The sequence below is a fragment of the Paenibacillus tengchongensis genome (assembly GCF_008973665.1).
GTDB classification, from domain to species: Bacteria; Bacillota; Bacilli; order Paenibacillales; family Paenibacillaceae; genus Paenibacillus_AQ; species Paenibacillus_AQ tengchongensis.
The window spans coordinates 186,603-301,945 of sequence record NZ_WACP01000008.1 but is presented as its reverse complement, the minus strand read 5'-3'; the positions used below and the strand labels follow the sequence as shown (position 1 = coordinate 301,945).

104 protein-coding genes, 1 tRNA gene, 1 pseudogene and 3 riboswitches (2 of these 109 cut by a window edge) are annotated in these 115,343 nt (G+C 56.1%); of the genes and pseudogenes, 32 read left to right on the top strand and 74 right to left on the bottom strand.

All coding sequences use genetic code 11. The features are described from left to right. Window positions 1-377, bottom strand: the 5' portion of a protein-coding gene (locus F1381_RS15590; protein WP_151735763.1) for a BTB/POZ domain-containing protein. 271 nt of this gene lie to the left of the window's left edge; the window shows 377 of its 648 coding nt (coding positions 1-377); it begins with the start codon at window positions 375-377; its stop codon lies beyond the left edge, outside the window. A gap of 27 nt (window positions 378-404) precedes the next feature. Beyond that, window positions 405-923, bottom strand: coding sequence for a DJ-1/PfpI family protein (locus tag F1381_RS15585; RefSeq protein ID WP_187355373.1), 519 nt, complete (start codon window positions 921-923; stop codon window positions 405-407). 279 nt (window positions 924-1,202) lie between these two features. Here F1381_RS15585 and F1381_RS15580 point away from each other — a divergent pair, with 279 nt between their 5' ends. Continuing rightward, window positions 1,203-1,541, top strand: a complete 339-nt coding sequence (locus F1381_RS15580) for an MGMT family protein (protein WP_151735761.1) — start codon at window positions 1,203-1,205, stop codon at window positions 1,539-1,541. Here F1381_RS15580 and F1381_RS15575 read toward each other — a convergent pair. The 7 genes from F1381_RS15575 to F1381_RS15545 all read right to left on the bottom strand — a co-directional run bounded on the left by F1381_RS15575 (window position 1,496) and on the right by F1381_RS15545 (window position 6,863). After that, a complete protein-coding gene (locus F1381_RS15575) occupies window positions 1,496-2,218 on the bottom strand; it encodes a DUF1361 domain-containing protein (protein ID WP_151735760.1) in 723 nt (240 codons plus the stop codon). The genes F1381_RS15580 and F1381_RS15575 overlap by 46 nt on opposite strands. Window positions 2,219-2,372: 154 nt before the next feature. Next, a complete protein-coding gene (locus F1381_RS15570) occupies window positions 2,373-4,148 on the bottom strand; it encodes a SulP family inorganic anion transporter (protein WP_151735759.1) in 1,776 nt (591 codons plus the stop codon). Window positions 4,149-4,351: 203 nt separating this feature from the next. Next, a complete protein-coding gene (locus F1381_RS15565) occupies window positions 4,352-4,678 on the bottom strand; it encodes an ArsR/SmtB family transcription factor (RefSeq protein ID WP_150272067.1) in 327 nt (108 codons plus the stop codon). 118 nt (window positions 4,679-4,796) lie between these two features. Further along, window positions 4,797-5,180 (bottom strand): hypothetical protein, encoded by a 384-nt coding sequence (locus F1381_RS15560; protein ID WP_151735758.1) that lies wholly within the window; start codon window positions 5,178-5,180, stop codon window positions 4,797-4,799. Between the two features lie 183 nt (window positions 5,181-5,363). Then, complete coding sequence (locus tag F1381_RS15555; RefSeq protein WP_151735757.1) at window positions 5,364-5,672, bottom strand: putative quinol monooxygenase; 309 nt, start codon at window positions 5,670-5,672, stop codon at window positions 5,364-5,366. Window positions 5,673-5,741: 69 nt separating this feature from the next. Next, window positions 5,742-6,377, bottom strand: coding sequence for a nitroreductase family protein (locus F1381_RS15550; protein WP_151735756.1), 636 nt, complete (start codon window positions 6,375-6,377; stop codon window positions 5,742-5,744). A 51-nt stretch (window positions 6,378-6,428) separates the two neighbouring features. Further along, window positions 6,429-6,863 (bottom strand): MarR family winged helix-turn-helix transcriptional regulator, encoded by a 435-nt coding sequence (locus tag F1381_RS15545; RefSeq protein WP_151735755.1) that lies wholly within the window; start codon window positions 6,861-6,863, stop codon window positions 6,429-6,431. 207 nt (window positions 6,864-7,070) lie between these two features. Between F1381_RS15545 and F1381_RS15540 the strand changes: the two genes are divergently transcribed. Next, window positions 7,071-7,850: a carbon-nitrogen family hydrolase gene (locus F1381_RS15540; protein WP_151735754.1), complete on the top strand. Its 780-nt coding sequence runs from the start codon at window positions 7,071-7,073 to the stop codon at window positions 7,848-7,850. Between the two features lie 557 nt (window positions 7,851-8,407). Here F1381_RS15540 and F1381_RS15535 read toward each other — a convergent pair. Next, window positions 8,408-9,586, bottom strand: a complete 1,179-nt coding sequence (locus F1381_RS15535; RefSeq protein ID WP_151735753.1) for a lipoate--protein ligase family protein — start codon at window positions 9,584-9,586, stop codon at window positions 8,408-8,410. 330 nt (window positions 9,587-9,916) lie between these two features. Here F1381_RS15535 and F1381_RS15530 point away from each other — a divergent pair, with 330 nt between their 5' ends. Next, window positions 9,917-10,828 carry a CHAD domain-containing protein gene (locus tag F1381_RS15530; RefSeq protein ID WP_151735752.1) on the top strand — a complete coding sequence of 304 codons (912 nt, stop codon included), beginning with the start codon at window positions 9,917-9,919 and terminating at the stop codon, window positions 10,826-10,828. A gap of 73 nt (window positions 10,829-10,901) precedes the next feature. Here F1381_RS15530 and trxA read toward each other — a convergent pair whose 3' ends face one another. The 6 genes from trxA to F1381_RS15500 all read right to left on the bottom strand — a co-directional run bounded on the left by trxA (window position 10,902) and on the right by F1381_RS15500 (window position 16,915). Beyond that, window positions 10,902-11,234, bottom strand: coding sequence for a thioredoxin (gene trxA, locus F1381_RS15525; RefSeq protein WP_151735751.1), 333 nt, complete (start codon window positions 11,232-11,234; stop codon window positions 10,902-10,904). A 173-nt stretch (window positions 11,235-11,407) separates the two neighbouring features. After that, the gene (locus tag F1381_RS15520) at window positions 11,408-11,800 is read right to left on the bottom strand and encodes a MerR family transcriptional regulator (RefSeq protein ID WP_151735750.1); all 393 of its coding nucleotides are present in this window, start codon (window positions 11,798-11,800) and stop codon (window positions 11,408-11,410) included. Between the two features lie 103 nt (window positions 11,801-11,903). Continuing rightward, window positions 11,904-13,103 (bottom strand): Ger(x)C family spore germination protein, encoded by a 1,200-nt coding sequence (locus F1381_RS15515; protein WP_151735749.1) that lies wholly within the window; start codon window positions 13,101-13,103, stop codon window positions 11,904-11,906. Further along, a complete protein-coding gene (locus F1381_RS15510) occupies window positions 13,100-14,188 on the bottom strand; it encodes a GerAB/ArcD/ProY family transporter (RefSeq protein ID WP_151735748.1) in 1,089 nt (362 codons plus the stop codon). The genes F1381_RS15515 and F1381_RS15510 overlap by 4 nt, the downstream gene beginning before the upstream one ends. A gap of 25 nt (window positions 14,189-14,213) precedes the next feature. Then, on the bottom strand, window positions 14,214-15,971 hold the full coding sequence (locus F1381_RS15505; protein ID WP_151735747.1) for a spore germination protein: 1,758 nt from the start codon (window positions 15,969-15,971) through the stop codon (window positions 14,214-14,216). Window positions 15,972-16,144: 173 nt separating this feature from the next. Beyond that, window positions 16,145-16,915 carry an SDR family NAD(P)-dependent oxidoreductase gene (locus F1381_RS15500; protein ID WP_246188048.1) on the bottom strand — a complete coding sequence of 257 codons (771 nt, stop codon included), beginning with the start codon at window positions 16,913-16,915 and terminating at the stop codon, window positions 16,145-16,147. A gap of 172 nt (window positions 16,916-17,087) precedes the next feature. On the opposite strand from F1381_RS15500, the gene ytxJ reads away from it, so the two are divergent. Together ytxJ and F1381_RS15490 are read left to right on the top strand one after the other, a co-directional pair. After that, complete coding sequence (gene ytxJ / locus F1381_RS15495) at window positions 17,088-17,414, top strand: bacillithiol system redox-active protein YtxJ (protein ID WP_151735746.1); 327 nt, start codon at window positions 17,088-17,090, stop codon at window positions 17,412-17,414. Continuing rightward, complete coding sequence (locus tag F1381_RS15490) at window positions 17,411-17,650, top strand: glutaredoxin family protein (RefSeq protein ID WP_151735745.1); 240 nt, start codon at window positions 17,411-17,413, stop codon at window positions 17,648-17,650. Before ytxJ ends, F1381_RS15490 begins: the two co-directional genes overlap by 4 nt. Before the next feature lie 166 nt (window positions 17,651-17,816). Here F1381_RS15490 and F1381_RS15485 read toward each other — a convergent pair whose 3' ends face one another. From F1381_RS15485 to F1381_RS15430, 12 genes are all read right to left on the bottom strand, one after another. Next, a complete protein-coding gene (locus tag F1381_RS15485; protein ID WP_151735744.1) occupies window positions 17,817-18,233 on the bottom strand; it encodes a response regulator in 417 nt (138 codons plus the stop codon). A 110-nt stretch (window positions 18,234-18,343) separates the two neighbouring features. Beyond that, window positions 18,344-18,534: riboswitch (cyclic di-AMP (ydaO/yuaA leader) on the bottom strand. 519 nt (window positions 18,535-19,053) lie between these two features. Further along, the gene (locus tag F1381_RS15480) at window positions 19,054-19,272 is read right to left on the bottom strand and encodes a hypothetical protein (protein ID WP_151735743.1); all 219 of its coding nucleotides are present in this window, start codon (window positions 19,270-19,272) and stop codon (window positions 19,054-19,056) included. A gap of 112 nt (window positions 19,273-19,384) precedes the next feature. Further along, window positions 19,385-21,145: a glycoside hydrolase family 2 protein gene (locus F1381_RS15475; protein ID WP_151735742.1), complete on the bottom strand. Its 1,761-nt coding sequence runs from the start codon at window positions 21,143-21,145 to the stop codon at window positions 19,385-19,387. Between the two features lie 180 nt (window positions 21,146-21,325). After that, window positions 21,326-22,258, bottom strand: a complete 933-nt coding sequence (locus F1381_RS15470) for an ArsR/SmtB family transcription factor (RefSeq protein WP_151735741.1) — start codon at window positions 22,256-22,258, stop codon at window positions 21,326-21,328. A gap of 172 nt (window positions 22,259-22,430) precedes the next feature. After that, window positions 22,431-22,622, bottom strand: coding sequence for a hypothetical protein (locus F1381_RS15465; protein WP_151735740.1), 192 nt, complete (start codon window positions 22,620-22,622; stop codon window positions 22,431-22,433). A 14-nt stretch (window positions 22,623-22,636) separates the two neighbouring features. Next, complete coding sequence (locus F1381_RS15460; protein WP_151735739.1) at window positions 22,637-23,929, bottom strand: ABC transporter permease; 1,293 nt, start codon at window positions 23,927-23,929, stop codon at window positions 22,637-22,639. Continuing rightward, window positions 23,922-24,824 (bottom strand): ABC transporter ATP-binding protein, encoded by a 903-nt coding sequence (locus F1381_RS15455; RefSeq protein ID WP_151735788.1) that lies wholly within the window; start codon window positions 24,822-24,824, stop codon window positions 23,922-23,924. The genes F1381_RS15460 and F1381_RS15455 overlap by 8 nt, the downstream gene beginning before the upstream one ends. 20 nt (window positions 24,825-24,844) lie before the next feature. After that, window positions 24,845-25,756, bottom strand: a complete 912-nt coding sequence (locus F1381_RS15450; protein WP_151735738.1) for an ABC transporter ATP-binding protein — start codon at window positions 25,754-25,756, stop codon at window positions 24,845-24,847. 13 nt (window positions 25,757-25,769) lie between these two features. Further along, window positions 25,770-26,165, bottom strand: a complete 396-nt coding sequence (locus F1381_RS15445) for a GntR family transcriptional regulator (RefSeq protein WP_151735737.1) — start codon at window positions 26,163-26,165, stop codon at window positions 25,770-25,772. Between the two features lie 18 nt (window positions 26,166-26,183). After that, on the bottom strand, window positions 26,184-26,912 hold the full coding sequence (locus tag F1381_RS15440; RefSeq protein ID WP_151735736.1) for a hypothetical protein: 729 nt from the start codon (window positions 26,910-26,912) through the stop codon (window positions 26,184-26,186). A gap of 257 nt (window positions 26,913-27,169) precedes the next feature. Continuing rightward, window positions 27,170-27,634, bottom strand: coding sequence for a DUF420 domain-containing protein (locus F1381_RS15435; RefSeq protein WP_151735735.1), 465 nt, complete (start codon window positions 27,632-27,634; stop codon window positions 27,170-27,172). A 426-nt stretch (window positions 27,635-28,060) separates the two neighbouring features. After that, window positions 28,061-28,249 (bottom strand): hypothetical protein, encoded by a 189-nt coding sequence (locus tag F1381_RS15430; protein WP_038585388.1) that lies wholly within the window; start codon window positions 28,247-28,249, stop codon window positions 28,061-28,063. A gap of 437 nt (window positions 28,250-28,686) precedes the next feature. Here F1381_RS15430 and F1381_RS15425 point away from each other — a divergent pair, with 437 nt between their 5' ends. The 3 genes from F1381_RS15425 to F1381_RS15415 all read left to right on the top strand — a co-directional run bounded on the left by F1381_RS15425 (window position 28,687) and on the right by F1381_RS15415 (window position 31,198). Then, window positions 28,687-29,706, top strand: coding sequence for a serine hydrolase domain-containing protein (locus F1381_RS15425; RefSeq protein ID WP_151735734.1), 1,020 nt, complete (start codon window positions 28,687-28,689; stop codon window positions 29,704-29,706). Between the two features lie 94 nt (window positions 29,707-29,800). Beyond that, window positions 29,801-30,139, top strand: coding sequence for a DUF4870 domain-containing protein (locus F1381_RS15420; protein ID WP_151735733.1), 339 nt, complete (start codon window positions 29,801-29,803; stop codon window positions 30,137-30,139). 111 nt (window positions 30,140-30,250) lie between these two features. Further along, window positions 30,251-31,198: a diacylglycerol/lipid kinase family protein gene (locus tag F1381_RS15415; protein WP_151735732.1), complete on the top strand. Its 948-nt coding sequence runs from the start codon at window positions 30,251-30,253 to the stop codon at window positions 31,196-31,198. Window positions 31,199-31,691: 493 nt separating this feature from the next. Here F1381_RS15415 and F1381_RS15410 read toward each other — a convergent pair whose 3' ends face one another. The 4 genes from F1381_RS15410 to F1381_RS15395 are packed head-to-tail and all read right to left on the bottom strand — an operon-like array spanning window position 31,692 to window position 34,346. After that, window positions 31,692-32,270 (bottom strand): xanthine phosphoribosyltransferase, encoded by a 579-nt coding sequence (locus tag F1381_RS15410; protein ID WP_151735731.1) that lies wholly within the window; start codon window positions 32,268-32,270, stop codon window positions 31,692-31,694. Window positions 32,271-32,307: 37 nt separating this feature from the next. Further along, a complete protein-coding gene (locus tag F1381_RS15405) occupies window positions 32,308-32,610 on the bottom strand; it encodes a hypothetical protein (RefSeq protein ID WP_151735730.1) in 303 nt (100 codons plus the stop codon). Window positions 32,611-32,649: 39 nt separating this feature from the next. Beyond that, window positions 32,650-33,531, bottom strand: coding sequence for a TrmB family transcriptional regulator (locus F1381_RS15400; protein WP_151735729.1), 882 nt, complete (start codon window positions 33,529-33,531; stop codon window positions 32,650-32,652). A gap of 35 nt (window positions 33,532-33,566) precedes the next feature. Next, a complete protein-coding gene (locus tag F1381_RS15395) occupies window positions 33,567-34,346 on the bottom strand; it encodes a zinc ribbon domain-containing protein (protein WP_151735728.1) in 780 nt (259 codons plus the stop codon). A gap of 275 nt (window positions 34,347-34,621) precedes the next feature. Between F1381_RS15395 and F1381_RS15390 the strand changes: the two genes are divergently transcribed. Next, window positions 34,622-35,476, top strand: coding sequence for a GTP pyrophosphokinase (locus F1381_RS15390; RefSeq protein ID WP_425495279.1), 855 nt, complete (start codon window positions 34,622-34,624; stop codon window positions 35,474-35,476). A 381-nt stretch (window positions 35,477-35,857) separates the two neighbouring features. Here the strand turns inward: F1381_RS15390 and F1381_RS15385 are convergent, their stop codons facing one another. The 3 genes from F1381_RS15385 to F1381_RS15375 all read right to left on the bottom strand — a co-directional run bounded on the left by F1381_RS15385 (window position 35,858) and on the right by F1381_RS15375 (window position 42,348). Then, entirely contained in the window at window positions 35,858-36,610 is a 753-nt protein-coding gene (locus F1381_RS15385) for a hypothetical protein (protein ID WP_151735726.1), read from the bottom strand. Window positions 36,611-36,643: 33 nt separating this feature from the next. After that, a complete protein-coding gene (locus F1381_RS15380; protein WP_151735725.1) occupies window positions 36,644-39,733 on the bottom strand; it encodes a DEAD/DEAH box helicase in 3,090 nt (1,029 codons plus the stop codon). A gap of 149 nt (window positions 39,734-39,882) precedes the next feature. Beyond that, window positions 39,883-42,348 carry a glycoside hydrolase family 31 protein gene (locus tag F1381_RS15375; protein ID WP_151735724.1) on the bottom strand — a complete coding sequence of 822 codons (2,466 nt, stop codon included), beginning with the start codon at window positions 42,346-42,348 and terminating at the stop codon, window positions 39,883-39,885. Between the two features lie 210 nt (window positions 42,349-42,558). Between F1381_RS15375 and F1381_RS15370 the strand changes: the two genes are divergently transcribed. Further along, entirely contained in the window at window positions 42,559-43,314 is a 756-nt protein-coding gene (locus F1381_RS15370; RefSeq protein WP_151735723.1) for a tryptophan-rich sensory protein, read from the top strand. A gap of 76 nt (window positions 43,315-43,390) precedes the next feature. Here the strand turns inward: F1381_RS15370 and F1381_RS15365 are convergent, their stop codons facing one another. The 6 genes from F1381_RS15365 to F1381_RS15340 form a co-directional block, all read right to left on the bottom strand. Next, entirely contained in the window at window positions 43,391-43,771 is a 381-nt protein-coding gene (locus F1381_RS15365; protein WP_151735722.1) for a RidA family protein, read from the bottom strand. Between the two features lie 115 nt (window positions 43,772-43,886). After that, window positions 43,887-44,549 carry an oxidoreductase gene (locus tag F1381_RS15360; RefSeq protein ID WP_151735721.1) on the bottom strand — a complete coding sequence of 221 codons (663 nt, stop codon included), beginning with the start codon at window positions 44,547-44,549 and terminating at the stop codon, window positions 43,887-43,889. A 42-nt stretch (window positions 44,550-44,591) separates the two neighbouring features. After that, window positions 44,592-45,863, bottom strand: a complete 1,272-nt coding sequence (locus F1381_RS15355) for an MFS transporter (protein WP_151735720.1) — start codon at window positions 45,861-45,863, stop codon at window positions 44,592-44,594. A 114-nt stretch (window positions 45,864-45,977) separates the two neighbouring features. Continuing rightward, on the bottom strand, window positions 45,978-47,375 hold the full coding sequence (locus tag F1381_RS15350) for a sensor histidine kinase (RefSeq protein WP_151735719.1): 1,398 nt from the start codon (window positions 47,373-47,375) through the stop codon (window positions 45,978-45,980). A gap of 157 nt (window positions 47,376-47,532) precedes the next feature. Further along, window positions 47,533-47,781 carry a hypothetical protein gene (locus F1381_RS15345; protein WP_151735718.1) on the bottom strand — a complete coding sequence of 83 codons (249 nt, stop codon included), beginning with the start codon at window positions 47,779-47,781 and terminating at the stop codon, window positions 47,533-47,535. 76 nt (window positions 47,782-47,857) lie between these two features. Beyond that, the gene (locus tag F1381_RS15340; protein WP_151735717.1) at window positions 47,858-48,061 is read right to left on the bottom strand and encodes a CsbD family protein; all 204 of its coding nucleotides are present in this window, start codon (window positions 48,059-48,061) and stop codon (window positions 47,858-47,860) included. A 449-nt stretch (window positions 48,062-48,510) separates the two neighbouring features. On the opposite strand from F1381_RS15340, the gene F1381_RS15335 reads away from it, so the two are divergent. The 4 genes from F1381_RS15335 to F1381_RS15320 all read left to right on the top strand — a co-directional run bounded on the left by F1381_RS15335 (window position 48,511) and on the right by F1381_RS15320 (window position 52,988). After that, window positions 48,511-49,419 carry an FMN-binding protein gene (locus tag F1381_RS15335; RefSeq protein WP_151735716.1) on the top strand — a complete coding sequence of 303 codons (909 nt, stop codon included), beginning with the start codon at window positions 48,511-48,513 and terminating at the stop codon, window positions 49,417-49,419. Between the two features lie 49 nt (window positions 49,420-49,468). Beyond that, window positions 49,469-51,346, top strand: a complete 1,878-nt coding sequence (locus F1381_RS15330; RefSeq protein ID WP_151735715.1) for an FAD-dependent oxidoreductase — start codon at window positions 49,469-49,471, stop codon at window positions 51,344-51,346. A gap of 196 nt (window positions 51,347-51,542) precedes the next feature. Next, on the top strand, window positions 51,543-51,992 hold the full coding sequence (locus F1381_RS15325; protein WP_151735714.1) for a hypothetical protein: 450 nt from the start codon (window positions 51,543-51,545) through the stop codon (window positions 51,990-51,992). 15 nt (window positions 51,993-52,007) lie between these two features. Then, on the top strand, window positions 52,008-52,988 hold the full coding sequence (locus F1381_RS15320) for a polyprenyl synthetase family protein (protein ID WP_151735713.1): 981 nt from the start codon (window positions 52,008-52,010) through the stop codon (window positions 52,986-52,988). A gap of 153 nt (window positions 52,989-53,141) precedes the next feature. On the opposite strand, the gene F1381_RS15315 is transcribed toward F1381_RS15320, so the two are convergent. The 12 genes from F1381_RS15315 to F1381_RS28890 form a co-directional block, all read right to left on the bottom strand. Further along, the gene (locus tag F1381_RS15315) at window positions 53,142-55,007 is read right to left on the bottom strand and encodes a rhamnogalacturonan lyase (protein WP_246188047.1); all 1,866 of its coding nucleotides are present in this window, start codon (window positions 55,005-55,007) and stop codon (window positions 53,142-53,144) included. A 277-nt stretch (window positions 55,008-55,284) separates the two neighbouring features. Continuing rightward, entirely contained in the window at window positions 55,285-56,169 is an 885-nt protein-coding gene (locus F1381_RS15310) for a UbiA-like polyprenyltransferase (RefSeq protein WP_151735712.1), read from the bottom strand. A gap of 51 nt (window positions 56,170-56,220) precedes the next feature. Further along, window positions 56,221-57,528, bottom strand: coding sequence for an aspartate aminotransferase family protein (locus tag F1381_RS15305; RefSeq protein WP_151735711.1), 1,308 nt, complete (start codon window positions 57,526-57,528; stop codon window positions 56,221-56,223). Window positions 57,529-57,621: 93 nt separating this feature from the next. After that, window positions 57,622-59,553, bottom strand: a complete 1,932-nt coding sequence (locus F1381_RS15300; RefSeq protein ID WP_151735710.1) for a peptidase U32 family protein — start codon at window positions 59,551-59,553, stop codon at window positions 57,622-57,624. Between the two features lie 20 nt (window positions 59,554-59,573). Then, the gene (locus F1381_RS15295) at window positions 59,574-60,365 is read right to left on the bottom strand and encodes an energy-coupling factor transporter transmembrane component T family protein (RefSeq protein WP_151735709.1); all 792 of its coding nucleotides are present in this window, start codon (window positions 60,363-60,365) and stop codon (window positions 59,574-59,576) included. After that, window positions 60,358-61,251, bottom strand: a complete 894-nt coding sequence (locus F1381_RS15290) for an energy-coupling factor transporter ATPase (protein WP_151735708.1) — start codon at window positions 61,249-61,251, stop codon at window positions 60,358-60,360. Before F1381_RS15290 ends, F1381_RS15295 begins: the two co-directional genes overlap by 8 nt. Continuing rightward, window positions 61,227-62,093, bottom strand: a complete 867-nt coding sequence (locus F1381_RS15285; RefSeq protein ID WP_151735707.1) for an ATP-binding cassette domain-containing protein — start codon at window positions 62,091-62,093, stop codon at window positions 61,227-61,229. The genes F1381_RS15290 and F1381_RS15285 overlap by 25 nt, the downstream gene beginning before the upstream one ends. 4 nt (window positions 62,094-62,097) lie before the next feature. Continuing rightward, entirely contained in the window at window positions 62,098-62,673 is a 576-nt protein-coding gene (locus F1381_RS15280; protein WP_187355372.1) for a Gx transporter family protein, read from the bottom strand. Continuing rightward, window positions 62,657-63,040, bottom strand: a complete 384-nt coding sequence (locus F1381_RS15275) for a NusG domain II-containing protein (RefSeq protein ID WP_150272181.1) — start codon at window positions 63,038-63,040, stop codon at window positions 62,657-62,659. The genes F1381_RS15280 and F1381_RS15275 overlap by 17 nt, the downstream gene beginning before the upstream one ends. Before the next feature lie 209 nt (window positions 63,041-63,249). Continuing rightward, window positions 63,250-64,782 carry an HD-GYP domain-containing protein gene (locus tag F1381_RS15270; protein WP_151735706.1) on the bottom strand — a complete coding sequence of 511 codons (1,533 nt, stop codon included), beginning with the start codon at window positions 64,780-64,782 and terminating at the stop codon, window positions 63,250-63,252. A gap of 510 nt (window positions 64,783-65,292) precedes the next feature. Then, entirely contained in the window at window positions 65,293-66,222 is a 930-nt protein-coding gene (locus F1381_RS15265) for an alpha/beta hydrolase (RefSeq protein ID WP_246188046.1), read from the bottom strand. Window positions 66,223-66,442: 220 nt separating this feature from the next. After that, the gene (locus tag F1381_RS28890; RefSeq protein WP_246188058.1) at window positions 66,443-66,784 is read right to left on the bottom strand and encodes an LPXTG cell wall anchor domain-containing protein; all 342 of its coding nucleotides are present in this window, start codon (window positions 66,782-66,784) and stop codon (window positions 66,443-66,445) included. Here F1381_RS28890 and F1381_RS29090 point away from each other — a divergent pair. Beyond that, window positions 66,774-69,293 (top strand): beta strand repeat-containing protein, encoded by a 2,520-nt coding sequence (locus F1381_RS29090; RefSeq protein WP_281349921.1) that lies wholly within the window; start codon window positions 66,774-66,776, stop codon window positions 69,291-69,293. The two genes, F1381_RS28890 and F1381_RS29090, sit on opposite strands and share 11 nt — an antisense overlap. Here the strand turns inward: F1381_RS29090 and F1381_RS29285 are convergent. Then, window positions 69,269-70,012, bottom strand: a pseudogene (locus F1381_RS29285) (choice-of-anchor A family protein); the annotation flags it as partial. The gene F1381_RS29090 and the pseudogene F1381_RS29285 sit on opposite strands and share 25 nt — an antisense overlap. A gap of 115 nt (window positions 70,013-70,127) precedes the next feature. Further along, a riboswitch (cyclic di-GMP riboswitch) is annotated at window positions 70,128-70,220 on the bottom strand. 696 nt (window positions 70,221-70,916) lie between these two features. Between F1381_RS29285 and F1381_RS15255 the strand changes: the two are divergent. Further along, on the top strand, window positions 70,917-71,285 hold the full coding sequence (locus F1381_RS15255; protein ID WP_151735703.1) for a YhjD family protein: 369 nt from the start codon (window positions 70,917-70,919) through the stop codon (window positions 71,283-71,285). A gap of 257 nt (window positions 71,286-71,542) precedes the next feature. On the opposite strand, the gene F1381_RS15250 is transcribed toward F1381_RS15255, so the two are convergent. After that, a complete protein-coding gene (locus F1381_RS15250; protein ID WP_151735702.1) occupies window positions 71,543-71,896 on the bottom strand; it encodes a YunG family protein in 354 nt (117 codons plus the stop codon). Between the two features lie 260 nt (window positions 71,897-72,156). On the opposite strand from F1381_RS15250, the gene F1381_RS15245 reads away from it, so the two are divergent. Together F1381_RS15245 and F1381_RS15240 are read left to right on the top strand one after the other, a co-directional pair. Continuing rightward, window positions 72,157-72,360, top strand: coding sequence for a DUF6199 family natural product biosynthesis protein (locus F1381_RS15245; RefSeq protein WP_151735701.1), 204 nt, complete (start codon window positions 72,157-72,159; stop codon window positions 72,358-72,360). Between the two features lie 15 nt (window positions 72,361-72,375). After that, the gene (locus tag F1381_RS15240) at window positions 72,376-72,651 is read left to right on the top strand and encodes a hypothetical protein (protein WP_151735700.1); all 276 of its coding nucleotides are present in this window, start codon (window positions 72,376-72,378) and stop codon (window positions 72,649-72,651) included. Between the two features lie 70 nt (window positions 72,652-72,721). Here F1381_RS15240 and F1381_RS15235 read toward each other — a convergent pair whose 3' ends face one another. After that, window positions 72,722-73,267 (bottom strand): hypothetical protein, encoded by a 546-nt coding sequence (locus tag F1381_RS15235; RefSeq protein WP_151735699.1) that lies wholly within the window; start codon window positions 73,265-73,267, stop codon window positions 72,722-72,724. Between the two features lie 507 nt (window positions 73,268-73,774). Here F1381_RS15235 and F1381_RS15230 point away from each other — a divergent pair. Beyond that, window positions 73,775-74,137 carry a type II toxin-antitoxin system HicB family antitoxin gene (locus F1381_RS15230; protein WP_222850447.1) on the top strand — a complete coding sequence of 121 codons (363 nt, stop codon included), beginning with the start codon at window positions 73,775-73,777 and terminating at the stop codon, window positions 74,135-74,137. 32 nt (window positions 74,138-74,169) lie between these two features. On the opposite strand, the gene F1381_RS29360 is transcribed toward F1381_RS15230, so the two are convergent. The 3 genes from F1381_RS29360 to F1381_RS15220 all read right to left on the bottom strand — a co-directional run bounded on the left by F1381_RS29360 (window position 74,170) and on the right by F1381_RS15220 (window position 74,945). Beyond that, window positions 74,170-74,394, bottom strand: coding sequence for a YhjD family protein (locus tag F1381_RS29360; RefSeq protein WP_484549336.1), 225 nt, complete (start codon window positions 74,392-74,394; stop codon window positions 74,170-74,172). Window positions 74,395-74,473: 79 nt separating this feature from the next. After that, window positions 74,474-74,545: transfer RNA gene (locus tag F1381_RS15225), tRNA-Thr, on the bottom strand. An 88-nt stretch (window positions 74,546-74,633) separates the two neighbouring features. Next, on the bottom strand, window positions 74,634-74,945 hold the full coding sequence (locus tag F1381_RS15220) for an MTH1187 family thiamine-binding protein (RefSeq protein WP_151735697.1): 312 nt from the start codon (window positions 74,943-74,945) through the stop codon (window positions 74,634-74,636). 309 nt (window positions 74,946-75,254) lie between these two features. Beyond that, a riboswitch (cobalamin riboswitch) is annotated at window positions 75,255-75,489 on the top strand. Window positions 75,490-75,816: 327 nt separating this feature from the next. Between F1381_RS15220 and F1381_RS15215 the strand changes: the two genes are divergently transcribed. From F1381_RS15215 to F1381_RS15200, 4 genes are all read left to right on the top strand, one after another. After that, window positions 75,817-77,802 (top strand): anaerobic ribonucleoside triphosphate reductase, encoded by a 1,986-nt coding sequence (locus F1381_RS15215; protein WP_151735696.1) that lies wholly within the window; start codon window positions 75,817-75,819, stop codon window positions 77,800-77,802. After that, entirely contained in the window at window positions 77,799-78,314 is a 516-nt protein-coding gene (nrdG, locus tag F1381_RS15210; protein WP_151735695.1) for an anaerobic ribonucleoside-triphosphate reductase activating protein, read from the top strand. The genes F1381_RS15215 and nrdG overlap by 4 nt, the downstream gene beginning before the upstream one ends. Before the next feature lie 343 nt (window positions 78,315-78,657). Next, complete coding sequence (locus tag F1381_RS15205; RefSeq protein ID WP_151735694.1) at window positions 78,658-80,991, top strand: ribonucleoside-diphosphate reductase subunit alpha; 2,334 nt, start codon at window positions 78,658-78,660, stop codon at window positions 80,989-80,991. A 132-nt stretch (window positions 80,992-81,123) separates the two neighbouring features. Continuing rightward, window positions 81,124-82,155 carry a ribonucleotide-diphosphate reductase subunit beta gene (locus tag F1381_RS15200; protein WP_151735693.1) on the top strand — a complete coding sequence of 344 codons (1,032 nt, stop codon included), beginning with the start codon at window positions 81,124-81,126 and terminating at the stop codon, window positions 82,153-82,155. Window positions 82,156-82,340: 185 nt separating this feature from the next. On the opposite strand, the gene ssuE is transcribed toward F1381_RS15200, so the two are convergent. Beyond that, entirely contained in the window at window positions 82,341-82,895 is a 555-nt protein-coding gene (gene ssuE, locus F1381_RS15195) for an NADPH-dependent FMN reductase (RefSeq protein WP_151735692.1), read from the bottom strand. Window positions 82,896-83,316: 421 nt separating this feature from the next. On the opposite strand from ssuE, the gene serS reads away from it, so the two are divergent. From serS to F1381_RS15175, 4 genes are all read left to right on the top strand, one after another. Further along, the gene (gene serS / locus F1381_RS15190; RefSeq protein WP_151735691.1) at window positions 83,317-84,594 is read left to right on the top strand and encodes a serine--tRNA ligase; all 1,278 of its coding nucleotides are present in this window, start codon (window positions 83,317-83,319) and stop codon (window positions 84,592-84,594) included. A gap of 411 nt (window positions 84,595-85,005) precedes the next feature. Further along, window positions 85,006-92,097, top strand: coding sequence for a 5'-nucleotidase C-terminal domain-containing protein (locus F1381_RS15185; RefSeq protein ID WP_151735690.1), 7,092 nt, complete (start codon window positions 85,006-85,008; stop codon window positions 92,095-92,097). 223 nt (window positions 92,098-92,320) lie between these two features. Beyond that, entirely contained in the window at window positions 92,321-93,226 is a 906-nt protein-coding gene (locus F1381_RS15180) for an ArsR/SmtB family transcription factor (protein WP_151735689.1), read from the top strand. Between the two features lie 50 nt (window positions 93,227-93,276). Continuing rightward, the gene (locus F1381_RS15175; RefSeq protein WP_151735688.1) at window positions 93,277-94,563 is read left to right on the top strand and encodes an MFS transporter; all 1,287 of its coding nucleotides are present in this window, start codon (window positions 93,277-93,279) and stop codon (window positions 94,561-94,563) included. A 128-nt stretch (window positions 94,564-94,691) separates the two neighbouring features. Here F1381_RS15175 and F1381_RS15170 read toward each other — a convergent pair whose 3' ends face one another. The 7 genes from F1381_RS15170 to F1381_RS15140 form a co-directional block, all read right to left on the bottom strand. Continuing rightward, window positions 94,692-95,330: a histidine phosphatase family protein gene (locus F1381_RS15170; RefSeq protein WP_151735687.1), complete on the bottom strand. Its 639-nt coding sequence runs from the start codon at window positions 95,328-95,330 to the stop codon at window positions 94,692-94,694. A 598-nt stretch (window positions 95,331-95,928) separates the two neighbouring features. Beyond that, window positions 95,929-96,729: an AAC(3) family N-acetyltransferase gene (locus tag F1381_RS15165; protein WP_151735785.1), complete on the bottom strand. Its 801-nt coding sequence runs from the start codon at window positions 96,727-96,729 to the stop codon at window positions 95,929-95,931. A gap of 201 nt (window positions 96,730-96,930) precedes the next feature. Continuing rightward, window positions 96,931-98,517, bottom strand: a complete 1,587-nt coding sequence (locus tag F1381_RS15160; protein ID WP_151735686.1) for a response regulator — start codon at window positions 98,515-98,517, stop codon at window positions 96,931-96,933. Next, entirely contained in the window at window positions 98,514-100,415 is a 1,902-nt protein-coding gene (locus F1381_RS15155; RefSeq protein ID WP_151735685.1) for a cache domain-containing sensor histidine kinase, read from the bottom strand. Before F1381_RS15155 ends, F1381_RS15160 begins: the two co-directional genes overlap by 4 nt. A gap of 91 nt (window positions 100,416-100,506) precedes the next feature. Continuing rightward, window positions 100,507-102,207, bottom strand: a complete 1,701-nt coding sequence (locus F1381_RS15150) for a type 2 periplasmic-binding domain-containing protein (RefSeq protein WP_151735684.1) — start codon at window positions 102,205-102,207, stop codon at window positions 100,507-100,509. A gap of 127 nt (window positions 102,208-102,334) precedes the next feature. After that, the gene (locus F1381_RS15145) at window positions 102,335-103,225 is read right to left on the bottom strand and encodes a carbohydrate ABC transporter permease (protein WP_151735683.1); all 891 of its coding nucleotides are present in this window, start codon (window positions 103,223-103,225) and stop codon (window positions 102,335-102,337) included. 17 nt (window positions 103,226-103,242) lie between these two features. Beyond that, window positions 103,243-104,196, bottom strand: a complete 954-nt coding sequence (locus F1381_RS15140; protein WP_246188054.1) for an ABC transporter permease — start codon at window positions 104,194-104,196, stop codon at window positions 103,243-103,245. Window positions 104,197-104,562: 366 nt separating this feature from the next. Here F1381_RS15140 and F1381_RS15135 point away from each other — a divergent pair, with 366 nt between their 5' ends. After that, window positions 104,563-105,069: a hypothetical protein gene (locus F1381_RS15135; RefSeq protein ID WP_151735682.1), complete on the top strand. Its 507-nt coding sequence runs from the start codon at window positions 104,563-104,565 to the stop codon at window positions 105,067-105,069. 29 nt (window positions 105,070-105,098) lie between these two features. Beyond that, window positions 105,099-105,320 (top strand): hypothetical protein, encoded by a 222-nt coding sequence (locus F1381_RS28330; RefSeq protein WP_187355370.1) that lies wholly within the window; start codon window positions 105,099-105,101, stop codon window positions 105,318-105,320. Window positions 105,321-105,423: 103 nt separating this feature from the next. On the opposite strand, the gene F1381_RS15130 is transcribed toward F1381_RS28330, so the two are convergent. The 4 genes from F1381_RS15130 to F1381_RS15115 form a co-directional block, all read right to left on the bottom strand. Next, window positions 105,424-108,654, bottom strand: coding sequence for a cellobiose phosphorylase (locus tag F1381_RS15130; RefSeq protein WP_151735681.1), 3,231 nt, complete (start codon window positions 108,652-108,654; stop codon window positions 105,424-105,426). A gap of 32 nt (window positions 108,655-108,686) precedes the next feature. Beyond that, window positions 108,687-110,027: a glycoside hydrolase family 30 protein gene (locus F1381_RS15125; RefSeq protein WP_151735680.1), complete on the bottom strand. Its 1,341-nt coding sequence runs from the start codon at window positions 110,025-110,027 to the stop codon at window positions 108,687-108,689. Window positions 110,028-110,156: 129 nt separating this feature from the next. Beyond that, window positions 110,157-111,173, bottom strand: a complete 1,017-nt coding sequence (locus F1381_RS15120) for a LacI family DNA-binding transcriptional regulator (protein ID WP_151735679.1) — start codon at window positions 111,171-111,173, stop codon at window positions 110,157-110,159. Window positions 111,174-111,224: 51 nt separating this feature from the next. Beyond that, window positions 111,225-111,734, bottom strand: coding sequence for a hypothetical protein (locus tag F1381_RS15115; RefSeq protein ID WP_246188045.1), 510 nt, complete (start codon window positions 111,732-111,734; stop codon window positions 111,225-111,227). Between the two features lie 179 nt (window positions 111,735-111,913). Here F1381_RS15115 and F1381_RS15110 point away from each other — a divergent pair, with 179 nt between their 5' ends. Next, window positions 111,914-112,678: an HNH endonuclease gene (locus F1381_RS15110; protein WP_187355369.1), complete on the top strand. Its 765-nt coding sequence runs from the start codon at window positions 111,914-111,916 to the stop codon at window positions 112,676-112,678. Then, window positions 112,627-112,929: a hypothetical protein gene (locus tag F1381_RS28325; protein ID WP_187355368.1), complete on the top strand. Its 303-nt coding sequence runs from the start codon at window positions 112,627-112,629 to the stop codon at window positions 112,927-112,929. The genes F1381_RS15110 and F1381_RS28325 overlap by 52 nt, the downstream gene beginning before the upstream one ends. A gap of 325 nt (window positions 112,930-113,254) precedes the next feature. Here the strand turns inward: F1381_RS28325 and F1381_RS15100 are convergent, their stop codons facing one another. Then, window positions 113,255-113,455 (bottom strand): YwbE family protein, encoded by a 201-nt coding sequence (locus tag F1381_RS15100; protein ID WP_151735677.1) that lies wholly within the window; start codon window positions 113,453-113,455, stop codon window positions 113,255-113,257. Window positions 113,456-113,531: 76 nt separating this feature from the next. Between F1381_RS15100 and F1381_RS15095 the strand changes: the two genes are divergently transcribed. Next, a complete protein-coding gene (locus tag F1381_RS15095; protein WP_151735676.1) occupies window positions 113,532-113,834 on the top strand; it encodes a hypothetical protein in 303 nt (100 codons plus the stop codon). 7 nt (window positions 113,835-113,841) lie between these two features. On the opposite strand, the gene sdaAA is transcribed toward F1381_RS15095, so the two are convergent. Together sdaAA and sdaAB are read right to left on the bottom strand one after the other, a co-directional pair. Beyond that, window positions 113,842-114,750 carry an L-serine ammonia-lyase, iron-sulfur-dependent, subunit alpha gene (gene sdaAA / locus F1381_RS15090; RefSeq protein WP_151735675.1) on the bottom strand — a complete coding sequence of 303 codons (909 nt, stop codon included), beginning with the start codon at window positions 114,748-114,750 and terminating at the stop codon, window positions 113,842-113,844. Beyond that, on the bottom strand, window positions 114,747-115,343 hold the 3' portion of the coding sequence (gene sdaAB, locus F1381_RS15085) for an L-serine ammonia-lyase, iron-sulfur-dependent subunit beta (RefSeq protein ID WP_151735674.1). Its footprint extends 114 nt past the window's final position; only the last 597 of its 711 coding nucleotides appear in the window; the start codon falls outside the window, past its right edge; it ends in the stop codon at window positions 114,747-114,749. Before sdaAB ends, sdaAA begins: the two co-directional genes overlap by 4 nt.

The following is a 115,343-nucleotide window of genomic DNA, read 5'->3' as shown; positions in this document are numbered from 1 at the left end:
AACAGCTGGGATAGGTCTCCCTTCACGTCCGGATCGTCCGCCAGCCTTCCGGCCAGCACTGTGCCCAGGCTCTTGCCGATGAACAGCAAATGCTCATAGTCGGGCACAGCGGCTAGCGCAGCCTTGCATTCCTCGGCAAGGATATCCAGCTCTTCCCGCTTGAAGGCCGTCCGGGCGCTCTGATACCCGTATTCGAGCACCAGCAGGTCGCAGCCGTATTCCGCGGCCACCTTGGCCGCATAATACAGCAGGGGCCGGTCAGCCGGGTAATTCTGTCCCGGGAATACTACGGCCAGTGTTTTACCGCCCTGCGCATTGTATTTATGTCTTACTTCTCTGCCCCAGTACGAGGGCATTACAATATTGGATACGGCCATTCCGGGCTTCCTCCCTTATCAGCCTGGTTATACCGGCTTGAAATGCTTAAAGAAATCAATGGTCTCCTGCAGATCGGCTTCATCCTTGTAAATATTCAGCAGCCTGCCCAGCTCCAGCGCGAAGTCGACATAGCCGTTCGGGCGGGCGGTCAGAATATGCCCGCTGAGGACGACGCTGTCCGCTGTGCTTCCGTCATCGACATGTGCTCTGCCTTCCAGAACACCGGCTGCCTGGAGCACCGACACTCCGCCGCATATTGCAGCAACCGGCTTCCCCTGATCGCTCAGAGTGCGGATCAGCTCCAGCAGGCCCGCATGCGACTTCAATTCCTCCGTGTCGCCGCCGGGAATGACCAGCACGTCTATAGAACCGACATCGGCCGACAGCAGATCCACCGACGGGTTAACCGAGAAGTCCTCGGCGGAAACCACAGCTTCGCGGCTGAGGCCCAGCGTGTGGACCGGTCCGGCTGTTTTCAGGAAATAAGCGGCAAGCATCACTTCAAACTGCACAAAACTGTCATAAACCAGCACATATGTATTCAAGCATATCACCTTCATGATCTGATTCGGGTCTGCGATCTTCCGTTGCTATTATTATAGTCATCCCGGAGCACAGATGGAAATGTGAAAATCCTGCTGCTATGATGTTTGCAATGATTCCTGCAGATATAAGGCGCTGTCCCCTCAGGATATCCCCGGCCTTCCGCATTCACAGCGCTCACCCCCGTCAGCTTGATATTATACAGACAAGCCGGCCTGAACGGCCGGCTTGTCCTATTTCTGATATAATGCAGCTATTCCTCAAATATAAAGGAGTTCCCCATGACACCATTCACAGCAAGGGTTATCACCGTCATCCGCTCCATTCCCGAAGGCAAGGTGATGACTTACGGCGGCATCGCCCGCGCTGCCGGCAGCCCACGGGCAGCCCGTCAGGTGGTGCGCATCCTGCATTCCATGAGCCGCAAGCATAAGCTGCCCTGGCACCGGGTCGTTAACGCCCAGGGGCGGATTGCCCTTGCGGAGGACGAGGCGGCTTCCCTGCAGCGGCTGTATCTTCAGAGCGAGGGCATCGTGTTTGACAGTGAAGGGGCTATCGATCTGCGCAGCTATCTCTATCTTCCCGAGCGGCCGGAGGATTTCCTGCCGCCGCCGGAATAAGCGCGTGCACCTCCGCCCGAGGCACCGTTCATCAGAAAATACAGCGTGGCATAGATAACCAGCAGCACGAGGGCGATGAACAGGCTGAAGTACAGGGACTGGCGGTTCAGGCTCTCCCCGACAAGCTTAATGAGCTGATGCCGGTCCGTCAGCACATCCCAGCTGTTCAGCCGGTAGACCCGGCCCAGCAGAACCCCGTATCCGCCGAGCGCACAGGCGGCCAGCACGAAGATCCAGGAGAACAGCTGGCCCCGCTTCCGGCAGATGACGTTCTGGAACTGGTAAAGGGAGAAGAAGCCGGTCAGCCAGCCGCTCCACGTGAAGAGCAGCAGCACCATAAGATCGTACCAGAAGCGGCTCTGCACTTCACCGTTTACGATATAGACACTCTTGCGGATAGTCAGATGCAACAGATCGGTCATCAGATAGGGAGCATTCGGAAAAAACAACAGCCAGGCGATCCCCAGCGGCAGCGCCAGAAGCCCCAGCGACCTGCGCTTGTCCAGCTCGTGGGCAGCCATGGAGAACAGAAACGGCACCCAGGCCAGAAAAAGATTCCAGAGCAGAAAATCATAATAATTATCGGTTCTTGCCGCCACTATCCGGTATACCGCAATGGTTGCGGCGGACAGGCCGGCCAGCAGCACAAATACCCTGCCGTAATTCAATTCCTTCATCGGCGAAAGTCTCTCCTCTTCTCAAGCAGCTTGGCCGTTCCCGTCAATATCTGGATTTCGGCCCACTATAACTATAACAGCCCGGGCTGCTGGATGCACCCGGGCTTTTGTTATGCGGGAATATGAACAAGATCGAGATATGCTTATCCGGGGCTTAAGCTTCCCCGCCCAGCTTCCGCGCTGCTGCGGGCGCCCGGCCTGCCAGCGCAGACCGGCCGGAAGGCTCGGGCTTCGCGGCGAAGGCGGCGCACTCCCGGAATGCCGCATGCCGGCAGCCCTGGCAGCGGCCGGTGTCCACGCACCGCAGCGCAGCCTGTATCGCTTCGCCCGTGCGGTCATAGAACTGCCCCGCCCCGATTCTCTCATACAGCCCGGTGCGTTTCAGCAGCTCCAGCGGCTGCGGCTGGAGGCCCGAAATAAACAGCCGGCCGCCGTTCTCCTGCAGTCCTTTGACCAGCGCAGCCAGGTTGGCTTCCCCTGTCGTATCTATGAACGGAACCTTCCCCATCCGGAGCAGGACGGTCTGTGCCTGATCCGGCCCGGAGGAGGGCATCGTATCCGCAAAGCGGTAGGCTGCGCCGAAGAACAGCGGGCCTTCCATATCATAGATGGCAAACTGCGGGCAATCATGGTTCTCCGTAACCATCTGCGGCAGCACCTTCACGGAGGCGGAGTCCGGCAGCACCTTGGATACGAAATGGCTTTGCCCCATCCGCTTGATGAACAGCACGACGGCCAGGATCAGGCCGGCCTCCACCGCCACGGTCAAATCGGCAAATACCGTCAGTACAAAGGTGATGAACAGCACCAGCGAATCGCCGGTCTTCAGCTTGAGCAGATGCATAAATTCCTTGCGTTCGCTCATATTCCAGGCCACCACCATCAGAATCGGCGCCATCGCAGCGAGCGGAATGCTGGAAGCATAGGGGGCGAACAGCAGCAAAATGAGGAGTACCACAACGCCGTGGATAACACCAGACAGTGGGGAGGCTGCACCGCTGCGGATATTGGTGGCGGTGCGGGCAATGGCGCCGGTCGCCGGAATGCCGCCGAAGAGCGGCGCGGCAATATTGGCTATTCCCTGGCCGATCAGCTCGCGGTTGCTGTTATGGCGGGTGCCCGACATGCCGTCGGCCACCACCGCAGACAGCAGTGATTCGATCGCCCCCAGCATGGCGATGACAAAAGCCGGCCGCAGCAAAGATCCGAGCTTATCCCAGGTGATTCCGGGAATGCGGAAGCTCGGCAGCGTGCTGGGAATATCACCGTATGCGGAGCCGATGGTCGTCACCCCGCCCTTGAAGAGCAGCGCGGCCGCGATACTTGCCAGCACCAGTCCGACCAGCGAGCCCGGCACCTGCGGGGCATACCGCTTGCCCAGCAGAATCACCGCCAGGCAGATTCCGGCCGTGATAATTGCGTAAAGATTGACGGTAGAAAAATGCAGCCCGATCTCTTTCATATTGTCCACAAAGCGCTCGTGCCGCTGCATACCCGACAGGCCCAGGAAATTACCGATCTGTCCGGTAAAAATAATGACGGCGATCCCTGAAGTAAACCCGACCGTGACCGGCTTCGGGATGAACTGGATCAGCACGCCCAGGCGCAGCAGTCCCATAAGGACGAGCATCACCCCGGCCATCATTCCGGCAATGAGCAGATTCTCCAGGCCATACTGCATGCCGATGGCAAACAGGATCGGGATAAAAGCTCCGGTAGGCCCCCCGATCTGAAACTTCGACCCGCCGAACAGTGAAATCAAAATGCCCGCCACAATGGTCGTATAAATACCGTATTCCGGCTTTACCCCTGAAGCAATGGCAAAAGCCATTCCCAGCGGAATGGCGACTACACCGACGATTGTCCCGGAAAGCAAATCCTTACGCAGAGAAGCAACATTGTAACCTGCAAAACGGCCCTGCCCGCTCATCCATCAAACCTTCTTTTCTTTAAATATCTGATTATTTGAATATATCAGCAATATTAGGGCACTGCGCCGCAGATGTCAACGCTAAACCGCTTTTTCTTGCCGCAAACTGCCCGCAAAGTGCAGCTGTGTTTCCGTGCAGATTCAGAAGCTTTGCCGGTACCCACCGCCCGTAAAAAAAAGAGTCCCGGGCGGATGCCCGGGCTCTATTCACTGCGGATGCCTTCCAGCAGCGAAATGGCATTGACGAGGTGGTTGTCAAAGATTTGCTTGGCCACCGCCAGCAGGTCCTTAATCAGCGGGTCCCGCAGCGAATAAATGACCGTGGTTCCTTCCTTGACACTGGCGACCACATTTTTGGCCCGGAGTACAGCCAGCTGCTGGGATACCGCCGAGCCTTCGGAGCCGAGGATGGCCTGCAGCTCGTTTACATTCTTCTCGCCTTCGCTCAGCAGCTCCAGGATGCGGATGCGCATCGGGTGAGCCAGCGCTTTGAAGAACTCCGATTTGAATTGCTGAATATCGCTGTTCATTCTGATTCCTGCTCCTTACCGCTGTACTTCAACCTGTTGTTTTATCTTAGCTTATTTTGCCGCAGGTTGCCATGCCCGCAAGAAACAGCACCGGGCGGAGCCGGCCGCAGGCGGGATTCTACAGATAAACCGGGTATAACATGAGCGCGTCCGTCCGCAGCTCCACATACCCGCCAAGCGCCATCGGCTCGCCCAGACACTCGAACATCACCAGAGTATCCCCCAGCCGCAGATACCCGGCTCCATCCTCCTCGATGCTCTCCAGCACCCCGGTCAACACCACACTCCCGCCGTCGAGAGCAATGGCGGCGGCCGAGCGTTCCGCCGCAGGCACAATATCGATCCAGCGCATCAGCAGCCCCGGCACCTCGAATTCAGCTTCCAGCACCGAGCCGGGGCTGCAGGCCTCAGGGCCGTGCCAGATTCCTCTTCCTTCGCCGAAGGCCGAAAGAAAGTAAATTTCATTGTGCCGCAGGCCGCGTTTGAGCACTTGAATGTTCAAGCGTAATCGCCTTCTTCCGTTTATGTTGTTTTATTATCATATTTTTCGGGCGTTTCGGCAACAGAAGGCAGAGCTAGGCCTAAGCGAATCTATTCCCGCCAAACCGAAAAAGGACAAGCCGGCCGCAAAAGTTTGGGCCGGCTTGTCCGGAGCATTATTTTATAGCGTTAACCAGTAGATACCTTAACCTTGCAGCTGCACAGGCTCACCGCTGAATACCTTAACATCAAGCGGCGCGGTCAGGAACTCGGCAGCCTTGCCGGCAAAGCCGGTAAAATGCGGACTGGCGTTATGGGCGGCCATAGCTTCGGCATCGCGCCAGGTTTCGATCATAATATATACGGTTCCGGCATCACCGGAAGCTTGCTTGTACAGCTCATAGGAGAGGTTGCCCTCTTCCTGGTGGGTGGCAGCGACCAGCGACTTGGCTTCGGCCAGGAACTGCTCCTCACGTTCTGGATTGACGTGCATAACGGCATGAATAATAAACATCTGAAATTCCTCCTCTAAATAGTTGGCTTGGCTTATGGTTTATCCGCACTTAAATGTTTACCGAATTAATTATTTCCACTCGGCGATGGTTTCAATCGGCAGACGGACGGAGGAATAGCCCTCTTCCGCCGCTTTGCCGATGGAGACCAGCATTACCGGCAAGTAACGGTCCTTATCCATCCCGAAGGCCTCGGCGATGCGGTCCTTCTCGTAACCGCCGATCGGATTGGTGTCATAGCCATGGGCGCGGGCCACCAGCATCAGCTGCATGGACACCAGGCCGGCGTCGATCAGCACAGTATCCTTATTCACCTCGGCAGGCAGGTTCGCATAGTAGCCGGCGAGTCGGCCAAGCTGTGCTTCCTTGACTTCCTGCGGCATTTTGCCGACTTCTACGGCCATGCCGTAGATGGTCTCAGCATAAGCAAAGCTGTCCAGATCGCCGAATACGGCGATGACCGCCGCAGAGGTCTCCACCTGCGACTGATTGAACTTGGCAAGCGGCGCCAGCTTGGCCTTGGCTTCCGGGCTTTCAATCACCAGAAACCGCCAAGGCTGCATGTTAACTGAAGACGGCGCTAATGTCGCTTCCTCAAGAATCTGCGTCATTTCTTCTTTGCTGATTTTGACGGACGGATCGTATTTCCGGATCGAGCGGCGGCTGGTGATTACAGCCTTGAAATCAGGATTGGAGATTTCGGACATGATTCATAAGCTCCTTTATATTGGTTTAAATTCTGGCTTTAGTCTGACAGGCTACAACACATTCATATTATCATGAAGCCGGAGAAGCATACCTTTGAGCGCTGCACGCTCTTCTGCGGCGAACCCGGCCAGAAGGCCTGAAATGAAGCGGCTCTTCTCTTCCTTGTAGCAGTGAACATGTTTCCTGCCCTCATCGGTCAGGGAGACGAGCGTCACCCGGTTGTCGGCAGGATTGCTGCGGCGGGCCACCATGCCCTGCTCCTCCAGCGCCTTCAGATGGCGGGTAATGGCCGCTCCGTCGATTTCCAGCGTCTTTTGCAGCGCGGTCTGACTGATCTCCTCGGCACTGAACAGCCCGTGAAGAAGCCGGACCCGGGTGGGACTGGTACCCGCACAGCGGGCGAACGCCGGAGTAACTCCCTTATTCAGCAGCTGCAGCAGATCAAAGATACCTTCCTCTTCGTGCTGAATATTGCTCAGGTCCATACCCCCTAGCCCTGTTGCGGATAGCGGCCGATTGCCTGCTGAATAAATCTTATAAGAAATTAACCCCGCAGTTAAACCTGTTACCGCAAATTAAATTGTGTAAAATGTTTTTGACAAAACCCACTTTACACCGATATACTTGACCCGTCAACAATTATTTTCCGGTAGGGTGGAAGTTCTGCATTAGAAACCAAGGGAGGCCCTTTTATGAAAATAACGCTGCTTCAGCTTGATATAACCTTCGGCAATCCGCTGGCCAATTATGCTGCGGCGGAACGGGCTATCCGCAAGGCGGCGGAAGGACAGCCGGACTGCATCCTGCTGCCCGAGCTGTGGACGACGGGATACGACTTATCACGCCTGGAGGAAATTGCCGACCCGGACGGCCGAAGCGTCAAAGCCCTCGTCTCCGCGCTTGCCCGGGAATACGGCATCCATATCGTCGCCGGGTCGGTCGCCAGTAAAGGCCTCAGCGGCATCACCAACACGATGTATGTATTTAACCGCCAGGGCCTGCCGGCCGGTGAATACAGCAAGCTCCATCTGTTCCGCCTGATGAATGAGCATCTGTATCTGCAGCCCGGAGAAGCCAAGGGACTCTTCACCTTGGACCAGATTTCTTGTGCAGGCCTGATCTGCTATGACATCCGCTTCCCGGAGTGGGTACGCGCGCATACCGTCCAGGGCGCGGAGGTGCTCTTCGTCAGCGCTCAGTGGCCGCTGCCGCGCTTGTCCCACTGGCGCGCGCTGCTGATCAGCCGGGCGATTGAGAACCAATGCTATGTAGTAGCCTGCAACCGTTCGGGTGCCGACCCGGCCAACCGCTTCGCCGGGCATTCGCTGATTGTCGATCCTTGGGGCGAAATCATCTGTGAGGCGGGCGAGGGGGAGGAAATGCTCAGCGGCGTCATCGATATACAGCTGGTGCGCAACGTACGCGCCCAAATCCCGGTCTTTGCCGACCGGCGCCCGGAGCTCTATTTATAGGGTCCCTGCCGGGTCCATCATTAAGGACAGTCCGAACGGTGTATCATTAGGGCAACCCTTCTGGTGCATCGTCATAGGTTCCACCGGGGCCATCATTATGACAGACGGTTTTTTGCAGCTTCGAAGGAGATGGCAGCACTGGGGTTTGGAGTTTGGTCTGCCAAAATTTTTGGGCTGCTGGACTTTCAGACTTGTGCTCCCGCCGCATACGGACTCAGATGCTCTTATTTCACCTTTATGATGCGTAATGAGCAGCGTATCGGACACCAGAGACCTCATTCCAAAATGATATCGCATACATTACTTCGTATAGCATAAATAACGTCATCTGTGTCCGTTCCAACCAGAGAAACAGACTTTGCCGACGAAATAGCGCCTCTACAGTCCGTTTAGCAAACTTCGGCGGGGCGGTGTGTAAGATAGCCGCGGCCGAGCCAAGCCGCCACGGCGCGCGGGCAGCAGTTCGACGCAGACAGCGGATCGCCCGCTGCGGATCGATCCACGCGCCGCAGCACACGCGGGCAGCGGCTCGGCGCGCACTGCGGGCCGCCGCGCCGTTAACGGGCGTAGCGCTCGCGCAGCAGCCGCGCCGCCTCAAGCACGCGCGCGTCGCTGTACCGCAGCGCGTAGCCCGTCTCCCGCCGCAGCTCCGCGGCGGGGACCAGCCGGACGCCGCGGTGCGCGGCGGCCTGGCGGATGCCCTCGGCGAAGACCTCCGCCGAGTCCGGACCGCCGAGCTCGCCCAGCGCGGCGATCGTGTCCGGGCGGACGCGCGGGTAGTCCAGCGCGTCATCGCCTCCGGCGGCGGCCTCGTAGAACGCGCGGATGATCTCGCCGCGTTCCCGGCCGGAGCCGGAGACCACTACGAACGCGTGTACGAAGTACGCGTTCTGCTGCCGCCGCTGGGCAATGCCGCAGAACTTGCGGCCGCCCACGGCGAGGTCGAAGTCGCCGGGACAGTAGGACCCGGCGATCTCTCCCGCACGGATGAGCGCAGCCGCCTGCGGGTGGCTTACGGCGACGGCGTCGCGGATCAGCGACGCCAGCAGCCGGAAATCGTCATGGAAGTCGAGCTTGCCCGCAGGCTTGGGCAGAACCAGGGACACATTGACGATTCCCGCATCAAGCGGCACCGCTGCGCCGCCGGAGTGGCGGACCGCCGTGCGGAGGCCCCGGCGCTCCAGGTCCGCCATCGCAGCGGCTGCGCCCGGCAGCTTGCTGTCCCGCAGGCCCAGCGCCACGCCGCCGGGATGGCTCCACACATGCAGCCCCGCCGGGATCAGGCCGGCGCCCACATCGCGGCATAATGTCTCTTCGTAAGCGAAGGGGATGAGCATATCGCCCGCCGCAGGCCCGCCGTGTACCCCAGTCTGCATTTTCCCGTCTGTCACGCCGTTCTTTTGCTCAGCTACACTCAGCATGTTCCCATCTGTCACGCCGTTCTTTTCCTCAGCTACACTCAGCACTCCCTCATCTGCCTCGCCTTTATTCTCCTCTGCTGCCCCATCCCGGATTCCCGCAACTGCTCTGCCCTCAGTAACCTCATCCTTCTTGTCCCCAGCCGCCTTACCCTGAGTCTTCGCAACCGTCTGCCCCTTCCTGCCCTCAGCCGCTGTATCGCCCTCAGCCTCACCGTTCGCCGCACCGGCATGGACGAGATGCTCGAACAGCCCCATCACCGGAGGCAGCGTGCCTTGCACTTCCTGCTCCCCGCCGTCAAAAAGTCTATCTTTCATACCCGACCACCTGCCGGTCCATCCGGGACCGCCCTCTCTGTCATCAATAATATACTAATCTCTTACCGTAGCTTAAGCAGCGTTCCTGCCCAGCCCGTGAAATGTTACTCGTTTTCGGACACAATCATTTCCCAGCCTGTGTTCACCGCCGCCTTTAATGCAGACCTATTGTAACCTATCCCGGCCGTCAGCGAAACCTTGGCGCGGATGGGGCATTTGAATTACCGGCAGGATACCTTTATCCTAATATCAAGAAGTTTAATAGCAGCTGTTTAACACCCGCTCAAAAAGGTTCATGCTTTACACAAGCCTTGTGAGGAGTGATGACGCATGACAATCCAAGTACCGGCCCGCGAACGGCCGCCGGGAAAGCACAGCAGGCAATGGGAAGACGCACTGAGCAAGCATTACGATGATTTCATCAGCTACAGCCAGGAAGCGCTGCAGAGCTTCGACGACGAAGCCGTCCACCAGGCCAGAGTCAACAGCCGCAAGCTGCTGACGCTGCTGTCCATTCTTGACCCCGGGCATACCGCCGCAGGAGAATTGTACGCCATCTTCAAGACAGCCCAGAAGCGGCTCGGCAAAGTCCGGGACGCCGATGTCCTCATCCATTCATTCAACAAAAGACGCAAAAAGGCCAAGGCAGAAGGCGCCGGCAAGACCGTGCGGCTGCTGAAAGCCGTAATCAAGTTTCAAAAAGCGAAGCGGAAGAAATTCCGCCGCAAACTGGCCGCCGAGCTTCCGGAGCTTGCCGGGGAACGCCTGGAGCAGCATTGGCAGCGCTTCATCTCGAAGCAACTGGAGAGCCTCGTCGCCAAGCGGGACCCCAATGTGATCATGCGCGAGCTGGAGGTGGCCTTCGAGCAGCAAAAGAAGCACTGTAAAACGCTGTTTAAGAATCCGCAAACGCCGCCAAAAGAAGCCTTTGAGGCACTCCACGAGCTGCGCATCGCTGCCAAGGAACTACGCTATACCGCCGGTGCGGCCGAATTTGCGCTTGACCAGAAATTCCATGCCCATGAGAGCATCTACAAAGAAATTCAGGAACAACTCGGGGAAATCAACGACAAGCGGGTCTGGCTGGAAACCTTGCAGGCCATCGGCCGTGAAGAGCTCGACGTCGGTAAAAAAACATGGAATGCTTTTACGGAGAGCCTGCGCCAGGAGGTCCAGGAGGCATTGCAGAACAACGAGGTTATTCCGGTCGCGGACAGCGCTCAAGTGATGGCCCGCTCCTGAGCCTCCGGCTCAGCTTTAACCACAAGAAGCAGGCAGGGAATGCATGATCCATGCAGCCCTGCCTGTTGTTAATTTATAATGCTACAGCGGCATATTTGTTCAAAACACCTTGATAGGCCGACTTTGGACGCAAGCCGACCAGCTTCTCCACCGGCTGCCCTCCGCTGTAGACCATCACCGTCGGCATACTCATAACGCCGGCCTCTGCGGCCAGCTCCGGCAGCTCGTCACAGTTCACTTTGACAATGGTCACACGGTCCCCGTACTCTTCATTTAATTCCTCCAGCACCGGCAGCAGCGTCCGGCAGGGTGGGCACCACGGGGCACCGTAGTCCACCAATACCGTTCCGCTCCTCTGCAGCAGTGTCCGCAGCATAGTCGCTTGTTCCGCATTTACTATCGCCATGATTCTCTCCTCCCTGTAATAAACCGGCCATGGGCCATACCTTTTGTACCAAGGCGGCCTGCCGGACTAAATCCTGTACACGTATGCGTCCCTCTTCGGGCCTTTATGACCCGGTTGCCGTTCCCGGCAGAAACCCGCTCCCTAGACTTGCTCTTAACCCTGTCCTACTCTTACTACTGTCCTTGGAACATTCCCTGCTCCTGTCCCTCCACTTGCCCCTGCTCCTGGCGGATGGCCTCCATCCGTTGCCGGAGATTTTCCTTAAGCTGGTTCAGCTCCTGAATCTGCCGCTCAATATGCGCCAGCTTGCTTTCATACAGCGGCATCACCTCTGCGCAGAATGCCTCTTTGTTCTTCAGCACGCAGTGCAGGAACCCGGCAATCTCTTCCGTGGTCAGGCCCAGGTTCAAATACAGCTTGATCGACTCCACCGTTTCCACGGCCAGCGGCGAATATTCACGGTAGCCGTTGGCGCGGCGTAGCGGCATAATAAGCCCTTGACGTTCATAATAGCGCAGGGACCGGACACTGACGCCGGTCACCGCTGCAAGTTCACCTATTGTCATGGCAATCTCCCCGGGGTTCATGAGAATTGGTCTGAACCCAGTATAAACCCTGACACCAGTGTCAGGGTCAAGACTTTTTGCATGGCTCCCTCAGGGGCTGCTGTTACTCGCTGCTTGTGCCGGAAGCGCCGAAATCCTCAAGCGTCAGCTTGGCCTCCACGGTAACCGGTACCGTACTGAAGACCTCGTCCCAGTGGTCCTTTACCTTTCGCCAGACCTGCGGATGCTGAATCTGCAAAGCTTTGCCGAAGCCCGCAGCATCCGCTTGCAGCCTGTCCTGCATCGCCGCCAGCGCTTTCTTCGCATTCGCCTGCACCTGCTTCTCCAAGAGCTGTTCATCCCGCTTTATGAAGTCGCTTTTCAGCGCCGAGCCGTTGGTATTAAAGGTCTCCGCATATCTTCCTGTAGATTCGATCTGGACATGAAAGGAAATTTCCCCGCCCTGGACTTGGGCTTCGATGGTGCTGTCCATGGATTTAACTTCATAGGTAATCAGCCGGCCCCCCTCTTCCTGCGCATAGGTTTTGAGCACGCCGCCCCTGCCCTTGCCGGTCAGCCAGACTACACCCCCCAATTCCATTTCATTCAGAAATCCGGTAAGTGTGCCGGTCTCCCCCTTGATCAGACCGGCACCGGCGAATTTCACCTCATTCTCTGCAGCAATCACATTCTGCACCAGGAAGCTTGTTCTTCCGTGCAGGGGGCCTACGGCTTTGGCAATGGAGAGCGGCTCCCATATCCGCAAATTGCGGTCACGGTTGGCGAACAGCCCTTCCATTACAAAGGCGGGCGTCTGTCCGGGCAGCGCATTGTTCAGCACATCCCTGGCTTCTCCCTTACTGACCAGGATCAGCACACTGGGGCGGATATCGTTGTCCCGGCTGAAGAAATCGATCAGCTCGGACATCTGCACATTGCGCGCCAGCTTCTCCCCGATAATAATCACCTTTAAATGATGTCCGATCGGCGGGCGGTTCGTGCGCAGAGCCAGCTCCCGCACCGATTCAAAGACCGAATCCCCGGATTCGGTCATGTTATAGTAACTGCGCGATGAAGCCCCTTCCTTCTTCGAGCCGACCGAGCCCTGAGGCACGATAAACTGGTAGGTGCAGGAGAGCTTGTTGCGCTTGGGATATACACCTCCGGCCCCGGCAAAGCTCTCCTCGATCTTCGTTTCCTCCGCCGCATCGAGCGCGACCGCCACCTCCATATTGACATCCTCAATCGGGGCACTGCTCCAGCACCCGGTAAGCAGCAGCGCCTGCAGCGCGGCAATGGCAGCCAGCAGAAGACACCGTCTCATGTCTTCTTCCTCCTGAAGGCGGACAGAAGCAGCAGCGGCAGCGATAAGCCTCCGAACATCAGCACCGCCCAGTCCCCGATGAAATGCCCGAAAGCAAATACTGAATTGATGCCGGGAGGACATTCCGTAAGGAGATACACCAGCGGCAGGACGGCAAACAAGCAATGATTCAGCTTCAGGTTAGACATCTGGGAGATGCCCAGAGCTGCACCGTACAGCGCGATGCAGAAGGTGGAGAAGATTTGCATCGTCCAAATAGCCAGAAGCAGCGATTCAAACCGTTCGAACAGAAGAGCAACCTCAAAGCTGCGGATCAGATCAATAAAGGGCCACGTGCGGGTTACGGTCCCCTCTACGGAGAACGCCCCGATGGTCAGTACCGCAGAAGTCACATAAAAGGGAATGGTAATGAGTGTTCCCAGCACCGCGACCCGGCCGGCCTGCTTCGGTTTATCCATAAAAGCGACCAGAAACAGCAGGGCTTCCCCCGCTGTATAACTGAGCGGCAAGACGCTCATCCCCCTGAACACCGGCGCCAGACCCTCTCCCAGCACCGGACGCAGATTGCTGATGTCGAAGATTTTCAGGCTTAACAGGCACACCCCGAAGAATATCGTCCAGGCGAGCGGCGTAATCAGCCGGCACATCCGTGACAGGGCGTTGATGCCGCCTCTGCACAAGTACAGCGCCACCCATATGAACAGTGCTGCGACAGCCCAGTTTGGAGTTCCCTCCAGCAGAAAAAACACTGTAATCTCCTGTACGGAACGCAGCTCAAAGGCTGCATAACAGAGAAAGTACAGGCAGAACAGCGTACCTGTGGCCAGGGCAAGCGGTTTGCCGATCATTTTGGGCGCAAATTGAAAAAAGGTCTCTCCGGGAAATTTCCGGCACATGCAGGCAATCAGAAATGCCGGCAGCACGGAGAGCACTCCGCCGCAGATGACGGAAATCCAGATATCGGGTGTGCCCGCCTTTTCGGCGGCCGTCCGCGGAAGCGTGAACACGCTGGCGACCAGAATATAATTGACCAGAATAAATACCGCCTGGCTTGTCGTAATCCGGTCCGGGATTTTACCGGCCATGTGTCTGCCTCCTCCTTTTGTAAAGTTACCGTTTACGGATCTTGTCCTCAGGCTGCAGCATCGTCGGCCGCCGCTTCATGAGCTGCAGCGGAATGCGGATGATAAAATCACGCAGGTCGCTCATCCGGTAGGGTGTAATCATGCTTAAATAAGGAACGCCGAAGCTCTTCAGATTAATCAGATGGCTGCTGAGCAGCAGGAAGAACAGCACAATGCCGTAGAGGCCGAACATGGCAGCAAAAAACATGGCCGCGAACCGCAACAGCCGCAGCGTAATCCCCGCACTGTACATCGGCACGGAGAAGGAAGAGATCGCCGTCAGGGCTACTACGATAACCAGAATCGGACTGACAATCCCCGCTTCCACCGCAGCCTGGCCGATAATCAGACCGCCGACGATGCCCATCGCCGGCCCGATCGGCTTGGGTAGCCGCAATCCCGCCTCACGCAGAATTTCGATCGCCACCTCCATGATGAGCGCTTCGACCAGGGTCGGAAAGGGGACGCCCTGACGGGAGCTGATGATCGAAATTGCCAGTTTGGTCGGTATAAGCCCGGGATGGAAGGAAAGAAAGGATATGTACAGTGCAGGTGCAAACAAGGATATGGTCGCGGCCACGAACCGGAGAATCCGCAGCAGCGAACCCGAGAACCAGCGGTCGTAATAATCCTCCGGCGACTGCAGCAGCATGCCGAATGTTACCGGCATGATCAGCGCAAAGGGCGTTCCATCCAGCAGGATGGCCGCTCTGCCCTCCAGCAGCGCCGCCATAACCCGGTCCGGGCGCTCCGTACTTTGAATCTGCTGAAAAGGGCTTAAATAGTTGTCCTCCAGCAGCTGTTCTATGAAGCCGGATTCCTGCACATCGTCGATATTGATCGTGCGGATTCTGCGGATGATCTCCTCGATCAATTCTTCGTTGGCAATGCCTTTGATATAAGCCAGCATCATTTCCTTCTCAATGCGGTTGCCCACGGTGTAAGAATGCATTACCATTCCCGTATGCTGGCCGTGCCGGCGGAGCAGTGCCGTATTGTCGCTCAGCGTTTCGTTGAACCCGACGCGCGGTCCGCGCAGCAGCGCCTCGGAGATCGGCTCCTCCACCGATCTGGTGTTTCCTTTGGAGGTTCCCAGAACAATCACCTCAGGCATCCCCTCGACCAGCAGCACCGCCGAGCCGAACAGCACCTTTTTCAGTGAAGCCATGATCTCATCGGTGTACTCGATTTCGGATACCTGCAGTATTCGCTGGGTGATAATCATCTTCAGTTCTTCCGGCGGCGGAACCGCAGCCTCGCCATCAAAGGCCAGCACGGCATTCATCAGGGGTTTCAAAATATTGATGTCCATCCCCTCTTTATCCGTCAGCCCGTCCACGAAAAACAAGACCGCCGGAATGCGCGGCTTGCCGATCTGCAGATACCGCACATTGACGTCGGACATATCGGAGCTGACCGCTCTGAACGAGGCGACGTCCTCCTGCAGCCGGCCGCAATAGCGCAGCGGCGGTTCCGCATCCCGTCCCCCGCCTCGTGCCCCGTTTACGCTGGGATTCTTGTTCGACGCCGCGATGCTGCTTTGAACGGCTTCTCCCGTATCCTCCGAGCTGGGCACGCCCCCGCCCTTCTGTCCTTCCCCCCGCTGGCCTCTCGTGCTGGCCTTCCCCTCCTCCGCTCTGAACCAGAGCATCATCCGCGTTAGGCCCAGCGGTACGGCGAGGATCAGCAGACTTTGCGCCAGCCTCTCCCATCCGGGCAGCCAGCCTATAATCCCGTGCCACATATGATCCGCCCCTTTCCAGTCCCGTGCCCTTAGTTTGACCGAGGCTGGGTAATTCATGCATTTCAGCCATGCCGGGCATAAAACAACCTGAAATATCCGTTCTTGTCCATCAAAAAAATCCGGCTGCAGCCTAAGCCGCAGCCGGATCTATTATTTACAATAAGGAACGCTGGTTACCAGGGCCAGATCTGACCCTCAATATCAAGAAATGCAGGTTCATCGCCGGCATATTTCTTATGCTCCTGAACGATCGACATGATCTTGTGCGCTGATACCTCCGGTGGAATCGTCGCCGCCAGGTTCTTTTCTCCGTGCATATAGGACTGCAGCCACCCTGGATGAAAGACCATGACCTGCCCGCCCATTTTCTTCAAATGGTTATGCAGCAGCGAGGATTGCATATTGAGCGCCGCCTTGGACATGCAGTAGCCGTACATATTGATCCGTTTGTTTCGCGCAATGCTGCCGGCTTCCGATGAAATGTTGACGATCAGCTTGGACTTGCCCTGAAGCAGCAGCCCAAGCAGCGCATTGCTGACCCGCAGTGCGCCGAGAGCGTTGATATTATATAGCTGCAGCATCGCCGCATCGTCCATATCTACCAGAATGGTGGCATCATCGGCATTGTGAATAATACCGGCGTTGTTGACGATGAGATCCAGGTGTCCGGTATGGCCGGCGATACTGCGGGCAGCCTCCTTGACGCTGCTGGCGTTCCCGATATCCAGCGGAATCAGGTGCAGGCGGTCCGGATACTGCTGCAGCAGCAGGCTTAATGAGTCTTCTTCCTTCATGTACTGTCCGGCAAATACCGTATACCTGTTCTCAAGAAGCCATCCGGTCAAGCTTAATCCGAGCCCCCGGTCCGCGCCGGTCACACAGGCCACTCTTATCACGGCTCTCCACATCCCCTCGGCCATATTCAGACACAGAAATCGCTGCATCCCCCTCACATTAGCATGGTCAACCTCTGAACACAATGTCCCTTGCAGGACTGTATTCACCGCGGAATTCTGCCTGAGCAGCCGGCTTTTGTTTTAATTTTGAATTATGTTACAATCAGATTTGCAAAGCATTGAACGAAGCCATCCTGATTTTAGAAAGGGGAATTCTACTATGTCCATTAAACAAATCCACAGCCTCGACGAACTTCAGCAATATGTCCAGGGTCCCGGCAAAAAGCTGCTGTTCAAGCACAGCACCACCTGCCCGATCAGCGCCAAAGCCCATGAAGAGTTCCAGGCGTATGCCCAAGGCTCCGACACGCCGGCAGCGATCGTACATGTGATCGAGGACCGGCCGGTTTCCAACCGCATTGCCGAAGACTTCGGCATCAAGCATGAATCCCCGCAAATTTTCCTGCTGGAAGACGGCGAAGTCCGCTGGAATACCTCCCACTGGAAAATCACCAGAGATGCCATCAAGGATGCGGTAAACCAATGAGCCAGGCTATCGTCTACTCCACGGCCGGCTGCGCCGACTGCAATCAGGTGAAGCAGTGGCTGTCCGGGCAGGGCATTGCTTATGAAGTCCGGGATATCATGTCGAGCGCCGTTTATCAGGAGGAAGTGGAGAAGCTCGGCTTCATGGGCATTCCCGTTACTGTCTTCGGCGGCCAGGCCGTAAAGGGCTTCGATCTGCCCCGGCTTCAGGCATTGTTTGCTTCAGTTGTTAAATAGGCCATCCTGTTAATTATTTATGCTGCATCATGCACAAAGGGCTGCCGGTTCACATTCCGGCAGCCCTTTGTGCAGCACGGAAGCCCGGGGCTGGCTGCAGATTAAATAGGTGCCGCCAAATTCCCGCATCACGCCACGGCAGATGCTATTTGCCTCCCCGCTCCCCTCAGCCCTGCATGGCCGTCCGGTCGGCAAGAAAAGATACATTGCCGCTGTAGGAGTAGATCACATGGTCCGCTCCCAGCCCTTTATAAACATGGCGCGGATTCGGCGATGTCGTAATTACGATAATCGGCCGGTCCGTCCAGGAGCGGCACATCCGCACATAGCGGCTGCATAATGCCACACTGTTCTCAAAGAGATAGACCCGGCCGATAGCGAAGTCCGGCCTGCACCAGGTATTCTCATGATGTGTATCAATCAGCAGACTTGCTTCCACGCCCAGCTCCTCAAGGCGCGCCTGCTGTGTCCGGCAGTTGGCTAACCCGGCCACCCTATAACCCCTGCATTTCAATATTCTGATGAATTGCTCCCCTGCTTTGGTCGGAGCACATACCAGTACGTATTCCTTCAGATCCGACATTGCCGCTTCTCCCCTCCGCTTCCTGCCATACTTCCTTTCTGTCCGAAAAAGCACAGCAAAAAACCACAAAGGATTCCCTCTGTGGCTCGAAATACGCGGTCACATTGCGCTCATCCTCTCTACATACGCTTACGAGGTTAGCTGCCGGATTCGGGCGGTGAGAGTCGCCCTACCCGCTTCCGGTGCAAGGATTCTCACACCGGAAGCAGGATTCACCCCATAACCGGCAGCCGCATCAAAGCCACGCCGCCGGTCGTTGGTTCCCCCGCTTTCCATTACGGAAATTAAGCGGATATCTATTCGGTTTCAGTTATAAACAGATGTATCATACTCTCGGCGGCCGAACTTGTAAACCGCCAATCTGCCTCGATAACGGGCAAAGTCCGGTAAATCGGCACCGGTTAGCGCTTACTTGCATCCCGCTCACTCATTTACGCGGCTTTTCTCGTTGTTTGGAACCAATGCACCGCGGGAGATGCCGAAGCAGATTCGCTGCGCCGTCCCGTCCGGAGGCTTCCGGGAAGCCGCTGCAAAGAATCTGTTTTCAGGCGGTGAATACTGCTATAATTTAGCTATAAATGGATGGAAGAAGGGAAGGATTTCATGAATGGTATTCAACCTATCATTGAACATCATGAAGTAGGATACTCCTTCACCATGCTTATCACCTGGACCGCACTATCTTATATAACATTTGGCAGATCCTCTTTTATTAAAAAAAAGGTTGCCTATTACAAAACGCTGAATCGGCAGACACCAATTTGATTCATCCGGTCGATACGATGCTGACTCTAGACCCGCCGGTCCAGTACCCGCCGCTTTATCGGTCGCGTGTGCGTTTCCCGCCGCTGCCTTTGGCGAAGCGCCAGGCGGCGGTACAGCAGCCCAATATGCCCAGGCCAAGAATTACCGTCTGCAGCGCGCCCAGCAGGGCAGAGCCGCCGGTCTGGATCAGGCTGCTGAGAATAATGAGCAGTATGGAGCCCAGGACCAGCCAGGGTGTTTTCGTCCATACAGGGGTTTGTTTATTGTCCTTCAATTTCACCACTCCTTAGTTCCTCTAAGGTACACTATTCCCGGCATATTCGCCAACCAGCGCACATTCAGACCAAAAAAGGCTTATCCTCACGGGACAAGCCTTCCTCAGCGAATTATGCCAGGTTTATCTCTCTGATCCGCTCCGGCGGCAGTTTCGGCTTCCGGTCCTCCGTCAGCAGCCCGTTCACCTCTTGCTGCACATCGCTGACCTGTGTGTAACAATAACCGCAGATATAAGGCGTAGCCTTGATGGCTTCCGTGATGCTCCGGAAGCGTTCAAGGAACGCTTCCTCCGATCCTACCTGCTCGCCGTAGCCCCAGCCTTCCTCCGACTTGAAGGCGATGCCGCCGAACTCGCTGATGATCATCGGCTGCCCCCGGTAGGCATAGCCCTGTGCCATGGCGTATTTCCAGTTCATATGGGAAATCTCGTTGCCGGTAATGGCATCCTTGTCGGCATACCGCTTCAGAAATGCTGAACCGTGCTGCTCATAATCATGTAAGGTAATGATATCCGATACCGTATGCTCCCAGCCGTCGTTCACGATAACCGGCCGGTACGGATCGATTGCTTTGGTCAAATGATAGATGGCTTCGGTAAACTGCTGCTGCCTGCGGTCGATGAACACACCCGGAATCCCCCAGGATTCATTGAAAGGCACCCACGTAATGATGCATGGATGATTATATTGCTGCCGCACGATGTCCAGCCACTCCCGGGTGAACCGGTCCACGGCCAGGTCATTATATTCATAGGTGGCCGCCATTTCCGACCAGACCAGCACGCCTTTGACATCACACCAGTACAGGAAGCGCGGGTCCTCGATCTTCTGATGCTTGCGCACTCCGTTATAACCCATCGCCAGGATATGATCAATGTCGGCGATAATCGCCTCCTCGGACGGCGGAGTCAGATGGCTCTCCGGCCAATAGCCCTGATCAAGAATCAGGCGCTGATAGATTGGCGTATTGTTCAGCAGCACCTTGCCCTTCTGGATGGACACCTTGCGCAGGCCGAAATAAGACTGCACCTCATCCAGAACCGTTTCCCCGTCACTGAGCGTAAATACCACCTCATAAAGCTTCGGATGCTCCGGACTCCAGGATGCCACCTTCCACTCCTGCGTATCGCTCAGCAGATCTACAGTGGCCGACAGGCTGGACCGGTCCACCAGAATTCCGGTTTCTTTAATGAAGACCCCATCCAGAGTGATTCTGGCCGTGAGGCGCAGATTTAGCCTGGATAAGTCTCCGTTCACGCAATAATCGAACCGTACGGAATGAGCGTCGAGATCAGGCGTAATTTTGACCGACTCTACATGCTGCGGATGTACAAACTCCAGCCACACACTCTGCCAGATTCCTGTGTTCTGTACATACCAGCACCCGAAGCTTTCGGCTTTCCAGCGCTGCTTGCCCCTTGGCTGGGTAGAATCGAAGCTGTCCTCCACCTTAACGACGATGCGGTTCTCTGTACCGGGCTGGTGGAGATACCGGGTAATATCCAATGAAAAGGAAGTGTAGCCTCCCTCGTGCCGTCCGGCAAATTGGCCGTTGATCCACACCTTGGCGATATAATCGACAGCCTGAAAATGCAGCAGTATCCGTTTGCCCACCTGCTCCTCCGGAACCGTGAACATCCGCTGATACCAGATATTCGGATGAAATTCCGGCTCACCGATCCCGCTCGCTGCGCATTCGTACACAAAGGGAACAATGATCTTCCGGTCCCCTTCCAGGTGGCCGTACCACTGCTCCTGTTCACCTGCATTCCTGTCATCAAAGCGGAAATCCCATTCGCCGTTTAAATTGTGCCAAGCCTCGCGGACAAACTGCGGTCTTGGATAGTCCTTCCGGTAACTTGTCAGACTCACGGGTCTCACCCAGCCTTTTCATCTTTATTTTTTTTAATTTATTACAATATTATTGAATATAACACCATAATAATAGGTCTTTACGTGCAGGCTGTCAACGGTTTCTAGCGAAAACTGATGTAATTTCATAAAAAAAGATCTTTAATTACAATAAAATTGTAATTAAAGATCTCCATTTGACTATTCCGTTACCGAATAGCAGATCTTGGCCTTGATATCCTGTCCGTGGTCTCCGAATTGCCTGCCGAACAGGTTGAGGCCGCCCTGATGCACCGCATCCGGCTTCACGCCGATCCGCACCCGGATGCTCGGGCGCAGCGCCAGCTGCAGGTCAGAGACGTTCACTTCCGAGACCGGCTCCAGATCCAGCGCCGTTCCTTGCCCGTCAATCCGCCAGGTGACAAGCTGACCGTATTGCGTTAACCCGTCCGGCCACCAGGGCGGGTTCAGCCGGCCGCGCCGGTCGCCGAAATCTCCGGGACAGGTCCAGGTCCCGGCCTCCACGCCGTTCACCCACAGCGTAATGTCCGAAGGCCAGCTGTTATTGTAGCCCGGCGCCTCGGCGCACAGCTCCATCGACAGCTCCAGCGCAGCAATATCTGCTCCAGCAGGTACCTCCAGCGGCAACAGATACTCGAGGTATCCTTCACGCAGCCAAATGATCTGCGCCCCGATATGCTTCGGATGATAGAAGCTCGCCGGTTCATCCTCCCGGATGATCATGCCGCTCTCGCTGGCGATACCGCAGGTGGGATGCACCTCGCAATCGCTGTAATGGCCGATGGGCATATCGATCTCATACAGATTCAGCCCCTGGGCCGGACTGCTGCCCGTCATATCTAAAGCAATATGGAGATCAGCCACCTTGCGGCTGCACACCTTCATCGCCCCGCGCGTAGCCGGAACCAGCTCTGTGTCAATGAGCCCCGCCGCTTCCAGCACCTTGACGTTGTTCGCCACGGTCGAGACCGGAAGCTGCAGCGCTTCGGCCATCTCCACCACATTCATCGGCTTCCCGCCGAGCAGGCGGAGCATATCCACCCGGGCACGGGTGGATAGGGCATGCGCCACTGTCACCAGCCTGTCTGCATCATGTAGTCCTAACTCCAGCATAACGCTCATTTCCTCCCGGCAACCTTGTTTAAGTACCCTCATCTTACCTGAGAAGGAGCATTTATATCAAGATTATTGGAATGAAGCCTGTTCCGCCCATTCAGCCCATGACAACAATAAACCGGCAAGCCGATGGCTCGGCTTGCCGGTCCTGACTTGCACATGATACACCTTACGTGCGATGCTTACGGGTTTTAGCAAAGAGAAAGATAGTCAGCAGGGAGCTCGCGGCTCCCATTCCGGTCAGAAAACCCTGAAAGAAATCCCTCACCCCGGAGCCGCCGTCCGGCATGCTTAAGCCTGCAACCAGCGCCAGCAGTGAACTTGCAGCGAGCATCGCCAGCGATTGTTTGCTCTTATCCATAAGAAGGCCTCCAATTAAAATTTATAGGCTTTCATGGCCTTGCGGATTTCCTTGATGCTAGGACGCTTGCCGTACATCAGGACGCCGGTGCGGTAGATTTTGGCCGCAAGCCAGGCGAAGAAGAGAATGGTAACTACCAGGATAACCAGCGACAAGGCAATCTCCCACACCTCAACCTCGCCGATGCCGATGCGCAGCAGCATGCTGAGCGGCGAAGTAAACGGAACAAAGCTGGCGATCTTAACGAGCAGCGTATCAGGTGCTGCTACGCTGAAGGTTGGAATATAATAATTCACAAAGCCGATCATCATTACAGGCATGGTCGCCTGGCCGAGTTCCTCGGTACGGCTGACAATAGAGCCGACGGCGGCATACATCAGCGCATAGAGGAAGAAGCCAAGAATGTAAAGAATGAGGCCATACACGAGAATCCCGTAGTTCATCTGGCTCAAATCAAGATCAAAGTCAGCCAGCACGCCGGCATTATGCGGCAGCAGCAGATTGGCGGCGATCGTGGCAACCAGGATACCGATCTGCATCAGCCCCACCAGGAAGACCCCGATGACTTTACCGAACATTTGCGTCAGCGGCGAAGCGCTGGTGATGAGAATCTCCATAATACGCGAGCTTTTCTCCGCTGTTACTTCAGCCGCAATCATATTGCCGGTAAGCATAATCGACAGGAAGAAGAGCATCAGCAGAACATACACAATGACGAAGTTAATCGGTGAGTCTTCTTCCTCCTGTGCGGCTGTATCTGCACCTGTGGCACTGCCGCTAAGCTGCCGGGTCTCAATGGACACTGGAGCAAACATGGCGGTTACTTCTTCCGGCGTCAGCTTGCCTTCGGCAATCAGTTGGGTGTTCACCTGCTGTAAGGCCGTCTGAAGATACATTTGTACATCTTGATCCAGTTCGCCGTCCTTGCTGTGGTAGGTCACCGGAGGGACGCCTTCGCCGCCCGCAGTGCCGAAGGTAAGGTATCCTTCGATGTCACCTTCATCCAGCCCCTTAACCAGCGCTGCATCCTCCGCGGAAGGGAATGACTCCAAAGTCACCTTGTTATCCGAACCCTCGGGTGCAGTGTAGGCCGTCAACAGCTCCGCCGCCGGGATTCCGGAATCGGCGACTACCCCGATGCGCGCAGCTTCCGCCGCTTTATCCTCGCCATTGAATTTATCGATAAAGTAAGGAATGTTCATCCCGATCGTAATCAGCAGCACGATAATGAGTGTAGTAACGGTAAAAGATTTCGTTCTGGCTTTGTTCTTAAATGTAAATCCGATAATGGTTCCCAGCTTATTCATTGGATTCACCCACCGCTCTGATAAAGATTTGGTTTAGCGTCGGTTCTTTAATCTCGAAATGCTCCACTTCGCTCTGCCCCAGGGCATGCTGCAAAATCCGCTGTGCGGCGGCAAGCTCACCGATGGACAGCACATATCCCCGTTCCGTCCGCTGTACGCTGCGTACGCCCGGAATCTGCCCGAGGCCGGACACATCGCCGGCGGTGCGCAGCAGCACCTCTTCGCGCGGGTAGCCCTTCTTGATCTCGCGCAAATCCCCTTGAACTACAGTATTTGAACGGTGCAGGATCGTAATATTGCGGCATAATTCCTCAACATGCTCCATCCGGTGGGTAGAGAACAGAATGCTGGTACCCTGATCGCGCAGCTCTTTGACTGTATCCTTCAGTAGTTCCACATTGACCGGGTCGAGTCCGCTGAACGCTTCATCCAGAATTAGGAATTTCGGTTTATGGATAACGGCGGCAACAAAGCCCATCTTCTGCTGATTCCCTTTGGACAGTTCTTCGATCCGCTTGTTGTAGTATTCCGGCACCTCGAAGCGGTCCAGCCAGTAGCGCAGGCTCTTGTCCGCATCGGCGGAGGACATCCCGCGGAGCTTCCCTAAATAGATAATCTGCTCGCTGACCTTCACTTTCGGATACAGCCCGCGTTCTTCCGGGAGATAACCCATCAGATGCTGAAGCTCGTTGCTGTAAGGCTTGCCGTTATAGAGGATTTTGCCCCCGTCCGGATAAATCAGGCCCAGCACCATGCGCATCGTCGTCGTCTTGCCGGCGCCGTTCGCGCCCAGAAGCCCGTAAATCTCGCCCGGCTCCACCTTCAGGTTGATTCCGTTTACCGCCGTCTTGTCCCCGTACTGCTTCACTACCTTTTCCAGCTTCAAAGCTTCCATCACAATTCCCCTCTCCCAAGTCAATCCTTATCCGGATGGTACCCTTCCATCCACAAGCTTAAGATTTCCTCCAGCTCCAGGCTGCGGCTCTTGATTACCTTTACGCCCATATCCTGGAGGCGTTTCTCATTGCGGTGAAAATGCCGGGCAAGGAAGCTGCCCACTCCCGGAGCCTCAAGCTTGGCCTGGAGTGTTCCCGGCAGTTCGGCCGTTAGCTCCAGCAGCTCCTCCTCACTCCCTGCATTCACCCATACCTCATTCCAGGCTCCGAACAGACTGTCCTTCTCGGTCATTCCCAGCAGCCGTCCCCGGTGCATCAGCACGATGTAATCGGCGAGGCGCCGGACCTCCTCGACGATATGCGTAGAGATCAGCACCGTTGCGCCGGTATCGTCCATGTACTGCCGCAGCGTATCGAGCATTGTTCTCCAGGCAAACGGATCAAGCCCGGATGACGGCTCATCAAGAAGCAGCAGCTGCGGACGGGCCGCCAGCGCGGAGGCAATCTCGAATTTCCGCCGTTCGCCCTTGGACATCTTGCTTAGCCGCGCCTTCCGCGGGATTTCAAACCGGTTCATCAGCTCCTCGAAGAACGGCTGATCCCAGCCCGGATACCAGTGCCGGCGGAAAGCGGCCGCTTCCGGCGGTGTCCAGAAATTCTCTTCCGCCATGGAGGTCTCCGGTACATAAGCGATATTCTGCCGGAGCGTAAGCGGCAGACCGTCCGGATGTGCCTCTTCAAACCAGCGGATCTCCCCCTCCTCCGGATAAGTCAGCTGTATCAGCATGTTCATCAGCGTGCTTTTGCCTGACCCGTTCTGGCCAACCAATGCGGTGACATAGCCTTGCGGGATCTGTAAATTCAGCGGACCGATCACCTTATTCGGCCGTTTCTTGCTTACATTCCGCAGCTCGATTGCCTGCTGTGCCATCGGTTCTCCCTCCTCACTTTGCTTCGCCGTACTTGTCCTTCACGATCTTTCGGAATATTTCGTTAAGCTCCTCTTCACCGCACTGGACCGACAAGGCGGTATCTACGGCATTCTCTAGAGCCTTCTCTACCGCAACCCGCTTATATTCCTCCATGGCACCCTCGCCCACATGGGAGACAAAGGTGCCGGTGCCCTGCTTCGTCCGCAGCAGCCCCTGTACCTCCAAATCCTGATAAACCCGCCGCACCGTAATTACGCTGCATTTCAGGTCCCCGGCAAATTCCCGGATGGAGGGCAGCAGCGTCCCTTCGGCGATAGTCCCGCTTATAATCAGCGACTTCAGCTGGGTCTCGATTTGGTGATACAGCGGTTCTGCGCTATTCTCATTAATCTGTATGGGTATCCACATACGATGCACCCCGCCCTCTCATACGAGATCGCGGCTCTTCAGCCGGTGAATCGTCCATTTGGAGAATAGCTGTACCGATACCGTGCCAGCCAGAAGCGTCCCCCACATCAGCGGAGAGGCAAGCCCCCAGTTCTGCGAGCATTCCACTGTAAAATTCATTACATTGCCGCCGGCCAGCCAGATCAGCGCCGCAACACCGCTGGAAGCGATCATCAGCACCAGAGTAATAATGAAGTACATTTTGCCGCTGACCGAAAATTCGACCAGGATGTAGATTCCCGCCATTACCAGCCCATAACCGACCCAGGTGAGGGCAAAGGCTGCGAACGCCGCCAGCTTCAGTTCACCCCGCAGGTGCGGGCCAAGCGCATACATGAAGCCGAAGAACAGCGTGCCGTTCAGAACGAAAGCAAAAATGGCATCGATCTTCCGCTTGCACAGCAGAACTGCAGCCGGGATCGGCAGCCCCCGCATATAGGCGAGCGTCCGTGTATAGGTATCATCGCTTAAATACTTCACTCTCCGTTTGGAAAAGGTAAAGCCCAGCAACGGGACCATAACCAGCAGCATAAAATCGCCCATCACCTTCCCGCTGCCGTCGGCGATGACATCGTCAATAATCATACTGGATAAGGCGCCGATATAGAGCATAAACAATGTCGTGAAGACCAGCATAAAAAGCACATTCCATTTGCCTACCCTTTGGTCTCCGCGGAACAGGAACCAGGCATGTTTTAACGTCGTCACGTTCATAACCTCACTTTATTTCAATCATGAGCAGTAAGCCGCAGCATATGAAACTATGAGGTGTTTATATCTCTGTGCTTACTGTGTATATCTTTATACACAGTATATGACCTGATATTTCCAATGTCAATATCTTCTTCAGAAATAAATGTAAATACACAGAATCAGCCGCATAGAAAAAGCCTGTGTTCAACCCTTTGAAGGTCATTGAACACAGGCTTGTGGTACAAAATTATACGAAGAAAGCTTCCCTGCTGTTAGCCGCCCAGAATGACTTGCCAGACCGGCTTGGTATGTCCGCCCGGATAGAAGAGATACAGCAGCACATAAACTGCTACCCCGGTAATTGCAGTAACGAACCAGATCATGGCGGTCACCCGCCCCCATTTCCGGTGCTTAGCATACTTCTCCTTAAAGCCCAGCACCAGCGTGGTGATGCCGAATACAGCGGCCACAGTGGCGAGTACGATATGAAAAATCAGAAAGACGTGATACAGCGCCGACAGATGCTCCGGGCCCCCCCAGGAGGTATTGCCCACAAATACGGTCCGGGACATATACACAATAAAAAACAAAATGGCAGCCACTGCAGCAGCGATCATTGTCTTCTTGTGCGCCTCGCGCTTGCCCTTAATAATCTGCCTCCAGCCAATCGCCACCAGCACGGCACTGATGACGATGAACGATGTGCTGATGGTCGGAAATATTGTAAAGATATCCATGCTTCTCCCCCTCGGCGCTCGCCAGTCCTATGCAGACATTGCGCGGCGGCAAATCGATCGCTTGCCAGTTCGAACACAGCCTCACCCGGAGGGTTCTGCTGTCCGCACGTTTTGTCTGTGCTTTATTTCACATCAATAATACCACAAAGAACGGTAAAAAGGCGAAGATTGCTTAGCGTCCTTAATTCATACGTTAAACATATGAACAATCAATTAGTTCGATTATCGCCAACGGTTCCTTAGAACTTCGTAAATGAAGCAACACCTGATGCAGTTATTCGGCCAAGAGCGATTCTGGAAACTTAACGACAAAAAAACCGTTACCCATATGACGGCGGACCCGTCAGGCACGGTTTATGAGAATCCTCATGGATAATATCTTATTCAAGTTTCAGAGTCTGATACAGCGGCGCTGTTCTCTGTCCTTCAGGAGACGGAAGAGTTGATTCTTCCCAGCTCATGCTCCACGACCATGGTCAGCTCTTCTTCATAGCCTCCCGTGATCCGATACTTCCGGACGTACTCCTTTACAAATTTCTTGGGATCTTTGGGCCGGAAAATACGTGTCATTTCCCGTAGACTTTCCTTGACTTCGTTGTGACCTTTACTTGCCATGATCAGTTCCCTCCCAAAACATTGGTAATGAATGCTCCGTTGTAGAGAATGCATGATGAAAAGTCCGCCGTACCTCGAAATGCAAGTAAGACCGTTTCACAACCTTGGCTTGCATTATCCGCAGAATGAAATCTTCCTGACGGTGAAGCAGGTTCGTCGTGATTTGGGCTGAGAGTAAGACACCCTGGAATTCAAACGGCATCTTGACACTGTACTTACCCGAAGAGCCGCTGGCTGAATCACCCCTTTCGGGCCTTATCGTTATATTGTATCATATTCGGCACCAACTTCCACCTTTCCATGTAAATTCTGTTGGCAATTTTTTTTAAAATTATTCTTTGCCGCCGCGGGAAAAATCCCTGTCTCTGGTTAAAATACCAGTATCGCCGCACAAGCTGCCACAGGTGTGCGCAGACTGCAAACGGAAGGGGATTACCATGAGCCAACAGCTCTCATTACTTCATTCTCCCCGTCAAAAGGTGCCTTACCTCGCCACCGCACTCCCCGGGGATACCGGTACCTGCGGACAAAGTCTGGAGGAAGCCCACCGGGCTGTCCTCAAATCTTATCCCAAGATGCATAGTATGCTTGTTGTCCGCCACGGGAAACTGATATATGAACGCTATTACGGCGGATTCCAGGCCGGGATGCTCAATGATCTGCGTTCTGCAACCAAGAGCTTCACCGCTCTGCTTGCGGGCATCGCCATGGAACGCGGGGATATGCCGGGAGTGGAGACGCCGCTTACCGAGGCGTTTGCCGGGGAGCTGCCGCGCTCCGCCTCGCCGCTGCTCGGCAGACTTACGCTGCACCACCTGCTGAGCATGACCTCGGGCTTCCGCTGGATTACCGGCAAGCGGCTCGGCGAGCCGCTGGTCCGCAATCTGCAGCGAAGCCGCCGCTTCACCGCCTATATTCTTAACCTGCCTATCGATGAGCCCCGGATCGGCGAGTTCCAGTACTGCAGCTGCGATTCCCATCTGCTGTCGGCCATCCTGAGCCGTTATACCGGCATGGATGCTTTCAGTTACGCCAAAGAGCATTTATTCGGCCCGCTGGACATCGGCCACGCTGCCTGGGTTCCCAGCCCCGAAGGCCACAGCATGGGCCATATCGGATTGTATTTAACCTCGCGGGACCTGGCCAAGGTCGGCCTGTGCCTGCTGGGCGGTGGTGTATACGGGGATCGGAGGGTAATCTGCCCGGAGTGGCTGGAAGAGATGTTCACGGCCCATACCGGCGGTTACCCGGCATACGGACATTATGGTTATCAGTGCTGGAACGGCGTCATATCGGGCCAGCCCTACCGTCTGGCCCACGGCCATGGCGGCCAGCAGCTGTGGCTCCTGCCGGGCCTTGAGGCGGCTGTGATTGTCACTGCCGAGAGCGCCGTGAGCCGCTATAAGAACCCGCGCGGGCTGCTGGAGCAGCACATTATCCCCGCTATGACCCCTTAACGGACCAGGCCGTTATTTGGCCAAGAACGCCGGGCCGTCCCCCACATACTTCAGGCGGACAAATCATAGGCTCATACAAAGGAGTGTGAGCCTATTGTCCCCTTTCAGATCATCCACCGGATTGCCGGATCATATTGCCGCAGGCCTCTGCTATTTCTTCCCGTTTCTCGGAGGCATCATCTTCCTGGCGCTGGAAAAACGCAGCCGCTTCGTGCTGTTCCACGCGCTGCAGTCGCTGATTGCCTTCGGTACGCTGATGGCCGCGCATATGCTGAGCGGCTTCATCCCGCTGATCGGCCCTCTGGTCGCCGTTCTTCTGTCGCTGTGTACACTGGCCGTCTGGCTGCTTATGCTCTACCATGCCCTGGGCGGAAAATGGTATAAGCTTCCGTGGGCCGGTGAGCTGGCGGAAAGACAGCTGCGGCAGCTGTAAAGCTGGGTCTTTCGCTGCAAACCATCTTTAATTTTACGATTCCCTTTTGCCTGTCCGCTCCGTACAATGGGAACTAAGACTTACAGGAATCTGCAGGCTGGAGGAACATTCATGTACTTGTTGATTATAAATCCCCGCGCCGGCGGCGGAGCCGGCGAGCGGACCCGGCAGGCCGTGGAGGCAACGCTCCGCGCGCGCAGTATCGACTACGAGACGCTGTTCACACACAGTGCGGACAGTGCGGAAGGCCAGGTGCTGCTGGCGCTGGCGCGCCGCGACGACTGGCAGGCCGCCCTCGTCATCGGCGGCGACGGCACGCTCCACAGCGTGCTGGGCGCGCTGCGCAAGCGGAGCGTACCGCTCGGCGTGATCCCTGCCGGCTCCGGCAACGACACCGCGCGCGGCTTCGGCATTCCGCTGGACACCGCAGCCGCACTGGAGGCCGCGCTGCAGGACCGCTGCCTTGAAGCGGACCTGCTGTCAGGCCCGGGCGGGCTGACGCTCACTGCGGTCGCCAGCGGCTTCGACGCCCAGGTCGCCGTCAACGTCAACAACGGAGCCTACAAGCGGCTCTGCAACGCCATCGGCGCCGGACGGCTGGCGTACATCATCGGCATCCTGCATACGCTGCTGACCTTTAAGCCCTGCCGCGTCTTAGTGACCTGCGACGGCAAGGAGCACGTCTTCGACCAGGCCTGGCTGGTCTCGGTCTGCAACCTGCCCAGCTACGGCGGCGGGCTCCTGATCTGCCCGCAGGCGGAGGCCGGCGACGGCCGGCTCGACGTCTGCGTCGTGCACGGGTGCAGCCGCATGCAAGTGCTGCGGCTGTTCCCGACGCTGCTGAAGGGCAGCCACGTGAAGCTGCCCTTCGTGACCATGCTGCGCGGACACAGCGCAGCGGTCCGCTTCAGCGAGCCGCGCCATGCCATCGGCGACGGCGAGGCCCTTGGCACCGCAGCCTTTGCGGTGCGGTGCGAGCCTGGCGCGCTGCGCGTGCGCTCGCCGCGGGCCGCGGAGCGGCCTCTGGGCGCGGCAGGCACCTGCAGCGCCAGCGGGTAGCGGCGGGGCGCAGCCGCCGCACGGCCGGAGCGGGCGGCACAGGAGGCCGCCCGGCGGATTGCCCAGCGCGCGCCGCAAGCCGCTGTGGCGGTCCGTTTGCGCTCGCCTCTGCTGCACCGCTGCCGGTTGGCGCACGCTGCACAGCCCTGGCGTTCCGCCTGTGCACGTCACACAAGGCAACGATCTCCGCGCCAGCAAAGAATAAAGAGCAGGCCCCCACTGAAGCGGGAGCCTGCTCTTTATGTATGCACCGGCTGTTGTTTCTGCAGGCGAACAGCATCGCCGTTCGCCCCACACCCGGCTTTTAGCGCAGGCATCTGCCTCTAAACGGACTCAGGGGCCGTTATTATGCATTGCCAGGCTACTTAAGCTGCGTTAACGGACACAGCGCACTTATTCGGCCGTGTTAGCGCCAAGATGTTGCCCTATAGCCCGGCGAAATGTGCCCCATACTCTCTGCTTCCGCCGCGCGTCCAGCCTTCACCCCTGTGCGCTAGCTCTCCTCCACAAACGAGACCGTCCCGTTCTCCAGCGCCGCGATGCGCACCAGCGATTCTACGCGGTAACCGGCTTCCTTCAGCCGGGATGCGCCGGGCTGAAAAGATTTTTCAATGACAATGCCGATCCCCGCCACGCTTGCGCCTGCCTGCTCCACAATGCGGGCCAGGCCGAAGGCCGCCTCGCCGTTTGCGAGGAAGTCGTCGACGATCAGCACCCGTTCGCCGGGAGCGATGAATTTCTTGGAGACGGTGATATCGCTGCTGACCTGCTTGGTGAACGAGTACACCTTCTCCACGTAAATATCCTCCGTCAGGGTGAGCGATTTCTGCTTGCGGGCAAAAATCAACGGGATCTCAAGCTCCAGCGCCGTCATGATGCCGGGGGCGATGCCCGAGGATTCAATGGTCAGCACCTTGGTGACCGGCTCGCCGGCGAAGCGGCGGGTAAATTCCCGGCCGACCTCACGCATCAGAAACGGGTCCATCTGGTGGTTCAGAAATGAATCGACCTTGAGCACGCCTTGACCGAGGACGATTCCCTCGCGCAATACCTTCTGTTTCAGCAGTTCCATCCCGTGCTCCCCCTCCACTTACGAATAACTCTCCGCTTTACAAGCCGCTTGGTTTCTGCGGCAGCAGATTGGCGACGATCGACTTCAGCTCCTGTTCCTCTTTGCTGCCGGCATTCCCGCTGTTAAAGCCGGTAATGCGGATTTCCGTGAACTTGTCCGGCTTTACCGGCTTGAAGATCAGCTTCTCCCGGTCCTCTAACCGGACCTCGAAATTCATATCCTTGAACATGCCGACGAGCTCCTGCTCCCCCGGAACCTCTCCCTTATCCAAAAACAGCAGACCCCGCAGCGACTTGGTCCCTTCCTGATGCACTACATCAAAATGAACGATACACTCCACGCTTGTCACCTCCCCAGCTTAATCTACTCCCGGCAGTAACTAGATCCCGGGCTGTTCCTCCACGGCCTCCATTGCGCCGTCTGCTTCCGGTTCCTCTTCGTCCGTCTGTCTGCCCCTGCGATTCTCTGCAACCTTGTCCTGCATCACATATTTGCCCAGAATCCGGCCGTAGCGTTCCCCGTACCGCTGTTTCAGCTCTGTTCCCATATCTTCCTCCAGCTCGAAAAGCACCATCTCTTGGCTAAAATGGTTGAGCAGCAGCTCCACCAGCACCTCATGCTCTGTGACCACCGCCTGCGCCGAGCCGTCATCGCTGCGCATGCCGAGCATGCACCAGCTGCGGTCGATGACGAAGGAGAATTTGCGCCCGCCGCCGGGACGGGTTCTGCCGCCGAGCGGCGGCCAGGCCGGATACGGGGCCGGGGCGGCGTTGTCACCGCTGAAAGCCCACAGGAGTCTTACGCCCCGCAGCTCAGCCTGCTCCAGCTCGCTGCGCAGCAGCGAGGCTTCCTCGCGCCAGACATCGACGACAATCTCCTCTTTGGCAAGGTTAAGCTGGCGGACCAGCTCCCCCAGTATATTGCGCTCGCCCTCCAGATTGTAAAAGGAAGGGCTAAGCGGACCGCCGCGCGGCATCTCGCTCTCCACAAACTCAAGCGAGGCCTGAACCCGGCCGGAGATCATCGTGGCCAGCTCCTCGGGAGCCAGTGCACTGTAGCGCGCCGGCTCTCCCTCGCTGCATCTTACATATCCCTGCTGGGTAAGCCGCTGAAGCGCGGCATACACATTGGATCTGGAGATGCCGAGCTGCTTCGCCACTTCATAGCCCGAGGACTGTCCTTTGGCGGCCAGCTCGACCATGATCTTTGCTTCCAGCTCCGTAAACCCCAAATTGCGCATATGCTGCAGCAGTTGTTCCATCTATGTTGTCCTCCCGGTCTGTCTGTACAATGCCGCTATATCTGTTCGGAACCGCAGCGCGGGCACCACATGGAGCCCTTCGGCAGATCATTGCGGCAAATTTGGCACTTCACGGTATCCCGCAAGCTTTCTCCCTGAATAGCCGGCGCCTCCTCTTCAGGCTCCCCGGCTCTCCAGTCGCGGATGCGCCGGTCCAGCTCCAGCTGTCTTTCCCGCTCGCGCTCCAGCTCATCGGCTTCACGGCGGCTTCGCGGCGGCTCCTGTGAATCCTCACGGTAAGATTCGGGCGGCAGCTCCTTCTCGGCAGGCTGAACTTCCGTATATACGGCCGCGCGCGGATCCATCCGCAGAGCCAGCTCTCTTTCCTCCTCCGTCAGCTCCTCGGCCCCATAGAACTCGTCTTCCTCCTCGGGCTCAAATACAGGCTGGGCTGAATAGGCTGCCGCCTCTTTCTTGGGTGCTGCCTCTTCCAGCTTCCGTCCGCACTTCGGACAGAAATTGGCGTCCAGGGAGGCGACATGGCCGCATTTGCAGAGCCGCTCATTTTTCAGCTCGGCAATCTTGAAGCGCAGTTCGTCAATTTCCTCCTGCAGCTTCAGACAGCTGCGCGACAGCTCCACCATCTGGCCTTCGGCTAAGGTCAGGTCCCGGGAGCGGTAGCCTTCATAGAACAGCTTGCCCATTTTCAGAAAGTGCATATCCATCTCATGTTCAATGTCGGAAATCTGGCTGCTGAGCTTGCCGACCTCCACCGAGCTTTGCGCTTTTTCACTCACCCGGCTGGCACCGTCTTTAATGCGTTGCAAAAAATTCATCGTAGTAGTTCCTCCTTCTCCAGAGTGAGAACGGCTTCACGCCGAATATTCGTCAAGTTATTCTTACCTCTACATGAATACTGCGAAAACGTGCTTCTATCATACCAAATGTCTCGGGCAGAATCATTATCTGCGGACAGAAACGGCAAAAAGGAGCCTCCACACCGTTCACACCGCCGGCAGGGGCCTGATTTTGCGTCCATACCGGAACATAAGTTAAAATAACTATACATGGAAGTTCAATGAGTCACAAATACGATAGCGGGAGAGTCTCAGTGGAAGAATATGATAGTACGCAAGCTGCGCTGAACCAGCTGCAGGTCCACGTCAAGGATTTGCAAAAGTGGCAAGTGGATGAGGGTTTCGCCAGACAGATGGAGAATTTCAAAGCGTTGCCGGCGCTTTACCGCCACGCGCTGAATGAGCTTGAGAATAAAATTGACGTCATTAAGACGCAGTGGCAAATACGCGACGGGTTCAGCCCGATTGAGCATGTGAAGACACGGATCAAAGAGCCCAAGAGCATTCTGCAGAAGCTGGAGCGCAAGGGACATGAGCTTACCCTGGACAATATGGAGCAGCACATCCACGATATCGCCGGCATGCGGATTGTCTGCGCGTTCGTCAAAGATATTTACCGCCTTGTCGACCATCTCTGCGGACGCGAGGATCTGCGTGTACTGGAGATCAAGGATTACATCACCAATCCGAAGCCGAACGGCTACCAGAGCCTGCACATCATTGCGGCCATTCCGCTGGTGCTGTTGGAGGGAACGCGCTGGGTGAAGGTGGAGATTCAGCTGCGGACGCTCGCCATGGATTTCTGGGCCAGCATGGAGCATATCCTCTATTATAAATTCGACAAACGGCTGCCCCCGCATGTAGCGGAGGAGCTGAAGGAGGCGGCACGGGCCGCCGACGAGCTGGATCAGCGGATGCTCCGCCTGCGCCGCGAAATCCTTGAGCTGACGGAGCGCGGGGAGTACGCGGAGCCGCAGCGCGCGGAGTACGCGGAGCCGCAGCGTGGGGAGTACGCGGAGCCGCAGCGCGCGGAGTACGCGGAGCCGCAGCGCGCGGAGTACGCGGAGCCGCAGCGCGGAGAGTACCCGGAGCCGCAGCGCGGAGAGTAAAGTTGATGCTTGGCCAGCCTTTCGCGCGTTAGTTCGATTTCCGCCATCTAATTCTGCGTTTTCAGGCGATTTCAGAGAATTAGTTCGATATTCGCCATCTAATACGGATGAATCCTTGCCGCCGTCTGTAAACATGCTGAATTAGTATGCAATTTTCCAACTAACCTTATTTTCCGGCAGCATGAGCAGAAATTAAGCGGCGGAAATCCAACTAACCGGTTATCAGCAACGGGCCACTGTTTATCAAGAAAGGCGGTGCGGGACAGCAGAAACTGTCCCGCACCGCGTTTCTTGATTGGCTGCACTTTCTCGTGCAGCCCCGATCTTGCCGGGCGCCAGACGCCTGGCGCAGCCGCAGCAGACGAGCCCCGCCGCCCTGGGCTAGCCCCGGCTGCCCGGCCGCTCCGCCGGCTGCGCGCCGGGGGCGGCTTCCGCTGCCCGCCGCTGCGCGGCCTCGGCGGTGCGGCGCATAATCAGCGCCAGCCCCTCGCCGGACCGGGGCGTGCGCGGCAGCAGCGCGCCCCAATCCTCCGCCGGCACCGCCACCTCCGGTGACGCCGGGAACGGCCGCGCGGCCAGCGCATGGAACTGCGCACCCGGCTGATGCAGCGAGCCCTCCGCCGCCGCTTCCGCCAGCCACTCGCCGGTGGGCACGGCGGAGCCTTTGCGCTCCAGGCGCAGCAGCTCCTGGGCCAGGGCGCCTCCCGGAGCCGCCCTGTCTGCCCCGGCGGCCTCATCCTGCGCCTCCTCCGCCCACAGCGCAAAGACCCCGTTCTGCAGCTCTTCCTTATCCATGCCGCGCAGCCCGAACAGACGCAGCGGCTCTTCCTCCAAGGCTTCGCTGAGCAGCGTAAGCGGCTGCTGCAGCTCAGCCTCTGCACTCTGCGGATTATGTGCCTGCAGCTCTTCGGCAGTCGGCAGGAGCGGCACCCCGTCCAGCTCCGCGCCCGGTCCGCCGTTCAGCAGGACATACAGCTGCCAAGGATGGTCCGCAAGCCGCCGGAGCACACTCTCCCGCTGTCCGGCGTTCCAGCGCGGAACCTGCAGGGTCAGTGCAGCCTCTCCGGAAGCTCCCCCGGTGATCCGCAGCTCACCCGGCAGAAGCTGGGGCTGCTGCTTCGACGTTTGGTTCATCGTGTCCATTCCTCCCTGTCTATCCTCCGCCGCTTACATCCAATCCTGGCCCTGGAGGGTGATCAGCTCCTCCAGCTCCTGGTTGGACATTTCGGTCAGCCAATTCTCGCCGGAGCCGACCACCTGCTCCGACAGGTTCTTTTTACGCTCGATCAGCTCGTCGATCCGCTCCTCCAGCGTCCCCTGGCAGATCAGCTTGTGGACCTGCACATTCTTATGCTGGCCGATGCGGAAGGCCCGGTCTGTCGCCTGGTTCTCCACCGCCGGATTCCACCAGCGGTCATAATGAATGACATGATTGGCCCGTGTCAGGTTGAGGCCGACGCCCCCGGCTTTCAGCGAGAGGACGAAGAAGGCCGGACCCTCCCCTTCCTGGAAGACGCGCACCATTTCATCGCGCTCGCGCTTGGCCACGCCTCCGTGCAGGAACAGCGGCGCCGTTCCGTAACGCTTGGCCAGCCGGGAGACCAGCAGCTCGCCCATCGCCACATATTGGGTAAAGATCAGCGCAGCCTCCCCCGACTCTGCGATGCTGTCCAGCACCTCAAACAGCATATCGAGCTTGCCGGACTGCTCGGCACGTCCGCCTTTCCCCTCGTCTCTGCGCAGCAGCTGCGGATGGTCGCAGATTTGCTTAAGCTGGGTCAGGGACGCCAGCACCAGTCCGCGCCGGGCAAAGCCCGAGCGCTCACCGATCACTCCGAGCATTTCATTGACTACACCCTGATACAGGGCAGCCTGTGTCTCCGTAAGCGCACAATAGGCTTTCAGCTCCAGCTTCTCCGGCAAGTCCTTGGAGATGTCCGGATCGCTCTTCAGCCGCCGCAGCAGAAACGGCGATACCAGCCGGTGCAGCTCCCGCAGCCGCTCTCCGCCTTCGCCGTTTGTGTAACGCTGCCGGAATGAGTGGTAGCTGCCCAAATAACCGGGATTGAGAAAATGAAAGATCGACCACAGCTCGCCGAGCCGGTTCTCCACCGGTGTACCGGTCATGGCGATACGGTGCGGCGCCGAAAGCTTCATCACGCTCTGCGCCTGCTTGGTGCGGTGATTCTTGATATACTGCGCTTCATCCAGCACCACGGTAGACCAGCGGACTCCGGCCAGATCCTCGCTGTCTCTGCCGGCCAGATGGTACGTGGTCAGCACGATTTCATGGCCCGCCGCCAGCATTTTGAAGTCTTCGCCGCGAGCCCGCCTGCCTCCGTGGTGAATATGCACGCTGAGCGAAGGCGCGAACCGCTGCAGCTCCCGCTGCCAGTTGCCAAGCAGCGAGGTCGGGCAGAGGATCAGCACCGGGTCCCGCCTTTCGGCAGCCGGGGCGGTCAAGGCGCGGTCGAGCAGGCAGGCAATCACCTGCACCGTCTTGCCAAGGCCCATATCATCGGCCAGGCACACGCCGAAGCCAAGCCCGCTGAGCGCGGCCAGCCACTGGAAGCCCCGCTCCTGATAGGGCCTGAGCGTCCCCTGCAGCCGGTCCGGCACCGGCCGAAGCGGCAGGCTGCGCAGCACATCGCCGCGCATCAGCGACGAGAGCAGCCCGGCCGTCTCCATTCCCGTCACGGACAACCCCTTGAAGAGCCTCTCTTCCTCATCCTCGGCGGCCAGGCGCAGCCAGTCGGCTGCCGCCATCTCCCCGCTCTCATTCCGCTTCATATACCGTAGCACCTGGCGGAGCTCCTTCGGGTCCACCTCGATCCACTCGCCGCGGAAGCGGACGTACGGCACACCTGCTTCCACCAGCGCCTGCAGCTCCGCTTCGCTGACGGAGGTATCGCCAAGCGAGGCCTCGATGCGGAAGGAGACCAGCATCTCCAGGCCCAGTGCCGCTTCCTCGCGGCTCTCCTGACCGCCGGCGGGAAGCTGCATCTTCAGCTTCATCCCCGCCCGGCGGCGTCCTTCCCGGCTCCAGCGCGACGGCATCTGCACCGTGATGCCCCGTTCACGCAGCGGCTGCACGCTCTCCTTCAGGAACGCGTAAAGCTGCTCCTGCGTAAGCTCCGCTCCCGTCGGTGCGGGAACGCACAAGGCCTCGCGGATCTCCGGGGAGACGGCTGCAGCCTGCCCCAGCCAGTCTAGCAGCTGGCGCTGAATATGGCGGTACCGCTTGCCCCACAGTGTAAATTCCCGTTCCGGACTGCTCCAGACCGCCGCAGCCGGCAGCCAGAATTCACCTTCCTCGCGGTTCTCCGCCCAGAAGGTAATCCGCCACGCCGCATGGGCTCCCTCCGGCGGCTCCAGCCGCAGCCCGAGGCCCAGCCGGCCGCCGGCCTCTTCCTGCCCTTCGGCATAAGGCACCTCATGCCCTGCCGTAAGCTGCACGGCTTCCAGCAGCTCTGCGGCTTCGGCCGGGGTACCCTGGACCGGGACATCGCGGCTGCCGGTCAGCAGGCTGTTCCACCACAGCTCGCCGAGAGGCGACGAACCCCGGCGGTAGTTCGCTTTGTAAGGCTCCAGTTCCCGTTCTATACCCGCAATGACCCGTTTGATCTCCACACTCATGACCGCCTGCAAGAAGGAATGCAACACATACGCCCCCGCATTCGTACGGCTGGACATTTCGCCTTCCTCGGCAATATGCGCACCCAGTGCGATTACCGGCATAGCGGAGGCCAGCCCCAGGAAATGTTCCCGGGTGGCCTCCGTGCGGAAAGCCGGCCGCCACACTGCGGCTGCGGCCTGCTCGCCGCCGCGCCGGCGCGGGCTTCCGGTGCGCATCGGCTGCGCACCCGGCACCATGCCGCCGGTTGCGAGCAGCTCCAGGGCGAACCGGGCTGCGGCCGCCCAATAGCGCAGTTCGCCCCCGGGCTCAAGGCCTTTGACGCGGCAAACCTGCTCCTCCCAGGCCAGCAGCAGCTCAAAGGCCTCCCTCGGTCCGAGCGCCAGGCCCTCCAGCGTGCGGCCGGGCAGGCCGCGCCGCCCCGTTCTCCCTTCCGCCGGGACGGAAATTGGATATTTCACTTCCGCCAGCCGCAGTGCGGCGCCAGCAAACGGGCGCAGCCCCCCGCGGAACTCCAGCCGTTTAACCACGCGCGTCCACGCGTCGACCTTCGGCTCCGAAGTTTCTCCGGAAAAGCAAAATAAAACGTCCCCAAGCCAAATGGCATACAGATGCATAATCATCGGTGATCTCCTAAAGCGGATATTTTAGTTCATCCCTTCATCTTATACGAAAAAGCCTCAATTTAAAAACATTTCACATAATTTTTCTACCGGTACATACAAAAAGAGTGTTCCAGGGCTCCGGCCCTGAAACACTCTCTCCTTGGTTTCTATTCATCCGCTGCCGCATCGCGGGCCGCCCGGATCAGCAGCTCCCCGCCGGCCGGGTCGTCAGCGGCCTGTACAATAATCGCACCATTCTTACCGTTTCGCGCCCAGCCTGTGCGTCCTTCGTCAAGCTGCTCCAGCGTAAGCTCGGACAGGCCGTCAACCGCCGCTGCGGCAAAGAACGGATAGCAAAGCGCAAAGCGCAGCAGCTCTCTGCGCGGAGCGTACTCACGCACCTGGTAGGACCAGTTGATCCGTAAAGCCCGTTCTTCTCCGGCGGCGGTTACCGCAAGCTGCGAATACTGCCCGCCCCTGTAAGCGAAGCTGTGTCCGTCATCTTCATATAATGTATAAGCAGCAGTAAAGCCTTCTTCCGCCTCGGCGCCGTACAAATGAAAGGTTACCGCCTCTTCCTGTTCTTCCAGCGCATACTGTTTCAGCGGACCTTCGGCCACCATGCTGCCTGCCTTCACATACATCGGCATAATATGCAGCGGAGCAGCGGCAAGAATGTGCTGTCCACCCGCATGAACTTCACCGTCCCAATAATCCAGCCAGCGCCCAGCGGGGAGGTAGACCGAGCGGTGTTCCGTGTCCGGACGGTAGACCGGTGCGATCAGCACACCCTCGCCCAGCAGGAACTGGTCACACAGATTATACAGATACGGATCACGCGGATATTCCAGAATCAGCGGCCGCATGACCGGCAGTCCGGTCATCTCCGCTTCATGGAACAGATTGTACAGGTGCGGCAGCCAGCGGTAGCGCAGGCTGATGTAATCCCGCAGAATCGTCTCTACTTCTTCTCCGAACGACCAGGGCTCCTGACGGAGCGTGCCGATGGAGGAATGATTGCGGCAGTACGGGAAGAATACGCCCATCTGCGTCCAGCGCACCAGCAGCTGCGCGGAGGTATGGTGGGCGAATCCGCCAATATCAGGGCCTGAGAAGGCAAGACCGGAGAGGCCCATATTGAGCACCATCGGCATCGCCATCGCCATATGCTCCCAGAAGCTGCGGTTGTCGCCGGTCCAGACGGCGGCATAACGCTGGATGCCCGCATAGCCCGCCCTCGTCAGCACAAAGGGCCGTTCGCCCTGCATATGCTCGGTCAAGCCTTCATACGTCGCCTTTGACATCATCATTCCGTACAGGTTGTGGTATTCCTCATGGGTTACCGGACGCCCGTTGTTGAAATGCATGACATCAAGATCCATCGTCTTGCTCTCATTGAATACCGCCGGCTCGTTCATATCGTTCCAGATGCCCTGGATGCCGAGATCGGTGTAGAACTTGTGCAGATCACCCCACCATTCGGCCGCCCGGCTGTCGCTGAAGTCCGGAAATGCACTGATGCCCGGCCAGACTTCCCCGAAGAAAATATCCCCTTCCAGCCGCCGGCAGAAATGCTTGTTCAGTACCCCTTCCTTGTACACCTCGTAGTTGGGGTCCTTTTTGACGCCCGGATCGACGATCGGCACAATGCGTATCCCCAGTTCACCCAGCTCTGCAATCATTTTCTCCGGCTCGGCGAAATTGATGGGATCAAAGGTGAAGACCCGGTATTCGTCCATGTAATGGATATCGAGATAGATGACATCGCATGGAATCTGCTTCTCGCGGAAGGTGCGGGCCAGCTGCAGAACCTCCTGCTGGTTCATGTAGCTGTAACGTGACTGGTGGTAGCCGAGCGCCCATTTCGGCGGCAGCGGAATGCGGCCGGTCAGAGACGTATATCTTTTGACTACATCCTTCATTTCCGGCCCGTTAATAAAATACATGTCGTAGGCCCCGGTGGAGCAGCCGATCGAGAACGCCACCCCATGGGAACGCATATCGAAGTCGCTGCGGCCTGTGTTGTCCAGGAACAGCCCGTAGGAAAGGTCATCGTGCATATGAATCAGCAGCGGAATAGACTCATAGAGCGCTTCGATTTCCGGCAGGTGCGGGGCGAACACATCCGTATTCCAGTTCGTATATTTCTCGCCGCGCTTGTCCAGAAAGCTGGATTTCTCACCTAGACCGTAGAAATGGGAGTCCGGCTGCATATCATATTCCGCATGGCTGGCGCCGCGCGGATTCCAGCTGACCGCATTTTGCTCCATAATCACCTTGCCCTCACGGTTCTCCACGCGGATCTCAAAGTTCGACTTAACAATGGTTAACCGGATCGCGCCGGTAGTGAAGATCAGCTCATTCTCCGTTTCCTCCGCCGGGAACCGATGAGGAATGCAGCATTCCGGCAGCACTGCCGGGCTCGTCGTTAAATCAGGAGCCCGCCCCCGGAATACCTTCATCCGGAACATATCGTCCCCCAGGAATATAAAGACGATCCCGCCGCGCTCCCCATGGCAAATGTAGATATTCTCCGCCCGCTCCCACGACACCATGCTGCCCGGAGTGGTCCAGGTCTCCTTCATGATCAGTGGTCCGACTTTCTCGGGGCGTATCGCTTCACTGCTCTCCATTACTGTTCGTCCCCCTTCCGGCTGCCGCCGAATTTGTGAAAATACACATCATACATATTTACCCCGACTTTCCGGGCTGCTATCCTTCAATCTCCGTTGACCTGCCGGTCATTTTTTTTGGGGAATTAGTCTGAACCGCAAACAATGCGGGTATATTCTAGATAGACCCGGGACCCGTCTTACCAATTCATAGGATAGGAAGTGACCGACTTGAACCGCACTAACCCTTATAAATGGTGGAACCTGTTGTTCTATCTTGGCGTCATTGCCGTCAATGTGCTTTCGGTAGCACTGCCGCTTGGCGGAAGAACCACCGGCGAAATCTCCGACCGTTACCACACTTATTTCACGCCGGCCGGCTATGCCTTCAGCATCTGGTCGCTGATCTATGTGCTTTTGGCCGGATTTGTGATCTACCAGTTCCGCGGGGCAACCGGTTCACGCGATTCGGTACGCTCCATCGGCATCTGGTTTATGCTTAGCTGTATCTTTAATATGGGCTGGCTGATTCTCTGGCATTATCTTTATATCGAGCTGTCCCTTGCGGTTATGGTTCTGCTGCTGGTATCGCTGATCGTCATCTACCGGAAGACGCGGGCAATTACCGCTCCGTCCACCGGCGAGAACTGGCTGCTACGGCTACCCTTCAGCATCTACCTCGGATGGATCTCCGTCGCTACCATTGTCAATGTCAGTATTGTGCTGGTAAAGAATGACTGGGGCGGCTTTGGTCTCAGCGGGATCACTTGGGCAGTAATCATGCTGATCGTGGGCACGCTGCTGGCGGTTCTCGTCAGCTTCCCTCACCGGGACAGCATTTACCCCCTGATCTTCGTCTGGGCCTTTATTGCCATTGCTGTTGAACAGCGGGAGACAGGCAGCGTCTTTATCACTGCGCTGGTTGCCGCCGGACTGCTGCTGCTATACAGTCTGTGGCTGCTGTTGACACCGCGCCGCCGGCGTTAATCCGGCTCTTAGCGCACAGCAAACAGGCTGCCCGCCATTTCAATGGCGGAGCAGCCTGTCTGTTATTGCAGAAACATTATTTCTTGCGGGCTACCACTTCGATTTCCACCAGGCCGTCCTTCGGCAGACGAGCCACTTCTACGGCGCTGCGCGCCGGATACGGCTCCGAGAAGAACGTGCTGTACACTTCGTTCACAGCTGCGAAATCATTCATATCCTTCAGGAATACTGTCGTCTTTACCACTTGCTCCAGAGTTGCCCCCGCTTCCTCAAGAATGGCCTTCACATTGCTGAGCGATTGACGCGCCTGTTCCTGGACGCCTTCGGCCAATTCTCCCGTTTCCGGATTCAGCCCGAGCTGGCCGGAGGTATAAACCCAGCTTCCTGTAACAATTGCCTGGCTGTACGGGCCGATCGCTCCCGGCGCCTTCGTTGTAGCCACCTGTTTCTTACTCACGATACGCTCCTCCTGTCGGTACACGGCGGTTGCCCTATGTACGCATGTATTATGTCCCATTGTACGCCGCCTTGGCTGCATCATGCAAATCAATCAGCCCGGGCTGTTCCGGTTATCAGCGCCCGCCGACCACGTGAATCACATCATTCGTATAGATGTGTACTCCTCCCGTATTGGCCGAAGCGATATTGACCATGGCCCGGGCGACTTTAGCGCCGGGAATCGCCCGGTACTTGGCCGCCTGGCCGACCATGGCGAAATCGAGCGCCTTCATAAGCACGGCCGCCGCACGTTCCCCCAGCCGGAATTCCTCGCGGTCCCCGAGCAGCAGCGACGGGCGGAAAAGATGCAGACCGTGGAACTGGGCCGCAATCAGCCCATCTTCGGCTTTGCCTTTGGTGCGGCTGTAGAAGTTACGCGATTTGGCGTTCGCTCCCATCGAGGATACAGCCAGAAACTGCTTCACGCCGCACTCCTTGGCCAGCCTGGCGGCGGCCAGCGGATACTCCAGATCGACACGTTCAAAAACAGCCTGCGAGCCAGCTTTCTTGATCGTCGTCCCCAGACAGCAGAACACGGCTGCAGCTCCCGTAAATTCTTCCTTATATTGCCCGATCCGTTCCCAATCCACGATGACCTGCTTCAGTTTCGGATGCTCAAAGGGCAGCGGACGGCGGACCAGCACACGGACCTCCGTCCAATCACCCGCCAGCAGGTCTTTGGTCACTGCCTTGCCGACAAGGCCTGTGGCCCCCAGCACTACCGCTATCTTCACCATAACGCGCCTCCTTTTACCGGCCATAAAGAGCCGCTTCGATAACTAATCCTTAAGAACCCGGCGTCCCAGAAACAGAGCAAGGACAAGCATCAGCACACCCACCAGCAGCTGCATACCGTATACCTGCGTCCAGTGCGGCCAGTCTGTAATCCATTCATATATTTGTCCCCCGAGTACCGGACCGAAGAATGCTGCCAGCCCTGTAAGCGCCGCATACATCGCCATATACATCGGACGTTCCCGTTTCGGGGTGTCTCCGATAATGAAGTTGAAAGCCAGCTGGTTGAAACCGCCTACACCAATCCCGAACAGCATGTGGGCGGCGAACAGCACCGGCAGCAACGGCAGCACGGACAGCAGGCCCCACAGCAGCGAAGAGACTGCAATGATCGGCAATGTAAACAGCAGCAACCTTTTGTTGCTGTACCGGGCGTTCAGATTGCCCCACACATAGAAGCTGGCCATCATCAGGACCGTCTGCGACACATTAAGCAGCGACAAGGTTTCATACCCCAGATGCAGCAGCTCCAGCATAACGTACGAATACAGCGGAACCGTAATGTTCTGCAGCAGCAGCCATGCGGAGAGAAACAGCGTCGATTTCATAAACAGCCGGTCGTGAAGCGGTTTCTTAACCATCGGCAGGAAGCTCGTCTCCTCCGATTTCTCGAACGGGACATCCGGGTAGAAGAAAAATACCACGATATTCAGGAAAGAAAAAATCCAGACCACAATATAGAGAATCAGAAATCCCTGTCCGCCGGGATAACGGTCCAGCACAACGCCCCCGCCATACATGACGAGACTCCCCAGCGCATTCAGCAGCGTATTCCGGATTCCGAAGTAGCGCCCGCGCACGCGGGCCGGCACAAGATCGCTGATTACGGAGTTCCACAGCATGCCGCCTGCCGTGTTAGCGATAAATGCACTGGTATACAGGATGATAAAAGCCATAACCCAGTATTCACGCGGAAAAAGAAACGGAACTAATCCCGTAGAGACCCACAGCAGCCGCTGCAGGCCGATAAAGGTCACCAGCGCCCATTTACGGCTGGGCAGCCGCTGGATCAAATATGCTACACCGATCTGTGCTACATTGACCAGCGTGGTCAGCGCCAGCACAAAGCCGATTTGTCCGGAGCTTGCGCCCAAATAGAGCAGATAGCCGGTCAGGAACTGCCCCTGCAGCAGCACCTGAAAGATTGTGGAAGGAATCCCCTCAATGGTGGCAATCTGCAGATTTCTGCGGTGTAACGAGGGCTTGCGGCTGCGCTTGCTGCGTCTGCCGGGCTGCCCGCTAAGCATGATGTTCATGGGGTCATGACACTCCTTCTTGCAGCTTTGGCTTCATTCTACTCAGTGGCAATCCACTGTCAATAAGACAAAGCTACAATTCGGATTGGAGCTTCTGGCAAAGGAGCGGATGCTTCAATAAGGCAGGTAGAGCGAGAACCGGCTGCCGGTCCCTTCCTCGCTCTGCAGCGTGATGAATCCTCCTAGCAGCCGGGCCAGGTCGCTGCTTATGGACAGGCCAAGACCCGTCCCGCCGTAGCGGCGGCTAATGGCGGGGTCTGCCTGCTGGAACATTTCGAAGATCAGACTGTGCTTCTCGGGGGCAATGCCGATCCCCGTGTCCGATACATCAAATACAAGCCAGCGTGTATGTCCATCCTCTGCAGTATGCTCCTCCGTCCGGACCTTGAGCTCAACGGAACCGGTCTCCGTAAACTTAAAGCTGTTGGCCAGCAGATTGCGGAGAATTTGCTGCACCCGTTTAGGGTCCGTGGTAATCGTTGCCGGGAGGTCATTATCCAGGGCTATAATGAAATCCAGCTTTTTTTGCTTCGCAACAATATCGAACTGCAGCGCCAGCAGCTCAGGAATTTCGCTGACATTCAATTCCTCCAGCATAATGTCCAGCTTGCCGGCTTCCACTTTGGATAAATCGAGAATATCATTGATCAGCGCAAGCAAATCTTCTCCCGAATGCTGAATCACTCCGGCGAATTCGCTGATTTCCCTGCGGCTGAGCGACTCCTCATTCTCCTTAATCAATTGGGACAGGTTGATAATGCTGTTCAGCGGGGTACGCAGCTCATGCGACATGTTGGCCAGAAACTGCGACTTGTACTGGGAAGCCAGCATCAGCTGCTGCGCCCGCTCCTCCAGTGCCAGCTTATTCTTATGCAGCTCCTCCGTCTGCGCCGACAGCATGCGGTTGGCTCTGATAATCTGGCCCCGCTGCATGTGCTCCAGATGAAAGTCGCGGATGATCATGGCAAATAAAAGGCTGAGCACAAAGCCCGCCGGCAGGGTAATAGGCATAATCTTTGTAATATACTCGTGAGCGGGAATAACCCCAAAAGCCGCAATGTTAACCACATTGATTACGTTCACCAGCACAATGGTTACAAAGCCTTTCCAGCTCATCGAGGCCTGCGAGCGGCGGATCCACAAGCTTAAGGCGGCACATACGAAGCCGAGCAGCGACAAATTAAGCACCCCGACCCAAGCGGCCTCAGTAAAACCGAAGGTCAGACGCATCAATCCGATGCCTATGCCGATCAGAATAAGCGTAAAAGGATGCGGGTAAGCCAGCGTAGAGATCATCAGAGGCACAACCCGCAGATCGAAAATGACATGGTCGTCAAGCCTGTAGCCGAACAAAGAGCTGATCCATCCGGCAAAAATTGCCAGGACAACCCAGCTCGTCTGCTGAATCCGCTGCGATGCATGCGAGAGTGTATGCTTGTATATCAGGTTCGCCAAATAAGCGAGAGTTATCAGGATGGCGGTATTCACAAAGAATATTTTGAGATATTCCATAGCTTCACTCCTGCTGCATGTGAAAAGGCAGTTATTTTACTCTCCATACTAGCATATATAAGAAGTTGAATATACAAAATCGTTCTTTCATAGAATAGATATGTACTGGAAAAAAGACTCCTCTTGCAAACAGTTGTTCACAGAAGAAGAGCGCAAATCAGATGCGATTCGCGCTCTTCTTGTGAAGAGGAAACCAGGGCCAGGCCAGATTTCTCCGCCTTGGCGATTGCTCCTCCCGTTGCCCGTTATGGAGCTCCGGCTTCATAGCTTCCTCTGCCTGGTCATATTCAGCCGGCACAGTATAGTACCGGGGGTGGTATGTGCAGATCATATCTCCTTCGAGCGTAATCACCCGATCATTATGGATTTCTATGATCCGTCCGGCCGCAACATGGAATTTGTCCATAAGACACCGCCTCTTCTGGCATGTATGACCGTAATGTTACTGAGGCTTGATTGTATCCAGTCAACCGTGCGGCCGATCAGCTGCGGAGCGACTGTTCCCAGCTGCGGTATTCCGCCTCGGCATCGTCCTTAGAGTGTCCGTAGCGTTCCTGCAATTTGCCGATCAATTTATCTTTTTCACCGTCAATAACATTGAGGTCGTCATCTGTGAGCTGGCCCCATTGCTTCTTGGCTTCGCCTTTAAACTGCAGCCATTTCCCCTTGATTACGTTGCTGTCCATTATCTGCTCATCTCCTTAAGTAATTAAGTATGGTCAGAGGCTCGTGTCCTGAAATATAATTACCCTTGGCTCCAAGGGCTGAATCGAATCTGAGGCGCGTGCCGGGGAAGTCGTTTTTTGTCACATAATATACTTTTTCAGCGGGTAGTCTATTTTTTTAAAATTTGATATAATTCATTTGCAAGTTAAAACTTAGATTTTTAAGTGATTATTTTCACATGACATATCAGCAGAGATGTGCTAGAATGCCATCGGAGTCGAAACGAAATGATTAAATTTTTTCATAACGTTTACCGATATATGTAGGGGGATTGCTACAATTGCCCGTCAAACCCTCTGCTTATAGTGACATTTATCATTTATAAAGTGATTTTTATCACTTCCAGAGCTATTAAAATGTTTTACATTTTAATATATATATTTTAAACTATTTTTGGAGGTCATTTCAAATGAAGAAAGCTTCTGTTATCTTGTCGAGCGCCCTCGTACTGGGCACACTGCTCGCAGGCTGCGGCGACAACAACAACGCTGCAAACAATGCAGCAGGCAACACTGCTACCAATGCCCCAGCTGCCAGCGAGGCACCGGCAACCAACTCCGGCAACACCGCCGAAACCGGTCAATATCAGGATGGCACTTACTTCGCCACTGTTCCTGTTGATGCTGAAACCGGCTGGCAGACTTTTGCACTCCTTACTGTTGAAGGCGGCAAAATCACTGCGGCTGACTGGAACGCATTCAACGTGAACAACGCAGGCGACCTGAAGAAGAAGGTATCCGAAGACGGCAAATACGGTCTGGTAGAAAAGGGCGGCGCTCAGGCAGAATGGCATGAACAAGCAGCCAAAGCAGAAGCATTCCTGATTGAAAAACAAGACCCTGCAGCTATCGCATTCGACGGCGAAGGACATACCGATGCCGTATCCGGCGTATCCGTACACGTTAACGACTTCGTAGAAGCAGCTACAGCAGCACTTGCAGCCGGCCCGGTTGAAGTTGGTCCTTACAAAGACGGCGGATACCATGCAGAAGGCGAAATGGACGCAGACTCCGGCTGGAAGTCGACGGTTGACGTAACTGTTGCCGGCGGCAACGTAGTAGCCGTTAAATTCAGCGGCCTGAACGCTAACAACGAAGACAAGAAGCAATACTCCATCGACGGCAAGTACGGCATGAAAGCCGGCGGCGCTTCCGCTGAATGGCATGAAGAAATCGAGAAGGCTGAAGATTACTACCTGCAGAACGGTGCTGCCCCTACTCTGGATGCTGAAGGCAAGACTGACGCGATTTCCGGCGTATCCATCCATGTAGGCGAGTACTTCACACTGGTAGAAAAAGCACTCGAAGGCGCGAAATAATTATTCGCAACCCTCTTGCAGTTAATCAGACAAACGAGGTGAGTTTCTCTTGAAAAGAATAGTCATTTTGGGCGGCGGCTACGGCGGCGTACTCACGGCTAAGAAACTAGCAAAGAAATTTAAAAACGACAACAATGTAGAAATTAAGCTGATCGACCGGAATCCCTATCACACTCTGCTGACTGAGCTGCATGAGGTTTCTGCGAACCGCGCACCGGAAGATTCGATCAAGATTGACCTGAAGAAGATTTTTGCAGGTCTCAAAGTGGATGTAGTGCTTGACGAGATCAGCAATATCGATTTCAAGAACAAGAAGCTGCAATCCGAAAAAGCATCCTATGCCTATGACTACCTGGTTATCGGCACAGGCAGCAAGCCGACATTCTTCGGCATTCCCGGAGCGGAAGAGAACACCTTCTCCTTCTGGTCTTACGACGATGCCGTTACGCTGAAGCGCCAAATCCGCGATATGTACACCCTCGCGGCCAAAGAGAAGAATCCTGCGGTTCGCCGCTCCATGCTGACCTTCGTCATCATCGGCGCCGGCTTCACCGGCATCGAGCTGGTCGGCGAAATGGCCGAGCAACGCGATGAGCTGTGCAGAGAGTTCTATATTGATCCGTCCGAAGTGCGGCTGATCGTAGCCGATATGGCTCCGAAGATTCTGCCGATCCTGCCGGATAAGCTGATCCAGAAGGCCGAAGCCCGTCTGCGTAAGCTGAACGTGGAAATCGTGACCGGCGCCAAGATCACCGAAGTGGGCAAAGGCAGTGTAGCCCTTGGTGCGAAGAACGTCGTCGATGCACAGACAATCGTCTGGACTGCCGGTGTTGAAGGCTCCGAAATTGTCGGCAGCCTGGATGTACAGCAGCAGGGACGTAAACGTATCGTTACCAATTCGCATCTGGAAAGCGTGGACCATAAGAATGTTTATGTCGTAGGGGACAACATTTTCTACATCCCTGAAGGCGAAGAACGTCCGGTCCCGCAGATGGTTGAGAATGCCGAGCAGGCTGCTCCGCTCATCGCCAAGAATATCGAAGCCGATATTAAAGGCACTGAGAAGAAGGCGTATAAGCCGGCTTTCCACGGAACGATGGTTTCCATCGGCAGCCGTTACGGCGTAGCCAACGTCGGGCTTCCAGGCAAGCTGTTCATGCTTACCGGATTCCTGGCGATGCTCTCCAAGCATGCGATTAATATGCTATACCTGTCCCAAGTGGCAGGCTTCAATAAAGTATGGACTTATTTGATGCATGAAATCTTCCATGTCGAGAACCGCAAGAGCTTCGTCGGCGGATATTTCTCCAAGCGGTCGCCGAACTTCTGGCTCGTTCCGCTGCGTATGCTGCTCGGCGGCATGTGGCTCTATGAAGGTATCGACAAGCTGAAGAAGATATGGGAAGACCCCGATAAGATCTTCCTGATCCCGGCAGCTCCGTTCGCTGACGCTACTTCCGCAGCCAGCCAGGCCGTGGATGCCGTTAAGACAACGGTTGACGCACAATCGGCTGCTTCCGCAGTTACTACTGCAAAGGAAGCCGTTGAAGCCCTTCCGGTTCCAGGCTTCGTCTATGACATTACGAACTGGTTCATGGATCTGATGTTCTACAACAATGACGGAACTTATACCTTCCTGGCGAAGTGGTTCCAAATCGGCATGGTTTGCGCCGAAATCGTCTTCGGCATTATGCTGATCGTCGGTCTCTTTACAGCGATTGCTTCCATTGCAACGATAGCGATGGCCGTCATGATCTGGTCTACGAAGATGGCCTCGACCGAGATGCTCTGGTATGTAGGCGCAGCTATTGCCTGCATCGGCGGATCGGGCAGCACCTTCGGTCTCGACTATTATGTTCTTCCTTGGCTCAAGAAGCAATGGAAGAAGATTCCGCTCGTAAGGCGCTGGTACCTGTTTACGGACTGACGCTCAGCCTAGGCTGCATGATAGCCAAAGATAAAAGCATGAAAGCTTACCTTAGCTGAATATGTTATTCTTAAGAGTAATGTGTCCTTGTGACACATTACTCTCCTTGTTTAACAAGGTGAAAGTGCAACGGGTTTTGTGGGATCATCAGGGACATGGTTGCTTCCGGCAAACCCGACAAGAAGGAGAGGATCTTGTGAACAATCAACTTATTACAGATACTTTCCGGCTGCTGGAGGCTGAAATGTCGCCCATTGCCGGAATTCAGCTGCATCTCTCTCCGGCGGAATGCGAGCCACTGCTCCCGGCACTGGACGGCAATGATCTGCAATATGAACGCAAAGTTCATCTGCTCGGTCTATATATCATTCTTACTTTAGCCGCCAGGCGCCATCAGGAATGCATCCCGCATCATCCCGATCTGACCCGCAATATTTTGGATGGCGATTATCTGTACAGCTTGTATCTGCAGTTTGCCATTAAATACCGTGAACTCGATCTCGTCGCCTATCTGGCGCCTTCCATCAAGAAGCTGCAAATCAGACGTTCAAATGGAGACTTTGCGGAGCATAATCCGGCGGCTGAAATGTCAGAGTACCTCCTCCAGGAGCGCCGGCAGCGGGGCCGTGCAAGCAAAGCCATTTGACAGGTGGGACAACCAATGAAGCTGCATGAAGCACTACACATAGATCTGAACGAAATCAACCGCGAGATTGAAAATCTCGTGACCCGCGATAAAGATGTTCCCAAGCATTCGCAGCTGGCGCAAAGCATTCTGGAGCTCGTCCGCTCCGGCGGCAAACGTCTCCGTCCGCTTCTGCTCATCGTTGGCAGCCGTTTCGGCCCCTCGGCTCCGGGGCGGAGGGTGCTTCAACTGGCCGCCGCCGCCGAATTCATTCATGCGGCTTCTTTGATTCATGATGATATTATCGACGGGGCCGAGCTGCGGCGCGGCGAAGCTGCGCTGCATATGAAGACCGGCGTGCTCTCCGCCGTCCACATCGGCAACTATATGTCATCCAGAGTCATCGAGCTGCTCAGCAAATATACCGGGGACAAGAACCGGTATGTGCACGATCTGTCCGCAGTGGCGACCGCACAGCTCTGCCTGGGAGAGTACCAGCAGCTGGCGCATGCCTACGATTACAGCCTGACCATTGAGGACTATCTGGAGAAGTCGCGCAATAAGACTGCCCTGCTCATGGCTACCTGCCTGCGGGTCGGCGCTCTGGCCGCTGAAAGCTCCGAAGAAGTGGCCGGGATTCTGTACCGCTTCGGTGAAGCGCTGGGTATGTCCTTTCAAATTCAGGACGATCTGCTGGACTTCACCCAGTCGGCTGATGTGCTCGGCAAGCCGGCCGGCAGTGACCTGCAGCACGGGCAAGTCACGCTGCCGGTGCTGTTCGCCCTGGAAGACGAGTCTATTGCACCGGCTATCCGCGCTATCGGCCCTTCCTCATCGCCGGAGGAGATCACCCATGTGCTGGAGCTGATCAGCGGCAGCGGCGCGCTGGCCCGCACCGAGCAGTTCAGCCGGGAGATTCTGTTCGAAGCCGAGAGGCTGGCTAAGCAGTTGTCCGGCTACCCGGCTTACAGCGATCTGCTGACGCTGCTGGAGTATTTCTCGGGCCGCGACCGCTAAAAAGTGCAGCAATGGCACTGAGCCCCGGACACTCCACTGTGAACGGCAGCTCACCAGCACCATGGCAGGGCATCCCAAAAGCCCTGTCATCTAAAAAGCATTCGCCCTTCCACGGAGGAGGGGCAAATGCTTTTTTTAATACATTGATATCACTTAAGGCACCACGTATATATTGGGCTTGACGACAGCGCCCATGCCGTTGCCGAGAAAGAAGCCCGTATGCGGCGGCTGGTTGTAAGCTGTGTTCTGCCAGGCGATGCTCAGCCGGTAAACTGGATCATGCATCAGGGTATAGATTTTGTTCGCTGTGACGGCAGTAGTCGTATAGATGCGCAGGGCGGTGTTATCGGATTTGCGCCAGATGACCTCCTCCCGCCAATCGCCGAGCAGATCGGCCTGCAGGCTTGGCGTCGCCTTGGTGCCGTTGTTGGAAGCTACACTGGCACCGGTCAGCAGGTTAGACACGGAACTGCTGGACGGGTTCCACTTGTCAATTTTGACACCGTCCAGCAGTTCCCGCGACAAATCACCGTCCCACCAGATCCCGAAGTTGATCGAAGGCGTCGAGCTGCTGATCTTGGTTCCGGTAATCGAGTACAGCCCTACTCCATTGCTGGCCCATACCTCTTCTCCGGGATAGTTAGGATCAATGTCAGCCGCCATGCCGCGTCCGGTATCCGCCCCAGTATTTACGCCCCACAGGACCGTACCGTTCGCAGCATCCCATACGGCTGCGCCATAGGCAGCGCTTGTGTTCTCCATCACCTTGAAGACTTCCAGGCCGGCGCGGTTCGGATTAAGATCGCCGACATGCAGGGCATCCCCGTGTCCAAGTCCGGTATTATACAACTTCGCCCCGTTATCATCGATGGTCAATGCGCCATAAATGATTTCGTCCTTGCCGTCATTATCCACATCGGCTACGCTCAGGCTGTGGTTGCCCTGGCCCGCTGTTCCGGAATTAGTGGAGCTGTTGCTGTCGAAGGTCCACTTGCGCGTCAACGAGCTGCCGTCCCAGTTAAAAGCCACCACCACCGAACGGGTATAATAGCCGCGAGCCATAATGATGCTTGGATGGACACCGTCCAGATAAGCGACTCCAGCCAGGAAACGGTCTACGCGGTTGCCGTAGCTGTCGCCCCAACTGGATACCGTTCCGCGTGCCGGCACGTAATCAATGGTCTTGAGCACTTTGCCGTTCTGGCCGTTGAATACCGTCAGGTACTCTGGACCTGTAAGAATATAACCGCTGGAGTTCCGGTAGTCGGCGCTGGCGCTGCCAATTACTGTCCCGCCGCCATCCACGGTGCCGTCTGCGGTTTTGCAGACCACCTCGGCTTTGCCGTCTCCGTTGAAATCATATACAAGAAATTGCGTGTAATGCGCGCCGGCCCGGATATTCTTTCCGAGATCAATCCGCCAGAGCCGCGTACCGTTCAGCTCATAGGCATCAAGATACACATTGCCTGTGTACCCGCTCTGCGAGTTATCCTTGGAATTGGATGGGTCCCATTTCAACACAATTTCATAATCTCCGTCCCCGTCCAGATCACCGACACTGGCATCATTGGCACTATAGGTGTAGCTGACGCCGTCGGGCGTAGTGCCGCCTGCCGGAATCTGAATCGGCACGTCAAGATAATTGTTGCTCCATACACTGGCTGCCGGTGAAGCCGCCTGTTCCGTCCCGTTGACGATTGCCCGTACGGTGTAGGTTGAAGACGTAGTGCCTGCACTGTCCTGATAATTGGTACTGCCGATAATCGGGCTGGAATTAACCTTGGTCCCGCTGCGGTACAGATTAAAGCTTACCGACAAATCCTCTGTGCCGAGCAGCCGCCAGCTGACGAAGACGCCCCCTGACACTTTCACCGCCACCACTCCGCGGTTCAGCTTCTCCGCTTGCCTGGCTGCGGCGGCCGATGCAGACGGGACCTGTACCAGGCCCTGAAGGATCAGTGCAAACAACACAAACACAATGACAGACCTGAAACCCAACATGTGTAACCGCTTACTCATTTGTAAAGCCTCCTTCTCATAATTTAGTAAACTTGTAATATTACAATAGAATCCACCAGCGATTATTACATATAATTACATATTTTCATATCATGAATTTTGATTTTATACAGTAATTTTTGATTATCTTTGAGGTTAGTCCTGCAAAATTACCTGTAAAGCAAGCTTTCGACAGCGATAAGGTACGAAACCATTAAGACTATAGATATGTCCTGTCCAAATCAATCAAAAAAGGCGGCAGTTCCCGGTCATCATGCTCGGGAATTGCCGCCTTAACTTATCTTACCAGGAAATAATCGATCAACGTGCAAAACAAAATGACCATGCTGATAACCTGATTCAGGTTATACGAAGCCACCTTCATCAGCTTGCGGTTCGTCGGCTTGATTATCCGGTGCTCGGTCATCAGCAGCAGGGTCGCCACCCCGATGCCCGCCAGATACATCCAGCCCATATCCATCCAGACAAAGAGGAAGAGCAGCAGCAGCACCATAATGAAATGAAGGGCTCTGGCAATCTTGAGTGCATTCTCCAGTCCGAAGAAGCTGGGAATCGACCACAAGCCGTGCCGCCGGTCGAACTCGATGTCCTGGGTGCCGTAAATAATATCAAAGCCGGCAATCCAGAGCATCACCACCGTACCGAGGACAAACGGGGTAAAAGCGATGCTGCCGGTGACGGCAAACCATGCGCCGATCGGGGCCGATGCAATAACAAAGCCCAAGTACAGATGGCTGAGAAAGGTAAAGCGCTTCGTATAGGAATAGGATGAGATCAGCACGATGGCCACCGGCGACAGCACCAGACAGAGCAGGTTGAGCATGCCGGAGGCGACGATAAATACGGCATAGTTGATAATAATGAACAAAACAACTTCCTTCTCCGCCAGCAGCCGCTGCGGCAAATGCCGGTGCGCGGTGCGCGGGTTCTGGCCGTCGAAGGAACGATCCACAAGCCGGTTGAAGGCATTGGCGCCGTTACGCGCACCGATTAAAGCAATTAGTCCCCAGAGCATCATATGCCCGGAAGGCCAGCCGCCGGCCGCCCACACCATGGAGATCACTGCGAACGGCAGCGAAAACAACGTGTGCGAGAACATGACCAGTTCGCTGAACATTTTCAGCTTCAGCGCAGTTGTCTTAAATGCGTTGATAATAACCATAATTGCCTAGCCTCTTTCCCCTTGATGCAGCTTAGATGCCACTATTTTAAATCACTTTCCGGAAGAAAGCATTTCTTTTTCACAGTGTGCCAGCACTTCCTGCAGGTTCTGCAGCAGTCCGTCCACATCTTCCGCAGTAATGACCATCGGCGGCTGGAAGGCAAGCACATTGCGGCCTACTCCATTCTTGCCGATCAGATAGCCGCGCTCCTTCATCGCCTCCAGCACATCGTCTGTAAGCACAGCGGCGGCGGCTGCATCTGACGCCTGCAGCTCCGCACCGAGCATCAGTCCGGTTCCCCGGACATCGGCCACCAGCGCCGGATAGCGCTCCTGCAGGGACAGGAGACCCTGCTTCAGCTGCGCGCCCAGCTCCGCTGAACGCTCCGGCAGCCGCTGACTCTCAATGTAGTCCAGTACAGCCAGGGCCGTGGCCGCCGAGACCGGATTGCCCCCGAAGGTGGAGGCCGAAGGCCGGTTCAGCGAGGCGGCGATTTCATCCGTCGTGGCGAAGGCCGCAACGGGAACACCGTTGCCGAGTGCTTTGGCCATACTGATAATATCGGGAACCACGCCAAAGTGCTCAATGGCAAACATTGCGCCTGTGCGCCCGTAGCCGGTCTGAATCTCATCGTCGATCAGCAGCACGCCGTATTGCTCCAGCAGTTGCTTGACCTCGCGGAAATACCAGGAGACCGGCATCACCATGCCGCCGTTGCCCTGGATAGGCTCCACGATCATAGCCGCAATACCGTCCCCCTTCTCGGCGAGCACGCGTCTCAAGCTGTTTAGCGAGACCTCAGCCGCCGCTTCCAGCGTCATCCCGGGCTGATACGGCCGTTCAATGAAGGTGACATCCTCGTCCAGATAGTTGTCCGTCCGCCACATGGCCAGACCGGTAACGCTCATGGTCAGATTGGTCCGCCCGTGCAGGCCGCTCTCCAGCGCGATGAAGCCCTTGCGGCCGGTATGCATCCGCGCCAGCAGCAGCGCGCCTTCATTGGCCTCCGAGCCGCTGTTCACGAAGAAGCTGCGCCGCAGATTCCCGGGCAGCACCTGCTCCAGCCGCTCCGCCAGATCGACATTCGGCTGGGTCAGGTAGATGGTCGAGGTATGCTGCAGCAGCTGCAGCTGCTCGATCGTCCGGCCGGTAATCGCCGGGTTGCAATGCCCGCAGGCGACTACAGACACACCGGCGAAGAAATCCTTATACTCCCTGCCGTTCTCGTCATAGACATATTGCATGCTTCCCCGCACCAGCTGCGGCGCATCGCGGTAGAAATGGGCGGTGCAAGGATAGAAATATTGCTTGCGCTTGGCGGCAACCGCCTCTCTGCCGATATAGGGTTGAGCTTCCATCCGTTGTTCCTCCTATTTGTGAAAAAAAGTACTTTCTGCGATATCCAATATCCCAAATCTATTCTATCACCGAAGTATTTAAAAATTAAACCATTAATTGAATTGCAGCGAACCCAGCGTAAAGCCCGCATATACCGGCTTCAGGCCGCCCAGCATTTCTTCTGCAGCAGCATCACCGCTATCTTGTATCGCCGTCTGATAGGCTGTAATAATGGCCCGCAGTTCCTCCACAGTATATGTAGCGGCTTCGATCCGGAAGCTGGCAATACCCATACCCTTCAGCTCCTGCAGCATTGGCAGATAACACAGCTCTTTGGAGAACAGCAGGTGGCAGCGGCCGTATTGGTCACGGTAGACTGGATTCTCACCCTTATCCGTCATCAGCACGAGCACATCGTTGCGCACGAACCGGTTGTCCTCTTCACCAATCGGCTCCATGACTTCCGTATTCTCGAACAGGTCATGCTCCATGTACATCAGCGCCGGAGAGCCGTGCACCACCATTTCCAGCGGCTGCTCGCAGCGGGAAGCAAAGGTCGCGAAGTGCTCCAGCGTCATCTCCGGTGAAACCGTCAGCTTGTCGAGGCCCAGACTGGCATACAATCCGGCGGAAAGATGGTTGTATACATTCAGGTTCACATCCCCGAGCAACGGATAGCCCATCCGTCCAAAACGGCGGATCGCGCCAAGGTTGGTAACCAGCAGCCCGTCAATCGGCAGCCGCTCTCCGCTGAGCAAATGGTCATATTGGCTGAAGTGCTGCTCCGTCATCATCCGCGGCATGCCGAGAATGAGCTTGGTGCTGCCTTTAAGCGCGCCCAGTTCCTTAATGTCTTGCTTGCTGAACGGCCGGTCCGGTTCAAACACATCCCCCGGCAAATACAGCGTATCGACGCCCATCTCCAGTGCCAGCTTGGCCTGTGCCATATTGTTGACCCGCACCGCCAGCTCCGGCTCCGCCGGCTTGCTCCGTTTCGCTTCACCCAGCCGTTCGCGCAGCTGCGCCACGCGTGTCCCGGACAGTTCGCGTTCAGCGGTCGGGGTACTGAATACTTTGCCGGTACTGTAGAACTTGCCCGTCCCTTCATAGCGGCGGTTAATATTGGACAAGCCCGGCTTGCCAAAGGCATAAGCGGTGGAGAAATCGCGCTTGCGGCTGCGGTAAAGCTTCTGGGCGTCAACCTTGCGGTCAAAGGACAGCGGGTCCTCGATATAACGGTCAATCGCTTGTCCGTAGCTGTTCGCCAGCGCTACCATGAACTCCTTATCGCGCATCCGGCCTTCGATTTTGAAGGAGGTAATGCCCGATTCGATCAGTTCCGGCAGATGCTCGTACATGTACATATCCTTGACCGCCAGCGGATACTCGGCCGGGTAGATGAAGCCGTCCTTCTTGATCCTGTAGTCCCAGCGGCACGGCTTCATGCATTTCCCCCGGTTGCTGCTCATGCCGAACACCTGGGAGCTGAAATAGCAGTTAGCCCCGTGCACGGAGCACATATCCCCATGGACAAAATACTCCAGCTCCATCCCGCTTTGCTGCCCCAGCAGCCTGGCCGTCTGCAGGTCCATCTCGCGGGAGGTGACTACCCGGCTTACGCCGAGATCGCGCAGGGCGTAGATCATCTCCAGATTATGCACATTCATCATGACCGAGGCGTGAACCGGAAGCGTAAGCCCCATCTCGCGGATCAGCTCCAGCACAGCCATATCCTGAACGATCAGCGCATCCGGCTTGGCGCCGTCCAGAAACCGCAGATACTCCCTGGACTCCTCCACATCCTCTTCGCTGAACAGATTGTTGACCGTGATATAGACCTTCTTGCCGAGGCTGTGGGCAATATCTATCGCCTGAATGATTTCTTCATGTGAAAGATTGTAGCCTTTGCGCATCATGCGCATGTTAAGTACAGGACCGCCGAAATAGACGGCATCGCAGGCCGAGCGGATCACTTCATTAAAAATATCGAAGGTTCCGGCCGGTGCCAGCAATTCAATTTCCTTGCCGTTAAAATAACGTGCCATTGGTGTTTCCCCCTAAAGTATTACAGTAAAGCTACTGCAACTCCCATGATGACAAACATAAGTATGAATACGCTATCGGCTGCGCCCCATGCGGGGCGGTGGTATTTCGTGCGCGGCGCATCCATGCGGAAGCCTCTAGCTTCCATGGAATAGACGAGATCCTGCGCCCGCCGGAACGCGCTGGAGATGACCGGCACGAGCAGCGAGACAAGCATCCGCATCTTCTCTTTGAGGGGCAGCTCTTTCAGATCCGCCCCCCGCGAGGCTTGCGCCTTCATAATAATCTGCGATTCGTCAAGAATCGTCGGGATAAAGCGCAGGGCGATGCTGATCATCAGCGTAATCCGCTCCGGCGACAGCCCCAGTTTCTTGAACGGGGTCAGAACGCCTTCCAGCCCCTGGTTCAGCTTCGCCGGCCGCGTTGTAAACGTAAGCAGTGCAGTGAAGGTGATCAGCAGGAACATCCGGATAACAGAGAACGCCGCCAGGCGGAGTCCCCCCTCGTGCAGCGAGAAAGAGCCGATGGTGAACAGCGCCTCCCCTTCTTTGACCGTGAGGGCCTGCACCACAAAGATAAACAGCATTAAATAACGCAGCGGCTTGGCCGCCTTAAGGTAATACTTGAGCGGTACCTTCGTCGAAGACAGTACGGATACCGAGAAGACCGCCAGCACCGCCATCGCCCACCACGAATGCGCCAGCAGGATGATGACGAGATACAGGATCATTGCTAAAATTTTGGACCTGGCATCCAGCTTATGCACCCAGGAGCCAGTCTCGATGCTGCGTCCCAGCAGCAGCCGATCATTCATAGCGATCCCTCATTTCTGCAGCAGAGCCGCCCGGCTCCCGCAGGGCGGCAATCCGCTCGGCCAGGCTCTCCGCAGTCAGCCGCGGCTTCTCACCTGTCAGGCCGAACCGCTCCGCCACCGCCCGCCAGTAGCGGAGCGATTGCGGAACAGTCAGGCCGCAGCGCTCCAGCACCGCAGGGTCTGCGGCAAGCTCGGCGCCGCTGCCCTGAAAGGCCAGCCGGCCTTCCTGCAGCAGCACCCAGCGGTCGGCATAAGGCAGCAGCTCGTCCATCCGGTGGGTTACGATGATAATAGTGCGCCCTTCTTCCCGGCAGAGCCGCTCCAGCAGACCGATCAGCTCGGCGCGGCTGACGGGGTCCAGCGTGGCCGTCGGCTCGTCCAGCACGAGGATCTCAGGTTCCATGGCCAGCACCGATGCAATCGCCGCCTTGCGCATCTGCCCGCCGCTAAGGTGGAAAGGATTGCGCTGCAGCAGTCCGTGGTCCAGCCCCATCGCCGTCATCGCCTTGCGCGCGGCCTCCTTGGCCTGCTCCGGGCTCATGCCGAAGTTGAGCGGCCCGAAGATCAGGTCCTTCTCCACCGTCTCTTCAAACATCTGCTGTTCCGGGAATTGAAACACCAGGCCTACACGCCGGCGCAGCGGCAGCAGCTTCGGCGGCTTCTCCCCGGCGCGGATCGTGACGTCAAGGACGCTCACCGTCCCTTGCGTCGGCTTCAGAATGCCGTTGAACAGCTGCAGCAGCGTGGATTTGCCGGAGCCCGTCGCCCCGGCAATGCCCACCATGGAGCCCTGCGGGAGATCCAGATTCATATCGTGCAGTGCCGTCTGCCTCCACAGGCTGCGGTCCGCATAGGTGTAACTCACTTGCTGAAGTTGGATGGCCATAACCTGTCTATAAGCTCCTTTTCACTGGCGGGAACCTCCGCCGGAATCCCCTGCTTCTGAAGCTCGCGCGCCAGCCGCCACGGATACGGCTCCCGCAGATGGCATTTCCGCAGCAGCTCTTCATCCAGAAACAGCTCCGCCGGAGTCACATCAGCTGCCAAACCGCCGCCATGGAGGGCAAGCACACGATCAGACGCCAGAATCTCGTCGGCATCATGCGTGATCATCAGTATCGTGTAGTTTCCTTCTGCGCGCATTCCCTGCAGAATCTCCATCAGCTCGTTGCGGCTGCCTTCGTCCAACATGGAAGAGGCCTCGTCAAAAATGACGATGCCCGGTTTCATGGCGAGAATGGAAGCGATGGCCACCCGCTGCTTCTGTCCGCCGGACAGTTCGCCGGGATGCTTCTCCAGCAGGTGACCGATACCCAGCTTGGCGGAAATCGCCTGCAGCCGTTCTTCCATTTCCGCGTATGGCAAACACAGCCCTTCCAGGCCGAATACAATATCTTCTTCCACGGTCGCCCCGATAAACTGGTTATCCGGGTTCTGAAACACCATGCCGATACACCGGCGGATATCCTGGATCGTCTCCTCTTCCAGCCGGTGTCCGTATACCGTAATCTCCCCGTCGCTCTTAGGCAGCAGGGCGTTCAGCAGCTTCACCAGCGTCGATTTGCCGCAGCCGTTGGGCCCGACAATGCTGACCCACTGGCCCCGGGGAATGGAGAGGGACAGATTGTGCAGAATGGGATGCTCCGGATCATAGCCGAAGGATACCCTTTCCAGGGTAATGACGTCCGGCGCCGCTCCAGCAGCGCTGTCTGAGTGAATGGTCTTCATGTTGTCAGTCCTTCCGCAGCTGCTGGTCCGGTTTCAGAAACTCCTCAAACAGCGAAATTTTAGAGAGGGATGCCACCACATACCGTACGGCGAAGCCGACCAGGACCCCTGTGACTACGCCGGTAATCAGCAGCATCGGAAAATAATAAAACGTGCTGTACGATTTCAGCACGATGGACGCGGCCAGGAGTTGTCCGGTGTTATGGGCCAGTCCCCCGGCGATGCTGATGCCGATGACGCTGAGACGTTTGCCGCCGAAGCGCACCAGTACATACATGACCGCAAAGCTGAACAGTGAGCCGAAGAGGCTGAACAGCAGGCTGGAAAAGGTCCCGAGGATAAATGCGGTAAGCAGCGTTTTGAGCAGCACCAGGACGAACGCATCGCGTGCGCGGAGAAAGTAAATACAGGTCAAGATCATAATATTGGCGAAGCCCAGCTTGGCGCCGGGCATCAGGCCCATTCCGGCGAGCGGAATCTGGGCCTCCACAATGCTGAGAACTACTGCCACGGCCGCAAATAAGGCGACGATCACCGTTCTTTTCAGTGCGGTCGTGGATTCTTTACTGGACATAGGCATCGACATCATCTCCCCCCGAAGCGCTTGCGATTTCTACCAATACCCGGTGCGGCAGGCAGACAATCGTCTGCTTCGGCAGCGTAATGAAGCCAAAGCCGAGGCATACCTTATCGGGGCAATCGGCGTCATACATCTCAATGCCGTAATCATGCACCTTCAAAATGTTGTATCCGTGGTCTGTCCGTACATCGATCGTTTGTTCTTCTTCGGTAAGCTCCACTGTCTTGAACAGCTTGCCGTCCACCGTTATGTTGGCCACGAGATTTTTGCCGGGACCGCCTTTATCATCCGAAAGCCATCTTGGAACAAGAAAAGCCAAGGCGGCAATGAGCACGATGGAAACCAGCAGAATATCTGCGCGTTTCATAAAAATCTCCCTTATTTTTTAATTAAAATCCAGACTTAATAATTATAACGGTCTCCCTGCAAACCTTCAATGAATGTCGTCGTTAATTGTCGGATTAAGTGATGAATTTCACAAAATAAACACGGAAGCAAAAAACGGACCCATCCAAATTCAGGATGAAATCCGCTTGCAACGGGAAGACCAGGAACTTTCAGCCAGTTATGCCCGGATCAGCCAATCCGTTTGCTGTACTCCTCTTTGCCGGTTTGGGCAACTCTGCCGAAGTAGGCCAGCAGCAGACCGGCGAATTCCGGATCCCACTGGCTCCCCCTTCCCTGCTCCAAAATCTGCAGCGCCCTTTCATGATCCATGCCCTTCCGGTAAGGACGGTCTGAAGTCATGGCGTCGTAAGCATCGGCAACAGCGATGATCCGGCCATGCAGGGGAATAGTCAGGCCGGCCAGACCATCCGGGTACCCTTTGCCGTCGTACCGCTCATGATGGGAGCGCACCCCGCTCAGATAAGGCGCCATCTTATCGCCGGGCTCCACCTGCAGCAAAATATTTTCGCCCAGCACCGGGTGGCTCTTGATCTGGTTGAATTCCTCTTCCGTCAGATTGCCGTCCTTGAACAGCACGCTGTCGGGCACACCGATCTTGCCGATATCATGCAGCAGCGCCGATTTGCGCAGATCATCCAGCTCTTTGCCGGCAAGTCCCGCCAGCTGTCCGATAATAACGGAGTATTCCGCCACCCGCAGCGAATGTCCGGCCGTATAGGAATCGCGGGCATCGAGCGCAACTGCCAGTGTGGTGAAGAAGCTCTCCAGCAGTTGGGTGCTCTGCCGCTCCCGTTCCTGCAGGCCACGCACCATCATGTTGAATCCGGCGACCAGCTTGGAGAACTCATCGGAATATTCATCCTGGATCTGGACCGGCTGCTCCTCCCGCACCTGGTTCATCGCATTGTACAGCTCATTGATCGGATGCTGGACGCTCCGGGTCAGCAGCCAGGCGGCAATGGAGGAGAAGAACGTTCCCATCAGCAGCACCATGCCAGCCCATGCCCAATATCCTTGCAGACCATTAAAGGATTCTTGCCCGTAATTATGGAGCCTTATCTGCGAAGCCATAATAAAGAAGACAAGCGGAAAGGTGCCGATGAGCATGCAGGTAATCAGAAACTTGGGCCTGATTGACAGAAAAACATGTCCCTCCAGCGAAAAATCGGCATGGTAAAGGTCCATCGCCCGGCTTCTGAATTCTTTGATTAGCGGAATAATAGCCGAGCTGGTCAGAAAAAACTCAATCAATGCATGCATAGCAGCGACCAGCACCGCTCCGGCAATAGCCAGCAGCAGGTAAAAATAAGGGATATCGATCCTCCCAGTGCGGATCAGCCAATAGGTCATCAGCGTTGCCGGTACGGCCATCCCCAGCAAATGCGGTCCCATGATGCGCAGCACTGCGTATTTGGGCATCCGGTGGGTATGAATATAGGCCTGCTCCAGCATGGTCAATGTCGGATGAGGCTCCTGCATCGCCTTGCGGATCGGCTTAATTTGGGCAAAAAACACGCTGATCTCAAGTGCTGCCATGATGCCGAAAGAAATCAGCAGGACAATTAGTAATTTAAGATATTCCCGGACGCTGATCTGCAGTGCGGAGAACAGAATCAGACTGCCCACCACCAGAACGGCCACCAGGGAACCAAACAAATAATTGCCGATCTGCCTTCTTAAAAATGCCCTATAAATATTCATTCGTCCCCCCATCCCAGCCAAACCCTGCTGCACTTTTTCATCTTGTTTTATATCATCTTTAATGGTATAATTAAAAAATATTTGTTTTCGTGTATATGTATCCCTGACAAGAAGATGTTTCGCCGATCTTTCCTCCACATTAATATCGGCATTTTGGACACAAAATCTTACGTTTTCTTGCATGACTCTTCCTTTTTACGAGATAAATTTCAAATTTGAGCTTTTCCGATTCACACTGGCGCGGTCATTGGAGCCGCAAGGACAAAAGAGAGGTAGGGCTTTTGTCGTTTTGGAAGGAATATTCTCGCCATACGGCTGCTGGAACTAACAAGGAATCAAGACACCCGTCATTCTCACGGACGATGGGGGATAAGTATACCGAGAACGCATTTCGCAGAGGCTTCCCTGTTGCAGGAAGCCAGGCGATGCGTGGAACATATTAGCGCCCGGGTAACCGCTTGAACAAGCGGATTGCCCGGGCGCGTCTACTTTACAGGCTTTTTATTCTAACTAATGAACATATTTGGACAAGAACTCGCTTACTTTCCCGGTGTAGGCGGCCTTATCACTCTGATAAGCCAGGCCATGGCCCGCTCCGTGCACTGTCAGCTTGTCCTTGGGACTTCGGCAGGCCTGATACAGCTCTTCCATCATGGCGTACGGGACAAAGGTATCAGCATCGCCATGGATGAACAGAATCGGCACCTCCGCCTTACGCACCTGCTTCAGTGCGGATGCTTCACTGAAGAAATATCCGGCCCTCAGCTTTGTCACCAGGCTGGCGCTCTGAATAAACGGGAAGCTTGGCAGATGGTACATCCGCCGCAGCTGATAGGACAGCTGAGCGACCACCGATGTATAGCCGCAATCCGCAACAATAGCCTTCACCTGCGGCGGCAGCGATTCGCCCGCAGTCATCAGTACCGTCGCCGCACCCATAGAAACGCCATGCAGCACGATCTGCGTCCCTTTTCCGCTTTCATCAATGACCCGAGAGATCCACTGTAAATAATCCCGCCGCTCCGGCCAGCCGAAGCCAATGTAATTCCCTTCGCTCTCCCCGTGGCCTCTGGCATCGGGCATCAGCACATTGTAGCCAAGCTCTTCGCTGTACAGCCTGGCGATGGCTCCCATATCTTTGCCTTTGCCCGAGTAGCCGTGGGCCAGGATCGCCGTCTTGCCTGCGGAGCGCTCCGCTGCCAGGTAATGCCCCTGCAGCCGGAGCCCGTCATCTGCAGTGATTTGGATCTTCAGGAGCGGCTGCCGGGCCAGCCATTTCGACCCTTCTCCCCAGGAATCCTCTGAAACAGGCGGCGGCGGTACCGCTAGGTCCGGCGCAGCGGCCAGAAATTCCTTAGGCGTCCGCTTAATCGCCAGGCGGTAAAAGAAGACGCCTGCATATGCCACCCCGCCAATGACAAGGATAACCAAAGCCAGCATAATTACACTCCACATAAATCCCGTCACCAACCTTCTATATATGTTCCGGCTCCGGCCTTAAGCCATCCATTCCGTTGTGAGCCCAGTATATCACGGCCTGAGCTGCAAGAGAAAAAGGCTCTATGCCGAGTAAAAAAGGCTGCTTCGGGGAATAGCGCTCTCCCGAAAACAGCCTCGGCGGTACTAAATCAGAGTTGCGATATATAGCTGATTTGCTCTCTTAGCGTCGTCTGCCTCTGTCCGTTCTGCCTGTTCTGCTGAGCAGCAGTCCCAGGCCGGCTAATCCCGCACCGCCAAGATAGTATGGCAGCGGACTGGCTTCACCGGTCTGCGGCAGTTCCTCAGCGGTATCCACGCCGCCAAGCGGAACTTCATCGTCCAGGATCAGCTCTTCATCACCCGCGTCTGCAGACAGACCGGGCTTAGGCGTCCCGGATGTTCCGGCTGCTCCTTCAGCCCCGGGACTGCTGACAGGTCCGAGCGGAACAGCATCTTCATCAATGACGATGTCATCGTCAGCCTCAGTGCCGGTCGGCGCCGGGGTCGGGTCATTGTTGACCACGATGCTGCTTGGCGTTGGTGCAGGCGGCGACGTCGGCACGAAGACAAGCGGTGATGGTGTTGCTGCCGGTGTCACCACTGGCGTTGTTGGTGTCACCACTGGCGTTGTTGGCGTCTCTACCGGCGTTGTTGGCGTCTCTACCGGCGTTGTTGGCGTCTCTACCGGCGTTGTTGGTGTCTCTACCGGCGTTGTTGGTGTCTCTACCGGCGTTGTTGGTGTCTCTACCGGCGTTGTTGGTGTCTCTACCGGCGTTGTTGGCGTTACCACTGGCGTTGTTGGTGTCGCTGCCGGCACTGTCGGTGTTGGCTCTTCACTCGGCGGGGCCGTTGGCGTCGCCGTCGGTTCTTCGCTTGGCGGAGCCGTCAGCGTTGGCGTTGGACCCGGTGTCGGTGTTGGTTCTTCCGACGGGGTCGCCGTCGGTCCTGCCGTCGGCTCCTCACTCGGCGGGGCCGTTGGCTCCTCGCTTGGCGCTGCCGTTGGTGTTGCTGTCGGCTCTTCGCTTGGCGGTGTCGTTGGCGTTGCCGTCGGATCTACACTCGGCTGTGCAGTTGCCGTCGCTGTCGGCTCCTCACTCGGCGGGACCGTTGGTGTTGCCGTCGGCTCTTCGCTCGGTGTCACCGTTGGTGTCGGCGTTGGCGTAGGACCCGGTGACGGTGTCGGCGTCGGACCTGCTGTCGGCGTCACGGTTGGCGTTGCCGTCGGCTCCTCGCTTGGCGGGGCCGTTGGTGTTGCCGTCGGCTCTTCGCTCGGTGTCACCGTTGGCGTCGGCGTTGGTGTTGGACCCGGTGACGGCATCGGTTCTTCCGACGGTGTCGGCGTCGGTTCTTCCGACGGTGTCGGCGTCGGACCTGCCGTCGGCGTCACGGTTGGCGTCGCCGTCGGCTCCTCACTCGGCGGGGCAGTCGGTGTTGCCGTCGGCTCTTCACTCGGCGGGGCCGTCGGTGTCGCCGTTGGCTCTTCGCTCGGCGTCACGGTTGGCGTCGCCGTCGGCTCCTCACTCGGCGGGGCCGTTGGCGTGGCTGTCGGCTCTTCACTCGGCGCTGCCGTCGGTGTGGCCGTCGGCTCTTCACTCGGCGGAGCCGTCGGCGTCTGCGTTGGCCCCGGTGTCGGCATCGGTTCTTCCGACGGTGTCGGCGTCGGACCTGCTGTCGGCGTCACGGTTGGCGTTGCCGTCGGCTCCTCACTCGGCGGGGCCGTTGGTGTTGCCGTCGGCTCTTCGCTCGGTGTCACCGTTGGCGTCGGCGTTGGTGTTGGACCCGGTGACGGCATCGGTTCTTCCGACGGTGTCGGCGTCGGGCCTGCCGTTGGCGTCACGGTTGGCGTCGCCGTCGGCTCCTCACTCGGCGGGGCAGTCGGTGTTGCCGTCGGCTCTTCGCTCGGTGTCACCGTTGGTGTCAGCGTTGGCGTAGGACCCGGTGACGGTGTCGGCTCTTCCGACGGTGTCGGCGTCGGACCTGCTGTCGGCGTCACGGTTGGCGTTGCCGTCGGCTCCTCACTCGGCGGGGCCGTTGGTGTTGCCGTCGGCTCTTCGCTCGGTGTCACCGTTGGCGTCGGCGTTGGTGTTGGACCCGGTGACGGCATCGGTTCTTCCGACGGTGTCGGCGTCGGGCCTGCCGTCGGCGTCACGGTTGGCGTCGCCGTCGGCTCCTCACTCGGCGGGACCGTTGGCGTTGCCGTCGGCTCCTCACTCGGCGGGGCCGTTGGTGTCGCCGTTGGCTCTTCGCTCGGTGTCACCGTTGGTGTCGGCGTTGGCGTAGGCCCCGGTGACGGTGTCGGCTCTTCCGACGGTGTCGGCGTCGGACCTGCTGTCGGCGTCACGGTTGGCGTCGCCGTTGGCTCTTCACTTGGCGAGGCCGTCGGTGTTGCCGTCGGCTCTTCGCTCGGCGGAGCCGTCGGTGTCGCCGTCGGCTCTTCGCTCGGCGGAGCCGTCGGTGTCGCCGTCGGCTCCTCACTCGGCGGGGCAGTCGGTGTTGCCGTCGGCTCTTCACTCGGCGGAGCCGTCAGCGTTGGCGTTGGCCCCGGTGTCGGCGTCGGTTCTTCCGACGGTGTCGGCGTCGGACCTGCCGTCGGTGTTACTGTTGGCGTCGACGTCGGCTCTTCACTCGGCGGGGCCGTTGCCGTCGCTGTCGGCTCTTCACTCGGCGGGGCCGTTGGCGTTGCCGTCGGCTCTTCGCTCGGCGGGGCCGTTGGAGTCGCTGTCGGCTCTTCGCTCGGCGGGGCCGTTGGTGTCGCCGTTGGCTCCTCGCTCGGCGGGGCCGTTGGTGTCGCCGTTGGCTCCTCACTCGGCGGGGCCGTTGGCGTCGCCGTTGGCTCTTCGCTCGGCGGGGCTGTTGGTGTCGCCGTCGGCTCCTCACTCGGTGTCACCGTTGGCGTCGACGTCGGTGTGGCCGTTGGCGTTGGCGTCGGCTTGACCGGTGGCTCCTGGCCGCTAAAAGGCTCCCAGTGCATCTGCACCAAACCGCTGAAATGTTTGGCAATTAACGTACCGTGCAGTTCAGCACGGTCGTAAAACACGTCCGCTTTTGGCGCCAGAATTGATCCTTCAAAGGTAGTATGTCCTATCTGCAGTGAAGTCGCTTCATAGAAATTGAACAGCACCTGCTCCGGTTTCCCTCCCCACATACTAGACATACTAAAGTCAGGAATTCTCACATCGGTCCCGTTAGTGTTAATAATAACCGTTGCACCGTCAGCAATATTGAAACGCATCCCGGTGGTACCCGCCCAATCGGCGGCAGTCATCGGGATAACGTTATAACTCTGCTGTGCATTGATTATTACTTTCCCCTCATCTTTTACAAGTGGAGCAGTTGATTCCAGCGCAGCAAGCTCACTTGAACGCTGCAGCAGAAATTGCTCTTCAGCGACAAAATCGATCGGCGTATCTTTACGTGGAGTCTCTTTCAAATTCACTCCGCCCGTACTGATTTTCCCTCCATAAACAGCGGTTCCGAACACCGTTCCGTTGGTCATACTGAAGTTTCCGCCTGCGACCAGCACGTCTCCTCCGGCGTCCTCCTCGGCCACACCGTAGTTTTGCAGCGTGATGTTTCCCGCAGCAGCAAGCCTCCCGTGAATCTGGTCGTTCGATTGCTCAAAATCACTAAAAGTAAAAGCATTAAAATTTCCCGCTATCCCCAATACCGGGGTCGGGTTATACGGCTTAACGGCGGCGGCCTGTATTCTCCATCCCCAGGAAGCACCTCCCGCTACAAGAGCAATCAGCATAATCACGGCGGCTTGTTTAAGCATTTTCCTGTTCATTCACCGCACCTCCAATAATCTATCCTATGATTTGAAATAAAAAGGATAACAACAAAAAGACCGCCAGGAAGACGAGCTTCATGGCGGCCGGACGATCTTGACTTCGAAAGAGCGAAGCTGTAGATTCCTGGCTTTGCGTCCCGCACTTTCATGCGGTTTGCGATTTACATGACAAATTGCTTATTTTAGTTATGTATAACAGACAAGTCTATGACATTTATTACTTTAGAACTAACTTCAGTTTATTTGTCTCCGGGGCTATTGTCAATCTATTCCTCATAATTTTAAACCGTTTAGATAGCGGATGAAACCTTGATACATAAGGTTTTTTGATTTCACTGCGATCCGATGTTTAATCTCAGACTCTTCTTATGAATATCAATTAACAAAAGTTAAGTATTTAAAATTTAGTATATTAGAACTATTAATATTACTCTTGATTTCTGGGTTTAATTTCCTAATCTTTCTATTCTGCCCCTACAACAAAAAGACCATTGTCTTCAATCAAGGCAACAGTCATGGTCATTTATTATACTTATCGCACATGTCCCCTGCATTCTCTTAAGCAGCCGTGCTCGCATTGTTTTAAATCAACTGAAGCCAGCCAATCAAAGACATCCATAACGGGACGCTAAAAATAAGTCCAAACAACAAACCGCGGCGGAGATTTCCTTCGTGTACCATCGTTATTCTCCTTTTTAGAAGCCTTATTTAAAATGATTTATATTTCAAATTTAATATACACGTTTTTAATTCATTTTATTGTGAAAAATATCACACCTATCTCTTGCCATAAAAATATTGTTGCTTCCTTTGAGCAGCTTAGGGTAAAATGCGAATATACGTTCCCTTTCGAGGTGAGACAGAGATGCATAGAGTGGAAAGCTGTGACAACCTGCTGGTGAAAGCCTACATTTTGCTTCCGCTGGTTTTAACGGCCTTCGAGCGGGACGCCGCCATCATGTCCGCACATCTGCGGACTCCGGCTCCCTATGTGGAGGTGCTCCGCAGTGCAGCAAACGAGGTCGTAGCCGATCTCAGGAATGTACGCGCCGAAATGAGGTCACGCGGGCTTAAAGTATATGAACAGAACCGGCTGGACAGCGGCGTGGAGGCCAAATATCTCTGCCGGGGTTATCATGAACGGATGCTCCTGCTGGATGATGTCATCGCTGCACAAGCCGCCCTCCAGATGCGCAGATATCTGGGCCTTGAACCTTCCGAACATACCGGTTAGGAGAAAGAAGAACACCTCCGGCTAAATCCAGGACAACGGATACTATCACTTAAAGGCCCCCGGCTAACCAGGCGCAGCCATTCTCCCGAAACGCAAATAATAAGGCCCTGCCATGGGAGGTGGCAGGGCCTTTCAGGGTACCATATAACACTGGGGGGTGTTTGGTATTTCCAATATACCGCCCGAACCTGAAAATTAGCTGATGATTTCCTAAAAAACAGCTTAAAACCGCGAACTTTTTTTCAGGCAACGCCTTATTATTGATTCCATAATCCCAATACCCGCCGCCGCAGATAAGTATATTGCATCTGATTGGTGTCCCCGAAAGCTTCCTCCCGGCTCGCCGCAAGGCCATGATATTGAATGGGCTTGCTGAACTGGGATGCCGTAAAATCCAGAGTCTCCCCTCCGATTAAGTTGTAGAAATGCCAACCTTCAGACAAAGGTGTCTTCAGCAGCTCCCCGCCCAGCACATCCTGAACGACCAGCGCCGTCACGCCGCATTGCCCGCAGGCCGGATTCTCTGCCGTCCATTTGGAGCTGGACTCCAGTGACCAGGCTTGGAGCAAGAGCCCCTTCAGTTGTTTAATCTGGTGATTTTTTCTATCCATCGCTTTTCCATCCCCTTCAACCGGGTAATTAACCTCATCAATGGACGAGGTGATCTTATGTGGTTTCTTATAGTCGAAACACTGCCTCGGGATCTACGCCTATCAAACCTGGATTGGATAAATTCAGGCCTTGCCGGAATCAACGATATCGCTGTGCCTGCATGGAAGTAAATGCTATAATTAGCCAAAAAGGAGGATACCACGAACACTGCCCGTGGATAAACGTATTCTAAACCATCCATCTTTCCAGGAGGCTTTATATGATTTTATTCAAAATCGTCCCGATCTTCTTCATGATTGCCGGCGCATTTTACGCCATTTTCCCGCAAATCGGCTGGGAATTGAACCGGCGCTACCGCGGCAATCCCAGCCCTGTGACACTGCTCTTCATCCGGGTGGTCGGTGTGTTCTGCATCATTATCGGGTTTGTGGCGTTCCGTTCATTTCCGGGTATGGCCCAGTAAGGATAAGGGCTACGCATGAAAAAACCATTACCTGCATTATTGGCCTGTTTTATCATTTGTATGGGAATCCTTTTCGGCACCAGCAACTCCATTACCATAGAAAAGGCTCAGCTGTTGCAATTAGAAAAAGAACACATTGTAGTAAAAAACCTTTCTGCAAAAACCACTAAAGTTTATACCAACTCCGATCTAACTGACCAACTAATTGAAAATAATTATTACTTTATCAGGTACAAATCCAATCTCTTTCAGAGAACACACCTTACGGATATTACACCTATGGATGAATGAAAAATACGGCGCAGCCCGGAAACCGGAACCGCGCCGTTTGCCATTTTCAGGTGTGCTACTGTTCAAAATTTCACCTAAAAGTTAACGCCATTTGCCGATCTGTTAGCATAATAGTCCGTGCAGATCCTTGACCATCAAATATAACCGAAATTAAATAAATCTTCGTATCATCCTCAAATTTTTTTGCCCATTCTGTTTCTTTTAAGTACTGCCCGCTGTCTGAATCGTATGCATAATCCAGGTTATTCTCAAGATCACTTAGATAATGATCCCCATAAATCTTCTTAACATCATCATTATTCATTCCACTGCTTAAACCAGCGGCCGTCTCATAAGCACCTTCTGATTCTTCGGTCAAATAAATGCCGGCTACTTTATCCTCCCGGTACATCACTTTTACTCCTGAGCTATATGAGAATGAATTACCACTCTCTAGTTCTCCCTCTTCACCCAGAATACTTTCCGCATCAACACGACTCATTCCATATCTAACAACTGCTTGATCATCGCCCACCTTTTGTATGGCTAAGTCTTTCGTGCTAAACCCGCCATCTGAAGATCCGCAAGCAGTAAGTAGTAAAACTAAAAACAGTAAAGTTATAGTACCCTTACGCATATCCATCCCTCCAGCTTATTTCCCTAAAGTTTACCATATGTTTTATGAAAATAAAAAAGCCCGCCGACCTGTATAGCTGCACCCTGAATTTAAAATGGGGAGTTAGTCTTTCAGCACGTCGGATAAATACGCTGCAACGAATTTAAGGGTCTATACATCTAACTTTGAATCGATCGCGAATTGTTAAATATCTGCTTTGTGTAAAAAACGTCCTCTGGCCGCAATGGTCTGCAGGGCGTTTTAATTTCCATCACGCAATCAAACCCAAAACGAACCTATTGCCAAACAAAAGCATTGTAATACGTATTCAATTCAAGCACCCCATTTAAAGGGGAAGGTCACAATTACCCATCCGGTGAAAGATGTAGCACTACATATTTTGAAAGATATCGAAAAGAAGACGGGACTTAAGTTTTAGCCCCTCCTTCTATAAATATAAATTGAGAATCAAATCTCAAAAATGGGAAGGTGTCTATTTTGAAAAAGAGCTATTCATTTCCTGCAGTATTGAACTTCACGGATAAGCATATAGAAATCTCATTCCCCGATCTCGAAGAAGCCTTGTCTCAGGCCGACAATATTGATGAAGCCGTGAGACGAGCGAATGAAGTGTTAAAGCTTACTATAATGAGCCGGATAGAGGATCAGGAGGCAATCCCGTTGCCCACACCATTGAATGTCTTGCAGCTTGAAGACAGTCAAAGAACGATTATGGCGACCGTAGTATTGAACGAAAAAGTGACTTATGTAAAGAAAACATTGACGACCGCGAAGAACTTCAAGAAAAGTAAACAGGTAAAGCCCTACTTGGCGAACTGGTCAAGTAGGGCTTTTATTAAATTAGAAGTTAGGAACGAACTTACCAGGTGAAACAGGACTGCAGGGTATTTTTCCATAGCTACTTATTTTGAATGCTCTTTTAACACTAAGCCAAGCTCTGAAGTATACCTGATCAGCCTCAAGCTTATCTCCGAACGCATCACATCGGGGGTAAGGCCGAATTGCTCTTCGTAGTCCCGGAAGAAGATTTTATAATACGATATGAAGTCATCCTGTTCTTCCGGTATAAAGCAGACGTTGCACCGCTTCAGCTCCTTCTGTAACTCCCAAGTGTGGGGTAGAAGAATGGTAGAAGTTGATGCTTGTACAGAAAAAAGGCGCGGTCCCGAAATCCCGGGAAACCGCGCCGTATGGCATTCTTAAGTATGCTGGTGAAGGGAATTGAACCCCCGGCCTACGCATTACGAGTGCGTTGCTCTACCCCTGAGCTACACCAGCGTGAAGCTTTTTTGCCGTCAAACAAAAAATATTATACAACTTTCACGCAAAAACACAAGTGTTTTTTCTCAAGCCTTAATCCGGTCGCTTAGCCCTTGTCCTGCAGCTTGCGCTCCACCGCTTCCAGCTTGCTCCGGCTCGTAGAAGGCTTATCGCGGCGGTCGTCGATCTTCAGCGAGGTGGATACCCGCTGTGCTCCCGCAGCAAACGGCGATTCATGCAGTGCTTCTACCGCCGCCAGAATACGCGGCATCGGTCCCTCAATAATCGTCCCCATGGAAGTAAGCTCGTACGTAATTCCCTCCAACGTCTGCAGCACACGCTGCATATCGGCGACATAGCTGCTGAGGCTGGTGCTGCCCGTTCCGATCGGAATGACTGTCACTTCGGCAATGGCCATGTAAATTCCCCCTCCTATTATTAATGGCTACAGCTACTTTCATTATTGTAGCAATTCTGCCGCACTCCCACAAATCTCTGCCATTAATTGTTTTCAAAGTGTCAAACGCACTGCTTTTTTGAAGTCTTTGTGGCATATTTGCGGATAATTTGCGGCAAAAATCCTGCATAACTTAGGCCCAGGCTGTGGATTACCTGTGGATGATTTGTGGAGTAATTGTGGGTAAGCCCCCTCAGCCCGCTCCACGCCTGGGCTCACAAAAACATGTTTACAAACACAATATATTGGGTTAACTTTAAATGAGCACAACAAAATATAGTGGAAACAGGTGCTTGACTCTCTACTAGAGTCCGAGCTTAATAGGGAAACGCGGTGCAATACCGCTGCGGTCCCGCCACTGTAACCGGATGCCCCCAGGCCTAAAGAACAAGCCTGATGCGGCGGCATCCTCCGGCAATGGCACAGCCACTGAAGACAGCCTCTTCGGGAAGGCGCCGGAGGAATTACCGGAAGCCAGGAGACCTGCCTGTTTCTGCCGACACCGCGAATAACAGCCTGCGAGGAACGGGCGAGGTGTCCGCATGCGGCTTGCAAGCGCAGATCAGCCTGCCCAGCCATCGGGAGGAAGGGGCTGCCTATACCTGAAGGCAATACTCGATTATTACCTTCAGATATAGGCTTCTGCGGGAATAGACTGGATAGAGCAAACTACGTTCGAGCGTTTACATCACCCAGTATTCCCATCGCCAAGCCAGCGAATATCAAGGACAGATATTCTCTGTTACGCATCGGGCATTTCCCAGCCAACGCCGGCGGGAGATGCCTTTTTAATGAGATCATACATACATGTTCTGAGGGGAGAGAGCGACAGATGACGCTGCTGGAGAAACGTTATAACGGGGAACAGGCTGCCGAAGAGGTGCTTTTGGAGGAAGTAATTCAATTGGGACGGGATATCATCGACAGCCGGGATATGGATCTGCTGCGCGAGAACGCCAATCTCAACGGGGAGAGCTTCTCGGGCAAAATGAGCAAGTTCGGCAGTGAGTACTCCAAATGGTACGCCCGGAACTTCACGATGCCGCCGCAGCTGGTGCAGGCCATCAAGGATAATGTCGTCTATGTCCATGACCTGGACCAATACGCGATCGGGACGACCAACTGTATCTTCATTCCGTTTGAACGGCTTCTCCGGGAAGGCTTCAACACCGGCAATGGCAGCGTCCGCCCGCCGAACTCGATTATGACGGCCATGTCGCTGGTGGCGATTATTTTCCAGTCCCAGCAAAATGCCCAATACGGCGGAGTCTCCGCCAACAAGCTCGACTTTGATCTCGCCCCTTATGTCACCAAATCGTTCGCCAAGCTGTTCCGCAAGGGCCTGGACTATTTCGAGGAAGGACAAGCCGGTCCGCATCTCGGCGAGGTTACCATGAGCCGCAGCGACCTGGCGGAGCAGTACCCGCGTTCCTTCCGCTTCGCGCTGAAAGAGACAGAGACCGAAACCCTGCAGGCAGCCGAGAGCATGATACATAACCTGAATACGATGTCGAGCCGCTCGGGCGGACAGATTCCGTTCACCAGCATCAATTACGGAACCTGTACCTCTCCGGAAGGCCAGCTCGTCATCCGCTCCCTGCTGACCGCAACGATGAATGGTCTTGGCAGCGGCGAGACACCGGTCTTCCCGATCCAGATCTTCAAATGCAAGCAGGGCGTTAACCAGCAGCAGGGTGATCCGAACTACGAGCTGTTCCTGATGGCTGCGGAATGCTCCGCGCGCCGGCTCTATCCGAACTTCGCCAACCTGGACGCGCCGCTGAATCTGCAATATTACGATCCGGCCAACCCGGATACGGAATTCGCCACCATGGGCTGCCGCACACGGGTGCTGGGCGACCGCTTCGGACGCAACCACTGCTCCGGCAAAGGCAACCTTTCCTTTAATACACTGAACCTGGTCCGCCTGGGCATCGCCCACGGCACCGTGACCGGACGGCGCTTAGCAGCCGACGAAGCCGGCTTCTACGCAGACTTGAACTATTATATGGACATCGCCCTGGAAGGTCTGCTGCACCGCTACCGTATCCAGGCCTCCCAGAAAGCCAAAGCCTCCGACTTCATGATGCGCGAAGGCGTCTGGGAAGGCGGCGAGCAGCTTGGCTCCGACGATCAGGTCGGCGGGCTGCTGAAGCACGGCAGCCTGTCGATCGGCTTCATCGGCATGACCGAATGCATGAAGGCGATGTACGGCAAGCACCATGCCGAGGATATGGAGATTCATGCCAAGGCGCTGAACATTGTCCGGCACATGCGCGAATACTGCGACCGCAAGAGCGACGAGCTGAACCTGAACATTACCCTGTTCGCCACTCCGGCGGAGGGCCTGTCCGGCAAGTTCACCAAGGTGGACCGCAAGCAGCTCGGTGCCATTCCCGGTGTAACCGACCGCGAATATTATACGAACTCGTTCCATGTTCCTGTGTACCATGAGCTGGGCGCGGCGCAGAAGATTGCCCTGGAGGCTCCGTTCCATGAATACTGCAACGCGGGCGCCATCTCCTATGTCGAGCTGAACGGGAATGCCCGCAGCAACCCATCCGCTTTTGTCAAAATCATCCGCTATGCCCTGGAGCAGAACATCAGCTACTTCAGCATCAATCACCCGATTGACCGCTGCTCCGGCTGCGGCTATGAAGGGGTTATCGGCACAAACTGCCCTTCCTGCGGCGCGCATGAGGACACGACGCACATCCGCCGGCTGCGCCGGGTAACCGGCTATCTGACCGGCGATTACCAGACCCGCTTCAATGCCGCCAAGCAGGCCGAGGTTAGGGACCGCGTGAAGCATCTATGAACATCTGCGGTTACTACCCGGAATCCATCAATGAAGGGGAAGGCCTGCGGGCCGTCCTCTTCCTGAGCGGCTGCCGGCACCGCTGCCCGGGCTGCTTCAACCCGAAGACCTGGAATTTCAACTACGGCGAAGCATTCACCCCGCAGCGCCGGCAGGAGATTATCGCGGACATCGCCGCCAATCCCCTGCTCGACGGGCTGACACTGGCCGGCGGAGACCCATTCTTCTCGGCGGAGGAAGCGGCAGGCTTCATCCATGACCTGCGCGCTGCGCTGCCCGGCTTCTCCGTCTGGATTTACACAGGATACACCTACGAGGAATTGACCGCCGATCCCTCTTCGCCGGAATGGAAGCTGCTCTCGCAGTGCCAGGTCGTGATTGACGGGCGTTTCGTCGAAGACTTGAAGGACACCACCCTCCCTTACCGGGGGAGCAGCAACCAGCGGATTATCGACATCCCGGCCAGTCTCGCTGGCCCGGAGGTTGTGCTCTGGGAGCCTGCCGCACTGTAAAAGATACGGATAGCCGATTACGTTAGTTTTCATAAGGAGTGTGCCAAGTTCTGCTTGGCATCTCTTTTGCCCATATATTTCAATTTTTGATATTAAAAAATAAACATATATAGATTGAACTTGAAACTTAGGATTAAGGAAAGAGTGACGGAGGGGAATTTTGGAACTGTAGGAGCGATAGCGTCCGCCTTTGTCATCAGATTTCTACCGCAGCAAGTAATGTAAATCTAGAAATCCGATGACAACAGCGGCCGAAAGTCCAAACATTCTTTGGAGTCATGGTCAATTCCTAAAACAATAAAATCACCAGTTCAATCTATATAAAACCGAAAGGATGATCCCCATGCCGCAACTCGTAGTGAAACCCGACAACCGCCAGCTGGCCTTTGACGTTATGCGCCTCTCCGTTTATGCCGACCGTATTCTGAATGGACTTGAACAGTTAAACAAAGAGACCCTGCTGCGCGGAGTGAACACCAAGCTGCGCCGCGACGAAGTGAGCGGTGAGGAGATCAGCAACGCTTTTACCATGAGCGCCCTGGAGCTGGTCAGCAAGGAAGAACCGGAATGGAAATTTGCCGCCGCCCGTTCTCTTCTAACCTCCCTGTACAAGAAGGCCGCCGTCAACCGCCGCTACAAGGCATACCCGGATGAGCCTTACGGCGAGCTGTACCCGCTGATTACCGAAATGGTCAAGAAAGGGATCTACCGCGAAGAGCTGCTGACCCATTACACCAAGGAACAGATAATCGAGCTCGGCGCCTGCATCGACCCTTCACGCGACCTGCTGTTTGATTATATTGGCCTGCTAACTCTGTCCGAACGCTATCTGGCCCACGACTTCGACGGACGCGTAATGGAGCTGCCGCAGGAGCGCTACATGGTCATCGCCATGTACCTCATGCACCAGGAGCCGGAAGAGAAGCGCATGGAGCTGGTGAAGGAAGCGTACTGGGCGATGAGCAACATGTATATGACCGCAGCGACCCCAACCATGTCCAACGCCGGTAAAAAAGTGGCCGGCCAGCTCTCCAGCTGCTTCATCGACACCGTCGACGACTCGCTGGAGGGAATCTTCGATTCCAACACGGATGTGGCCCGGCTCAGCAAAATGGGCGGCGGCATCGGTGTCTACCTCGGCAAGGTGCGGGCGCGCGGCTCCGACATCCGCGGCCACAAGAACACGAGCTCCGGCGTCATCCCCTGGATCCGCCAGCTGAACAACACCGCCGTCAGCGTAGACCAGCTTGGCACGCGCAAAGGCGCTGTGGCCGTCTATCTAGATGTGTTCCACAAGGACATCCTGGCCTTTCTCGATCTGAAGCTGAACAACGGCGACGAGCGGATGCGCGCGCATGACGTGTTCCACGGCGTCTGCCTGCCCGACCTGTTCATGGAGGCAGTGGAAGCACGCGGCTCCTGGAACCTGTTCTGCCCGCACGAAGTGAAGAAGGTCATGGGCTGGAAGGACAAGAACGGCCGCGCTCTCGGCCTTGAAGATTTCTATGACGAGGAATTCGGCGAAGGCTCGTTCCGCGAGAAATACGCTGAAGCTTCGGCCAATCCGGATCTCTCGCGCATTACCGTTCCGGCCATCGACATTATGAAGCGGATTATGAAATCCCAGCTCGAGACCGGCACGCCATACATGTTCTACCGCGACACGGTTAACCGGACCAATCCGAACCGCCACCAGGGCATGGTGTTCTCCTCCAATCTCTGCACGGAGATTATGCAGAACCAATCGGCTACGGTGGTTGAGCAGGAGGAGCTGGTGACCAAGGACGGACAGACCCGGATCGTGATCTCAAAGATTCCCGGCGACTTCGTCGTCTGCAACCTGAATTCCATCCACCTGGCCCGCGCCGTACCGGCCGGAGTGCTGGAGCGCCTGGTGCCGATTCAGGTGCGCATGCTTGATAATGTCATTGATATCAACAATATTGAAGTGCTGCAGGCGCAGTACACGAACAGCCAGTACCGTGCTGTCGGCCTCGGCACCTTCGGCCTGCATCACCTGCTGGCGCTGGAAGGCATCCGCTGGGAGTCCGAGGAAGCCGTTGAGTATAACGACCACCTGTACGAACACATCAACTACCTGGTGGTGCGCTCCAGCATGGAGCTGGCCCGTGAGAAGGGCCGCTATCCGAAATTTGCCGGGTCCGACTGGGAGACCGGCGCGTACTTCGCTTCGCGCGGCTACACCAGCGGTGAACGCGAGGGCAAATTCGTGACAACGGCGCAGTGGCGCGAGCTGCAGGCGCAGGTGGCCGCAGACGGCGTCCGCAACGCCTGGATGTTCGCGATTGCCCCGAACGGCTCGACCTCGATCATCGCCGGCTCCACGGCCAGCATCGATCCGCTGTATGAGCTGCTCTCCTACGAGGAGAAGACCACCTACAAGATCGCCAATCCGGCTCCCGACCTGTCCGAGAAGACGATCTGGTACTACAAGACGGCGTTCATGATCGACCAGAACTGGTCGATCCGCATGGCCTCGGCCCGCCAGCGCCATGTCGACCAGGCCCAGAGCTTCAACCTGTACGTACGCCCGGACATCAAGGCGACCGAATTCCTGGAGCTGCACCTGAACGCCTGGAAGGGCGGCCTGAAATCGACGTATTATGTGCGCAGCCGGGCGCTTACCATTGAGGAGTGCGAGTCTTGCGCGAGCTGATCCGAGTTTTTTAATAAATATTGAGTGCTACATCCGCCATTCCACGGAATGTTTGGACTTCCGTTCCACGGCTCCATCACTCAAGTCAAAAAAACAACAACAGCTTCACGCAATATATAGGAGGGAAATAGAATGCAACTGCAAAAGATTTTTAATACAGAAGCGCCGAATAAATCGACCCGCATCATCGACGGGGAATGCTCCGGCATTCTGAACTGGAACGATATCCGCATGCCGCATATGTACAAGCTGTACAAGGTGCTGCTGCTGAATCACTGGATCGCCGACGAAATTCCGATGTCGAAGGACGCCCAGCAGTTCCCGCGGCTGGAAGCCGAAGAGCAGCGCGTATTCAAGATCAACATTTCGCTGTTGGCGGTGCTGGACTCGATGCAGACGATGTTCGTCGGCGACGTGAAGCGGTATTTTACCGACTCCTCGCTGGAGGCGATCTCGGCTATCATCGGGCAGCAGGAAGTGGTGCATAACCAATCCTACTCCTACGTACTGTCCTCCATCGTGTCGGAGAGCGAGCAGAAGGAGATTTTTGAATATTGGAAGCATGACCCTGTGCTGCTGGAGCGCAACCAGTTCATCTCGGCGATCTACCAGGATTTCCGTGATGCGCCGACGAAGGAGAGCTTTTTCCGGGCGCTGGTGGCCGACCTGATTCTGGAGGGAATCTTCTTCTACAGTACCTTCGCCTTCTTCTATAACCTGGCCCGTGACCAGAAAATGATGGCAACCAGCCAGATGATCTCCTACATCCAGCGCGACGAGAACCAGCACTGCTACTTCTTCGCCGAAGTATTCAAGCAGCTGCTGGCCGATTTCCCGGAGCTGAACACCAAGGAGAACATGGACTACGTCTACCGCACGATTGACCGAGCGGTCGAGCTGGAGACGAACTGGGCCCACTACACCCTGACCAATGTGCAGGGCATCGACTTGAACGAACTGGGTGACTACATTAAATATATTGCCAACAAACGCCTCGCGCTGATGGGGCTGGAGAAGGCCTACCAAGGCGTTGACGTCAACTGTATGCCGTGGATCAAGCCATTCTCCGACGAAGCGCTGAACGCAACCAAAACGGACTTTTTCGAAGCCAAGTCCCGTAACTACGGCAAGACCAGCGACGACAACGGCTTTGACGATTTGTAAGACGTTTAGGGCTTAGGATGGGAATCTATTGTACAAAATAAATGTATTCACACCCTAAAGCAGACAATAATTGGTGCAACACACAGCAAAACGCCCCTATCTCCGGCACTTCCCGGAACATAGGGGCATTTATTTAATACTGCGGTCTCCACCGGACGCTTTCGACGATCTCCGAATACTGCCGGCTACTCCGCCCGCTTCCGCTCTGCCTTCAGCTTGGTCTCTTCCGCCAGCTCATCCAGCACGGCGTTCAGACGCAGCTGCAGCTCCTCCGCCAGTTCCACTGTACCTTGATCAGTCCGCGTCACCTGGGAATCGACGGCATAGACACCCCCCAGAATATGGCGGGCACCCAGCACAGACAATACCGGCTTCAGCGCATAATCAATCGTCAGCAGGTGCGCCAGACTTCCGCCCATGAAGAGCGGAAGGGCGATTTTGCCGGCGAGGCCTTTTTGCGGAATAAGGTCAAGAAAGGTCTTTAACACCCCCGTGTAAGATGCCTTGTAGACAGGGCTTACTACCACAACCGCATCCGCCTCAGCCACCAGCCCGTTCGCTTTGACGATATCCTCGCTCTCAAACCGGGTATGGATCAAATCCTCCGCCGGAAGCTCGGCCACATTAATCCGCGCCACTTCAAGACCTTGTTCACTCAGCCTGCTCTCCGCATGCTCGATAACGGCATTGATCCGCGATACCAGAGAGGGTGTCCCGTTAATCACTACAACCTTAGCCATATCTTCACCTCATCCGTAAAATATAAAAATATATGTACCCGCCGCTCCGGGCATGAATACTTCAAATTAGTAATAATCCTACCAAAAGCCATGAGCTTCGTCAAAACATGTCAGCCCTGCCCCTTGCACCCGACTGATCGCTAAGCTATAATAAACGGCAACACTATAGCGCAATTAAGCCAATGACCGGCATCCAACCGTGAGGCGTTTGCGACCGGAGCATCTGCAGCAACCGTTGTTCCCTAAGTTTACCGGGTTTCGCCCGTTACCGCGAAGACCAAAGAGGACCCTTTCTCCTTCAGCATGGCAATTGCCTGCCGGGATGAGGGTCAACCTGGGTGGCACCGCGAGCTGACGCTCCTCGTCCCATGGATGAGGGCGTCTTTTTGTTTTCATTTCGGACAACAAGGAGGAACGCGGTATGCTGGACATGAATTGGATCAGGGACAACAAGGAGCTAGTAAGAGAGACGGCAGTTTGGAAAAAGGTGGCCTTCCCGCTGGATGAGCTGCTGGAATGGGACGACAAACGGAGGGCGCTGCTGCAGGAGACCGAGCAGCGCCGGGCGGAGCGCAACCGGCTGACCAAGGAAGTGGAGCGCCTGATGCGGGCGGGCGATACTGCAGCCGCCGAAGCAGTGAAGCAGCAGGTGCGGCAGAACGGCGACAGCCTTACGGCGCTGGAAGCCGGGCTGGGCGAGGCCGGGCAGCGCTGTGCGGAGCTGCAGCTGCTTGCGCCGAACCCGGTGTCGGCGGACACGCCGGTCGGCCAGGACGACAGCGAGAATGTGGAAGTCCGCCGGGTCGGCGCGCTTCCCGAATTCGCCTTCGCTCCGCGCGACCATGTCGAGCTCGGCGAGCTGCATGGTATCCTTGACATCCCGCGCGGCGTCAAGGCCGGGGGACCGCGCAGCTATGTGCTGAAGGGCGCAGGCGTCCTGCTGCACCTGGCCGTGCAGCGGCTGGCGCTCGATGTGCTGACCGCCCGCGGCTTCACAGCGATGGACGTGCCGGTCATCGTGCGGCCCGAGGCGTTGACCCGCACCGGCTTCTTCCCCGCCGGCATGGACCAGACGTACGAGCTGCGCGGGGAGAACCGCTGGCTGGCCGGCACCTCGGAGGTGTCGCTGGTCTCGCTGTACAGCGACGAGGTTCTGGAGCTGGACGCGCCGCTGCGGCTGGCCGGAATCTCGGCCTGCTTCCGCAGCGAAGTCGGCTCAGCGGGCCGCGATGTGCGCGGCCTGTACCGGGTGCATCAATTTGCCAAGGTTGAACAGGTCGTCATCTGCAGGAATGACCCTGCCTATTCGGAGCAGATGCTGCAGGAGATTCTGGGCAACGCCGAGCATATCCTGCAGCTGCTGGAGCTGCCTTACCGTGTAGTCGCCGTATGTACCGGCGATATGGCGCTCAAGACGCATAAGCAGTATGACGTCGAGACCTGGATGCCGAGCCGCAACGGATTCGGCGAGACCCATTCGGCCTCGAATCTGCTGGATTTCCAGGCCCGGCGTTCGAATATCCGTTACCGCGGCGAGGATGGACAGATGCGGTACGCCCACACCCTGAACAACACCGCCGTGGCCACTCCGCGGATTCTCATTCCGCTGCTGGAGAATCACCAGCAGGAGGACGGGACGATCTACATTCCGCAGGCGCTGCGGCCTTATATGGGCGGGCGGGAATACCTTACGCTCTAAAGAATGCAGCAACACCGCCCATATGCCCTCAAGCTCTTGGCCACTCTGGCCAGGGGCTTTTTTTGGCGGGTACCGGAGAAACCCGGCATACCCCCCCCTAATCACCACGTATAGTATAACCCACCTGTTTTTACGTTTTTTAACACAAAATTAACACCAACATAACATACGCTCGAATCACTAAAACCAGCAAACCGTATACTTATTCACAAAACAGCGCGCCTCTATTGTTTTTTGCGAGAATAATGTCATAGTTTTTTGTGCCTATCAACTAAATTTCCAGTAAATCCATGTTTTTTAAACTGCGCTTAATATATATTTAATGATAGACAACCTGTCATCTAACATTGAAATGCTAGAATGATACGGGTTGATTATCACTGTAAGTAAGAGAGGAGAAGATTTGAACCAATGAACATTTCGTCCAGGCGGAAAAAAAGCTGGTCCGCGGCGCTCTCCGCGCTGCTGGTTGCCGGCATTGCCCTTCCCGCACCGCAGACGGCTTCTGCAGCTCCAGATCACACAGGCATCGTAATCTCTCAAGTGTACGGTGGGGGCGGCAATACCGGAGCCCTGTATAAGAACGATTTCATTGAGCTGTATAACCCGACTGATTCTCCGGTAGATTTAAGCGGTTGGAAAGTAAGATATGCCTCTGCAACAAGCGGCTTCACCAACACTGCGGCATTATCAGGCAGTATTCCCTCTGACGGATACTATTTGGTCCAAGGCGCAGGCGGCAGCAACGGTTCTGACCTGCCTCAACCAGACGCCACCAGCTCGCTTAACCTTAGCGGAACCAACGGAAAGGTTGACCTGGTAAATACCGTAGGAACAACAGTGGATCTGATCGGATACGGAACTACGGCTTCGTTATTCGAAGGAGACGCTGCAGCCCCTACCCTCAGCAACTCTACCGCAGCTATCCGCAAAGCTTCTGACCTGCTTCCCGCCGACAACCGCGGACTGGACACTGATAACAACGCCGCCGATTTCACTGCCGGCACACCGGACCCGCGCTCTTCCGGCGTAGATAACACTGTCGCTCCTGCAGTCAAAGCATCCATCGCCTCGGGTACAATCGTACCCAAAGGCTCGGCACTGACCTTCTCTACCGGAAGCGTAACTGCCAGCGTATACTACAGCGTCTACATAGACAGCAGCAGCACCGCTGTAGAGGATTTCGCCTGGTATCAGGCCCCGATCGTGCTTGATGCCGACAGCGTAGCCATCAAAGCATTCTCCCGGGAAGAAGGCAAGACAGACAGCGCCCTCTCCCAGTTCAGCTATACCACACAGCAGGCACTTACCGGCCTGACCATTCCGCAAATTCAAGGTACCGTCCACTCCTCGACCTACGCAGATAAGCTGGTCCAGGGCGTTCAAGGGATCGTTACTTATAAGAGCGGCAGCACTTTCTATATTCAGACGGCAACACCTGACAACGATCCCCGCACCTCGGAAGCCATCATGGTGTACCTGCCGGGCAATAATGTAGCTGTCGGCGATTCTGTGCAAGTCGACGGACGCGTCAAAGAATATAAGGAAGCCGGCTACGCCGACGCCGTTGATCTGCTCACGACCGAAATCGTGGCTGTACAGGCGGTGACGCTCTCCAAGGGCAATGCACTACCTGCCCCAACCATTATCGGCACCGGCGGACGCACCATCCCGACGGCCACTATCTCAGCCGGTCTATCCAAAGAACTCGATCCGGCCAAATACGCGCTGGATTTCTATGAAAGTCTGGAAGGCATGCGCGTTCAGCTCAATACTCCAAAGATTATCGGGCCTTATGATTATGAAATTCCGGTCACCGTAAACAACGGAGCCAGCACTACAGAGGTTAGTTCCCCGGCGGGGGGCCTGGTGCTTACCGGCGCCGACTTCAATCCGCAGCGGATTCTGATTGCCGCTAAGCCGGACACCCCGGTCAAGACCGGACAAGTCTTCACTGACAAAATTACCGGCATTCTCGGTTACGATTACGGCAACTACAAAGTCCATCCGGACGGAGCTCTTCCTGCAGTGAGTACAGGAACCTCCATCGGGCGGGAAACAACGGGCTTGAAGCCGGAAGCGGACAAGCTGACCATCGCTTCTTTTAATGTGGAGAATTTCTCCAAATCGAGCCCGGCAACCAAAATCGATAATGTGGCCAAAGCCATTGTGAACAACCTGCAGACACCGGATATTGTAGGATTGCTGGAAGTGCAGGATAACAGCGGCGCCACGGACAACGGCATTGTCGATGCCAAGGAAAGCTATATGGCGTTGATTGACGCCATCTCCAAGGCGGGCGGACCGGTGTATGCCTACACCGACATTGCGCCGGAAGACAACAAGGACGGCGGCGCTCCGGGAGGCAATATCCGCGTCGGCTTTATTTACAACACAGCACGGGTATCGCTGGTTCCGGGTACGGCCGGCAACGCCACCACTGCGGTCAGCTATACCAAGGACGGCGGCCTCAGCCTGAATCCGGGGCGGATCGCCCCGAATAATGCCGCTTTTACTGATTCACGTAAGCCGCTGGCGGCCGAATTCATGTTTAATGATGAGAAGGTTATGGTCATCGCCAACCATTTCAATTCCAAGACCGGCGATTCGTCGCTGTACGGCGGGATCCAGCCTCCGGTAAGAGACAGCGAAGGGCAGCGTGCGGAAATTGCCAAGGTCGTGAACGGCTTTGTATCCGATGTGCTGGCGAAGGACCCTGAAGCTAACGTTGTAGTACTGGGCGACTTGAACGACTTCCAGTTCTCCAATACGCTCAAGGTGCTCAAAGGCAGCGCATTGACCAATCTGATCGACACCCTGCCCCTGGGCGAGCGTTATTCCTACGTCTATGAGGGCAATTCCCAGACGCTGGACCATATGCTGGTCAACAACAGACTGGCAAGCCGCTCCACGCTGGACATTGTCCACATCAACGCCGATTTCATGGAAGCGGAAGGCCGCGTCAGCGATCATGATCCGCTTCTGACACAGATTGATTTCGGTACGGACAACTTTAACCTGCGGATATTGCACACCAACGATACACACAGCCATCTGGAAAATGTCACGAAGCGCACCTCTGCCATCAGCAGCGAACGCACGGGCAACTCGGTACTGCTCGATGCCGGCGATGTGTTCTCGGGCACCCTGTACTTCACCCAGTTCAAGGGCCAGGCTGACATTAAGTTCATGAATAACATCGGCTATGACGCTATGACCTTCGGTAACCACGAGTTCGATCTGAATAAGGATCAGCCGGAGGTCCTGAAGAATTTCGTCACTGCCGCACAGTTCCCGTTCGCCAGCTCCAATATTGATTTCACCACGAAGAAGAGCGAGCTTGCCGAGCTGTATCATGATACGATCGGAACGCTGGCAACGAGTGAGGCGGCAAGCACAGCCAAGGACGGCAACATTTATCCTGCAGTCATCAAGGATGTATACGGTGAGCAGATCGGTATTTTCGGATTGACTACCGAAGATACAGTAGGCCTGGCCTCGCCGGGCGACAAAATCACCTTTAAGGATCATGTGGAAAGCGCCAAGAAGACGGTAGAGATGCTGGAGAAACAGGGCATCAACAAAATCATCGCCGTTACCCACCTCGGGTATACCGTTGACCAGGAGCTGGCCAAAGCGGTACCGGGCATCGACATTATCGTAGGCGGGCACTCCCATACCAAGGTAGATAACCCTCCGACCCCAATTGTCAATGTGGGCACCGGCAAGAACGTCCTGATTGTCCAGACCGGCGAATACAGCCAGTTCCTGGGCGAGCTCGACGTCACTTTTGACAAGAATGGCGAAATCCTGTCCTACAACGGCCAGTTGCTTGACGTGAACCTGTTCGGCGAGGATGTAGCGGCCAAAGCCCTGCTTGCGCCATATGACGCCGAGCTTGCGACCGTGCGCAGCACAGTAGTCGGCCATACGGGTGTAGATCTCTACACCAACCGGATGATCGACGGCAAATCCGTACGCGTCGTGCGTCAGGAAGAAACGCCAATTGGCAACATGATCGCCGACAGCATCGCGGACAAAGTACGCGAGCTGATGCCGAACTTCGTATCTGCTGAGGACCTTGCCTCCATTAAAGGCGTGGTCGCGATCCAGAACGGCGGCGGCATCCGGGCAGCCATCGACAAGGGTGACATTACGATGGGCGAAGTGCTGACTACCCTTCCGTTCGGCAACAGTCTGGCCGCCCTGAAAGTCACCGGCGAAGAAATCATCTCCTCGCTGGAGAACTCCGTCAGCGGACTCAGCTCCGACCAGGGACGCTTCGCCCAGGTATCAGGTATGAAATATACCTTTGATTCGACCAGAACACCGGAGATTGTCGATTCAATTACCGGAGAAGTTACCCAAGAAGGAGAACGGATCATTTCCGTCGACATTCTGCAGGAGGACGGCTCCTATGCGCCGATTGATCCGAAGGCTTACTATCTTCTGTCGACGAACTCCTTCATGGCGGGCGGCGGCGACTTCTACCGCGCACTGGCCGCAGCGAAGGCGGACGGACGTTATTATGAGCTGGGACTTCCGGACTTCGAAGTGCTGTTGTCTTATCTGGAGAAGCACGAGTCCGTTGAAGCCAAGGTTGAAGGCCGCATCACCGATCTGAAGGGCACAGCTCCGGAAGACGAGGACTTCTCCCTGCGCATTCTGCATACCAATGACACGCACAGCCATCTGGAAACCGTAGTGAAGCGGATGACCGCCATCAAGCAGGAACGCACACCGAATTCCCTGCTGATTGATGCCGGGGATGTGTTCTCGGGCACGCTTTACTTTACCAAGTTCGAGGGCTTAGCTGACCTCAGCTTTATGAACTACATCGGCTATGACGCAATGACCTTCGGCAACCATGAGTTCGATAAGGGCCTCGGTGCATTGAAAGCATTCATCGATGAGGCAGAGTTCCCGTTTGTCAGCTCGAACATTGATTTTACGTCCAAGGACAACGTGTTGAAGGGAATTTACAAGGATGAGATTGGCGGCCTGGATGGAACCGAAGTACAGAATGGCCATATCTACCCTTCCATTGTAAAAGAAGTGCAAGGCGAAGCGGTCGGCATCTTCGGACTTACAACCGAGGATACCGTAGGATTGTCCTCACCGGGAGACAACATCAGCTTCCAGGATTACAAAGCCAGCGCGGAAGCAACCGTAGCCGCGCTTCAGGCAGAAGGCATCAATAAGATCATCGCTGTCTCCCACTTGGGCTACAACGTCGATCTGCAGCTGGCTGCTGAAGTGCCTGGCATCGACGTCATCGTCGGCGGACACACGCACACGAAGCTGGATGCTCCTGTAGTCATCAACGAGGACAGCGAGCCGACCCTGATCGTTCAGACCGGCGAATACGGGCAGAATCTGGGCGAGCTGGATGTCGAGTTTGACGATGCAGGTGTCATTACCGACTACCACGGCAAGCTGCTCGACGTCAGCCAATTTGCCGAAGATGCGAAGGCCAAGGAAATGCTGGCCGGCTATGACAAGGATCTCGCGGAAATCCGTCAGACCGTTGTCGGCAAGACGGATGTGCCGCTCGTTTATGAGCGCGTAATCGACGGCAAGGCTACACGCGTAGTCCGCAAGGAAGAAACCAATCTCGGCAACCTGGTGGCTGACGGCATCAATGCGAAAGCCCGGGAGCTGGTCAGCGGATTGATTCCGGAGAGCGAGCTATCGGCGATTAAAGGCTTCGTTGCCATTCAGAACGGCGGCGGCATCCGGGCCGGCATCGACCAGGGTGACATTACGCTGGGCGAAGTGCTGACCGTCATGCCGTTCTCCAACAGTCTGGTGGCCTTGAAGGTTACCGGGCAGGAAATTATCGATGCGCTGGAGAACAGTGTCAGCGGACTGGAAACTGACCAGGGCCGTTTCGCCCAGGTTTCCGGCATGAAATACACGTATGACTCAACCAAGCCTGCTGAAATCATTAATCCGACGACAAATGTGGTGGAACAGGAAGGACAGCGGATCGTATCCGTAGAGATCAAGCAAGCGAACGGCAGCTACACTGCCGTTGATCCGAACGGCTACTATATACTGTCGACCAACTCCTTCATGGCCGGCGGCGGCGACTTCTACCGCTCGCTCGCGACAGCCAAAGCGGACGGCCGCTTCTATGAGCTGTACCTGCCGGACTATGAAGTATTTACCGGTTATCTGAAGGACGTTGGCACAGTCAACATCGGTACGGAAGGCCGCATCACCGATTTGAAGGGTGCAGCGCCTACACCGACGCCTACGCCGGCTCCGGGGGGATCGAATCCGGCGCCTACACCTAGCCCGTCGGCATCGGCAACGCCGGCACCTGCGGCGAAGCCGGAGGTAACGACGATTACCGCCGCCGATCTGACCGCCAAGCTGGCGGCACTGCCTACCGGCACCAGCGAACTGGTCATTCCGGTAACGGCAACGGCAGGCGGATCACAGGTCGTGCTTCCGGGCAGCGCACTGCTGCAGCAGGCGGCAGCCAACCCTGCAACGGTGCTAACCTTTACAACGGGAACCGCCACTTACTCGCTTCCGCTCAGCGTCATGAACGCTTCGGCGCTCACGGCTCAGCTTGGCAGCGGCGACTTCACGGTTACCGTGTCCGTGCTGGCAGCAAGTGCAGCAACACAGAGCAGCGTGAACCAGGCTGCTGCTGCAGGCTCTGTTACCGTAGCAGCACCAGTTATTGAATTCACGGTTACTGCTTCCTCCGGAAATACCAGCGTGCCGCTGAACAGCTTCGGCAGCACATATGTGAAGCGCAGCATCACCGCACCATCTGCGCTGAATCCGGACCATGCGACAGCCGTGTCTTATGATCCGGCCACCGGCAAGCTGAGCTTCGTTCCTTCCGTATTTACTGTCAAGGCTGACGGTACCACGGAAGTAACGATCCTGCGTAACAGCAATAGCTTGTATACAGTGGTCACAACGTCCAAGACCTTTGGCGACACCAGCGGACACTGGGCACAGCCGGCGATTGAGCTGCTGGCGTCCAAGCTGATCGTCACTGGAACGGGCCCCACGGCGTTCTCGCCGTCGCAGAACGTAACCCGCGCCGAGTTCGCAGCGCTGATTACGCGCTCGCTCGGACTTGCACCAGTCAGCGGCGCAGCCACCTTCAGCGATGTCAGCGCAAGCGACTGGTATGCCGAAGCGGTTCAGACCGCAGCTGCAGCGGGACTGATTACAGGCTACACGGACGGCAGCTTTATGCCAAATAGCCCGATCACCCGCCAGGAAATTGCAGTCGTGCTGTCCAAAGCCATGAAATACACCGGCAAAACCTTGAGTACCGATGCAGCTGCACTCGCGAAATTCAGCGATGCCGCAAGCATTCCAGCCTGGTCACAGGCAGCCATCGGCGAGATTGCCGCCGAAGGCATCATTCAGGGCAGACCTGGCGGCATCTTCGCGCCAAAGCTTCTAGCCACCCGCGCGGAAGCGGTGACCATGCTGGAGAAAGCCCTGAAGTCGTTGCAATTTATCGACTGACCGGCAGTCTCCGCTGAGATCCCCGCTTAGCATAATTGCAGCATACTAAGAAGACGGCTCCATGGACGCAATGTCCGCGGAGCCGTCTTTCTTTGATTGCCGGGCCGAAGCAAATACTGTTAAATTTATCTTGAAATCGGTCCGAAGTTTCAATATAATCTAACTGAATATTAGTTCTATATTTATAGAACTAATATAGACCGTAAAGGAATGGTGAGATCCGGTGTACAAAGTAGACGTTGATTTTGCGCCGATGTACGAATGTGTGAACAGCCTGAACGCTTTTTTGGGAAAACAAAATCATAATGCCATGGATGCGGGAAAGACTTGGGTCCGGGATGTCCAGGACCGCTTTGCTCCAAGAACTCTGCAGCGGATGAAAGAGCTTGTTACGGTTGCCGAGGACTTCAGCCTGCTGCCCTTCATTTGGACGTGTCCGGGTGAAAAACGTACGGTTGACGGCTTTCTGGCGTGGTTCGGGGCCCTCAGTCCCGGAGAAATCTATGAGACCGCCGGACGCTTCGGCCAATCGGTGCCGTCCAATCTGCCGGAGCTGCGCGATACGGCTGTGGAAATTCTCCGCGAGTGGGACCGGGGATACTTCAGCACAATTAACCCCGGCATACTCACCGGACTTCAGCAGGAGGCTGAAGTCCGGCGCGCGTTGCTGGGCGGCGAGAAGGATACCGAGGTTTTTGAGCAGGCTACTGCCGGGATGCGGCTGTATCCTACCGAATCATTAAAGCAGGTTATTCTGATTCCGCAATATCACGCCCGGCCCCTGGTCACTTCGACGTTCTATGATGAAGTGTTGTTCACCGCTTACTCCTGCGATGTGCTCCCGCCTGAAGCGGGCCGTCCGGCTCCGGCGCTGCTGCGCCTGACCCGCGCATTGTCGGATGAGACGCGGCTCTATATTCTGCGCCTGCTGACCGGCAGCCAGCTGAATTTCACGGAGATTGTAAAAGAGGTCGGCCTTTCCAAGAGCACCATCCACTATCACCTGATCGCCCTGCGGGCGGCGGGTCTGGTCATCGTCCATTCCAGCGGCAAAAGCACCTCGTACAGCCTGCGTCTGGAGGCCCTGGACGGGTTGCCGCAGCAAATGGCAGATTATCTGCAAAGCTGAGCCGGGTGCCCGGGATCGAGGAAGCACATATTTAAGAAGAGGTGAGCCGCATGCAAAAACGCAATTATTACGGCCTGCTGGCTACGGTCTCCTTCAGTACGCTCGGGGATACGGCCGGACTGTTTACGATGGAGTGGCTGGCGAGCGAATTGACCGATTCTAAACTGGCCTTGGGGGGAATCGCTCTCGTTTCCGGTATCACGGAGCTGCTGCTGCGCCTGCTCGGGTCACCGTTGTCCGATCGGCTGAACCGTGTGCGCCTGATGGCCATACTGACAACATTACGAATCTTGGCAATCGTTGTGCCGTTGTTCATGGGTCTAACCGGCAGCCTGCAGCTGTGGCACTTATTTGTAGCGGCTATCCTCAGCGGCGCCGGAGCAGCCCTGTTCATGCCCACAGCCATGGCTATTATTCCCGGCATCGCCGCTGACAGCAAGCTGACCCGCGCCTTCGCCGCTGTCGATGCCTGCCGAAGCAGTGCCGTTCTGCTAGGTCCCGCGCTGGCCGGCGTCTTGATTACAGCGAGCGGAACATTGCCTACGCTTGGCATTAATGCTGTATGTTACGCTGCTGCCGTCTGCTCCCTGCTGATCCTGCGGCGCATACCCATGCCTGTTCCAACGTCAAGCCCCTTCTCCTTCATGGGTTATCAGCGGGAGATTGCGGCCGGTTTCTCCTTCTACCGCCAGCTTCCAGCCATGCTTATGATCATGGGCATGGCCGCAGTCAGCAACCTGAGCTCTGCTGCGGTCTGGACAATGATGGGCCCTTATGTGCGGCAAATCCTGCACGGTGATGCAACAGTTCTCGGCATGCTGACTACAAGCCTTGCCTTGGGTACTTTTAGCGGACTGGGCCTGATCTCTGTGATAGGAGAGATTAAACGGCGGCGGGCAGTCATGCTTGGCAGCCTGGCCTGTATTGGCCTTGCCACAGTAATATGGGGGCTGTTCCCGGTATATCCCGTGGCGCTGGCCGCCGTCTTTGTTACCGGCGCCTGCGGTCCCTTCTTCGGTTCGCTTAGCTCAGCCCTGCACAGCAGGCTCGTACCAGCAGAACTGCAGGGACGGGTCAATGCGATCCGGCTCCTGATCGGAGGCGGCCTTGCACCCATTGGCGCTTTTGCGGGCTCGGCGGTAGCCCAGCTGTCCGGGGTACCTGCAATGTTTGTCTTGGCCGGGCTCTTGCCTGTCCTCTGCGCGGGAGTAATGGCTTTCCTTCCCGGGCTCAAGGCGCTTGACGGCGATATCGCAGCGCTGAGTGCCCGAATGAACGGCACCCGGACGTCTCCGTCATTGCTCCAGGACACTGCCGGACAAGTGCCTGTTCATTAGTCAGGGGCAGTATCCGCCCGTTAGCCCAGAACCAGGGCACCTAAGCAAAACAGACGACAGACGTTTTATCGAACGCCCATCGCCTGCCTGATTTTTGTAACACTGTCTCATACTTCGCCTAATAACGGTTAAGAGTTCGTCTCTGACGCGTCTGTCTCATAATGGCTGATGTCTCCGTGCAGCACAATTTCGGCTGTACCATCCGTGATGTCCACCCTGCACAAGCAGGTTGGGTGAATATAAGGCAGGTCCCACAGCTTCTCCATCACCCGGCCCTCAAAATACGCCATCAGCACCTTGATGATGACCGTATGCGTTACAACCAGTAGGGTCTGCCCTTCATGCTGACGGACAATGTCCATCAGCTTCACCAGCGCACGCTGCTGCGCCCCGGCAAAGGTCTCGCTGCCCTCCACCGCAAACCGCGCCGGGTTCTTCCAGAAATACTGATATTGCTCCGGGTGGCTGCTCTCCAGCTCAGCGGTGACGCCGCCTTCCCAGGTGCCCAGGCCCAGCTCCTTAAAATCGTCACACGGTACAACCGGCACCGCCCGTTCACCGCGGATAATCTCGGCTGTCCGGATAGCACGCGGACTGGAGCTGGAGTAGACGGCGTCGATGGACTTGTCGCGCATCGCACGGCCGAGCCACTCCGCCTGGCGTACGCCAAGCTCCGTCAGCGGGGAGTCCATCTGCCCCTGCATCCGCTGCTGCACGTTCCATTCGGTCTGTCCATGTCTCGTAATGTACAGTGTTGTAGTACCCATAGCCTTCCCCTCACTGTCCGGTATTGTGAATATACATAGGATTGAATCCAGCTTTTGCTGAGCTGTGCTCCTTGCAGCTTCTTTTTAATGAAGCTCTGCTTCACAGGGCCGAGTAAGCTATCCAACGGTTAGTTCGATTATCGCCACCTAATTATGCGCAATAACCGACATTTGAGCTTCTAAGTGGAAATCGGCAAACTAATTTGTACAAGATACTCTTCTCACACCTTAGAACGGTGAAAGAGGCTGCTCAAATCCACTTAGATTCATCAGTTTGCCTATACACTCGATATTAGTTTGCGATTTTCCACTTAGTGGTCCTGGGACAACAAAAGTCTGAGAGTAGCTAGCCCCCGTGGGTTCCTCAGAAAACGACTTCCTCCCCTCACACTCCAGCCACTCTAACGCAAAACTCCTAACCACACCCCTGCCGCCGACTTCATCACAAAGCCACCTACCACCCCACTCCGGCCCCTTTACCGCACTACCGGTTACGCTTCAGCCACTTCACTGCGTAGTCAACGACATCCCGCTACGGCATCAGTTGGGCTGCGCTAGCCGCGACGTCCAACACAAACCAACTATCCTCCTCACCGCACTACCGGTTACGCTCCAGCCACTTCACTGCGTAGTCAACAATATTCCGCTGCGGTATCAGCCCAGCCGTCGCTGCGGCCACCGGGCCATACACGATGCCGCCCGTCTCGCGGGCATAGTCGTCACCGAGCGCTCCGAAATCATCGGAGTTCCAGTCATAGTCCCTGAACTTCACCCATTGCCGCACGCCATTCACCAGCATCGGCGCTCCGGCGGTAATCTCCTTCTTCTCCGCATACTCCGCACGGTATTCGGCAAGATGCAGTGAAGTATTGTTCAGGTTGCCTACGCCCAGCAGCAGCACGCTGCCGTGCAGATCATAAATCCGGGCCAGCGGCGAATGGTCGCCGAGGCCGAAATCCAGGGCATGCGCGTCCACAATCAGATCCCGGTGCTTCCCCCACGCGGCGAAGGAATCCACCGGATGTCCGCTGCGCCGCACCCCGGCCTGCTTGCGGAACGTGTCCGGGATAACCCCCATCCCATTCAGCGGGGTCAAATCGGCATCATAGGGCGGCATCTGCTCCCGGATCGTCTGCCACCATTCCTCCGGCACCGGCGGATTGCTCCAGCCGGCCGGATCGGTCAGGTCGGAGGAGTGAGTCGGCATGACCAGCGTGCCTTCAGCGCCGAGCACCTGCTCCAGCGCGAGAATAACCGCTACCGGTCCGCCCGCCACCCACTTTCCCAGCGACTTGAAGGAAGAGTGCACCAGCAGCGTCATCCCTTCCCGTACGCCCAGCCGGCGGAAATCCGCAGTGAGCGTCTCAACCGTAATCAAATTTCCTTGAATCATTTCCATATCCATATCCATGTTCCTCCAGCAAAATTCCGCCCGAAACGCAGCCACGCCGGTGCCCGGGTACGCCGGCCCTTCCGACCCCGTACTCCGCATTGCAAGCTTCCTTCGGCGGGAAGGAGCACAGCTTCCCAACGTTAACGGCCTACATCAGGGCGGCCCCGCATTGTATAGACCACCCAGCCTCACAGTTGACCTTCCCGCCTACGATTGACCATCCCGCAGCCTGGAAGTCGATTGCTCCAGCAGATGCTTGGTCCGGTATTCTCCGGGCGAGATGCCCTCCATTTCCCTGAACACGCGGGCGAACTGTTTGCTGTTCTCGAAGCCAACCGCTTCCGATACGGCGTTCAGCTTAATCGTGTTGCCCTGCAGCAGCTCCTTGGCATGGCGGATGCGGACTTTTTTCAAGTATACGACAAAGCTCTCTCCGGTATAAACCTTAAAGGCTTCGCTGAAGTAAGAATAGCTGAGCGACACATGGTTGCTGACCATCGCCATATTCAGTGGACGCGCATAATTCTCTTCTATATAACGCAGCGCCTTCTCCATGTCCGCATGCTCCGTATGGGCCGAGCGGATGCCGGTAATATAGTCATTTATCGTCAGCAGGAGATGCTCCAGTGCACGGTAATAGTCGTGAAAATGACGGTAATTGTACATATTGCCGGCCATGCGGTACTGCTTCAGCACCTCCACCGAGGCTTCCCCGTGCACGCGGAACACTTCATCCAGCACTCGTTCATTGATGCTGCGGGCGGTCTGCTCCACATAAGACAGGTCCAGATTCGGCAGCTCATCAATATGAAAGATCTGGCCCAGCAGCTGCCGGAGCTCCTTGTCGCGGTCGGTGCCCAGCATATTAAGCAGCTTGCGGAGCTCCGCTTCCGGAGCCGGAAAGATAAGCCGTCCCGTGAACGTATCCGCCACATCCATGAGCCCGGCCTGCGGAGACAGGAACGTATACTGCAGCGCCCGGCATGCCTCTTCATAGCAGGCCAGGAATTCCCCGGCATGTCCGGCTGTGCGCGAGACGCCGATCTGCAGGCTTTTGCGTTCCTTGGCTTCCGCCAGCTTCGGCAGCGCCTGCAGCTGCTCCTTACCGCCGCTGACCAGTACCAGCTTCCCCTCCCAGTCGGCCAGCACCTCCAGAAAGCGCTGCTCCAGCGGACCGGCCAGCCGTTCGACCAGGCTGCGCACCTCCTCCGGCTTCATCCGCGTGCCGTCGGCATAGTAGCCGGCCATTACGGCCAGCGTGAAGGGTACGGCCAGCGCCGCGAGCTCCTCCAGCTGCTCCGGCGCCGGCGCAGTCTCCTGGTGCATCAGCAGCCCGCGCAGCCGCGCAGTGCGCAGCTCACGGCGGAAATCGCGCGCCTCCTGGGCCTGCCGGCGGGCGCTGCTCTCCCGCTCCTGCCGCTCCCCGGAGATGCGCGAAAGCACCTCGAACAGCTCATCGCGGCGGATCGGCTTCAGCAGGTAATCCTTAACGCGATGACGGATCGCATTCTTGGCGTACTCGAAATCGTCGTAGCCGCTCAGGATGACCACAGCCGGTCCCTCCCCGCCGGCCGTCAGCCTGGCCAGCGCCTCCAGCAGCGCGAAACCGTCCATTACCGGCATCCGGATATCCGTTATAATAATATCCCGCTGCTCCTGCCGGTACAGCTCCAGCGCTTCCTCTCCGTTGCCGGCCAGCGCGATGCTGTACATGGACGGAAATTCCCGTTCAATCATCGCCTTCAGGCCCTGGCGGATCATTTTCTCATCGTCGACGATCAGCATGGTTGTCATGGCTTGCCTCCTCCGGCAAAAAGAACTTTCGGCAGCGTAATGCATACCTCCGTGTAAATGCCCTGCTCGCTCCGCACCACCAGTCCGTAGGCCCCGCCGTAGAACAGCTGCAGCCGCTGATGCACATTCCGCAGCCCGATGCCCCCTGCTCTTCTTCCGGCCCCCACAGCAGCGGAAGCTTCCTCTTGCGGCTCCTCCCGGGCATAAATCCTCTCATGCAAGGCCTTGAGAGCCTCCGCGGACAGTCCGGAGCCGTTGTCGGTAATCGTAATCGCGATGTCCCCGTTTACCTCCGACACCTCCATGCGGATAATCCGCCCGCCGGTATCCGCCGTTTCGTCCGGCCAGGCATGCTTGACGCTGTTCTCTACAATCGGCTGCAGCGACATTTTCAGCACCTCCAGCTCATCATAGAAGGGCTTGATGTTAAGCTCCAGATGCACCGGATGCTCGAAGCGGATATTCATCACATCAATGTAATTCTCGATATGGCGGACCTCTTCATACAGCCGGACATATTCGCCGGACCATTTGAAGTTATAGCGCATCATTCCGCCGAGCGAGGTCAGCGCGTCGGAGATTTCCCGCTGGTCTTCGATCTCTGCAAGCATCTTGATATTCTCCAGCGTGTTATAGAGGAAGTGGGCGTCGATCTGGTTATGGAGCGTCCGCAGCTCCGCCTCCTTGGAAAGCGCCTGCTTGTGCACAGCCTGGGCCACCAGCGTATTGATTGTATTCATCAGCTTGGAGAAGTGATGCGCAAGCTCCCCGACCTCGCCGCCGCCGCGGATACTGATCCCTGTATACTCGCCGCCCCGGCGCACCTGCTTCATCGTTTCGGTCAATTTGCGCAGATTTTTGAGAATGAAGGCGTTCATGACATAGGCAATAGCCGTTACCAGAAAAATAAACCCGATATTCGCACCGATGAGCAGATTGCGCGTGCGGGAAATATCCTTGAGGACATCATCCATGGACACCACGTTAAGCAGCGTTGCCCCGATCCGCTCCAGCGGCGCATGGATCAGCAGAAAGGATTTGCCGTTCTCCTTGTAATGGACATCCCATTCCCCCGTATCCCGGTAATGCTGCAGACGCTCCAGAATCGCCGCCGACATCTGCCCGTTCTGCCCGAGAAACGAGTGATCCGGGCGCGTGAAGAGACGCAGGTCCCTGTCGGCGATGAACATCTGCGACTGATTGTCCCGCACGTCAGTGTAGGTCTTGGGCGTGAAGTTGTTGAGCAGCATATCCACCTGGAGCACTCCCGCATGATGCCCCGCAGGGATGCTTACCTCGCGTACCAGGGAGACCTTGGGCTGGTCCTCCGACATCTGATTCGTATACCGCCGCATCACATCGGGATCGGTGCTCTGAAACACCCACAGCTCCTGGTCCCCCAGCCGAAGAGCCTCCTGGTACCAGGAAGCATCCCTGGCCCGTTCCTCACGGAACAGAATCGGCCAGAATTCGTACATGCTGCTGTTGTCGGAAAATAGCCGTAAATGCTCAATGCTTGGATTATTGTCCATAATCCGGCTTAAATTTTTAATGGTAATCGTATTGAATTCAATCAGCTCTCCAAGGGGGACAGAGGTATCATTCATCAGATATTCCTGCACAGCCTTATCGGAGATGACCATCTGGGCCGCCCGCTCCATCGTTTCAATCTGGTTCGTGACATGCAGCTTCTCCATCTGCAGGAGATAATTGTTCTTATCAATGGCATCGCTTACATAAGTCTTGTTGATGGCCTGATACGAATACGTGGACACGAGCAGGCTCGGACCGAGAATAATAAAGATATAAGCCGCCACCAGTCTGCTCTGCAGCGATAACCGCCCAAACCAGTAGCTGAATGAATTCCACAACTCGCCTATCCGCCCGCGCATACCCATGGTTCCGCATCCTTCCTGCCGTGCTTTCTTCCGCAAAAGAAGAAAAACACCCAAAAGCCCGCGTACTGGCGGGCAATTGGGCCGGTCCTATTTATTCCATTCCGAGCTTCTTCTTGTTCTCTTCATATTTCATCTGGCGGTACGCATCGAATTCGGCCTGGCCTTCCTTCTCCTTCTTCTCCAGATAGTCGTTCCAGATCTTGTCGAATTCGGCTTCGGAGGAAGCCATCAGGAGCTTCGGCAGCGTCTTGCCGCGCAGGTTCTTCAGCTTGGTGCCGATAATGCCTTCCGGCGAGTTGCCGGTCGGATCGATCAGCTGGAATTCCGAGGTGTTAATCGCTTTGCCGCGCGTCCAGTCTTCAAGCTGCTTGAACGGCTCTACCGATTTCGGCGCCCACTGGTCGGTGATGTTCGTATTCTGCATCATCCAGAAGGTGAAGGAGGAGCCGTATTTCTTGTCGAATTCCGCACGGTCCTTGTTCATCAGCTCGAATGCTTCCGGCAGGAACTGGTCTTTCCCGTCAATTGTATCATAGCTGACGCCTTTTTCGCCCAAATATAAATCCTTGTTGCCTTCTTCACTGTTCAGGTAGCTCAGGAAGCGGATCGCCCGCTCTTTGTTCTTGACGTTCTTGGAGATCAGCGTCACCGTCCAGCCGGAGATGCCGGGGCCGTTCAGGGTCGGCTGGTCCAGATTGGTGTTGGCCGGACCGTCCACTGCGATATACACCTGATCAGGGTTCTTCTGGTAAATCGTGCCCAGCTGTGCCGCAAAGTCGGTGCGTTGGTACAGCATCGCGAAGTAACGGCCCTGGGCGATCTTCTCTTCCATCTGTGCCCGCTTGTCGATGAAGATATCCTTGGCAAGCAGCCCGTCTTCATTGGCCTGGCGCAGCGTCTTCATCCAGCGCACATACTCGGGATCGGTCTCGCGGTCGTATACCTTGCCGTCCTTCTCCCACGGAATAGCCAGGAAGTTCTGAATGTAGCCTTCCAGCGAGTCGTTGCCGTTCTCGGTGAATTCATGCAGGCCGAGCGGAATCAGCGGCTGGCCGTTCACCTGCGGGAATTTCTCCTGGGCCATCTTCAGCGCGTTCAGGAAGCCTTCGGGGGTACGCATATCGGGACTGCCGATGGCTTCGTAAATGTCTTTGCGTACGACAAAAGTCTGGTTTGAAACATAGTTTTCACCATATTTCTCATAATCGGCCGGGGACGAGGACGAGTTCGGATACCCATAGACATTGCCGTCCTCCTGGGTATACCAGCCCAGCTTATCCTTGTCGGATACTTTGAAGAAATACGGATCATACTCCTCAGCCAGCTTGTTGAGCGGCAGCACCATGTCGCCTTCGATCATTTTCTTAATGGCATCTTCCCAGTAACCGAGGGTAATGAAGTCAGGCAGCTGGCCGGAGGCCATCATCGTGTTGAGCTTCTCCAGCTCATTGCCTGCCGGCACGATGAAGTTGATGTTGACGCCCGTCTTTTTCGTTACATATTGCGAGGTCGGGTCTACGCCCCATTTATTCGGAAACCAGGAGAAGTTCAGATACCAGTCAAACGTAATCGGTGAGGTGTCGATCTGCCAGCCCGGCTCGTCGGCCGACAAGGCCGCAGCCGTCGGTTCAGCGGTCTGCTCCGCAGCCGCCGTACTGGTTGCGTTCGCATTCTCCGCATTGCCTTTGTTGTTGTCCGCCGCATTATTACCGCCGCAGCCGGTTGCCGCAAACGCCAGCACCAGTCCGAGCGTCAGCAGCATTCTTGCTCTTGGCTTGTATTTCTTGCCCATTGTGTATACCCCTTTTCGCAAAGAATATGAGTTTTATACTATAACTCCCGCGCCTGGAAAGACGGGCGCCGGAGGAGTTACCTGTAGTTTAGTTGAATCCGATACTGGCATTCCGGCCGCTGTCCGGCTAGCCTTTAATGGACCCGATCATCATCCCTTTAACGAAGTAGCGCTGCAGGAATGGGTAGACAAATACGATCGGGAGGGTGGTGACCACCATCGTTGCCAGCTTGATCGACTGCGAGGTGACGCTCTTCGTCACGCTGCTGCCCTGCACGGCCACCATCATCTGGTTGGAGCTGGACTGCGCCACCACCCGGAACAGGTAGGTCTGAATCGGCTGCAGATCCGGGTTGTTAATGTAGATAATTCCGGCAAAATAATCATTCCACTGATACACCCCGTGGAACAGCGCGATGGTCGCGACCACCGGCATGGACACCGGCAGTACGATCCGGAAGAGAATCGACCAGTCATTCGCACCGTCAATCCAGGCGGCTTCCTCCAGCCCCTCGGGGATTTCGCGGAAGAAGGTCATGAAGATAATCAGATCGAAGAAGCTGAACATGACCGGAATGATATAGACGAGAAAATTATCAAGTAAATGCAGGTCTCGGTTCAGCAGGAAGGTCGGGATCAGCCCGCCGTTGAAGAACATGGTGATCGTGCCGAGCAGGATATAGAGCTTTCCGCCGATCAGGTTTCTGCGGGACAACGCATAGGCTACCGTCGCTGTGAACAAGACGTGAACTGCGACACCGATAACGGTCTTGGCCACCGTAATTCCCATAGCGAGCATGATGCCGGGGCTTTGGAAGACTGCCTCAAAATTCTCCAGCGAGAACTCCCGCGGCCACCAGTAAATGCCGCCCATCATTGCGTCGTTGCCGTCATTGAAGGCATTGACCAGCACATACCAGATGGGATACAGCGTGATGAAGCAGATGCACAGCATGATCAGATTATTGACGATGTCGAAGACGGCTTCGCCGGTCGTTTTGCGCTTGAGCGTGAACATATGAGATCCTCCTTAGCCTAGAACAGCGACGTGTCGTTGATTTTTTTGGAGACTTGATTCGCGATCACAAGCAGAATCAGCGCAATGACCGCCTTGATCAGGTTGACCGCCGTCGAATAGGAGAAGCGGCTGGAGACAATGCCCGTGTAATAAATGTAGTAGTCGATGACGTTGCTGGCACTGTCGTTGAGCGAGTTGCGCAGTACAAGTATCTGGTCGAAGTTGCTGTTCAGCACGCCGCTGACCGCCAGGATGAACAGGATGCTGATCGTCGATTTGATCGCCGGAAGCGTGACATACCACATCTTCTGAAAGCGCCCGGCCCCGTCGATCGTTGCCGCCTCGTACATTTCGGGAGATACGCCCGCGATGGCCGCCAGATAGATGATCGCCGACCAGCCAAGCTCCTTCCAGATATCCGAGGTGATAATAATAGTCCAGAAATAGCTCGGCTCGGCGAGATACGAGATCGGCTTGTCAATCAGGTTCAGCGCCAGCAGAATATTGTTGATAATCCCCACATCCGCCAGCCAGGTGGCCAGGATGCCGCCGAGTACGACCCAGGACAGAAAGTGCGGCAGATAGGAGATGGTCTGGATACTCTTTTTAAACCTCAGGGAACGGACCTCATTCAGGAACAAGGCGAACACAATCGGCAGCGGGAATCCGATGAACAGCTTGAGCAGGCTGATGCCCAGCGTATTGCGGATGACGTTGGCCAGTTCATCATCGTCGAAGAATTCGCGGAAATGCTCAAGCCCCACCCAGGGCGCTTCGGCTATCGATTTGACGATGTTATATTCCTTGAAGGAAATGATCAGCCCGTACATCGGAATGTAGTTGAAAATAATCATCCAGACCACGCCGAGAAGGGCCATAGTCTGCAGGTGGCGCTGGGCCAACAGTCTCTTCCAGAGCGGGCTTTTGCGTCCGGTACCGGTTTCGATCAGCTCCGGAATCAGCGGCTTCATCGCGGAACTTCCGTTCCCGCTTGTCTTGTTCTCCATCATGCGACCTCCACATCGTTCTGTTTCTCTGTATAAAGCGTTTTCATTTCTGCTTCTTTATTGTAATCGCCTGCATTGCAGCGGGAAAGGCTTCAAATTTCCGTTTTGGGGGCTCATTTTTCGGGTGGCGCCGGAAACGCACTTATATTGGTGCTCCCGTCACTTACTTTAGGAGACTAACTTCCAGAAGCCATTTTCGCATTTATATCATCTAACTCTAAAGTTCATAAAATAACTTTCAAATACTTTATAGTGATTAGTCATTGACTTTAGTACAATTAATAATATTATGTACTCATAAGTTGAATATAGTAATTAGGAGGCGTTTGTATGAGTGAGCTTAAGTTATTGGTTAGCGAATTGGATAAAATTATTGATGAAGTTAGCCATTTAAATCTTGAAGAGGGGCAACTATTTCTTGCCGCCTTTCAGAAGAGACTTGAATATCTTCAAATCCTGATACAAGCCAAGAGAACAAAAGCAAGTTTTCAGGATCCATTAGTCGAAACTGACTCTAACCGCTTCGAAGCCTTTCATTCTGAACCCGTTAACGATAAAAAGAATGCGGTATATGGAACAACATCCATAACAGATAATGACCATAGATTCGGAATTCTAAGATTCAGTAAAATTTCCGAGGTTTCCAAAAGTTTAGATCCAAACAGCAAAATACTGATCCGGTATAAGGGTGACAGCTATCAGGGGAGCGTGCCAAAGTCGGTTCCAGGCAGGGTGAATGGACTTACTGGCCTGTATGATGAGCACCCCGAGATAGTAGAGAACCGGAAAATTACAGTACAATACGACATCACAAATAAAATTTTAACAATCGAGTAAACCGTATGATAAATCAAAAGGGATAGGGGATGTATGATTTGATCAGTGTTTACTGTTTTACTAGTAAAAGCATCAAAAATATCTGGGCCGGTGTGGGAGCCCAACAATGGGCTGTAACACCAAATGGAGCTATGTACAAGCTGTATAAAAGCAAAGGGAACAAAATGACTATTGGTTTGCCTGGCGGAAGATTTGAATTTGTTCAATCGCAAATATCAGACGAGGTATGGGAGGAGATACTTACAAATTAATGTAGAACTAAATCTCCGTACCCCGCAGTCGAATAAAGCTTACCCTGCAAAAAAGGAGGGCCCTGACAGGCCCTCCTAGTCTGCGGCTTTTCCCCGCCTGGTTCTATTCCATCTCCGCCGTAATTGCAGTAATCTCTCCGCGCCGCAGCGCCTCCGCCGCTTCTCCCCTCAGCACAGCGCCGCAAAAGGTCTGCGCGGCCCCGCCATGCCAGGTCAGCGTCAGACTGCGGATTACCGCCGCGCCGCCGCCGTAGGTATCGGCGCGCCGCGGGTTGCGGTAGGTCACTTCCGTGCGGCCAAGGAAGGTGAAGGACAGCTCGCCCCGGTCATCAAAGAGCCAGCCCGGCAGCGCCGGCTCCAGCGCCAGCGTCAGCTCGCCGCCCTCGACTTCGAACATGCGGCCGCCGGCCATCATCCGCTTCCACATGCTGAGGAACTCGGCCGTCGAGCCGCTCAGCCGGGCGACGAAGCCCCGGCCGTGCGTCGCCGGATCGGGATTGCCGCCCGTAGCGATAAACGAAGAGTTCTCCAGCGTGCTGCGCCCGTACACTTCCGGATCCAGGAACGGAATCAGCGAGGTCTTCAGCTCCCCGAAGAATTCAGCGTACAATCCCGCTTTCAGCAGCTCCAGCAAGTATTTGTAGGACATGTGCAGGAAATTGGATTCCCGCTCCTGCCAGCCCGGCGTAAAGGCGCGGATGCGCCCGATTTCAAGCGATTCGGCTTCCAGCGATACGGAGGTCCGGTACATGGAGGTCACCGGATCGAACAGTTCCGTGGCCTTGACCTTGCTATAGATGTCTCTGGCCTGCTCCCGGTCATCCAGTGTCTTCAGCCAGCGGGCCGGCCCCTCCAGGAAGTATGGCAGCGCCACAGGCGTAAATTCCTCCACTACGGCCTTCGGCAGGCCGTAGCTGCTGATGACCGGCTGGCCGGCTTCATCCGTCACCGGCCGGAAGCGCACCGCCTCGAAGCGGAAATAGGTCGGCACAAGTCCGCCGCCCCATTCCACCGCTCTCGCGATGCCCGCGTCAACCCGGCGCAGGAACGTGCCCAGCGCCGCCTGAATGTCCGGCAGCGGGACCTCCCGCTCCGCGCCGTCCAGGCCAAAGCGGATGCGCGCGCGGTAAGCCTCGCGCGCGGAAGCGACCGTGTCCCAGTATGCGAACTGGGACAGCCCGCCCGTGCTCGCGGCCTCCGCCGCCGCGAGCACCTGCTCCAGCAGCTCCGCCATTTCCAGCGGCAGCCGCACAACACTGTCCGCAGGACTGGCCCCGCTGTCCAGCGCATCCGCCAGGAACTGAAGCATCCGCTTCAGTTCGAACGTCTCGCTCATCCCCGAGCCGATGAAGCCCGGGAGCCCGTTCATGGCGTCGTTCCAGCCCGGCTTGTTGCCCTCCATCTCGACGCCCATCCCGTACGGATCAAGCGTGGCGAATTTGATCAGCGATAGCGAGAGCATTTTGCCGAACAGATGGGTCCGGTAAATGTCCCCGAAGCCGCCCTGTGTGCGCAGCCAATGCGTCTCGGAGGCTTTGCGGCCCAGCTTGTGCAGCTTCTCCTCATCCTCCAGCAGCGCGCCGAACTGGCGCACCTTGCCGCCGCTGAGCACATATTTCTCGCTGCGCGGCAGCACAAACGCCGGACTGTCATAGAAAGTGTAGCCCGCGTCACCGAAGAGCAGCTCGCGCTTGCGGTCCGGGAACACCTCCAAATACCCTTCCACCAGGTCCATATTATAAGTCCAGTGGTCGGACCAGTAGCCTTCGCCGAACGCGGCCTCGATGTTCTGCTCCGTCAGCGCCAGCACACCGGCAAGGAACTCCTGCTCGCCTGTCTTCAGCCCGATCTGATGGTCGGCGATATAATTGACCAGCTTGCCGGGCGTAAACCGGCTGTGACACAGCTGTACAAGCTCCTTCTGATGGCTCGCCGCGCTTTCGGCGATCCATTCCGCAAGTTCAGCCTCCCGGCCGGGCAACAGCGAGAAGGTTGTTCCCTGAACACTGAGCGGATTGTAGCCGTCCGCCTGGATCAGACTGTAGAACATCTTAATGTTGAAGGTACCGACCTGCGGATGGAAGAAGACGTCGCTGCGCCGGTTCTGGTTCATATCGCGGAAATTGCCGTTTCCCTGGGAGTAATATTCCGGCGCCAGCGAGAAGAAATTGTAGTCCCGCTCCATATCGCCGTGCTTGCGGGAATACAGGTGCACAACAGCTCCATCGCTCTTATTGTCAAAGATAAACGGATACCCGCCGCGCAGAAAATTGTCGAGATAAGACTGCCGGCAGTACGCGTCAAACACCGGCGAAGACGTGCGGGTGGCAATATCCGCCGTCAATTCTTCCGTCAGCGCTGCCGCTTCGGCGGCCTTCGCACGGATATAGCTGTCTTGGGCAAGCTCTGCTGCTCTGCCATTGATTTTGGCGATGTCGCTGACATGCCCGATAATGGTATTGAGGACCAGCGACTCACCCGGAGCGAGCCGGCGGGCGGCGCCGCTGAAGCCGCAAGGCACCTTGTTAACCGGATATTGAGGTTCTCCCAGCAGAGCAGCCAGCGGGTGCTCCGCGAAGCGGTCGGGAAAAATCAGCGAAGTGTTGCCGCCGAAGACCAGCTCGAAATCAACAAGCGGCGCCAGCCGCTCCCCTTCGGCGGTGAAGGACAGGTAGAAGTGGCCGCTCGTAATCTCGCCGATCTCCGCCTCGTCGTTCGTGCTGGAGCGCAGCTTGTAGAAAGGAATGCCTTCGGCGAGATTATAGACCTCCATCCAGCTGCGCAGCAGGTTGCCCATCTCCTTGTACCCGCTGTTCGTGGAGCCGTAAGGCAGCAGCTCCGGCAGGCCGTCGAGCACCTCCAGCTCCAGTTCAGCCTCTCCGGTATTCTCGATGCGCACCCGCCGCACGAGTCCGGCATAATCGTCGTTCGGAACATTAAAGTAATCTACAGTCGTCTTCAGCCCGTGCCGGGTATGCCGCTCCTCAATACCCAGCCCGTTCTGGAGAATCGTCATGCTCCGCCGCGCGTCCGCATCCGGGCGCGCCGCCTGGAACGGCTCATAGATGTCCGGCGAGCCGTTCAGCTTCAGAAATGTGCGGAAGCCGGTTACCGCAGCGTTCTTATAGGAGATGCTGGCCGGGGAGAATTCCATGATCGGCGAATTTTTGTCACGCACGCCGAAGCCGCAAATCCCCTGCCCCCGGTTCACATAGAACGTCCACATCGGAATGCCTTTCAGCCCGGCAAGTCCGGGGAGAAAGCTGGCGAACGTCTTGCCCTCATGAAACTGCTCCATCACAAATTTGCCGGAATCGAAATAATAACTGCTCATTCTCTATACCTCCTGAAGGTGTGGTGACCTGCTTATAAAGCGATTACATGTGTAGTAATGGAATGCGGCGGTAGCGTACAACGGGCTGTCTCCCCGCCCAGACCGAGCGTGAGGCTCTGCGCCTCTTCCCCTTCGTTCATCAGCACGACCGCAAGCGTGCCGTCCGGATTGCGGAACGCGCAGGACAGCACGTCTTCGGTAGTGGATGTAAGACCGATCCGCACCGCCCCTGGAGCGATATATTTGCTGAAATGTCCGATGTAATAATAGGAGCTGTTGTAATGGATCTCTCCGGTTACCGTGTCGGCGATGACCGGCGCATCGCACAGATTGCCCACATGATTCGGCCCCCCGGTCTCATCCAGCACGAGATTCCAGTCCAGATATCCTTCCGTCCAGGCGTTCAGATCCCCGATCATATTGCGCCCGTACCGCTCCCCGGTGAACCATTCGCCCAAGCGGACACCGCCCTCCTGGCAGCCCTCTGTGAACAGCAGATGCTTATCCGGGAACAGCTCATGCACCTTGGCCACCTTATCGAACTCCTCGCCGCCGTACCAGTGGATGCCGGTCCCCCAGACATACCTTGCCGCTTCGGGATCGGACAGCACCGCCGACGCGCGCTCAACCATGATATCGCGGTTATGGTCCCAGATTACGATGTTTACATCCCCCATACCCGCAGCGCGGAGCGCCGGTCCCAGATGATTTTTGACAAAATCACGTTCTTCCTCCGCACTGTACTCACAGGAATCCCATACCTGTACGGCCGCCGGCTCATTCTGCACCGACACCGCCCAGACCGGCACGCCTTCTTCGCAGTAGGCTTCAATGAATTTCGTATAGTAACGGGCCCAGACTCCGGCGTATTCCGCCTTCAGCGACCCTCCGTGATTCATGGAACCGTTCGTCTTCATCCAGGCCGGCGGGCTCCAGGGAGAGGCCAGCAGCGTTAATTGGCCGCCTTTGGCCGCCATTGCATCCTTAATCAGCGGCAGCACCCACTGACGGTCACGCGCAATGTCGAAGGTCTTAAGTATAGTATCGTCCTCCTCCACGTAGGTGTAATTGCCGAGCGCAAAATCGCAGCTGTGGATATGCACCCGGCCCATGCTGTAATTGAGCCCCTCTACCGGGTCAAAATACCTGCGGATAATCTCGGCCCGTTTCTGCGGATCGATCCGCGACAGCGTGTAGGCTGCGGCTTCAGTGAAAGCGCCGCCAAAACCAATGATGGTTTGGTATTCCTCCTCCGGATACAGCGTCACATCCGCCTTGGCTCCGGCTGTAGCCACCTTGAATTCAATCGCCTGCTGCAGGCTCAGACGGTGATCCGTGTCCTTGGCCGTCAGCACAGTCTGCACTTTTGCCATTTCATCAGCTCCTAGTACTTCAAATGGATTTATGATAACCGAAAAGCCGGAGCGCACCGAGAATCGAAACCGGTTTCGATTATTTCGAAAAAAATAGGCCGCAAGGATAAGCAGCTTATAGACAGCCTCTTACTCTTCGGCCGGCGGCGCGCAGGATTCGCGCACCACCACCTCCACCGGGAATACCAGCGCCTGCATTTCTCCGCGCCCTTCGTCGATGGAGCTTAGCAATACTTCCGCCGCACGACGGCCCAGCAAAGCCGTGTCCTGCCGGACGGTCGTCAAAGCGGGGGTTACAAATTTGGAAAGCTCAATATCGTCAAAGCCCATGACTGAAATGTCGGCCGGAACCGCAAGACCGCTGTCCCTGGCAGCCATAACCGCACCCTGGGCCAGCAGGTCCCCTGATGCAAAGACAGCCGTCGGACGTTCCTGAAGCGCCAGCAGCTGCTGCATGGCGGCATACCCGCTCTCCAGGGAATAAAAGGCCCCCTCGACAATGCCGCCTTCAGGAATCTCCAGGCTGTGTGATTCCATAGCCGCGATATATCCCAGCTCGCGTTGTTTTCCCGGAAAAGTGCCCTTGCCTCCGGAGATATGCGCAATCCGGCGGTGACCCAGCGATACCAGATATTCCACGGCCTGCAGAGCACCTGCCGTGTTGTCCGAACAGACCGTGTGGGCCTGCGCCGTTTCATAATCCAGAATTACCATAGGGATGTTGCTCTCCAGCAGCTCCTGAAAATACGGATCACCGTAATCCGACAGCAGCACCACCACACCGTCGACGCCGTGAATGCGGCAGTTCTCCAGATACCCGCTTTGCTTGCCGCCTACATCCTTCGAGATAAACATCAGCGCATAACCCTTCTCGACGGCGACCTGCTTAAAATCCTCTATCACCGCCCCGAAGAAGGGATGGCGGATGCCTGCACCGGTTCCTTCCACGAACAGCACACCGATGGTCCAGGATTTCTTGGTGGTCAGCGTACGGGCATGTGCGTTGGGCAGATAGCCCATCTCCCGGGCAGCTTCCAGAATCTCCTGGCGCGTCTTCTCCCGCACGTCGGAATAGTTGTTGAACGCCTTGGATACTGTAGTTGGCGAGTAACCGGTTCGTTTGGCGATATCGTATATGGTAGTCAATCCGGTTCCCTCCCGGCCGTAAATGTAAGCCCTTTAATATTCACTGCCATTCTAACTTCTTTCTCCCCGTCCGTCCAGCACAAAATATCTTTGCACCGTCGGCAGCAGCGTCACCGCCTGAATCAGCAGACCCAATCCTGCATAAAACACATGGATCACCGACACGGCATTCATCATGAAGGTCTGCACCAGAATCCAGATAATCTGGCCAAAGCCGATGTAAAGCGACAAAGACCATGCGCCGTGCAGCGTCTGAAACGGAGTCAGCCTCAGCGACCATGGCCATTCCGGCCGGCGGAACAGCCCGTAAAGCACAAATAACGGCAGCAGACCGAAGATAACCAGCAGCAGCAGACCGGGTATTAAAAAGTCGTGAAACGGCGACCGTTCCAGCACTGAAGCCGGCATTCCCAGCATTTCACCGCTCGGATCAGCCAGCAGTGCCAGCCCTCCGGCAATCGCTCCGACTCCGAGAAATCCTTGCAGAATATACAGAAAGATTACAGCTCCAGGCCTTCTTACCGCTTGCTCCATTCTCCGGTTCACCCTTCCTGTTCTCATTGTTGATTCCAGCTTACTGTATTTACCCAGCCGCCGCGCAGACAGATGTCACAACCCGCGCCGCCCGCAGGTTATTCGCAAGGACCGTGTGAACGGCTGCGCTTTGCGTTATACTAAAGTTACCAGAACAAATAAGGGAGAGGACCGAAGCGCACGGCCGCTTCTGCTACCGGATGAATATGAACGAGAACAATCAGCCATTATCCAAACAATGCGCCTATTGCGGACTTTACAAGCCGCTCAGCGAATTCCGCAGGCGGACGGGCAAACGCGCCAAGGGCCAATCCCGGCGCGGTGCCTGCCGGGACTGCCGCAAGACGCGTGCAGCTGCCGCAGTCCCGGCTCCTGCACCGGCCAAGAAAGCGGGCCCCGGCCGCCCAGCCGTCCAGCCGGCCCTGCCTGCCGTTGCAGCTCAGCCTGCGCAGGTGCACGGCACCAAGCCAGCCGGCCCCAAGATCCATTCCTTGCCGGAGCGGTCCAAGGAAGGTAAAGCCGCTGAACCGAAGGGCAAGCCGCGCACCCGCGCCATGCAGCAGGGTCGGGGGCCCCAGCCGCGGGGAATGAAGCCCGATCCGACGGATATCTCTGCGCTTGTCCCGTCCGCCAAAGGAATGATTCTGATGCGCGGCCACAGCGACAAGGGCCGCCGCTGGCATCAGGAGATTGACCTGGAGCTGGCGGTGACGCTCGTCAGGGAGCATGCGGCCGTCATCGTTAACCGCAGAACGATCCGCCGTTTATACAGCAACAAGGATTTCCGCAAATATATCCTGACCCGGGACCATTACACCTGCCATTTCTGCGGGGCCTACGGAGACACCATCGATCATCTGCTGCCTCGTGCCAAAGGCGGGCACACCACGCCGGTCAACTGCGTCTGTGCCTGCAATGAGTGCAACCAGTCCAAGGCCGACCGGCTGGTCGAGGAATTCATGCGCCGCTGAAACGGCTGGCGTATGCTGAAGACGGGCATGCCGATGAGGCGCTTGCCGATGAGGCACTTGCCGATGAGGCGCTTGCCGATGAGGCACTTGCCGATGAGGCACTTGCCGATGAGGCGCTTGCCGATGAGGCACTTGCCGATGAGGCACTTGCCGATGAGGCACTTGCCGATGAGGCACTTGCCGAAGAGGGCGCTCACCCCTCCCTTGTTCAGGAGGGGCAGAGCGCCCGGACTGTATACTATGTTGCATAATTCTTCAGTTCAAACGCGCATGTGCGGTTGTATTGCGGGTGTGTCCTTGATAAGCATTGGATGCTTCTGCCGGACCCCTGCTATGCTGAAGAACACTGGAATAGGTTAATACCAATTAGAGGTATTTTGTTCCACTAATTTCAGCCTGCAGTCTACTTTTAGCGGATTAGTGGTATTTCCTACCTCTAATTTGGCGAAGTTTAGCTCAATTGTTCACCGCCAGGGAGAATAGTGGTAGTTTTTACCCTTAATTCCGTAATTTCAAGTGGTATCAAAAATTAGTGGTAGCTTTTACCCCTAATCTACACCTGACTGCCGATTACGCTTAAGATCTCTCAACGATATGCTTGACCCGTCCGACCTGCCCATCCGCCAGCCGGACCTTGATGCCGTGCGGATGGCGCGGAGAATTGGTCAGGATATCCTTGACGGTGCCGCGGGTCAGCTTGCCTGTGGCCTGGTCCTGCTTGAGCACAATATCGACTTCGAGTCCGGGGCGGATATCCGCTCTGGCCTGTCCGTTCATGTTCCTTTCCCCTTTCATGATTGATAATAGACTGCACTTCGCTGCGGACAAAGACAAAGATAAGGATGAGACAGCTATGGCCTTTGGCATCAACAGGGAAGAACTGGACCGGTGGAAGCAAGCGGTCTCTGCCGGGGAAATCGCTTTTCTGACCCATTATTGGCTGGATCCGCGCTTTCCGGGAATCACCACCGTAACCAAAGTCGGCTGTGCCGATGTGGACCGCCTGGCCCGCTGGTGCGAGCAGCACGGCCTTCCGCCGCAGTATATTCATAACCGCAGGCCCTTCCCCCACTTCGACCTGCTCGGGCCGAAGCAGCGGGACATTCTCCGCCAGGAAGGGATATGGGATCAGCTTGAACGGTTCGGTTTACTGTAGAGCCCGCTTACGGCTGCTCTGTTAACGTTGGCGGGGCTTGCTTCTTGCCGCGCAGGTTCTGCATAATCTGCCGGCCCGTCGGCGTCTGGGCCAGCCCGCCGCCCGCCGTCTCGCGGTGCTTCTCCGGCATGGCCGAGCCGACCTCCAGCATCACCTGGATGACCTCGTCCGACGGAATGACGCTGCGGACCCCGGCCAGCGCCATATCGGCGGCAGCCAGCGCCGTCACCGCACCGAAGCCGTTGCGGACAATGCACGGAATTTCGACCAGGCCGCCCACAGGGTCGCAGATCAGGCCAAGCGTGTTCTTGAGCGCAAGGCCGACGGCATGGACCGCCTGTGCCGGCGATCCGCCGCGCAGCTCGGTCAGCGCTCCGGCAGCCATGCCGATGGCCGAGCCGACTTCGGCCTGGCAGCCTCCTTCCGCTCCCGAGACGAAGGAATTGTTGGCTATGACATACCCGATGGCGCCGGCGGCGAACAGGCCGTATACCATCGTGTCATCATCCCAGCCGAACCGCTCCTGGCAGCTGAGGAAGACGCCGGGAATGATGCCGCAGGAGCCCGCCGTCGGTGTGGCGATGATCCGGCCCATTGAAGCATTGACCTCGGAAACGGCCAGAGCATACGCCATTGCCTTACCGGCCGGTCCGCCGAGCGTCGGTTCCCCGACATCGTTATAGGCCGCCACCCGCTGTGCGTCGAGCCCGGTCAATCCGCTGCGCGAGATGGTATCCTCATGCAGGCCGCGGTGTACAGCCTCTTTCATAACCCCGTAATATTCTTTCATCGTAGCGAATTCCTGCTCTTTGGAGCGGCCCGACTCCGCGCTCTGTTCCTCCAGCATCAGCGCCCCGATGCCAAGTCCGCGCTCCTCGCATAAAACGGCCAGCTCACTTAACGTCCGAAAATTCATGGTGTTTCTTCCTTCCCTTCCTGTTCTTGCAGCTTGCGGTTCAAATCGACCACTTTAACGGATTTCACCGCCGGCAGCGCCAGCAGCTCGCCGGTCAGCTCCTCCGTGGCCGGTTCATCGAGCTCCAGCACCGTCAGGGCTGCACCGCTGCGGTTCTTGCGGTCCAGCGACATATGCCCGATGTTGAACTCTCCGCGGCGCATTACATCGGTGACGGTGGCAAGCACTCCCAAATAGTCCATATGGTGAATCAGCACAGTCGGGTAATTCCCGGTAAGCTTCACGCTGAAGCCGTCAACATCGACAATCTCGATATTGCCTCCGCCGATGGAGGTTCCGGTCAGCGTCAGCTCTGCACCCGTATCCCGGCCGGTCAGCCGCAGGCGGACCGTATTCGGATGGGGGAACAAGCCGGTGCCCTGCTCAAAGGTTATAGCCATCCCGTCCGCTTCGGCCAGCTCCATGGAGTCCGGCAGGCGGGGATCGTCTGTGGCGAAGTCAAGCAAACCGCCAATTATCGCCCGGTCTGTACCGTGCCCTTGGTAGGTTGCGGCGAACGAGCCGTAGAAGGTCACCACAGCGCTGCGCGGACA

Excerpts from the sequence above, each read along its gene's own strand:
- F1381_RS15520 (WP_151735750.1), bottom strand. The coding sequence starts at position 11,800 with ATGACAATAGGTGAACTTGCAGCGGTGACCGGCGTCAGTGTCCGGTCC.
- F1381_RS15410 (WP_151735731.1), bottom strand. The coding sequence starts at position 32,270 with ATGGAACTGCTGAAACAGAAGGTATTGCGCGAGGGAATCGTCCTCGGT.
- F1381_RS15465 (WP_151735740.1), bottom strand. The coding sequence starts at position 22,622 with ATGGATAAGAGCAAACAATCGCTGGCGATGCTCGCTGCAAGTTCACTG.
- F1381_RS15565 (WP_150272067.1), bottom strand. The coding sequence starts at position 4,678 with ATGAACAGCGATATTCAGCAATTCAAATCGGAGTTCTTCAAAGCGCTG.
- F1381_RS15135 (WP_151735682.1), top strand. The coding sequence starts at position 104,563 with ATGAGTGAGCTTAAGTTATTGGTTAGCGAATTGGATAAAATTATTGAT.
- F1381_RS15215 (WP_151735696.1), top strand. The coding sequence starts at position 75,817 with ATGACGCTGCTGGAGAAACGTTATAACGGGGAACAGGCTGCCGAAGAG.
- F1381_RS15470 (WP_151735741.1), bottom strand. The coding sequence starts at position 22,258 with ATGCTGGAGTTAGGACTACATGATGCAGACAGGCTGGTGACAGTGGCG.
- F1381_RS15160 (WP_151735686.1), bottom strand. The coding sequence starts at position 98,517 with ATGACAACCATGCTGATCGTCGACGATGAGAAAATGATCCGCCAGGGC.
- F1381_RS15315 (WP_246188047.1), bottom strand. The coding sequence starts at position 55,007 with ATGAGTAAGCGGTTACACATGTTGGGTTTCAGGTCTGTCATTGTGTTT.
- F1381_RS15185 (WP_151735690.1), top strand. The coding sequence starts at position 85,006 with ATGAACATTTCGTCCAGGCGGAAAAAAAGCTGGTCCGCGGCGCTCTCC.
- F1381_RS15580 (WP_151735761.1), top strand. The coding sequence starts at position 1,203 with ATGACACCATTCACAGCAAGGGTTATCACCGTCATCCGCTCCATTCCC.
- trxA (WP_151735751.1), bottom strand. The coding sequence starts at position 11,234 with ATGGCGATAGTAAATGCGGAACAAGCGACTATGCTGCGGACACTGCTG.
- F1381_RS15535 (WP_151735753.1), bottom strand. The coding sequence starts at position 9,586 with ATGAAAGATAGACTTTTTGACGGCGGGGAGCAGGAAGTGCAAGGCACG.
- F1381_RS15130 (WP_151735681.1), bottom strand. The coding sequence starts at position 108,654 with ATGAGCAGTTATTATTTCGATTCCGGCAAATTTGTGATGGAGCAGTTT.
- F1381_RS15250 (WP_151735702.1), bottom strand. The coding sequence starts at position 71,896 with ATGGATAGAAAAAATCACCAGATTAAACAACTGAAGGGGCTCTTGCTC.
- F1381_RS15110 (WP_187355369.1), top strand. The coding sequence starts at position 111,914 with ATGAACGAGAACAATCAGCCATTATCCAAACAATGCGCCTATTGCGGA.
- F1381_RS15505 (WP_151735747.1), bottom strand. The coding sequence starts at position 15,971 with ATGTGGCACGGGATTATAGGCTGGCTGCCCGGATGGGAGAGGCTGGCG.
- F1381_RS15530 (WP_151735752.1), top strand. The coding sequence starts at position 9,917 with ATGACAATCCAAGTACCGGCCCGCGAACGGCCGCCGGGAAAGCACAGC.
- F1381_RS15155 (WP_151735685.1), bottom strand. The coding sequence starts at position 100,415 with ATGGGTATGCGCGGGCGGATAGGCGAGTTGTGGAATTCATTCAGCTAC.
- sdaAA (WP_151735675.1), bottom strand. The coding sequence starts at position 114,750 with ATGAATTTTCGGACGTTAAGTGAGCTGGCCGTTTTATGCGAGGAGCGC.
- F1381_RS15415 (WP_151735732.1), top strand. The coding sequence starts at position 30,251 with ATGTACTTGTTGATTATAAATCCCCGCGCCGGCGGCGGAGCCGGCGAG.
- F1381_RS15095 (WP_151735676.1), top strand. The coding sequence starts at position 113,532 with ATGGCCTTTGGCATCAACAGGGAAGAACTGGACCGGTGGAAGCAAGCG.
- F1381_RS15375 (WP_151735724.1), bottom strand. The coding sequence starts at position 42,348 with ATGGAGAGCAGTGAAGCGATACGCCCCGAGAAAGTCGGACCACTGATC.
- F1381_RS15280 (WP_187355372.1), bottom strand. The coding sequence starts at position 62,673 with ATGCCTATGTCCAGTAAAGAATCCACGACCGCACTGAAAAGAACGGTG.
- F1381_RS15220 (WP_151735697.1), bottom strand. The coding sequence starts at position 74,945 with ATGGCCATTGCCGAAGTGACAGTCATTCCGATCGGAACGGGCAGCACC.
- F1381_RS15175 (WP_151735688.1), top strand. The coding sequence starts at position 93,277 with ATGCAAAAACGCAATTATTACGGCCTGCTGGCTACGGTCTCCTTCAGT.
- F1381_RS15570 (WP_151735759.1), bottom strand. The coding sequence starts at position 4,148 with ATGAGCGGGCAGGGCCGTTTTGCAGGTTACAATGTTGCTTCTCTGCGT.
- F1381_RS15170 (WP_151735687.1), bottom strand. The coding sequence starts at position 95,330 with ATGGGTACTACAACACTGTACATTACGAGACATGGACAGACCGAATGG.
- F1381_RS15300 (WP_151735710.1), bottom strand. The coding sequence starts at position 59,553 with ATGGCACGTTATTTTAACGGCAAGGAAATTGAATTGCTGGCACCGGCC.
- F1381_RS15555 (WP_151735757.1), bottom strand. The coding sequence starts at position 5,672 with ATGTTTATTATTCATGCCGTTATGCACGTCAATCCAGAACGTGAGGAG.
- F1381_RS15305 (WP_151735711.1), bottom strand. The coding sequence starts at position 57,528 with ATGGAAGCTCAACCCTATATCGGCAGAGAGGCGGTTGCCGCCAAGCGC.
- F1381_RS15265 (WP_246188046.1), bottom strand. The coding sequence starts at position 66,222 with ATGCTGGCTTTGGTTATCCTTGTCATTGGCGGGGTGGCATATGCAGGC.
- F1381_RS15320 (WP_151735713.1), top strand. The coding sequence starts at position 52,008 with ATGAAGCTGCATGAAGCACTACACATAGATCTGAACGAAATCAACCGC.
- F1381_RS15295 (WP_151735709.1), bottom strand. The coding sequence starts at position 60,365 with ATGAATGATCGGCTGCTGCTGGGACGCAGCATCGAGACTGGCTCCTGG.
- F1381_RS15460 (WP_151735739.1), bottom strand. The coding sequence starts at position 23,929 with ATGAATAAGCTGGGAACCATTATCGGATTTACATTTAAGAACAAAGCC.
- F1381_RS15255 (WP_151735703.1), top strand. The coding sequence starts at position 70,917 with ATGCATAGAGTGGAAAGCTGTGACAACCTGCTGGTGAAAGCCTACATT.
- F1381_RS15150 (WP_151735684.1), bottom strand. The coding sequence starts at position 102,207 with ATGGGCAAGAAATACAAGCCAAGAGCAAGAATGCTGCTGACGCTCGGA.
- F1381_RS15545 (WP_151735755.1), bottom strand. The coding sequence starts at position 6,863 with ATGGACCTGAGCAATATTCAGCACGAAGAGGAAGGTATCTTTGATCTG.
- F1381_RS15575 (WP_151735760.1), bottom strand. The coding sequence starts at position 2,218 with ATGAAGGAATTGAATTACGGCAGGGTATTTGTGCTGCTGGCCGGCCTG.
- F1381_RS15275 (WP_150272181.1), bottom strand. The coding sequence starts at position 63,040 with ATGAAACGCGCAGATATTCTGCTGGTTTCCATCGTGCTCATTGCCGCC.
- nrdG (WP_151735695.1), top strand. The coding sequence starts at position 77,799 with ATGAACATCTGCGGTTACTACCCGGAATCCATCAATGAAGGGGAAGGC.
- F1381_RS15345 (WP_151735718.1), bottom strand. The coding sequence starts at position 47,781 with ATGGACAAATTCCATGTTGCGGCCGGACGGATCATAGAAATCCATAAT.
- F1381_RS15430 (WP_038585388.1), bottom strand. The coding sequence starts at position 28,249 with ATGGCAAGTAAAGGTCACAACGAAGTCAAGGAAAGTCTACGGGAAATG.
- F1381_RS15455 (WP_151735788.1), bottom strand. The coding sequence starts at position 24,824 with ATGGAAGCTTTGAAGCTGGAAAAGGTAGTGAAGCAGTACGGGGACAAG.
- serS (WP_151735691.1), top strand. The coding sequence starts at position 83,317 with ATGCTGGACATGAATTGGATCAGGGACAACAAGGAGCTAGTAAGAGAG.
- F1381_RS15490 (WP_151735745.1), top strand. The coding sequence starts at position 17,411 with ATGAGCCAGGCTATCGTCTACTCCACGGCCGGCTGCGCCGACTGCAAT.
- F1381_RS15340 (WP_151735717.1), bottom strand. The coding sequence starts at position 48,061 with ATGGACAGCAACGTAATCAAGGGGAAATGGCTGCAGTTTAAAGGCGAA.
- F1381_RS15310 (WP_151735712.1), bottom strand. The coding sequence starts at position 56,169 with ATGGTTATTATCAACGCATTTAAGACAACTGCGCTGAAGCTGAAAATG.
- F1381_RS15140 (WP_246188054.1), bottom strand. The coding sequence starts at position 104,196 with ATGAAGCCGCTGATTCCGGAGCTGATCGAAACCGGTACCGGACGCAAA.
- F1381_RS15350 (WP_151735719.1), bottom strand. The coding sequence starts at position 47,375 with ATGGAATATCTCAAAATATTCTTTGTGAATACCGCCATCCTGATAACT.
- F1381_RS15335 (WP_151735716.1), top strand. The coding sequence starts at position 48,511 with ATGAAGAAAGCTTCTGTTATCTTGTCGAGCGCCCTCGTACTGGGCACA.
- F1381_RS15145 (WP_151735683.1), bottom strand. The coding sequence starts at position 103,225 with ATGTTCACGCTCAAGCGCAAAACGACCGGCGAAGCCGTCTTCGACATC.
- F1381_RS15515 (WP_151735749.1), bottom strand. The coding sequence starts at position 13,103 with ATGAGACGGTGTCTTCTGCTGGCTGCCATTGCCGCGCTGCAGGCGCTG.
- F1381_RS15445 (WP_151735737.1), bottom strand. The coding sequence starts at position 26,165 with ATGTGGATACCCATACAGATTAATGAGAATAGCGCAGAACCGCTGTAT.
- F1381_RS15395 (WP_151735728.1), bottom strand. The coding sequence starts at position 34,346 with ATGAATTTTTTGCAACGCATTAAAGACGGTGCCAGCCGGGTGAGTGAA.
- F1381_RS15240 (WP_151735700.1), top strand. The coding sequence starts at position 72,376 with ATGAAAAAACCATTACCTGCATTATTGGCCTGTTTTATCATTTGTATG.
- F1381_RS15285 (WP_151735707.1), bottom strand. The coding sequence starts at position 62,093 with ATGAAGACCATTCACTCAGACAGCGCTGCTGGAGCGGCGCCGGACGTC.
- F1381_RS15245 (WP_151735701.1), top strand. The coding sequence starts at position 72,157 with ATGATTTTATTCAAAATCGTCCCGATCTTCTTCATGATTGCCGGCGCA.
- F1381_RS15290 (WP_151735708.1), bottom strand. The coding sequence starts at position 61,251 with ATGGCCATCCAACTTCAGCAAGTGAGTTACACCTATGCGGACCGCAGC.
- F1381_RS15165 (WP_151735785.1), bottom strand. The coding sequence starts at position 96,729 with ATGGAAATGATTCAAGGAAATTTGATTACGGTTGAGACGCTCACTGCG.
- F1381_RS15235 (WP_151735699.1), bottom strand. The coding sequence starts at position 73,267 with ATGCGTAAGGGTACTATAACTTTACTGTTTTTAGTTTTACTACTTACT.
- F1381_RS15550 (WP_151735756.1), bottom strand. The coding sequence starts at position 6,377 with ATGTCCGAAATCTCCAATCCTGATTTCAAGGCTGTAATCACCAGCCGC.
- F1381_RS15540 (WP_151735754.1), top strand. The coding sequence starts at position 7,071 with ATGAAAATAACGCTGCTTCAGCTTGATATAACCTTCGGCAATCCGCTG.
- ssuE (WP_151735692.1), bottom strand. The coding sequence starts at position 82,895 with ATGGCTAAGGTTGTAGTGATTAACGGGACACCCTCTCTGGTATCGCGG.
- F1381_RS15115 (WP_246188045.1), bottom strand. The coding sequence starts at position 111,734 with ATGAGAACAGGAAGGGTGAACCGGAGAATGGAGCAAGCGGTAAGAAGG.
- F1381_RS15200 (WP_151735693.1), top strand. The coding sequence starts at position 81,124 with ATGCAACTGCAAAAGATTTTTAATACAGAAGCGCCGAATAAATCGACC.
- F1381_RS15450 (WP_151735738.1), bottom strand. The coding sequence starts at position 25,756 with ATGGCACAGCAGGCAATCGAGCTGCGGAATGTAAGCAAGAAACGGCCG.
- F1381_RS28330 (WP_187355370.1), top strand. The coding sequence starts at position 105,099 with ATGTATGATTTGATCAGTGTTTACTGTTTTACTAGTAAAAGCATCAAA.
- F1381_RS15360 (WP_151735721.1), bottom strand. The coding sequence starts at position 44,549 with ATGGTGAAGATAGCGGTAGTGCTGGGGGCCACAGGCCTTGTCGGCAAG.
- F1381_RS15510 (WP_151735748.1), bottom strand. The coding sequence starts at position 14,188 with ATGGCCGGTAAAATCCCGGACCGGATTACGACAAGCCAGGCGGTATTT.
- F1381_RS15355 (WP_151735720.1), bottom strand. The coding sequence starts at position 45,863 with ATGAACATCATGCTTAGCGGGCAGCCCGGCAGACGCAGCAAGCGCAGC.
- F1381_RS15380 (WP_151735725.1), bottom strand. The coding sequence starts at position 39,733 with ATGATTATGCATCTGTATGCCATTTGGCTTGGGGACGTTTTATTTTGC.
- F1381_RS15385 (WP_151735726.1), bottom strand. The coding sequence starts at position 36,610 with ATGAACCAAACGTCGAAGCAGCAGCCCCAGCTTCTGCCGGGTGAGCTG.
- F1381_RS15485 (WP_151735744.1), bottom strand. The coding sequence starts at position 18,233 with ATGTCGGATCTGAAGGAATACGTACTGGTATGTGCTCCGACCAAAGCA.
- F1381_RS15400 (WP_151735729.1), bottom strand. The coding sequence starts at position 33,531 with ATGGAACAACTGCTGCAGCATATGCGCAATTTGGGGTTTACGGAGCTG.
- F1381_RS15500 (WP_246188048.1), bottom strand. The coding sequence starts at position 16,915 with ATGCAGCGATTTCTGTGTCTGAATATGGCCGAGGGGATGTGGAGAGCC.
- F1381_RS15125 (WP_151735680.1), bottom strand. The coding sequence starts at position 110,027 with ATGGCAAAAGTGCAGACTGTGCTGACGGCCAAGGACACGGATCACCGT.
- F1381_RS15100 (WP_151735677.1), bottom strand. The coding sequence starts at position 113,455 with ATGAACGGACAGGCCAGAGCGGATATCCGCCCCGGACTCGAAGTCGAT.
- F1381_RS15435 (WP_151735735.1), bottom strand. The coding sequence starts at position 27,634 with ATGGATATCTTTACAATATTTCCGACCATCAGCACATCGTTCATCGTC.
- F1381_RS15270 (WP_151735706.1), bottom strand. The coding sequence starts at position 64,782 with ATGAATATTTATAGGGCATTTTTAAGAAGGCAGATCGGCAATTATTTG.
- ytxJ (WP_151735746.1), top strand. The coding sequence starts at position 17,088 with ATGTCCATTAAACAAATCCACAGCCTCGACGAACTTCAGCAATATGTC.
- F1381_RS15425 (WP_151735734.1), top strand. The coding sequence starts at position 28,687 with ATGAGCCAACAGCTCTCATTACTTCATTCTCCCCGTCAAAAGGTGCCT.
- F1381_RS15205 (WP_151735694.1), top strand. The coding sequence starts at position 78,658 with ATGCCGCAACTCGTAGTGAAACCCGACAACCGCCAGCTGGCCTTTGAC.